84 protein-coding genes, 6 tRNA genes and 2 pseudogenes (1 of these 92 running past the window's edge) are annotated in these 115343 nt (G+C 60.5%); 73 read left to right on the plus strand and 19 right to left on the minus strand.

Annotated elements, in window-relative coordinates:
- Positions 1–25: 25 nt before the first annotated feature.
- The 10 genes and pseudogenes from DW029_RS11595 to typA form a co-directional block, all read left to right on the plus strand.
- Positions 26–172 (plus strand): annotated as a pseudogene (locus DW029_RS11595) (IS200/IS605 family transposase); the annotation flags it as partial.
- Between the two features lie 215 nt (positions 173–387).
- Positions 388–537: pseudogene (locus tag DW029_RS11600) on the plus strand (IS256 family transposase); the annotation flags it as partial.
- Between the two features lie 249 nt (positions 538–786).
- Positions 787–1233, plus strand: a complete 447-nt coding sequence (locus DW029_RS00285; protein ID WP_233543748.1) for a VanZ family protein — start codon at positions 787–789, stop codon at positions 1231–1233.
- A tRNA-Ile gene (locus tag DW029_RS00290) sits at positions 1198–1274 on the plus strand. The genes DW029_RS00285 and DW029_RS00290 overlap by 36 nt, the downstream gene beginning before the upstream one ends.
- 67 nt (positions 1275–1341) lie before the next feature.
- Positions 1342–1417 (plus strand) — tRNA-Ala (locus DW029_RS00295).
- A 4-nt stretch (positions 1418–1421) separates the two neighbouring features.
- Positions 1422–1498 (plus strand) — tRNA-Ile (locus DW029_RS00300).
- 184 nt (positions 1499–1682) lie between these two features.
- Entirely contained in the window at positions 1683–2183 is a 501-nt protein-coding gene (locus DW029_RS00305) for a bifunctional nuclease family protein (protein ID WP_118098345.1), read from the plus strand.
- A 33-nt stretch (positions 2184–2216) separates the two neighbouring features.
- On the plus strand, positions 2217–2573 hold the full coding sequence (locus DW029_RS00310; RefSeq protein ID WP_158572573.1) for a hypothetical protein: 357 nt from the start codon (positions 2217–2219) through the stop codon (positions 2571–2573).
- Positions 2574–2603: 30 nt separating this feature from the next.
- The gene (locus DW029_RS00315) at positions 2604–3053 is read left to right on the plus strand and encodes a hypothetical protein (protein WP_118344978.1); all 450 of its coding nucleotides are present in this window, start codon (positions 2604–2606) and stop codon (positions 3051–3053) included.
- 117 nt (positions 3054–3170) lie between these two features.
- Positions 3171–5009, plus strand: a complete 1839-nt coding sequence (gene typA / locus DW029_RS00320; RefSeq protein ID WP_118344979.1) for a translational GTPase TypA — start codon at positions 3171–3173, stop codon at positions 5007–5009.
- A gap of 127 nt (positions 5010–5136) precedes the next feature.
- Here the strand turns inward: typA and DW029_RS00325 are convergent, their stop codons facing one another.
- Positions 5137–6282 carry a polymer-forming cytoskeletal protein gene (locus tag DW029_RS00325; protein WP_118344980.1) on the minus strand — a complete coding sequence of 382 codons (1146 nt, stop codon included), beginning with the start codon at positions 6280–6282 and terminating at the stop codon, positions 5137–5139.
- Between the two features lie 106 nt (positions 6283–6388).
- Positions 6389–7078, minus strand: a complete 690-nt coding sequence (locus tag DW029_RS00330) for a trimeric intracellular cation channel family protein (protein WP_233543749.1) — start codon at positions 7076–7078, stop codon at positions 6389–6391.
- A 303-nt stretch (positions 7079–7381) separates the two neighbouring features.
- Between DW029_RS00330 and DW029_RS00335 the strand changes: the two genes are divergently transcribed.
- Entirely contained in the window at positions 7382–8389 is a 1008-nt protein-coding gene (locus DW029_RS00335) for a hypothetical protein (protein WP_117743357.1), read from the plus strand.
- A 161-nt stretch (positions 8390–8550) separates the two neighbouring features.
- Here DW029_RS00335 and DW029_RS00340 read toward each other — a convergent pair.
- Together DW029_RS00340 and DW029_RS00345 are read right to left on the minus strand one after the other, a co-directional pair.
- A tRNA-Ser gene (locus DW029_RS00340) sits at positions 8551–8641 on the minus strand.
- A gap of 48 nt (positions 8642–8689) precedes the next feature.
- Positions 8690–8780, minus strand: a tRNA-Ser gene (locus tag DW029_RS00345).
- A 505-nt stretch (positions 8781–9285) separates the two neighbouring features.
- Here DW029_RS00345 and rpsF point away from each other — a divergent pair.
- The 16 genes from rpsF (at position 9286) to DW029_RS00425 (ending at position 33788) form a co-directional block, all read left to right on the plus strand.
- On the plus strand, positions 9286–9579 hold the full coding sequence (gene rpsF / locus DW029_RS00350; protein ID WP_006235831.1) for a 30S ribosomal protein S6: 294 nt from the start codon (positions 9286–9288) through the stop codon (positions 9577–9579).
- A gap of 48 nt (positions 9580–9627) precedes the next feature.
- Positions 9628–10083, plus strand: coding sequence for a single-stranded DNA-binding protein (locus DW029_RS00355; RefSeq protein WP_117773648.1), 456 nt, complete (start codon positions 9628–9630; stop codon positions 10081–10083).
- 72 nt (positions 10084–10155) lie between these two features.
- Complete coding sequence (gene rpsR, locus DW029_RS00360) at positions 10156–10422, plus strand: 30S ribosomal protein S18 (RefSeq protein ID WP_006235829.1); 267 nt, start codon at positions 10156–10158, stop codon at positions 10420–10422.
- Positions 10423–10437: 15 nt separating this feature from the next.
- Positions 10438–10971 carry a 50S ribosomal protein L9 gene (rplI, locus tag DW029_RS00365; protein ID WP_118344982.1) on the plus strand — a complete coding sequence of 178 codons (534 nt, stop codon included), beginning with the start codon at positions 10438–10440 and terminating at the stop codon, positions 10969–10971.
- Between the two features lie 218 nt (positions 10972–11189).
- A complete protein-coding gene (gene dnaB, locus DW029_RS00370; RefSeq protein ID WP_118344983.1) occupies positions 11190–12587 on the plus strand; it encodes a replicative DNA helicase in 1398 nt (465 codons plus the stop codon).
- A 93-nt stretch (positions 12588–12680) separates the two neighbouring features.
- Positions 12681–13967 (plus strand): adenylosuccinate synthase, encoded by a 1287-nt coding sequence (locus DW029_RS00375; RefSeq protein WP_118344984.1) that lies wholly within the window; start codon positions 12681–12683, stop codon positions 13965–13967.
- A 120-nt stretch (positions 13968–14087) separates the two neighbouring features.
- Positions 14088–15392, plus strand: a complete 1305-nt coding sequence (gene purD, locus DW029_RS00380) for a phosphoribosylamine--glycine ligase (RefSeq protein ID WP_118344985.1) — start codon at positions 14088–14090, stop codon at positions 15390–15392.
- 21 nt (positions 15393–15413) lie between these two features.
- Positions 15414–16109: an NUDIX domain-containing protein gene (locus tag DW029_RS00385; protein ID WP_197032168.1), complete on the plus strand. Its 696-nt coding sequence runs from the start codon at positions 15414–15416 to the stop codon at positions 16107–16109.
- A gap of 250 nt (positions 16110–16359) precedes the next feature.
- Positions 16360–18129: an ABC transporter ATP-binding protein gene (locus tag DW029_RS00390; RefSeq protein WP_118344986.1), complete on the plus strand. Its 1770-nt coding sequence runs from the start codon at positions 16360–16362 to the stop codon at positions 18127–18129.
- Positions 18130–18148: 19 nt separating this feature from the next.
- Positions 18149–19108 carry a hypothetical protein gene (locus DW029_RS00395; protein WP_118344987.1) on the plus strand — a complete coding sequence of 320 codons (960 nt, stop codon included), beginning with the start codon at positions 18149–18151 and terminating at the stop codon, positions 19106–19108.
- A 396-nt stretch (positions 19109–19504) separates the two neighbouring features.
- Complete coding sequence (gene carA / locus DW029_RS00400) at positions 19505–20944, plus strand: glutamine-hydrolyzing carbamoyl-phosphate synthase small subunit (protein WP_118344988.1); 1440 nt, start codon at positions 19505–19507, stop codon at positions 20942–20944.
- Position 20945: 1 nt separating this feature from the next.
- Positions 20946–24260, plus strand: a complete 3315-nt coding sequence (gene carB / locus DW029_RS00405) for a carbamoyl-phosphate synthase large subunit (RefSeq protein WP_118344989.1) — start codon at positions 20946–20948, stop codon at positions 24258–24260.
- A gap of 941 nt (positions 24261–25201) precedes the next feature.
- Complete coding sequence (locus DW029_RS00410) at positions 25202–31582, plus strand: discoidin domain-containing protein (RefSeq protein WP_158572575.1); 6381 nt, start codon at positions 25202–25204, stop codon at positions 31580–31582.
- Between the two features lie 217 nt (positions 31583–31799).
- On the plus strand, positions 31800–32264 hold the full coding sequence (purE, locus tag DW029_RS00415) for a 5-(carboxyamino)imidazole ribonucleotide mutase (RefSeq protein ID WP_006235810.1): 465 nt from the start codon (positions 31800–31802) through the stop codon (positions 32262–32264).
- Positions 32265–32299: 35 nt separating this feature from the next.
- Entirely contained in the window at positions 32300–33304 is a 1005-nt protein-coding gene (locus tag DW029_RS00420) for a class B sortase (protein ID WP_118344991.1), read from the plus strand.
- Between the two features lie 64 nt (positions 33305–33368).
- Positions 33369–33788, plus strand: coding sequence for a molybdenum cofactor biosynthesis protein MoaE (locus DW029_RS00425; RefSeq protein ID WP_233504102.1), 420 nt, complete (start codon positions 33369–33371; stop codon positions 33786–33788).
- Between the two features lie 90 nt (positions 33789–33878).
- On the opposite strand, the gene DW029_RS00430 is transcribed toward DW029_RS00425, so the two are convergent.
- Positions 33879–35108 (minus strand): putative ABC transporter permease, encoded by a 1230-nt coding sequence (locus tag DW029_RS00430; RefSeq protein ID WP_117855488.1) that lies wholly within the window; start codon positions 35106–35108, stop codon positions 33879–33881.
- A gap of 285 nt (positions 35109–35393) precedes the next feature.
- On the opposite strand from DW029_RS00430, the gene purF reads away from it, so the two are divergent.
- The 11 genes from purF to DW029_RS00485 all read left to right on the plus strand — a co-directional run bounded on the left by purF (position 35394) and on the right by DW029_RS00485 (position 45726).
- Positions 35394–37064 (plus strand): amidophosphoribosyltransferase, encoded by a 1671-nt coding sequence (purF, locus tag DW029_RS00435; RefSeq protein WP_118344992.1) that lies wholly within the window; start codon positions 35394–35396, stop codon positions 37062–37064.
- Between the two features lie 157 nt (positions 37065–37221).
- Positions 37222–38325: a phosphoribosylformylglycinamidine cyclo-ligase gene (gene purM / locus DW029_RS00440; RefSeq protein WP_118344993.1), complete on the plus strand. Its 1104-nt coding sequence runs from the start codon at positions 37222–37224 to the stop codon at positions 38323–38325.
- Positions 38315–39016, plus strand: coding sequence for a phosphoribosylglycinamide formyltransferase (gene purN, locus DW029_RS00445; RefSeq protein ID WP_118344994.1), 702 nt, complete (start codon positions 38315–38317; stop codon positions 39014–39016). Before purM ends, purN begins: the two co-directional genes overlap by 11 nt.
- Before the next feature lie 152 nt (positions 39017–39168).
- The gene (locus DW029_RS00450) at positions 39169–39633 is read left to right on the plus strand and encodes a PTS sugar transporter subunit IIA (protein WP_117734780.1); all 465 of its coding nucleotides are present in this window, start codon (positions 39169–39171) and stop codon (positions 39631–39633) included.
- 135 nt (positions 39634–39768) lie between these two features.
- On the plus strand, positions 39769–40989 hold the full coding sequence (locus DW029_RS00455; protein ID WP_117734779.1) for a peptidylprolyl isomerase: 1221 nt from the start codon (positions 39769–39771) through the stop codon (positions 40987–40989).
- 54 nt (positions 40990–41043) lie between these two features.
- Complete coding sequence (locus tag DW029_RS00460) at positions 41044–41487, plus strand: GatB/YqeY domain-containing protein (RefSeq protein WP_118344995.1); 444 nt, start codon at positions 41044–41046, stop codon at positions 41485–41487.
- Between the two features lie 414 nt (positions 41488–41901).
- The gene (locus tag DW029_RS00465) at positions 41902–42633 is read left to right on the plus strand and encodes an amino acid ABC transporter ATP-binding protein (RefSeq protein WP_118344996.1); all 732 of its coding nucleotides are present in this window, start codon (positions 41902–41904) and stop codon (positions 42631–42633) included.
- An 8-nt stretch (positions 42634–42641) separates the two neighbouring features.
- Positions 42642–43517, plus strand: a complete 876-nt coding sequence (locus DW029_RS00470; protein WP_117734778.1) for a transporter substrate-binding domain-containing protein — start codon at positions 42642–42644, stop codon at positions 43515–43517.
- A 25-nt stretch (positions 43518–43542) separates the two neighbouring features.
- On the plus strand, positions 43543–44289 hold the full coding sequence (locus tag DW029_RS00475; RefSeq protein ID WP_117734777.1) for an amino acid ABC transporter permease: 747 nt from the start codon (positions 43543–43545) through the stop codon (positions 44287–44289).
- Between the two features lie 3 nt (positions 44290–44292).
- Entirely contained in the window at positions 44293–44931 is a 639-nt protein-coding gene (locus DW029_RS00480) for an amino acid ABC transporter permease (RefSeq protein ID WP_117734776.1), read from the plus strand.
- A gap of 171 nt (positions 44932–45102) precedes the next feature.
- Positions 45103–45726, plus strand: coding sequence for an AAA family ATPase (locus tag DW029_RS00485; protein WP_055251542.1), 624 nt, complete (start codon positions 45103–45105; stop codon positions 45724–45726).
- 51 nt (positions 45727–45777) lie between these two features.
- On the opposite strand, the gene DW029_RS00490 is transcribed toward DW029_RS00485, so the two are convergent.
- Entirely contained in the window at positions 45778–47181 is a 1404-nt protein-coding gene (locus DW029_RS00490; RefSeq protein ID WP_118344997.1) for a helix-turn-helix transcriptional regulator, read from the minus strand.
- Positions 47182–47407: 226 nt separating this feature from the next.
- Between DW029_RS00490 and DW029_RS11825 the strand changes: the two genes are divergently transcribed.
- A complete protein-coding gene (locus tag DW029_RS11825; RefSeq protein ID WP_118344998.1) occupies positions 47408–49456 on the plus strand; it encodes an LPXTG cell wall anchor domain-containing protein in 2049 nt (682 codons plus the stop codon).
- 175 nt (positions 49457–49631) lie between these two features.
- A complete protein-coding gene (locus tag DW029_RS00500) occupies positions 49632–56270 on the plus strand; it encodes a leucine-rich repeat protein (protein WP_118344999.1) in 6639 nt (2212 codons plus the stop codon).
- Positions 56271–56502: 232 nt separating this feature from the next.
- On the opposite strand, the gene gltA is transcribed toward DW029_RS00500, so the two are convergent.
- The 6 genes from gltA to glmU form a co-directional block, all read right to left on the minus strand.
- Positions 56503–57912, minus strand: a complete 1410-nt coding sequence (gltA, locus tag DW029_RS00505) for an NADPH-dependent glutamate synthase (protein ID WP_117734771.1) — start codon at positions 57910–57912, stop codon at positions 56503–56505.
- Positions 57903–58742: a sulfide/dihydroorotate dehydrogenase-like FAD/NAD-binding protein gene (locus tag DW029_RS00510; RefSeq protein WP_006235793.1), complete on the minus strand. Its 840-nt coding sequence runs from the start codon at positions 58740–58742 to the stop codon at positions 57903–57905. The genes gltA and DW029_RS00510 overlap by 10 nt, the downstream gene beginning before the upstream one ends.
- Positions 58743–58938: 196 nt before the next feature.
- Positions 58939–59568: an aminoacyl-tRNA hydrolase gene (pth, locus tag DW029_RS00515; RefSeq protein ID WP_199582407.1), complete on the minus strand. Its 630-nt coding sequence runs from the start codon at positions 59566–59568 to the stop codon at positions 58939–58941.
- Positions 59569–59919: 351 nt separating this feature from the next.
- Positions 59920–60936, minus strand: a complete 1017-nt coding sequence (locus tag DW029_RS00520) for an endonuclease domain-containing protein (protein WP_233543750.1) — start codon at positions 60934–60936, stop codon at positions 59920–59922.
- 563 nt (positions 60937–61499) lie between these two features.
- Positions 61500–62486, minus strand: coding sequence for a ribose-phosphate pyrophosphokinase (locus DW029_RS00525; RefSeq protein WP_089573682.1), 987 nt, complete (start codon positions 62484–62486; stop codon positions 61500–61502).
- 191 nt (positions 62487–62677) lie between these two features.
- Complete coding sequence (glmU, locus tag DW029_RS00530) at positions 62678–64090, minus strand: bifunctional UDP-N-acetylglucosamine diphosphorylase/glucosamine-1-phosphate N-acetyltransferase GlmU (RefSeq protein WP_118345001.1); 1413 nt, start codon at positions 64088–64090, stop codon at positions 62678–62680.
- A gap of 199 nt (positions 64091–64289) precedes the next feature.
- Between glmU and DW029_RS00535 the strand changes: the two genes are divergently transcribed.
- Genes DW029_RS00535 through DW029_RS00545 form a run of 3 tightly spaced genes read left to right on the plus strand, consistent with a single transcriptional unit; the run spans position 64290 to position 67349 of the window.
- The gene (locus tag DW029_RS00535; RefSeq protein ID WP_233543751.1) at positions 64290–65177 is read left to right on the plus strand and encodes an energy-coupling factor transporter transmembrane component T; all 888 of its coding nucleotides are present in this window, start codon (positions 64290–64292) and stop codon (positions 65175–65177) included.
- Complete coding sequence (locus DW029_RS00540) at positions 65177–66631, plus strand: ABC transporter ATP-binding protein (protein WP_199406601.1); 1455 nt, start codon at positions 65177–65179, stop codon at positions 66629–66631. The genes DW029_RS00535 and DW029_RS00540 overlap by 1 nt, the downstream gene beginning before the upstream one ends.
- A 4-nt stretch (positions 66632–66635) precedes the next feature.
- Positions 66636–67349 carry a DUF6580 family putative transport protein gene (locus tag DW029_RS00545; protein WP_117734767.1) on the plus strand — a complete coding sequence of 238 codons (714 nt, stop codon included), beginning with the start codon at positions 66636–66638 and terminating at the stop codon, positions 67347–67349.
- Between the two features lie 533 nt (positions 67350–67882).
- On the opposite strand, the gene DW029_RS00550 is transcribed toward DW029_RS00545, so the two are convergent.
- Complete coding sequence (locus tag DW029_RS00550) at positions 67883–68701, minus strand: exodeoxyribonuclease III (RefSeq protein ID WP_117734766.1); 819 nt, start codon at positions 68699–68701, stop codon at positions 67883–67885.
- A 135-nt stretch (positions 68702–68836) separates the two neighbouring features.
- Between DW029_RS00550 and DW029_RS00555 the strand changes: the two genes are divergently transcribed.
- The 4 genes from DW029_RS00555 (at position 68837) to DW029_RS00570 (ending at position 73562) form a co-directional block, all read left to right on the plus strand.
- A complete protein-coding gene (locus DW029_RS00555) occupies positions 68837–69589 on the plus strand; it encodes an NAD-dependent protein deacylase (RefSeq protein ID WP_118345002.1) in 753 nt (250 codons plus the stop codon).
- A 94-nt stretch (positions 69590–69683) separates the two neighbouring features.
- Complete coding sequence (gene folP / locus DW029_RS00560; RefSeq protein WP_117763281.1) at positions 69684–71411, plus strand: dihydropteroate synthase; 1728 nt, start codon at positions 69684–69686, stop codon at positions 71409–71411.
- Complete coding sequence (locus DW029_RS00565; protein WP_117734763.1) at positions 71412–72113, plus strand: hypothetical protein; 702 nt, start codon at positions 71412–71414, stop codon at positions 72111–72113. It begins immediately after the preceding gene.
- Between the two features lie 252 nt (positions 72114–72365).
- Positions 72366–73562 carry an ATP-binding protein gene (locus tag DW029_RS00570; protein ID WP_118345003.1) on the plus strand — a complete coding sequence of 399 codons (1197 nt, stop codon included), beginning with the start codon at positions 72366–72368 and terminating at the stop codon, positions 73560–73562.
- 105 nt (positions 73563–73667) lie between these two features.
- Here the strand turns inward: DW029_RS00570 and DW029_RS00575 are convergent, their stop codons facing one another.
- Positions 73668–74441, minus strand: a complete 774-nt coding sequence (locus tag DW029_RS00575) for a type III pantothenate kinase (protein WP_158572576.1) — start codon at positions 74439–74441, stop codon at positions 73668–73670.
- Between the two features lie 196 nt (positions 74442–74637).
- Here DW029_RS00575 and DW029_RS00580 point away from each other — a divergent pair.
- Positions 74638–74714: transfer RNA gene (locus tag DW029_RS00580), tRNA-Met, on the plus strand.
- Positions 74715–74963: 249 nt separating this feature from the next.
- Here the strand turns inward: DW029_RS00580 and DW029_RS00585 are convergent.
- Positions 74964–75860, minus strand: a complete 897-nt coding sequence (locus DW029_RS00585) for a LysR family transcriptional regulator (RefSeq protein ID WP_158572577.1) — start codon at positions 75858–75860, stop codon at positions 74964–74966.
- Between the two features lie 142 nt (positions 75861–76002).
- Between DW029_RS00585 and DW029_RS00590 the strand changes: the two genes are divergently transcribed.
- The 5 genes from DW029_RS00590 (at position 76003) to DW029_RS00610 (ending at position 82887) form a co-directional block, all read left to right on the plus strand.
- Positions 76003–76581: a DUF1097 family protein gene (locus DW029_RS00590; protein ID WP_117743657.1), complete on the plus strand. Its 579-nt coding sequence runs from the start codon at positions 76003–76005 to the stop codon at positions 76579–76581.
- Positions 76582–76836: 255 nt separating this feature from the next.
- Complete coding sequence (locus tag DW029_RS00595) at positions 76837–78342, plus strand: FAD-dependent oxidoreductase (protein ID WP_117763285.1); 1506 nt, start codon at positions 76837–76839, stop codon at positions 78340–78342.
- A gap of 133 nt (positions 78343–78475) precedes the next feature.
- On the plus strand, positions 78476–80608 hold the full coding sequence (locus DW029_RS00600; protein ID WP_118345006.1) for an FAD-dependent oxidoreductase: 2133 nt from the start codon (positions 78476–78478) through the stop codon (positions 80606–80608).
- A 17-nt stretch (positions 80609–80625) separates the two neighbouring features.
- Positions 80626–81702: an NADH-ubiquinone oxidoreductase-F iron-sulfur binding region domain-containing protein gene (locus DW029_RS00605; protein WP_118345007.1), complete on the plus strand. Its 1077-nt coding sequence runs from the start codon at positions 80626–80628 to the stop codon at positions 81700–81702.
- A gap of 192 nt (positions 81703–81894) precedes the next feature.
- On the plus strand, positions 81895–82887 hold the full coding sequence (locus DW029_RS00610) for a flavodoxin family protein (protein WP_118345008.1): 993 nt from the start codon (positions 81895–81897) through the stop codon (positions 82885–82887).
- A 22-nt stretch (positions 82888–82909) separates the two neighbouring features.
- On the opposite strand, the gene DW029_RS00615 is transcribed toward DW029_RS00610, so the two are convergent.
- Positions 82910–84223: a CdaR family transcriptional regulator gene (locus DW029_RS00615; protein ID WP_118098257.1), complete on the minus strand. Its 1314-nt coding sequence runs from the start codon at positions 84221–84223 to the stop codon at positions 82910–82912.
- 574 nt (positions 84224–84797) lie between these two features.
- On the opposite strand from DW029_RS00615, the gene bilR reads away from it, so the two are divergent.
- The 15 genes from bilR to DW029_RS00690 all read left to right on the plus strand — a co-directional run bounded on the left by bilR (position 84798) and on the right by DW029_RS00690 (position 106442).
- Entirely contained in the window at positions 84798–86828 is a 2031-nt protein-coding gene (bilR, locus tag DW029_RS00620) for a bilirubin reductase, long form (protein ID WP_233543752.1), read from the plus strand.
- 257 nt (positions 86829–87085) lie between these two features.
- Positions 87086–88390: an ATP-binding protein gene (locus DW029_RS00625; protein ID WP_118345010.1), complete on the plus strand. Its 1305-nt coding sequence runs from the start codon at positions 87086–87088 to the stop codon at positions 88388–88390.
- A 261-nt stretch (positions 88391–88651) separates the two neighbouring features.
- Entirely contained in the window at positions 88652–88813 is a 162-nt protein-coding gene (locus DW029_RS11200; RefSeq protein WP_158570723.1) for a hypothetical protein, read from the plus strand.
- Positions 88814–88831: 18 nt separating this feature from the next.
- On the plus strand, positions 88832–89089 hold the full coding sequence (locus DW029_RS00630) for a hypothetical protein (protein WP_147351852.1): 258 nt from the start codon (positions 88832–88834) through the stop codon (positions 89087–89089).
- A 171-nt stretch (positions 89090–89260) separates the two neighbouring features.
- Positions 89261–89698, plus strand: coding sequence for a hypothetical protein (locus tag DW029_RS00635; RefSeq protein ID WP_117798847.1), 438 nt, complete (start codon positions 89261–89263; stop codon positions 89696–89698).
- Entirely contained in the window at positions 89699–90538 is an 840-nt protein-coding gene (locus DW029_RS00640; RefSeq protein WP_118345012.1) for a hypothetical protein, read from the plus strand.
- A 14-nt stretch (positions 90539–90552) separates the two neighbouring features.
- Positions 90553–90843: a hypothetical protein gene (locus DW029_RS00645; protein ID WP_118345013.1), complete on the plus strand. Its 291-nt coding sequence runs from the start codon at positions 90553–90555 to the stop codon at positions 90841–90843.
- 89 nt (positions 90844–90932) lie between these two features.
- Positions 90933–91664 carry a hypothetical protein gene (locus DW029_RS00650; RefSeq protein WP_118345014.1) on the plus strand — a complete coding sequence of 244 codons (732 nt, stop codon included), beginning with the start codon at positions 90933–90935 and terminating at the stop codon, positions 91662–91664.
- Between the two features lie 697 nt (positions 91665–92361).
- On the plus strand, positions 92362–92757 hold the full coding sequence (locus DW029_RS00655; RefSeq protein ID WP_117734753.1) for a helix-turn-helix domain-containing protein: 396 nt from the start codon (positions 92362–92364) through the stop codon (positions 92755–92757).
- Between the two features lie 258 nt (positions 92758–93015).
- On the plus strand, positions 93016–95898 hold the full coding sequence (locus tag DW029_RS00660) for a proton-conducting transporter membrane subunit (RefSeq protein ID WP_118345015.1): 2883 nt from the start codon (positions 93016–93018) through the stop codon (positions 95896–95898).
- Between the two features lie 12 nt (positions 95899–95910).
- Entirely contained in the window at positions 95911–96486 is a 576-nt protein-coding gene (locus tag DW029_RS00665) for an NADH-quinone oxidoreductase subunit B family protein (RefSeq protein WP_117734751.1), read from the plus strand.
- Complete coding sequence (locus DW029_RS11205; RefSeq protein ID WP_158564788.1) at positions 96486–97205, plus strand: NADH-quinone oxidoreductase subunit C; 720 nt, start codon at positions 96486–96488, stop codon at positions 97203–97205. The genes DW029_RS00665 and DW029_RS11205 overlap by 1 nt, the downstream gene beginning before the upstream one ends.
- Positions 97206–97210: 5 nt before the next feature.
- The gene (locus tag DW029_RS00680; protein WP_117742959.1) at positions 97211–98299 is read left to right on the plus strand and encodes a nickel-dependent hydrogenase large subunit; all 1089 of its coding nucleotides are present in this window, start codon (positions 97211–97213) and stop codon (positions 98297–98299) included.
- Between the two features lie 7 nt (positions 98300–98306).
- Positions 98307–98648 carry a 4Fe-4S dicluster domain-containing protein gene (locus tag DW029_RS00685; protein ID WP_117734749.1) on the plus strand — a complete coding sequence of 114 codons (342 nt, stop codon included), beginning with the start codon at positions 98307–98309 and terminating at the stop codon, positions 98646–98648.
- Positions 98649–99116: 468 nt separating this feature from the next.
- A complete protein-coding gene (locus DW029_RS00690) occupies positions 99117–106442 on the plus strand; it encodes a Spy0128 family protein (protein WP_118345016.1) in 7326 nt (2441 codons plus the stop codon).
- Positions 106443–107053: 611 nt separating this feature from the next.
- Here DW029_RS00690 and DW029_RS00695 read toward each other — a convergent pair.
- Positions 107054–107683 carry a response regulator transcription factor gene (locus tag DW029_RS00695; protein ID WP_118345017.1) on the minus strand — a complete coding sequence of 210 codons (630 nt, stop codon included), beginning with the start codon at positions 107681–107683 and terminating at the stop codon, positions 107054–107056.
- Positions 107680–108825: a sensor histidine kinase gene (locus tag DW029_RS00700; protein ID WP_158572578.1), complete on the minus strand. Its 1146-nt coding sequence runs from the start codon at positions 108823–108825 to the stop codon at positions 107680–107682. Before DW029_RS00700 ends, DW029_RS00695 begins: the two co-directional genes overlap by 4 nt.
- 197 nt (positions 108826–109022) lie before the next feature.
- Between DW029_RS00700 and DW029_RS00705 the strand changes: the two genes are divergently transcribed.
- The 4 genes from DW029_RS00705 to DW029_RS00720 all read left to right on the plus strand — a co-directional run bounded on the left by DW029_RS00705 (position 109023) and on the right by DW029_RS00720 (position 113824).
- On the plus strand, positions 109023–109961 hold the full coding sequence (locus DW029_RS00705; protein WP_118345019.1) for an ABC transporter ATP-binding protein: 939 nt from the start codon (positions 109023–109025) through the stop codon (positions 109959–109961).
- A 9-nt stretch (positions 109962–109970) separates the two neighbouring features.
- Positions 109971–111158 (plus strand): ABC transporter permease, encoded by a 1188-nt coding sequence (locus tag DW029_RS00710; protein WP_118345020.1) that lies wholly within the window; start codon positions 109971–109973, stop codon positions 111156–111158.
- Positions 111145–112350, plus strand: a complete 1206-nt coding sequence (locus DW029_RS00715) for an ABC transporter permease (RefSeq protein WP_118345021.1) — start codon at positions 111145–111147, stop codon at positions 112348–112350. The genes DW029_RS00710 and DW029_RS00715 overlap by 14 nt, the downstream gene beginning before the upstream one ends.
- Before the next feature lie 268 nt (positions 112351–112618).
- Positions 112619–113824 carry a DUF362 domain-containing protein gene (locus DW029_RS00720; protein ID WP_117794596.1) on the plus strand — a complete coding sequence of 402 codons (1206 nt, stop codon included), beginning with the start codon at positions 112619–112621 and terminating at the stop codon, positions 113822–113824.
- A gap of 251 nt (positions 113825–114075) precedes the next feature.
- On the opposite strand, the gene DW029_RS00725 is transcribed toward DW029_RS00720, so the two are convergent.
- A complete protein-coding gene (locus DW029_RS00725) occupies positions 114076–115041 on the minus strand; it encodes an alpha/beta hydrolase (protein ID WP_118345022.1) in 966 nt (321 codons plus the stop codon).
- Between the two features lie 187 nt (positions 115042–115228).
- Here DW029_RS00725 and DW029_RS00730 point away from each other — a divergent pair, with 187 nt between their 5' ends.
- Positions 115229–115343 carry the 5' portion of a hemolysin III family protein gene (locus DW029_RS00730; RefSeq protein ID WP_199582423.1) on the plus strand. 569 nt of this gene lie beyond the right edge of the window, so 115 of the gene's 684 nt are visible here — the first part of the coding sequence; the start codon lies at positions 115229–115231; its stop codon lies beyond the right edge, outside the window.

The following is a 115343-nucleotide window of genomic DNA, read 5'->3' on the forward strand; positions in this document are numbered from 1 at the left end:
GTTCGGCAACAGGAAGTTCTGGGCGGAGGGCTACTACGTGTCCACCGTCGGCCTGAACGAGGCCACGATCGCGAAGTACATCCGGGAGCAGGAGAAGGCCGACATCGCGCTCGACCGGCTGAGCGTCAAGGAGTACGAGGACCCCTTCGATAGGGGGCCGGGGCGCAAATAGCGCCGGTTTGACCGGCCCGTCACGGGTCAACCTGCAGTGCGGCCCGAACCCCGTGAGGGCCGGCGCCTTTAGACGCGTGCCGGAAATCCAAGGGTTATACCCTAAGAGCAAACCACCCCTTTTAGGGGTGGTTTTGATTAAACTGCTCAATTTTTCGTGCTCACGGTGCTTATTTCCCAGTGATCACTCGGGCCACTTCTTAGTGAACATCAACAACCAGGGTCCAAAGGTGCACCTTCCATGCCTTCTCGCAGGCCAAGCGCTACACGACGACGCGGCCAAAGCTCCAAGCGGGGCGCGAGCTCTACGCCATCGCGCGCGACCTCATGGGCATCGAGACGCTGCGCCAGGCCGAGCTCTGGGTCGAGCGACAGGGCGGTGTGGGAGGACCTTCACCATAGGGATCCGTACCCGTTCTGGCTGGATTAATGGATGGGAACTGGCGTTCTGTCGGGACACACTATTTGTCCTATAAGCCAGAAAAAGCAAACTGCATTCTATATTGCTCCTTGTGTTCAGTGTCTTGTTCTTCGTCTCCGCATATATGGTCTATGGGATCATATCGCTGGCTCATCGAGAGCAGGATACCTTTGAACGGCTAGAAGAAACGATGTGTGATCCTGATATTTTTTATAGAATATATGGAGCAGGCGCACGTGGTCGAATTTGCCATTTTGGGCGGAGTGATAGCCCTCAACGTGCTCGCCTGGATGTCTGGATGGGCGCACCGTCGCAGCCGTCGAGGCCACATTCATATATGGAGAACGTGGCTCATGTACGTCCTGACTATCCTGGCCTGCGCGGCGGCGTCGTTTGCCGACCAGTATCACAAGCTGTATGTGCCTGGTCGTCACTTCGACAAGCTCGATTTGTTTCTGGATGCCTCAGGCTACATCACGGCTGTTACCTGCGTCTTTATAGCTTGGAGTATTGGCTCATTCGTGTACCGCCTCATTTTTCAAAACAAATTTGTAAAAAAGTTGTTGACGCGCCACCGACCTCTGGGCTATATTAATCCCCGCGATGGACCTGTAGCTCAGTTGGTTAGAGCGTCCGGCTGATAACCGGGAGGTCACAAGTTCGAATCTTGTCAGGTCCACCACTTTCTTTCGCAATAAACACCCCAGCGAGAGCCGAGTCGCCGCTGGGGTGTTTATTACTGTCTCCGTGGGGGTTTAGCTCAGCTGGGAGAGCGCGGGCTTTGCAAGCCTGAGGTCAGGGGTTCGATCCCCCTAACCTCCACCATGATGGACCTGTAGCTCAGTTGGTTAGAGCGTCCGGCTGATAACCGGGAGGTCACAAGTTCGAATCTTGTCAGGTCCACCATCAAAACCGTGAAGAGCCCTGGGGCATTGCCTCGGGGCTTTTTTCTTACTTACTGAAAGTAGTCAAAAAGGCCCCGTCCCAAATTAACTACTTTGATTTTGTGTGCCGTGCGAAAGTTTGGGTAGTATAGCTATTCAATGCGGCGGGCTGCCGCGTGTTAACCACTACGTACCGGAGGTGTTCCATGGTTCGTGTCGACATAGAGACCATCGTCATGGCCGCCGGTCCCGTGCCATCGCTTATCGTGCTTCGCGAGCGCTGCAGCAAATCGGACTCGCCCGCGCCGCTGCGTTCCCTTTCCATTCAGACTGGTTCGTTTGAAGCTGCTGCCATCAGCCGCGGCATCGATAGCGGCCGCGCCGAGCGCCCGATTACCCATGACCTGCTGCTCGATACTGTTGGCGCCCTGGGCGCCAAACTCGAGCGCATCGAGATCGTCCGCGCCGAGCCGCCGGTGTTTTACGCGACGATTGTCGTACTGGCCGATGGCGAGGAGCGTAAGATCGATGCCCGCCCCAGCGATGCCATCGCCCTTGCCGTGCGCAGCAATGCTCCCATGTTTGTAGAGGACGACATCATGAATCGCCTGGGCACTGTTTCTACCCACGCCGAGGAAGTTGACGACGAGCAGGAGTTCGAGAAGTTCGACGAGTTCGTCCATACGCTCTCCCCCGATGACTTCTAAATGCGGGGCGTCCAGGTTGCGGAGCGTTCGTTGATGGCCGGCGGCATGTCGGCCGAGGCGTCCGCCATCGCGCGTGAAGCCCAGATGCGCTCGGAAGCATCTGAGGCGGCTCGCATTGCCTATGTGACGCAGGCCCGCACGCTTCGCGAGCGCCGCGGCTCGTTTATCAAGATGGTCGTCATCTCCGCCCTTGTCGCGGCAATCTGCTCGCGCCTTCGTGGTACAGTTGGTGCGCTTGGGTTTTCGATCTCTACGGGCCTGGTGATCTGGGGCGTGGTCGACGCGGTAATGCTGACCAGTCAGATCAAGGTGCTCGACAAGCGCGCGATGGATATGATGCGCGCCCGCGACGCTGCCGCCAAGATCGCCGCCGAGGCACAGGAACTGTAACGACTCCGGACTCGATGGGAAGGTCTAAAGATGGCACAGGATATGCAGGACGCCGGTAACGTCTCCGCCGAGCTCGACGCCATGGTGTGCGATCTGATTGGCGCCTTCTTGGACGACCTGGCCGCAGGCGAAAACCCTGGCGTGGTTGTGGCAATTGAGGACGCCACTTCCAACCGTTATCTTGCCGCGCTCGACGAGGATGGCGAGGAGGCATGCCTGGAGGCTGCCACCAACTTTATCTCCGAGCACAAGATGGGCCTTAAGGACGAGGGCCTGGGCCGTATCTCTCGCTATGCCATCGGCTATACCGGTTGTGTTGAGATTGACGGCGGCTATCACGACGCTCTGCTCGTGAGCTTCTTTGAGACCACGCTCGAGAGCGGCTTTTCGGCATATGTGCTGTATGAGGGCATGGGCGCCGGCGATGGTTTTATGTGGAGCGACCCTGAACCTGCAGGCGAGGAAACCCCTCTCATCTAAAATCGCTAAAATAAACGAGTTTTCGGTAAAAGGCTCAATATTCCCGCTGAGCGTTGTATTGCTGGGCGGGTCGCATACGCGTGCCGTTTGTATATGGATAGAAGATAGGGGAACTACATGCGCGTAGACAATCTGAGGAACATCGCCATCATCGCCCACGTCGACCACGGCAAGACGACGATGGTCGATAAGCTCCTGCGTGCCACGGACGCCTTCCGTGCCAACCAGCAGGTCGAGGACCGCGTCCTGGATTCCAACGACCAGGAGCGCGAGCGCGGCATTACGATTCTCGCCAAGAACATCTCTATCGAGTACAAGGACGTCAAGATCAACGTCATCGACACCCCGGGCCACGCCGACTTTGGCGGCGAGGTCGAGCGCGTGCTGCGTATGGCTGACGGCGCCCTGCTGCTGGTCGACGCCTTTGAGGGCCCCATGCCCCAGACCCGCTTCGTGCTGCGTCACGCTATCGACACCGGCCTTAAGATCATGATCGTCATCAACAAGATCGATCGTCCGGGCGCCAACCCCGAGAAGGCCTACAACGACTGCCTGGACCTCATGGCCGACCTGGGCGCCACCGACGACCAGCTTGAGTTCGCCATGGAGCACGTGGTCTACGCCAGTGCCATGAATGGCTTTGCCCGCCTTGACCCCAACGACGGCAACATGGACATGTATCCGCTGCTCGATATGATCATCGACGACATGCCCGCGCCCGAGGTTGACGAGAACGCCCCGCTGGCCATGCAGTGCGTGACCATCGACCACTCCAACTTCGTTGGCCGCATCGGTATCGGTCGCGTGTACTCCGGTACCATTCACCAGGGCGATCAGATTCTGGTCGTCAAGAACGACGGCTCCAGCGCCACCGCTACCGTCAAGCAGCTCTTTACCTTCGACTACCTGGGCCGCACCGAGTGCCAGGAAGTTGGCGCCGGCGATATCGCCGCCGTCGTGGGTATTGAGCGCACCGATATCGGCGATGTTTACACCGATCCCGAGAACCCCGTCGAGCTCGAGCCCATCGAGATCGACCCGCCGACCCTGTCCATCGTCTTTGAGGCTTCGACCTCCCTGCTCGTCGGCCGTGACGGTGACATCGTGGGTGCCCGTCAGCTCAAGGAGCGCCTGTTCAACGAGGCCGAGAACAACGTGACCATGAAGATCGAGGAGCTCGAGGACAAGAGCGGCGTCGAGGTCTCGGGCCGCGGCATCCTGCATCTGTCCGTTCTGATGGAGTCCATGCGCCGCGAGGGCTTTGAGTTCCAGGTCGGCCGTCCCCGCGTTCTGTTTAAGAAGGACGAGAACGGCAACAAGTTGGAGCCTGTCGAGCAGGCCGTCGTCGAGTGCCCGGACGAGTACTCGGGCAAGGTCGTTGAGGTCTTCGGCACCTCCGGTGGCATCATGACGAGCATGGATACCTCGGGCATCGTGACGCATCTCGAGTTCAAGATCCCGACGCGTGGCATCATGGGCCTTAAGAACCGCATCATGAACGTCACCCACGGCGAGGGCGTGTTCTACCACACCTTCCTGGAGTACGGTCCCTACGCCGGCGAGATCGGCAACCGTCAGAACGGTGCCATGATCTCCATGACCACTGAGAAGGCCGTTGCCTATGCTCTGGGTACGCTGCAGGAGCGCGGCCAGCTCTTCGTTGAGCCGGGCACCGAGTGCTACGAGGGCATGATCGTGGGCGAGCGCAGCAAGGCTGGCGACATGGTCGTCAACATCGCCCGTACCAAGAACCTGGGCAACCAGCGTTCCTCGACCTCCGACATCTCCGTTCAGCTGGTGCCGCCTCGTGTCTTCTCGCTGGAGGAGGCGCTGGAGTACATCGCCGACGACGAGCTGGTCGAGATCACTCCCAAGAACATTCGCCTGCGCAAGCGTCTGCTCAACGCAACCGACCGCAAGAAGGCTGCTGTCCGCGCCGGCCAGGTCAACAAATAAGCGCCGGGCTTCATAGCTTTAAATGAAAGGGCGTCGACCGCAATGGTCGGCGCCCTTTTTGGTGCACGTGGATTGAGACGGCCTGCACCACCACAAAGGTGCCTGTCCCCTTTGTGGTGGTTGGTGGTTAGGCGGTGGGGAGTCCCGGCGTGTTAGCCGGCTGTCGCGGCTTGAGGTGGACGTTGCGCCAGATGATCTGGATGACGTAGCCGAGCATAAAGACAAAGGCTACACCGCTGACAAAGTTGCCCATAAGAGGAAGTGCCGTGAGTGCGCCCGCGACGATACCGCCCACGGCGGCCATGGCGTAGCGGTTCTGGTTGTGTCCGACCATGCGTGCGATCGCGGTGCCCGTAAATGCCGCCGAGACCAGAGCGATGCCGATGATACCGCACATGAGGGCGCCGGCGAGCGACAGGCCTGCAATCGAGATGATGAGCAACAGGACGGCGGGAACGACGGCGACCGTGCCCAGAAGACCGCTTACCCACAGCGGCGTGGGACGCTGATGCAGCATGCCGGCGGCGCTGGCGGTTGCGCGCGGAAAGACAAGCTCAAGCAGGATGGCGACAAAGCAGGTAGAAAGCGCCGCGGCAACGATGCCGCCGATAATGTCGTTGGCCGTAGAGGTGCCCTCGTTTTCGGTTCGGTCGATCTTGAGAGCCCCGACCTGAGCGCCCTCTGCCCGCTCGGGATCCTGTGAGACGTGGGCGTTCACCGTGCCGGTGATGCGGGCGTTTTTGCCCAGGATGAGCTTGTCGGCCCAGACCTCAACATCGCCATCGACGGTGCCGTCAATGGTAACGGTGTCGCCGGCGAGCGCCGCCGATTTGGCAGAGCCACGCAGGGCGACCGTCTCGCCCGCCGCGTAAAAACAGTTGGCAGTACTGCCGGTGTTGAGGACGACGTGCTGGCCGGCCACCGTGACGCTGCCATCGATTGCTGTTTTGGCGATATCGATGGTACGCGCCGCCAGGCGAACGGCGCCGCCTACGGTGCAGTCGCGAATCGACAGGCTCTCGCCCGCCGCGATAATATCGCGGCCGATGGAGGCATCGTCTAGGTTGAGGCTTTGGCCGGCCCAGTACAGATCGCCCTCGATACCCGACGGAGTTGAGTCAACCTCGGTTGCGAGCACGTTTCCCGCGGTGTCGGTGCTGGCGAACGATGCCGCGGGGAGTGCGGTGAGCGCGAGCGCAATCAGCGCGAATAGAATAGCGATGTGACTCCGCGCTTTGCGGCGCCGGGTTGACGGTACTTGGTTGTAAGGCATAGTGAATCCTTCGTTAGATACTCGACAGGTATCTAACAGGGTACCCAATGCGCAAGCGCTCTAAAAGAACCTGCCGGTTGCATTTCGAAGGGCTGGGCCGTGCTACCTACTTTTTACGGTGCAAAAAGCGTGCGATGTCGTCTTCGGTGGGGCTTTTGATGTCAAAGCGCAGCGATAGCCAACGCAGCCCCATGGTCACGATGACGCATACGACCAGCGCCGCGACATTGCTCATGAGCCCGCTCATGACGAGGCCTACATAGCTTGTCGATCCGGCGATGGCCGCGATGGCGTAAAAGTTAGTGCGTTGGAAAATGCCCGGCACCACGCCCATAAAGCCGTCGCGCAGCATGCCGCCGCCCACTGCGGTGAAGAAGCCCATCATGATGCATACGGCGGGCGCAAAGCCGTAGACCAGCGCCTTGTCCGCGCCGGTGGCCGCATAAATGCCGACCGAGATGATGTCGAGCAGGGGAATGAGCTTGTCGGGCTTATCGACGATTGCCGGGAAGATATAGATGATGGCCGCCGTGGCGATGGAGAGCGGTAACGCCATTGGTTGGTTGAGGATATACACGTTGCCGACCTGGAGCGTCATATCGCGCAAGAGACCGCCGCCCAGACCGCAGACCACTGCGAGCGCGACCGCGCCCACCAGATCGAGCTTGTGCTCGCGCGCGACCAGCACGCCCGAGATCGATGCCGCGACAACGGCGAACATCTCGAGCCAAAATGGGATAGCGACCATGGCATCCGAAGCATGTGAAGTAACGGTCATAGCGGCGGCGACGGGCAAGATGGGTCCTTTGAGTTGTAGGTTTGAACAATGCCCGTACATAGTACATGGTTGACGGGTCTGGCGACCCTATTGCTCGGCAAACGGTAGGGACTGGGCGCGGGCGTGGCATTGCTGGAATGCCAGGGGTCCAAAACATGTACGTCAGCCTCCAAAAACGACATTTTTCGGCATCTTTGGAGGCTGACGTACATGTTTGGATTGAGCCCACAGCATGAATGAGTTGATTTACTCACATCCGGTATATTTCCCCACTTCAACGGACATAAGAGTTGGATACCGGCTCAGAGCGAGAGGCCCCCAATGGATACCCCTGTTCTCATTTCGCATAAAACCGCATGGCTTGTCCATCATGCACCCCAGAATTTGGTTCAGTCTCTTGCGCGGCACGACTACCAGATAGGCGCACAAGGCATCTCCACCCAACAACGCGTTGCACGCATACGACAGGCGCTTACCGACTGCGGCATTCCGTCCGATATGCTCAAGACTATCGATATCTCGGTTGTATTCGAATTCGAGCGAATTCGCACCAAAGGCGTCATTTGCCACATGCTTGGACAAAATCTTCCCTACGAGCATATTAACGAGTTGACGCCCGGAGTCTTCATCACCGACGAAGCCTTCACCTTCGTGCTCGCTGCCGAGTGGATGAATAGGATCGAATATCTCGAATATGGCTATGAAGTTTGCGGCGATTATCGCATGAGGCTCAATCCCGCCGACCCTTATACCGAGCAACCAGCCACCACCTCCAAGGATGAAATAATCGAACTGCTCGATCGGCATCCCGGCAAACCCGGTGCCACGCGTGCACGGCTCGCGCTCAGGCACATCTACGATCGCTCGGCCTCGCCTATGGAGACCGCTTCGGCAATCGCCCTCTCACTCCCAACAAGCGAAGGCGGCGTTGGCATCCGAGGTATCGAACTCAACAAACCGCTCGAGATCCCTCAACGTCTCTGGCATTGCGCCAAAGCTCGAACACTCAAAATCGATGCGCTCGTTACCTACAAGCGCAGGGAGCTCGGTATCGAATATAAGGGCGGCTTTCACGATGAGTTCGAACGCAAAGGAGCAGATGCGGAGCGAGAGGCCGTTCTCTCCCAAATGGGATATCGAATCGTTACACTCACTTCGGCTCAGTTCGACAGCCAGCTCGCCTTTCACCGCGCCATGAACAACGTTCGCGAAGCACTCGGCATGCCTCGCTGTACCGACACCGGGCACCAGCGAGAGCAAAACGAACTACGCAAGGCGCTTATCCGCAACTGGAAAGGCATGCGAGACGAAGAGGCACCTTCCGAATAGTGCCACTCCCGTGAGCTCAATCCAAACGTGTACGTCAGCCTTCAAAGATGTCGAAAAATGTCGGTTTTGGAGGGTGACGTACATGTTTGGGGAAGCGTGGGATCGAGACGTATTTCGATAACAAAAAAAGCTCCCATTGTTGGGAGCTTTCTCAACCAAAATGGCGGAGGAGGAGGGATTCGAACCCTCGTGACCTTATACAGGCCAAACGGTTTTCGAGACCGCCGCATTCAACCACTCTGCCACCCCTCCGCGTGGGGTAAAAACAAAGCAGGCTCGAAGGCCTGCTTTGGAATTAACTGGCGGAGAGTCAGGGATTTGAACCCTGGAGACGCTTTTGACGCCTACACGATTTCCAATCGTGCTCCTTCGGCCACTCGGACAACTCTCCGTTAAATGCGAAAGTCAGTATACACGAGGAATCGCAAAGTGCAAACAGAAAAGTTGGCATTTTTTAAAACGCTTGGCCGCGCTTGGCGCTGCAGTGGGGTTTGAGGTTCCGAAAAACGGCTTCCGACCAGCGTGGTTGATCACCTCAATTGTTCAAAAAAGGGTATTCATAAGCGACTTGGCAATGAATTTAAAAATCTTTGGTTGGCGTTGTGGGCCACTGGTATGCATTTCGCGACCACAGCGTTGTGCCCGTTGACCTGCGGCTTGGTGCGACTTGTCCCCGCAGCGCCGTATCTTGTCCACAGATCCGTCAAGCATTTGGTCGGCATTTGGTTGGAAGACGCATGAAGCGCCGTGTGAGTATGGACATATGTGGAGGTCATGAGGTTGTAGCTGCATATTCTTGCAGCCTGGGAGGTTGAAAGATATTATTACCAAGTCTTTTCCTGCTTCAGGCGCACCTTCACGACCTGAAGCCACATTTGCCCAGAGGAGGTGACAATATGAAGGCTTATGAACTGCTGTTCTTTGTTGACCCGTCGCTCGATCCCGAGACTCGTCTCGCTGTTATGAAGCGTATCGATACCACGATCGCTGAGGGCGCTGGCAAGGTCGACTCCGTTGACGAGTGGGGCAAGCGCAAGCTCGCCTACGAGATCAACGACCTCACCGATGGTGACTACACCCTCATCAACTTCCACGCAGATCCTACCCAGATCGCCGAGCTTGATCGCGTCCTGCGCATCACCGACGCTGTGGTCCGCCACATGATCGTCCGTCGCGACGACCAGGAGTAAGACTGTCGTTTTGGACTGGGCTTGTGCCCCAAGAGGAAGTAGTGAGTTATGAGCATCAATCGAGTGAACATCACCGGTAACCTCACGCGTGATCCCGAGCTGCGCGCCACCGCTGGCGGAACTCAGGTTCTGTCCTTTGGCGTCGCCGTGAACGATCGTCGCCGCAACCCGCAGACTGGCGAGTGGGAGGACTATCCCAACTTTGTCGACTGCACTATGTTCGGCACGCGCGCCGAGGCCGTGAGCCGTTTCCTGGCAAAGGGAAACAAGGTCGCGATCGAGGGCAAGCTGCGCTACAGCTCTTGGGAGCGCGACGGCCAGCGCCGGAGCAAGCTTGAGGTCATCGTCGATGAGATCGAGTTTATGAGCTCCCGCGGTGGCCAGGGTGGCTACGATCAGGGCGGCTACGCCCCCGCGGCCCCTGCAGCGCCCGCACCTCGTCCTGCCGCACCGGTGGCTACGCCGCCCGCGGTCGACGTCTACGATGAGGACATCCCGTTTTAAGGGCTGTTCACCTATTTTTGAGTGAGAGGCGGCTTCGGTTCTGCGAAGTTGCCAAATGAAAGGTATTTTGACATGGCTAATGATTTTTCTGCACGTCAGCCGCGTCGTAAGTACTGCCAGTTCTGCAAGGAGAACACTGAGTTCATCGACTATAAGGACACTCAGCTTCTCCGTAAGTACATGACCGACCGTGGCAAGATCAAGCCCCGTCGCGTCACTGGCGCTTGCACGCAGCATCAGCATGACATCGCCAACGCCATCAAGCGCGCCCGCGAGATGGCTCTCCTGCCGTACACCGTCCCCGTGGTTTCCTCTCGTGGCAACCGCGACCGCGGCTAAGAAGGGAGACGCATCATGAAGGTTATTCTTCTCGATGAGATCAAGGGCAAGGGCGGCGAGGGTGACGTCGTAGAGGTCGCTCAGGGTTACGCTGAGAACTTCCTGTTCCCCAAGAAGCTCGCTGTTGCCGCCACCAAGGGCAACCTCAAGCAGCTTGACGAGCGTCGCAACAACATCGCCAAGCGCGAGGCCGTCCGTCTGGCTACCGCCAACGAGACCAAGGCTGCCTTCGAGGGCAAGACGGTCACCGTTGACGTCAAGGTCGGCGACGAGGGCATCCTCTTTGGCTCCGTTACCGCCGCTATGATCGCTGACGCCATCAAGGCTCAGCTCGGTATGGACATCGACCGCAAGCGCGTCGAGCTCGGTAAGCCCATCAAGGTTGCCGGTGCCCACACCGTTGCCATCTCGCTGTACCGCGAGATCAAGGCCGAGGTTGTCGTTCTCGTTGGCGTTACCGCCGAGGAGCTCGCTGCCGAGGCTGAGGAGGCCACTGAGGTCGCCGAGGCCGAGACCGCCGAGGTCGAGACTGAGGCTGCTGCCGAGTAGCATTTGCTGCAACGCAACAATCTTGTTCTAAGAAGGGCGCTCTGGGAGACCAGGGCGCCCTTTTGTTTTCTACGCTCAGCGAGCGCCATGGCAGGCGTTGCGGTGAAATCCCAAATGCGGGACCGTTCATCCGTTTCGTTCGGTGATGATTGCCGGAGCGCGGCCCGTTTTGGGACCGTGGCTGATACTATGGATGCTCGCAAGCGATATGAATGAGGATGCTCATGGCATACGACGATAGGGAGACGGGGCTGACGGTCGAGGACCGTGGCTCCAAGTTGGGTCTTCCCCAAAACCAAGATGCAGAGGCCAACGTACTGGCCGCTATGCTGCTATCGCCCGAGGTGGTCGAGGAAGCCCAGGTCGAGCTGCAGCCCGATGACTTCTACCGGCCCATTCACAAGACCATCTACACCGCGATGGTCGATATGTACAACAGCCGCATTCCCATCGACTCTATCTCGCTGATCGATTACCTGCGCAGCATCAACAAGCTTGATGCCGTGGGCGGCGAGGCCTACATTTTGGAGCTGATGGGTCAGACCCTGTCGCTCGTGAACTGGCAGCACCATGCCGCCATCGTTCGCCGCGATTCGATGCTGCGTGAGCTGATCGGCGCCACCAACGAGATCAACGCGCTGGCCTATAACGCCCCTACCGACACTAAAGAGGTCGTGGAGCTGGCCGAGAGCAAGCTGCTCAAGGTCACGGCACGCGAGGTCAAGTCGAGCTACAAGACGCTGACCGAGTTTATGGTCGAGGCCTATAACGAGGCCGAGGAAGTGTGCCAGGCCGGTGGACAGGCCGCGGGCGTGCCCACCGGCTTCCCGTCGCTCGACCGCATGCTTATGGGTTTCCGCGAGGGCCAGCTCATCATTATCGGCGCCCGCCCTGCTGTGGGTAAGACGTCGTTCGCTCTGAACCTGGCGCTGAATGCCGCCGCTGCTGGCTATACCGTCGGCTTCTTTTCGCTGGAGATGTCGGGTAAGGAAATTGCCCAGCGCCTGATTTGCGCCTACGCCATGATCTCGATCAGCGACTTCCGTACGGGCCGCATTAGCCCCGAGCAGTGGGCCAATATCAACGAGGCCACGCAGACCTTATCTAAGCTCGACATTCTGATTGACGATACGCCCGGCACCACAGTAACCGAGATCCGCGCCAAGAGCCGCCGCATGCTCCACAACAAGGAGAAGGCCATCATCATCCTGGACTACCTGCAGCTGGTGAGCCCTCCGCCGGGACGTCGCTCCGAGAGCCGTACCGTCGAGGTCTCCGAGATGTCGCGTGGTCTGAAGATCATGGCCAAGGAGCTCAAGATTCCGCTGATCGCGCTGTCGCAGCTCTCGCGTCAGGTCGAATCCCGTACCGGCAAGCGCCCGCAGCTGTCCGACCTGCGTGAATCGGGCTCCATCGAGCAGGACGCCGACATCGTTATGTTCTTGGACCGCTCCGCCGATGAGGCCGAGGCCTCGCGTGACGATCGGCCTGACGAGGGCGTCACGCGTATCGTCGTGGCCAAGAACCGTTCGGGCCCGATCGGTGACGTCGATCTGATGTTCCTGCCGGCATCCACCAAGTTCTATGAGCTTGATGGGGCGCATACCGAGGAGTAGGACAGGCGCCCGTTGCACGGGTATACTGGGAATGTTTTGTGCTTCTACGTGCCAGCGTGGCGCGTAGACAGTCCATGAATGTAAGGAGTAAACATGCCGTCAACCGTTTTGGTCGGTGCCCAGTGGGGCGATGAGGGCAAGGGTAAGATCTGCGACCTGGTCGCCGGCGACTTCGATGCCGTCGTGCGCTATTCGGGCGGCAATAACGCCGGCCACACCATCGTCGTCAACGGCAAGAAGTACGGCCTGCACCAGGTGCCCTCCGGCATCATGTATTCCGACCATGTGTCGGTGATCGGTAACGGCTGCGTCGTCAACCCCAAGGTTGTCCTTGAGGAGATTGACATGTTCGAGGCCGACGGCATCACCACCAAGAACCTCAAGATCAGCGGCAACGCGCACGTCATCATGCCGTACCACATCGATCTGGATGGTGCTTTTGAGCGGAAGCTCGGTAAGAAGAACATCGGTACCACCAAGCGCGGCATCGGTCCGTGCTACCAGGACAAGATGGCCCGCATCGGCCTGCGCATGCAGGACATGCTGGACGAGGCGCTATTCCGCGACAAGCTGGAGACCGCTCTTGCCCGCGTGAACCCCGAGCTCGAGCTCATCTACCACCTGCCCATCTACACCGTGGACCAGATCTGCGATGAGTACCTGCCCATGGCCGAGCGCCTGCGCCCCTACATCACCGAGACGAGCCTGCTGCTCAACAATATGATCGACGAGGGCAAGGGCCTGCTGTTCGAGGGTGCCCAGGCGACGCTGCTCGACATCGACCACGGCACCTATCCGTACGTGACGTCTTCTAACTGCACCGCTGGCGGCGCCATCACCGGCTCCGGCGTCGGCATGAAGAATGTCGACCGCGTGCTGGGCGTCATGAAGGCCTATATCACCCGCGTCGGTTCGGGCCCCATGCCCACCGAGCTTTCCTATGAGTCCGAGGCCGGCCATACGCTGACCGAGGAAGGCTATGAGTACGGCGTGACCACCGGCCGTCGCCGTCGCTGCGGTTGGTTCGATGGTCCCATCGCCAACTATGCCTCGCGTGTCAACGGTCTCACCGATATCGCCCTGACCAAGCTCGACGTGCTTTCGGCCTTCGACACCATCAAGGTGTGCGTTGCCTATGACGTCGATGGTGAGCGCTATACGAGCGTGCCCGAGCACCAAGTGCGCTTTGAGCATGCCAAGCCCATCTACGAGGAGCTCCCGGGCTGGAAGTGCGACATCACCGGCTGCCGCAGCTTTGATGAGCTGCCGCAGGAGGCTCAGGACTACGTGGCGTTTATTGAGGATCTGGCACACACCCGCGTGACGTTTATCGGCGTCGGCGCCGGTCGCGAGCAGATCATCAACCGATTCTGGAAGTAATCGGCGTTATTTGGTTATTGCGATATACCCCTTCGCAGCCCGGATGGGCGGCTGAGGGGTATATTTGCTTGTAATGGGCCCGCTTGGTTGGCGGGCCGTTCATCCATAGAGGAGGCACCCTTGAAGGCGGACACTCAAACCATCGACATCCTGTTGTTGGGCAGCGGCGGCCGCGAGCATGCTCTGGCAGCCAAGCTCGCAGCATCACCGCGCGCCGGCAAGCTCTACATCGCGCCGGGTAACGGCGGCACCGCGAGCTGTGGCGAGAACGTGGTTCTCGACGACTGCGATCCTGCGGCCGTGGCGGCGTTTGCCCAGAGCCACGGATGCGGACTCGTGGTGATTGGCCCCGAGGCTCCGCTCGTGGCGGGCGTGGCCGATGCCGTCCGCGCAGCGGGTATCCCGTGCTTTGGTCCGGGTGCCGAGGGTGCCCAGATGGAGGGCTCCAAGCTATTCTCCAAGCAGCTCATGGAGCGTGCCGGCATTCCGACGGCCGCCTATGGCTCGTTTACTGACGAGGCTTCGGCTCTCGCCTACGTGCGTGAGCAGGGTGCCCCGCTGGTCGTGAAGGCTGACGGCCTGGCTGCAGGCAAGGGCGTTATCGTGGCGACTGAGCTCGAGCAGGCCGAGGAGGCCGTGCGCGAGTGCTTTGGCGGCACCTTTGGCGATGCCGGCAACACCGTGGTTATCGAGGAGATGCTTGTTGGTCCCGAGTGCTCGCTGCTGGCCTTTACCGACGGCAAGACCGTGCGCCCCATGGCCACCTCGCAGGACCACAAGCGCGCGCTCGAGGGCGACCGTGGCCCCAACACCGGCGGCATGGGCGTTTACAGCCCGGTGCCCATCGTGACCGACGAGGAGCACGCCACCATGGTGGCGGTCATGGAGCAGACCGTGGCCGAGCTTGCTGCCGGGGGCATCGACTACCGCGGCTGCCTGTACGGTGGCTTTATGCTCACCCCCGCCGGCCCCAAGGTGCTGGAGTTCAACGCCCGCTTTGGCGACCCCGAGACGCAGGTCGTGCTGCCGCGCCTCAAGAACGACCTGGTCGAGGTTATGCTCGCCTGCGCCAACTGCGAGCTTGATCAGATTGAGCTCGATTGGCGTGACGAGTGGGCCGTGGCTGTTGTCCTGACGAGCGCGGGCTACCCCGGCAGCTACGAGAAGGGCAAAGTCATTACCGGCATCGCCGACGCCGAGGCCATGGAGAACGTGATCGTGTACCATGCCGGCACCGCCGTGGTGGACGGTCAGCTCGTGACCAACGGTGGCCGAGTGCTTGCCGTGACCGCGCTGGGCGACACGTTCGAGAACGCTCGCAACCTTGCCTACGAGGCCTGCGAGAAGATTGATTTTGAGGGCAAGACCCTGCGTCATGACATCGGTCTGCGCGCGCTGCGTGGCCGCGACGCCTGGGATGCCTAAAGTCCGAGAGGGATGAGACGGATGGACGAGAAGAACGAAGAACTCGTGGACGCGCAGATCGTCGAGGAAGATGGCCGCTCGTACGGACATGCCGAGGACGAGCCGGGTGGTGAGGTCGCTGACGAGCCGGTGCTGGTGCTGGGCGACGACGACCCGCACGATGCCGAGTTGCACGAGAAGATTCTTTCGGAGGAGTGCGCCTGGAAGGGCAAGATTCTCGACGTCCACCGTCTTGAGGTTGAGCTGCCCAACGGTCACCGCAGCGCCCGCGATGTGATTCGACATCCGGGCGCGGCGGCCGTCGTGGCGCTTACCGAGAGCGGCAAGATCGTGCTGGTGCGTCAGTATCGCACCGCCATCGACCGCGTGACGGTCGAGATCCCCGCCGGCAAGCTCGACCCGGGCGAGGATCCGCTCGATTGCGCTAAACGCGAGCTGCACGAGGAGACGGGCTTTAGGGCCGGTCGCATTCGTTTTTTGACGTCGATTGTCACGACCTGCGGCTTCTGCGACGAGATCATTCATATCTACCTGGCCACCAAGCTCGAGTTCGATGCGCCCAACCCCGATGATGACGAGTTCGTCAACGTGGACCTCGTGCCGCTGCACGAGCTGATCGACGCCGTGCTCGATGGCAAGATCGAAGATGCCAAGACCGTCGTGGGCGCCTTGGCCTGCGATAGCATCGCGCATCGCCTGGGTGGTTCTGAGCTCTAGGTTACGCGGTTTTACCAAACCGCGTAACGAGTCGACGCTGCAAACGCCCCTAAGCAGCAATCTGCCTTTCAATCGTCGCTCGCGTACCGAAGTACGCGTCGCTCCTCTTTCAAGGCACCTTGCTCGCTTAGGGACGTTTTCGCTGACGCTGCCAGAACATCGGCTTTATGCTTGTTGGGACGCTTTGTTTTCAGCCCGAACGGTTCAACCGGATTTCTCACGCTACTTATTTACCCCCCCCGAGGACTGCATGTTTAGAAGGTTTTTGTCTTATTACAAGCCCCAGATGGGGCTTTTTGTTGCCGATACTGTTTGTGCCCTGGTGCTTGCCGCCATTGACTTGGCGTTTCCCATTATCCTGCGCAATCTGACCGGTGGGCTGTTTACCCAGGGCCAGGCGGCCATCATGCAGGCGCTCGGTATGATCGCGGTTGGCCTGGTACTGATGTATGCCATCCGTTGTGCCTGTCGTTACTTTGTGAGTTACTGGGGCCACGTGATGGGCGCGCGCATGGAGTCCAGGATGCGCGAGGACCTGTTCGATCAGTACGAGCGCTTTAGCTTTGCGTACTTCGATCGCAACAGCTCGGGTGACATGATGAGCCGCGTGGTCAACGACCTGTTCGATATCTGCGAGGCGGCACACCATGTGCCCGAGTGGATTATCATCTGCGGCATCGAGATCGTCGGCTCGTTTGTGATCCTCTTTGCTATTGCCCCGGTGCTGGCACTTGCCATGGCCGTGGTGACGGCGGCGCTTGCGGTCATCATGTTTTGGCAGAACATGCGCATGCGCGAGGTCTTTAGCGACAACCGCAAAAAGATCAGCGGTATTAATGCTCAGCTGCAGGATTCGCTGGCAGGCATGCGCGTAGTCAAGAGTTTTGCGAACGAGGAAGCTGAGCGCTTCAAGTTCCGTGCCTCTAACGACCGCTATCTTTCGTCCAAGGAGAATATGTATCACGCCATGGGCGTCTACACTGCGACGTATGGCCTGCTCTCGGGCGTGCTGTACGTGATTGTGGTGCTGCTTGGCGGTTGGCTGGTGGCGCAAGGACAGCTGCAGGCGGTCGATATGGCGACCTTCGCGCTCTATATTTCGCTGTTCTGCACCCCGCTCGAGACGCTTGTGAACTCGGCTGAGACGTATCAGAAGGCCATTGCCGGGTTTAAGCGCATGGACGAGGTGCTTTCGACCGCTCCGGATATCCAGGACAAGCCGGATGCCGCGGACTTGCAGGTGACGGCTGGCGCGGTTGAATATCGCGACGTGTGCTTTAGCTACGAGGATGTTGAGCTGAGCAGCGGCGAAGAGGCTCGTCCCGTGATCGACCATATGGATCTGTCCATCAAGCCCGGACAGACCATTGCCCTGGTTGGCCCCTCGGGCGGTGGCAAGTCCACAACGTGTTCGCTGCTGCCGCGCTTTTATGACGTGGCTGCTGGATCCATTAGTATCGACGGCCAAGACGTGCGCGATGTGACGCAACAGAGCCTGCGCCGCGCCATTGGCCTCGTGCAGCAGGATGTCTATCTGTTTGACGGTACGATTGGCGAGAACATCGCCTACGGCAAGCCGGGCGCCACGGCAGAAGAAGTCGCCGCGGCCGCCCGCCGCGCCAATATCGATGCCTTCATTGAGTCGCTGCCGCAGGGCTACGACACGGTCGTGGGCGAGCGCGGCAGCCGTCTTTCGGGCGGCCAGAAGCAGCGCGTAGCCATTGCGCGTGTATTTCTCAAGAACCCCAAGATCCTGATCCTGGACGAGGCGACGAGCGCTCTGGATAACGAGAGCGAGGAAGCGGTGCAGGAGTCGCTTGAGCGCCTGGCGCGCGGCCGCACCACGATCGTCATCGCCCACCGTCTCTCGACCATTAAGCATGCCGACGAGATTGCGACCGTCGAGCATGGTCGCGTTGTGGAACGTGGTACGCACGAGCAGCTTCTCGCCCGTGGCGGCACCTATGCCCGTTACTATCGAATGCAGTTCGAAGGTGCGCGTGCGCACGAGCTCGACTGATTGATATGACAGGAAGTATATGGCTGAGAAGAACCCTTTGACTCCGGAAGAAGTGACGGAGTTATTCTCCGAGATCGATGCATCCGGCGTTTTGGATCCGACGCTTGCCAAAAAGCGCACCGAGCGCATGCGCGAAAAAGAGGCTGCGGCCAAGCGCGGCGACAAGGCGGCGCTGGCGCAGCTTCGCAGCGAAGATCGCGTAAGCCAGACAAAGCAGATCGACCCGCTGTCCGAGGACGACCCTTCGGGCTCGCAGGTGAGCCATACCATCACGAAGACCGCCGTGGCCGTAGTTGTCGGCATTCTGGTGTTAATCGTGGGCATGCAGATTGGCTACGGCGTGATGCGCCGCCTGAACACTGCTAACCTGTCCGAGAGCGTTTCGGTGGATACCGTTTCCACGGCACTGAAGGGCGGCCTTGAGTGGGGTAACGGCTTTACGCAGTTCCCGCTCGACTTTACCGTCGATGAGGCCGATGAGCGTACGGGCACGGTCGAGGTGACGGTGTTGGACACATCGTCTGCCAACGAGCTCGAGCTGCTGTCCAACGGGCAGATTCAGGCTGCGGCGCTTGCGACCAACGCGTTGCTCAACGATAAGATCGACCGCGTGGTGTATAACGTGCACGCCTATATCGACGGGGACAGCAAGATCCAGCACGACTCTTTCTTTGGCATGTTTCCCGCACAGGGCCATCAGAGCGCCATTCTGACGTTCGTGTGGACCAAGAGCTCGTCAAATGCCACGAGCATCGACTGGAAGATGCGCATCGTGAGCATGGACGACACGATTGCCGAGCGCATCCAAAAGCAAGTGAACTCGGTTTCGTCGCTTATCGAGGACCCGGCGGTAAGCCAGACCAAGATCACGGAAGAAAAGGCCGAGCGCGACTTGGAGCATCGCCTGCACGGTCGCGAGATCTTCCGCGGCGTCAAGCCCGACCGCACACCGTCCGATTTGCTGGAGCAGGATAAATAAGACGCCGTCATCCCGCGTGAGCCAAGTGCCCGCGCGGGATGATTTTTCTGGGACGGGGATTAAAAAATCATTCTGAGAGCGGGGCTTTGTCGCTGAGTAGTCAATTTGGGACGGGGCTATTTTAGCTACCACGGCCGGTGGCACACCGGTTAGGTTGGTCGACGGCGTGGGTAGCTAAAATAGCCCCGTCCCAAATTGACTACTCGCCAACTGCATGCATGACAGAATGATTTTTTAATCCCCGTCCCAGAAAAATCATTATGCATAGAAAGTCATAATTATCATTTCGTAAACATTTCGATGAAATTAACGCTATGGCGCATGCTTGCGGTTACAATACCGCAAGGCCTAACTACCAACCTTTAAGCCGGTCCGGAGAGACCGGGAAGGAGAATTATGGCGAACAACCATACTGCGGGCGCTGCCGCCCGCACCTTCGCGCCCAGCGAGCTTTGCCAGCGCATGCTGGCCAAAACCAGCAAGGGCGCCTGCGGTCCCTGCATCCTGTACCTTGAGGATGGGGCCATTTTTTATGGCCGTGCATGCGGTGCCGAGGGCACCGCGACCGGCGAAGTCTGCTTCAACACCTCGCTTGAGGGCTACTTTGAGGTCATGACCGACCCGAGTTATGCCGGCCAAATTGTAACCATGACCTATCCGCAGATCGGCAATTACGGTATCGACGAGACCGATGTCCAGTCGGCCTTCCCCGGCGACGCCGTGCGCCCTGCGAGCGCTCCGGCTATGCGCGGCATGATCGTTCGCGACATGTGCGCCACGCCTTCTAACTGGCGCTCGGCCGTCAGCGTGCCGGAGTACCTGCGCGCTCACGGCATCGTCGCTATCGAGGGTGTCGACACCCGCGCTCTGGTGCGCCATCTGCGCGACAATGGTTCCAAGATGGGCATTATCTCGACCGAGATCTTCGACGTCGACGAGCTTGCCGAGCGTCTGGCCGCAGCGCCCACGCTGGTAGGCGAGAACCTGGTCAAGACCGTAAGTTGCCCCGCGCCTCACGAGTTTGCGGCCGCCGACCTGCCTGCCACGCATGACTTTGCGCTTGCGGCTGCCGCTCCTGCCCGTCACAAAGTGGTCGCCTACGACTGCGGTGTGAAGCGCGGCATTCTGGAGGGGCTGGTCCGCGCCGGCTGCGACCTCACCATCGTGCCGTGGGATACGCCCGCCCAGCAGGTGCTCGAGATGAATCCCGATGGCGTCTTTTTGTCCAACGGCCCCGGCGACCCCGACGCCGTGGTGGAGACCTACGAGCAGGTACAGCAGCTGATCGGCAAGGTGCCGATCTTTGGTATTTGTCTTGGTCACCAGATGATCAGCCTGGCCTGCGGCGCCCAAATGGAAAAGCTTAAATTCGGTCACCGTGGCGGTAACCAGCCGGTTATGAATCTGGTGAGCCGTCGCGTGGAGATCACCGCGCAAAACCACGGCTTTGGCCTGCTGTTCCCCAGTCTGGGCAAACTGATTCCGGAGCTTTCCGGCGGCGAAACCGAGCATGCGGCCGACGGTGACCTGCGCGTCTGGGTGCGCCGCGGCATCGCGCCGGTTGTGATGAACGAGCGCTTCGGCCGCATTCGCCTGACACATGTGAACCTCAACGACGGCACCGCCGAGGGCATCCAGCTGCTCGACGCCCCGTGTTTCTCGGTCCAGTACCACCCCGAGGCCTCGCCCGGCCCCACCGATGCCCACTATCTCTTTACCGCCTTTACGCGACTCATGGACGGCGAGGAGAACTACCTGGACATCGACACCGCGAAGGACCGCCTCGCCGGCTGGAATTTCGCCGAGTTCGAGAACGCTGCGACCGAGGAGAACTAACATGCCGAAACGTACTGACATCAAGCGTATCCTCGTTATTGGTTCGGGCCCCATCGTTATTGGACAGGCCTGCGAGTTCGACTACTCCGGCGCCCAGGCCTGCAAGGTGCTCAAGGAGGATGGCTTTGAGGTCATCCTGGTCAACTCCAATCCGGCGACCATCATGACCGACCCGGGTCTTGCCGACCGCACCTATGTCGAGCCCATCACCGCCGAGTTTATCGAGCGCGTAATCAAGAAAGAGCGCCCGGACGCGCTGCTGCCCACGCTGGGCGGCCAGACTGGTCTGAACGCCGCCGTCGAGCTGGCGAAAGACGGTACGCTCGACAAGTACGGCGTCGAGATGATCGGCTGCGACCTGGCCGCCATCGAGCGCGGCGAGGACCGTAAGCTCTTTAACGAGGCCATGGCTGAGATTGGCCTGGAGGTCGCGCGCTCGGGCTACGCCTACAGCGTCGCCGACGCCGAGGCTATCGCCGAGCGCGTAGGCTATCCCTGTGTACTGCGCCCGAGCTTTACCCTCGGCGGCGCCGGCGGCGGCATCGCTCACACCCACGAGGAGCTTGTCTCCATCGTGAGCCAGGGCCTGGAGCTCTCGCCTGCCCACGAGGTGCTGGTCGAGGAGTCCATCGAGGGCTGGAAAGAGTACGAGATGGAGGTCATGCGCGACCACGCCGGCAACGGCATCATCGTGTGCTCCATCGAGAACCTCGATCCCATGGGCGTGCATACCGGCGACTCCATCACGGTGGCACCGGCGCAGACCCTCTCCGACCTTGAGTATCAGCGCATGCGTGTCGCCTCGCTCGCCATCTTGGAAAAGATCGGCGTCGAGACCGGCGGCTCCAACGTGCAGTTTGCCGTGAACCCCCAGACCGGCCGTCTGATCGTCATCGAGATGAACCCGCGCGTGAGCCGCTCGTCCGCACTGGCCTCCAAGGCCACGGGTTTCCCCATCGCCAAGGCCGCCGCGCGCCTGGCCGTTGGCTATACGCTCGACGAAATCGTCAACGACATCACCAAGGCAACGCCCGCCTGCTTTGAGCCCACGATTGACTACTGCGTGGTCAAGGTGCCGCGCTTTGCCTTCGAGAAGTTCAAGGGTACCGACCCCACGCTCACCACGCGCATGAAGGCCGTGGGCGAGATCATGGCGATCGGCCGCACCTTTGAGGAGGCCTTTGGCAAGGCCATGCGCTCGCTGGAGGACGGACATCAGGGCATTTGCGCCGGTGGCAAGGAGGGTGCCGACAAGCTGAGCGACGACGAGCTCGCTCAGGCCGTGGCAACCCCGACCGAGCACCGCATCTTCTTTGTGGTCGAGGCCCTGCGCCGTGGCTGGGACATCGCCCGCATCCATGCCATCTGCGGTATCGATCCGTGGTACCTCAACCGTATCAACGACATGGTGCAGGTCCAGGAGAGCATCCGCGGCCTGCGCGTGGAGGATATCGACGCCGACGCGATGCGCCTGCTCAAGCAGTACGGCACGAGCGACGCCGAGATTGCCGCGCTGACCGGCTCCGATGAGCGCTTTGTGCGCGCTTACCGCAAGGGCCTGGGCGTGGTTCCCAGCATGAAGACGGTCGATACCTGCGCGGCCGAGTTCTCGATCGCCACGGAGTACCACTACAAGACGTACGAGAACATCTACCGCACGAGCCCGGATGCCAAGAAGTGCGTGGCTCCCGACGAGACCACGCCGGCGGACAAGCCCAAGGCGATGATCCTGGGCGCCGGCCCCAACCGCATTGGCCAGGGTATCGAGTTCGATTACTGCTGCGTGCACGCGAGCTACGCGCTGGCGGCTCGCGGCTTCGAGACCATCATGGTCAACTGCAATCCCGAGACCGTCTCGACCGACTATGACACGTCCGACCGTCTGTACTTTGAGCCGCTCACCTACGAGGACGTCATGGACGTTATCGATGTCGAGCGCCCCGACGGCGTCGTGGTGACGCTCGGCGGCCAGACCCCGCTTAAGCTGGCGCGCATGCTCGAGGAGAGCGGCGTCAACATTATGGGTACCAAGCCCGACGCCATCGATTTTGCCGAGGACCGCGAGCGCTTTGCCGCCCTGCTCGACAAACTGGGCATTATGTACCCGCCGGCGGGTCAGGCCACCTCGTTTGAGGAGGCCGAGGCCGTGGCCGCGCACATCGGCTACCCGCTGCTGGTGCGTCCGAGCTACGTGCTGGGCGGCCGCGGCATGATGATCGCCTACGATGCCGAGCATCTGCGCGATTACATGGCAGAGGCTGCGCGCATCAGCCCCGACTACCCGGTGTATCTGGACCGCTTCCTGGAGGGCGCAATCGAGTCCGATGTCGACGCCCTGTGCGATGGCGAAGAGGTATACATCGGCGGCATCCTGGAGCATATCGAGGAAGCCGGTATTCACTCCGGCGACTCCGCGACCTGCATCCCTCCGTTTAGCTTTAGCGAGAGCCTGCAGGCGAAGCTCCGCGAGACCACGCGCCGCATCGCGATGGCGCTGGGAGTCCGCGGTCTGGTCAACGTGCAATATGCCATCAAGGGCGAGACCGTCTACGTGATCGAGGCCAACCCGCGCGCCAGCCGTACCGTGCCGTTTATCTCCAAGGCCACCGGTGTGCCGCTGGCCAAATGCGCGGCGCGCATCATGGCAGGCGATTCCATCGCGAGCTTGGGCCTGCCGAGCGACGAACGTCAGCTGGACTGGTTCTGCATGAAGGAAGCCGTTATGCCCTGGGGCCGTTTCCCGGGCGCCGACGTTATCCTGGGGCCCGAGATGAAGTCGACGGGTGAGGTCATGGGCATCGCCAAGAGCTATCCCGAGGCATACGCCAAGACGCAGCTGGCGATCGACTACAAGCTGCCCGACCCGAGCGCCGGCAAGGTATTCATCAGTGTGTGCGACCGCGACAAGCGCCATATCCTTTCGGTCGCGCGTATCCTGCGTTACCTGGGCTTTGACATCTGCTCCACCGAGGGTACGGCGCGCGTGCTGCGTGGAGGCAACGTGACGTGCGAGGTCGTGGAAAAGATCAGCGGCCCGCACGACGGCGAGTGCCCCAACATCGGTGACCTGATCGCCGATGGCAAGATCGCGGTGATCATCAACACGCCGTACGGTCCGGGCTCGCGTGGCGATGGCTACCTGCTACGTACCGAGGCCGTGCGCCGCGGCGTGACTTGCGTGACCGCGATGTCTGCCGCCAACACGTACGTGAGTGCCATCGAGGCGGTGCGCGAGGACCAGCAGGGTCACGGCAGCGCCAACGACATGGGAATGGACGTCATCGCCCTTCAGGACCTGCCGCAGCACACGGTGTAGTGTGACCTGTCCGGCCGGGGCGGAGGGGGCCGAGTTCCCCCTTCGCTCCGGCTGCAAGCAGAGTCGCTCAGTGGGAAGCTCGGCCCCCTCCGCCCCGGCCTTCGGTGACTTGGGTGCACCGTGTGCTGCCGAAGGGGCTTTGTGCGATGACTAAGGCTAAATAGAAAATGAGAGTGGGCCCTGCCGTTCGTTCGAGCGGCAGGGCCCACTCTTTGTATGGAGGCCTTTTTGCTGTTAGTCGAGGACGCCTCTGGACAGTTAGTTCAAATTCGTATTTATTAGAGAGTAGGAGAAGATCGATTTGGACTCATTCGGCCTACTTTTGGCAATCTGAATCGATCAAGATGCTCAGCCAAGCCGGGAACGGCCCAATACTGGGTCCACGTCGGCTTCCAAGCGGCAATTTCGTGCCCAAGGTCACGGCCAAATTATACGTATCTGAACTAACCGCCCATCACTCCCCGTCAACCTTTTTATCCAAACCAAATCAGCCAACGTACGTCATGGCAATCCCCGGTAGGTCGCAGGGTGGCGGCTGAGCCTTTCCCTCGGGAAACTTCGCGAAGCCCAGTTCCCGAGGGAAAGGTATGGTCTGTGTAATACCAGATAAACAGTACATTTTTGCTAGATTGGTATTTGACTGAAGAACCAATTGGTATGGCTTATTAAGCCCACCTTGCCGTTGACGCTCATTTTACTGCCGCTGGTGGACTTCCGAACTTGGTTGCGCAAGTGCTCCCATATATTGATATGACCTAGTAGGTGGCTATCTGGTTACTACCAGTTGGCCCCTTGGTAACGGGTGGCCCCATTGTGCGGAATGTACCGAACATCCCCGTTTGATACGTTTTCCCATGCTGCCGGGGGGCGTCCTCGGCACCTCAGCATCTCGGAAGAAAGGAGACCAGGTGCGCAGGAATTCCATTTTTACGAAACGGTGGGTGAAGGGAAGCGCGGTCCTCGTTGCCACTGCAGCGACGCTCGTGTTTGCCAATCCCCAACAGGCGATTGCCACGCCACTCAAGGGCGTCGACTCAGCGACCGTGTCCCAGTCTGCCTCGAATGTCGTCGACATCGATTTCGCTGACGGCATCAAGGGCCGTATTACGTTCCTCGAGGACGGTATTTTCCGTTATAACGTCGACCCCAAGGGTGAGTTTTCCGAGTACGCCACGCCGCGCAGTAAGTCCCACACGGCTAAGATCCAGGCTCAGCCCGATACCTCGGACACCTACAGCAAGCCGAGTGCGACGGTTGCCGACAAGGGCGACACTATCGAGATCACCGGCGGAAAGGCGACCGTGATCCTGGACAAGGCGACTGGCAAGATGAGTATCAAGTCAGGCGACCGTGTCGTGGTTTCCGAGTCCGCGTCCCTCGACCTTGATAAGAAGGGTACCGTCCAGACGCTCGCCAAGGAGAAGTCCGAGAACTTCTTCGGCGGCGGCACCCAGAACGGACGCTTCCTGCACACCAACCAGACCATCGCCATCTCCAACACGAACAACTGGACCGATGGCGGCGTTGCCTCGCCCAACCCGTTTTATTGGACGAGTGACGGCTACGGCGTGCTCCGAAACACGTTTGCAGAGGGTTCCTACGACTTCGGTTCCACGGACTCATCGACGGTCACGACTTTGCACAGCGAGAATGAGTTTGATGCCTACTACTTCGTGGCGACCAACGAGGGAGCTTCGAACGTGGCAACTGAGATGCTGCAGGACTACTACAAGGTGACCGGTAACCCGGTACTGCTGCCCGAGTACGGGTTCTACCTTGGTCATCTTAATGCCTATAACCGTGATGGCTGGTCAACGACCTCGGGTCAAAAGAAGTGGGAGACCAAGGGCAGCAAGTCCTCGAGCGAGAAGGGCGACGTTAAGTACGAGTCTGGCATGTCGACGGGCTACAAGCTCGACGGCACACTTGCGGCCGAGACGCTCAACGGTGAGGGCCCTACGGTTGATACCGAGAACATGAAAGCGACCGATTTCGACCGCCAGTTCTCTGCTCGGCAGGTTATCGATGACTACGAGGACAGCGACATGCCGCTCGGCTGGTTCCTGCCGAACGACGGCTACGGCGCCGGCTATGGCCAGAACGGTTACTACAAGACCGGCGGCGTCAACTCCGACGGAGCGAGCTCGGCCGACCGTCTTAACGCTGTGCGTGCCAACGTCGACAACCTTAAGAAGTTCACCGAGTATGCCAACTCAAAGGGTGTGAGCACGGGCTTGTGGACCCAGTCCAACCTTGAGCCCGACAGCAACCCTGAGACCCCGTGGCATCTGCTTCGCGACTTCGACGCCGAGGTCAAGACGGGAGGCATCACTACCCTTAAGACCGACGTTGCCTGGGTTGGATCTGGCTACTCCTTTGGTCTTAATGGCATCAAGACAGCTTATGACACGGTGACGACCGGCGCTAACAAGCGCCCCAACATCATCACGCTCGATGGTTGGGCCGGCACGCAGCGCTTTGGTGGCATTTGGACCGGCGACCAGTATGGCGGTAACTGGGAGTACATTCGCTTCCATATCCCCACGTATATCGGTCAGAGTCTTTCGGGCAACCCCAACATCGGCTCCGACATGGATGGCATTTTTGGCGGCGACCCCATCATCTCTGCGCGTGACTACCAGTGGAAGACGTTCACGCCCTCTATGCTCGACATGGACGGTTGGGGCACCTACCGTAAATCGCCCATGACGCACGGCGATCCCTACACAGGCATCTCGCGCTTCTACCTCAAGCTCAAGGCGCAGCTCATGCCCTATATCTACACGAGCGCGGCCTCGGCGGCCAACATCGACACGGGTAACGGCGATGCCGGCCTGCCCATGATCCGCGCCATGCTGCTTTCCGATAACTCCGAGTACGCCGCAAGCACCTCGACGCAGTACCAGTATATGTTCGGTGAGAACTTCCTAGTGGCACCGGTGTATCAGGATACCCAGGCAGACGAGAACGGCAACGACATTCGCAATGGGATTTACCTCCCCAACTACGGCACCGACGAGAATCCCACCATCTGGATCGATTACTTCTCGGGTAAGCAGTATCGCGGCGGCCAGGTTCTCAACAACTACGAGGCTCCGCTTTGGAAGCTGCCGCTGTTTGTGAAGGCCAACGCTATCGTGCCGATGTACGCCGAGAACAACAACCCCGAGGCCGTGAGCGACACCAACACCAAGGGTACCGACCGCAGCCAGCGTATCGTCGAGTTCTTCGCCACCGAGGGCGACGGCACCTTTACGCAGTACGAGGACGACGGCTCCTCCATCGAGAACAACACGACTGAGGACGATTCCTACGGTACGATCGACAATATCTCCTACGGTGAGCATGTGAGCACCGTCTACAGATCCAAGGCCGCAGGCGGCACCGCGACCTTTACCGCCGAAGCCTCGCAGGGTGGCTACAACGGCTACGACTCCAATCGCACCACGACCTTCGTGGCCAACGTGTCCGCCAAGCCCATGAGCGTCGTCGCCAAGAACGGCGGATCCGCGCTCAACGTGGTTGAGGTCGACTCGCAGGAGACCTTTGACACCGCGACCCCCGAGGCCGGCCAGGCGGTCTACTTCTACAGCGAGACCCCTAACCTCAACCACTACGGCAGCGATGTGGACGGCACCGAGGCCGAGCGGGGCGAGAGCTTTAACAACACCAAGATCACCACGAACCCCAAGGTCTACGTCAAGTTCGCGAAGACCGATGTTGCTGCGGCGGCGCAGACGCTCGAGCTGGGCGGTTTCGTGAACGCCGACGCCACGCTCACAGCCGATCGCCTCAACGAGAGCCTCTCCGCACCCACGAACCTTGCTGCCCCCGAGGACGTCACGACCCCAACGAGCATCAAGCTCACCTGGGGAAAGGTCGATGGTGCTACCTCCTACGACCTTAAGGTCGACGGCACCGTGTTCGCCGTGGGTGATGCGGCCGAGTTCACGCACACCGACCTCGCCTACAATAGCAAGCACACCTACCAGATTCGTTCGCGCAACGCCGAGGGCTACTCCGCCTGGAGCGATGTGCTCGAGGCGAACTCCGCACTCGATCCGTGGCGGAACGTCCCCGACGCCGAGCAAATCACCTGGGAGGGCTCACTTTACGGCAGCCATAAGGCCGAGCTCGCCTTCGACCATGAGTTCCAGTCGGGCGACGGCGGTTTCCACTCCGGTGGCAACGATCTGGGCAAGGCGCTTACCGTTGACTATGGACGCGCTTACAAGCTCGATAAGCTCGAGTACTATCCGCGCGATGACGCCGGCAACGGCACTGTGACCAAGATGCGTGTTGAGACGAGTCTCGATGGCGTCCACTGGACGAGCCAGGAGGTCGATTGGGCACGTTCCGCTGATTGTAAGACGGTAGCGTTTGACGGCACCGTGGCCGCCCGTTACGTGCGCATGACACCGCTCGCCTCGGTCGGCAATTTCTTCTCCGCGTCCGAGATTGCCATCTACAAGACCGACGGCACGGATGGCTTCGCCGTGGGCTCCAACCTCAACAAGGCCACGATCTCCGACGGAGACTACTCCAACATGAAGAACTATCTGGGCCTCGAGAATCGCGAGCCCGATACCCCGACGTTCGGTTCGCAGATCCGCGACCACTTCGCCGACCTCAACGATAACGGCGTTTACGACGTCTACGATTACTCGTTCACCATGGCGGGTCTTGACGGCGGCACTAAACAAAAGGGAAAGGTCGCAGGTTCGCTCGCGGTGATTCCGAGCAAGACCGAGGTCGAGGCCGGTGATGAGATCACCGTTGATGTCTATGCGGCCGACGCCAAGAACGTCAACGCCCTGGGCGCTCTCGTCAACTTCAAGAGCGACCAGTTCGAGTTTGTGTCCGAGAGCATCGCGCAGGACGGCTCGACTGCCGGCATGGAGAACCTGTCTCGCGAGAAGGTCCAGTTCGCGGACAGAACGCAGACTATCAATCTCGCCTTTGCCAACCGCGGCGATGGCAAGCTCTACAACGGTACCGGCGCGGTGGCGAGTTTCAAGCTCAAGGCCAAGACCGCCGGCAAGGTCGAACTGCCCTCGACATCTTGGCTCATCGGTCCGGCATGCGACGCACTTGAGTTTGCGAGCGACGGCACGGTGACGATGCCGGATGTTCCTCAGCCAACGGTCGCCGAGTACGGTCAGGACGCCTTCAACATCACGATGACCAACGATGAGCTCACGACCGACGACGGGACCAACGTCGAGAAACTTATCCAGCAGAAGAGCTATAACGCGCTGTTCGATAATAACGAGGGCGACAACGGCTTTGAGTTCCTATGGAACTGGAGCGGCAACTGGGACAGCGAGGGTAAGCTTCCGAGTTACGTGAAGCTTCCCACCACGATGACATTCGCATTTAAGACGCCGTCGAAACTCGATAGTGTCGAGGTCGTTAACCGCAACGGTGGCAACGGAACCGTGCAGAAGATCAAGGCTGTCGTGACGTTCGAGGATGGCTCGACCCAAGAGTTCGCGGGCGGGGAGTACGATTCCTTCCTGGCTCGCTACGCCTTTGACCTCTCTGCCGAGAACAAGGGCAAGAAGGCGACCAAGGTCGAGGTCACGCCGCTTGAGGCATCGGGTGACCAGATGCTCACACTGCGTGAGGTCAACTTCAACTACACGCAGGGTGTCGAGGCCATCGAGGGTGTCGAGCTAGGCAAGAACCAGACCGAGTTCTTTGAAGGCGACATTACGCCCGTCGACGCCAAGGCTACGCCTGAGAGCGCTGGCTACCCCTATGTGACGGTCGAGAGCTCCGACCCCTCTGTGGTAAGCGTCTCCGCTGTTCAGGCTGGCGATAGCGTGAGCTACTACCTGCGTGCCAACAAGGCCGGCAAGGCAAAGATCACGGTGGCGTCGGTACTCGACCCCTCCAAGACCGCATCCTATGAGGTCGAGGTCAAGGCTGGTGTCGATACCTCTGCGCTCGTAGCAGCGCTTTCCAAGGCCGCGGGCTACAGCGAGTCCGTCTACACCAAGGATTCCTATGCAGCTCTCACCACTGCGGTCGAGGCGGCTCAGAAGCTCCTCGACAGCGGCCAGGGCAGCTATAGCAAGAAGGATGTCGCAGACGCCACAGCCAAGATCGAGAAGGCAATCGACGGCCTCAAGATGCGCCCTGTTGATGAGAAGATTCTCATCAACACGCCCGAGAACCGCAAGAACGTCAAGGTGGCCGGCTTCTCGAGTGAGGCCGACTACGAGGGCAGCAACGCCGTCAACGCTCTCGACGGCGACGAGCGGACGCTTTGGCACAGCGACTGGGCCCATGGGACCGGTATGCCCCAGTATCTGAGTGTCGACCTGGGCCGCGACTACGATCTCACCGACGTTACATTCCTGCCGCGCCAGGACGGCGGCACTAACGGCGATATCTTCGAGGCCGAGATACTGGTCTCCGACACTGCCGACGGTTATGAGAAGGGCACCGCCGCGTCGATGGGTACGTTCGCCTTCGACAACGATGGCCGCGTGCTCACCGACCGTGGCGACTGGAAACAGATGAGCTTTGGCGCCGCGCGCGGTCGCTACGTGACCGTCAAGGTGATTCACGCCGGCGGGGGCGACGTTGATGCCTACTGCAGCATGGCGGAGCTCAAGTTCTACGGTACGGCCGTCCCCGATCCGGTGGCGAAGGATGATCTCACTGCCGCGATCGAAAAGGTTGATGCCGAGCTTGCCGCCGGCGACCTCAAGGCCGGCGACTACACCGAGGCCTCCTGGACGGCGCTCGAGAACGCCCTGGCGAGCGCCCGCGCCATCTTGAGCGACGAGGATGCCACGCAGGACGAGGTCGACCAGGCGCTCAGGGCGCTCGAGAGCGCCCGCGACGCGCTCGAGAAGACCCCGGTGGTCCCGGTCGAGAATCCGACTAAGAAGCAGCTCAAGGCCCTGGTCAAGCAGGCGAAGGAGACTGACACCAGGGGCAAGACGGCCGAGTCTGTCAAGGCCCTGACGGATGCCATTACCTACGCCGAGGACGTCTTGGGTGATGAGAATGCTTCCGACACCCAGATCCAGGCGGCCTATAGCCAGCTCAAGCTGGCCATTGAGAGCCTCAAGGATGCCGATTCCGGCAACCAGGGCGGCTCGGGCAACCAGGGTTCCGGCAATGGCTCGAACGGCGGCAACCAGGCGGGCAAGCCCGCAGGCGACAAGGCCCAGGGCAGCAAGAAGAACGGTTCGGCGATTCCCAATACCGGAGACCAGACGGCGGCGACCGTCGCGACCGTCGGTGGTCTTGGCGCCATCATCGCCGCGATCGGCGCTTTCTTCCATCGTCGCAGCAAGGCTAAGTAGCCCCAGCAACAGCTAAGCAAGCGTGCCCGCCGTCCCACCCAAGGACGGTGGGCACGCTTTTTGAATGTAGGCAGAAAGCTCCGACCCTTCGGCCTTAATCTCGCAAAGCGTTCCGTCTCCCGCCGAACACATCAGCATCGGCGGCTATACTTGAATTATTTGCAGTTAAGGGTCGCGGATTGGCCGCGTCACCGCTCTCAACAGGAGGTCTTTGTTTATGGCAGATCAAAAGCCGGTTGTCGGGATCATCATGGGCTCCAAGTCCGATCTGGGTGTTATGGAAGGCTGCACCGCCGAGCTCGAGGCGCTCGGTGTGCCCTATGAGCTCGTCATTGCGAGCGCACACCGCACACCGGCGAAGGTCCACGAGTGGGCTTCGACTGCTGCCGATCGCGGTATCAAAGTGATTATCGCCGCCGCCGGCAAGGCCGCTCACCTGGGTGGTGTCGTGGCCGCCTTTACGCCGCTGCCGGTTATCGGCGTACCTATGAAGACGAGTGACCTGGGCGGTATGGATTCGCTGCTGTCGATGGTGCAGATGCCTTCGGGCGTGCCCGTGGCCTGCGTTGCCATCAACGGCGCCAAGAACGCCGCCATTTACGCCACGCAGATTCTGGGCGCATGCGACCCCGAGTACCGCAAGGTTATCGAGAAGATGAAGCAGGAGATGGCCGACGCCTAGGCGTTCCGCCGTTTCACCGCAGTATAAGGAGAGCCATGTCCGATTATCAGGGAAAACGATTCAAGGCTTCTCAGATTCCCGATCCGTCGAAGCCGGGTGCTGCCCATGCGGCACAGCAGGGTCGGACATCCTCTCCTCAGCAGCCGCGCGCGCCGCGTTCCGTAACGCCGACGTCCCATCGCCGCCAGGATACGCCGGCTGCGTATCGCCCTTCGTCATATGGCACGGCAAAGAAGCAGGCTCGGACGACGAGGCAGCTGAGTGACGCGCCGTCCAACTATGCCGAGCAGCCGCGTAAGAAACGCCGATCCATCATTCCCATCTTGCTCATCATCGTGGGCATCGGTCTGATTGTCGCCGCCGCTGCCATCTTTATCAATGCTCAGATTGGCTATAAGCAGGCGAGCGATTCGTACCAGAAAATCGAGAAGCAATATGTAAGCGATAAGGACGCCAGCGGCGTGCCGATTATCGACTTCGATGCGCTTGCTCAGACAAACCCCGAGATTGTGGGTTGGATTTATGTGCCGGGAACCAACATCAACTATCCCGTGGTGCAGACCAACAACAACTCCAAGTACCTCAACACGCTGTTCGATGGCACGTCTAACGCCTCGGGTGCCATCTTCTTGGATAGCGATGACACCGCGCCGGGAATGGTCGACCAGCAGACCACGATCTACGGCCACCATATGAACGATGGGTCGATGTTCAACGTGATTTCGGATACGACTGACCAGGCAACGTTCGATAGCATTGAATATGTGTACTACATCACGCGCGATGCGACGTATAAGTTGCGTCCGCTGGCGACCAAGGTGGTCGAGGACACGTATGCCAAGGCGCGCACGACCAATTTTGAGGGCGACGACGGACTCAAGAACTACCTGTCCGAGATGCTCGACGGCGCTTCTGCCGTGGCGAGTGATGCCACCGATCGTGCCGCTTCGGCAACTAAGGTTGTAACGCTTGTGACCTGTCGTTCGCTGTCGCTGAGCAACACACGCGCCGTCATGGTGCTCACGCCGGTCGAGGAATAAGTTGTTCGAGAGTAGCTAAAAAGGCCCCGTCCCAAATTGGCTACTCGACGACGGTAAGGGAGAAATGATGCTCGAGAGTGGCAAATTGATGCCTTCGATTGATGCTTGGCTGCGCGAGGCCAAGGCCGATGCTTCGGCGGCAGGCTGTGGGATGTATCTGACGCATAACGGTGTGGTGCGCGCGACGCCCAAGGCTGAGGTGCGCGGAGTCGAGACCGATGGCGTGGCGCCTGGGCATAAGGTGGGCGGCATGGTGTTTGGCTTCGATGCTCAGAAGGTGCAGGCTGCTATCGAGGCGACGCGTGCGATGCCGGGTATCGGCTATGTGCGTGTGTGGCTGGCAAGCGGCGAGCTTGCCGTAGGTGACGACATCATGCTCGTGCTCATCGGCGGGGACATTCGCCCGCACGTGGTCGATGCGCTGCAGGCGCTCGTTGGCACCATTAAGAACGAATGCGTGAGTGAGGTCGAGCGCGAGGCGTAGAGGCTTGCGTCGATAGAAGGATCGTTTATAAAAATGCCCACCGGTACGTGTGATACCGGCGGGCATTTTGCGTTTTGGGCGCGGTGGGCGCTACACGCGCGTCGCATCCTTGGGGCTCATGGTCATGCTCTGGAAGCGGTTTTCCATGTACTCGTTATCGAAGTGCTCTCCGTAGAACTGTGCGACGGGAATGTCCGGCTCCGTGTCGTTAACGCGCTGGTACCAGTAGTCGAGCGACTGCAGCGTCATGACGCCGTCGACCAGCATGATAACGGTAAAGATGACGGTGGCCGAGTAGCGGCTCTTCCAGGGGATCTTGTTGATAAGCTTAAGCAGCCTCGGCAGCAGCAGCTTGATCCAGATGAGGCCGCCCAGGCCCCACAGGCAGGCGAAGCCCGTGCAGGTGCGTCCGCCCGTGAGGACCACGAGCGGATCGGGCAAACCGAACAGCGTTATGTGCGAGTAGCTCCACGAGACCACGCCAAACGCGGTCTGCATAAACCAGCCCACGAACACCTCAAAGCTGGCGCCGAGCAGGGCGCTCACCAGGAAAATGATGATGGGGTTCTTTTTGTAGAAGCGGTTAAGCACCATGGTCATGAGCACGGCGCCAAATCCGTAGATGGGGCTGAAGGGGCCAAACAGCATGCCGGCGCGGTTCTGATAGACGCCCGGGTCGTCGACCGTCATGTGCCAGATGTCCTCGGCGATCAGGCCGAGTATGCAGCAGACAAAGAACACCCAGAACAGGTTGAAGTAGTTGAGCTTGATGTAGCCCTCGCCGGTTTCATCGCGGCCGAGCATGCCCTCGGCGGCGGCGTCGCGGTCGAGCATCTCCTGCAGGCGGCGCTGCAGTTCGCGCTCCTGACGCAGCGTGGGGTCGACGGTTGCCGAAAGTGCAACAAGGATGCCGAGCTGGATCGCGGGACGCAGCAGGAAGGGCCCGATGCCCTGGAGCATCACGTCGACCAAAAGCTCGACGACGGTGAATGCAATAAGGATGTAGGACAGGCGGGCGGCGTTGCGGCGCTGGTTTTTGATAAGGTCCAGGCCAAAGATGATTAAGATGACGGCACTTGCCGCAGAGAGCATGATGCCGGCGACGATAAGGCCGACTGCGACGAGCGTGTTGTCGCCGAGCTTTTCGGTGGCGTTGCCGTTAACAAGTGCCGTGATGACCTGCCACATAAAGGCAGCGACCGACGGGAGCGTGCCCACGCCGGAAAGGATGCACAGGACGGCGTACACCTTAATGATGAGGGGAATCTTCTTGACCTCTGTGGCGCTGGGGACGCTGGGGTCGAGTTCGTTTCGATCCATACAGAACCTTTCTCGCTTTGTTGTAGGTTATAAGGATACGCCGCCGACCTGCCAAAAGACAGGGCGAACGTCCCAATTGCAACTTTGTAATCCCCAACGGCGGACGCGGCGGCCATCTGGGGGCGCGGGCACTTACACTGGACAGACCGATAAAATGTTTGGCTGCAAAACGGATTATAAGCTCGGTGGGCTTTTAAAAAGCGCTGCTCATGCGCGGGAATGCCTGTCTTGCCGTGCGTATAATAGGGCGGGTAACGCCAAATAACGAGGCTCTGAGGGGATGCCATGTCTCAAGAAACCATCCGCGCGGCCGAGCGTGCCACGGGACAGGTGACGACCATGTCGACGTATGATCCGGACTCCGACCAGCTGCATGAGGAATGCGGTGTTTTTGGTGTGTGGGCGCCCGATCGCGATGTGGCTCGACTGACGTACTTTGGTCTGCGCGCGCTGCAGCATCGCGGCCAGGAATCGGCGGGAATCGCCGTGGGCGATGGCGGCACGGTTATGGTTCGTAAAGACTTGGGACTGCTCGATCGCGTGTTCTCCAACGCCGACCTGTCGACGCTCTCCGGCCAGCTGGCCGTGGGCCACGTGCGCTATGGCACCGCCGGCGCCAAGAGCTGGGAAGCCTCGCAGCCGCATCTTTCTACCATCAATAGCGTCATCATCGCGCTTGCTCACAACGGCACTCTGGTTAATACCGACGAGCTGCGCCGCCAGCTGATCGAGCTGGGCGTGCCGTTCCTCTCCAATTCGGATTCCGAGGTCGCGACCAAGCTTATCGGCTACTTTACCCAGCGTACGGGCCACCTGCGCGAGGGCATTCGCAAGACCATGGAGCTCGTGCGCGGCGGCTACGCCATGACGCTCATCAACGAGCAGGCGCTCTACGCTTTCCGCGACCCGCATGGCATTCGCCCGCTGGTGCTGGGCAGGCTCGTGGACGAGGGTCTGGATCAGGCCGACGCCGCTTCTGTTTCGCAGCTGCCCTCGCAAGACGGTGCCTCGACGGTCGACTCCGCCGTCCATGTCACGCGCGCCGGCGGCTGGGTCGTTGCCTCCGAGACCTGCGCGCTCGATATTGTGGGCGCCGAGTACGTGCGCGATGTTCGTCCCGGCGAGATTTTGCGCATCAGCGCCGAGGGCCTGGTATCCGAGCAGGGCGTGCCCGCAGCCGAAGAGTCCGCCAACTGCATCTTTGAGCAGGTCTACTTTGCCCGCCCCGATTCCATCATGAACGGCAAGAGCGTCTACGCCTGCCGTTATGACATGGGTCGTCAGCTGGCACACGAGGAGCCCGTCGAGGCCGACCTGGTCATTGGCGTGCCCGACTCCGGCCTGCCGCCCGCGGAGGGCTATTCGCACGAGAGCGGCATTCCCTTTGGCGAGGGCCTCATCAAGAATCGCTATGTGGGCCGCACGTTTATCGAGCCCACGCAGGAGCTGCGCGCCATGGGCGTGCGTATGAAACTCAACCCGCTGCGCGACAACATCGAGGGCAAGCGCCTAGTCGTCATCGACGACTCCATCGTCCGCGGCACCACCATGGTGCAGCTCGTCAAGATGCTGCGCAACGCCGGCGCCAAGGAGATTCATATCCGCATCAACTCGCCCGAGGTCATCTGGCCGTGCTTCTATGGCATCGATACCGACGTGCAGTCTCAGCTTATCAGCGCCAACAAGACGGTCGACGAGATTTGCGAGTATATCGGCGCCGATTCGCTTGCCTTCCTTTCGGTCGAGGGCCTGCTTAAGGTCATGCCCAAGGGCGGTTACTGCGATGCGTGCTTTACCGGACGCTATCCCGTGGCGATTCCCGAGAGCTTTGGCCGCGACAAGTTCATGGAGGGCTTTAAGCCCCGCAACCTGGACAAGCCGCTGCACTTTGACGACGACGCCGTGGTCGAGAAATATGTCGATCGCAGCTGGGAAGAGGAGCACAGTGAGGCCTAAAACCTGCCATTTAGGGACAGGTTTATTTTGGCAGGTTTTATCTGCTGTTTTGTTGATATGACGGCGCGTGTTGTTATGACGCGCGCCGAAGGGAACGCAACTATGAGCACCGTTTGGCGCCCGCGCGGCGCCACGGTAGTGGGAGAGGAAGGCTCAGATGAGCGACAGCAAGCATGTGACGTACGAGGATGCCGGCGTCGATACCGCCGAGGGCGGCCGCGCCGTCGACGCTATTAAGCAGATGGTCAAGGACACCAACCGCCCCGAGGTTATCGGCGGCATCGGCGGCTTTGGCGGCCTGTTCTCGGCCGCCGCGCTTAAGGATATGGAAGACCCGATCCTGATTAGCGGCACCGACGGCGTGGGTACCAAGCTCGTGCTCGCCCAGATCATGGACCGTCACGAGACGGTGGGCCAGGACCTGGTCGCCATGTGCGTCAATGACATTTTGGCTTCGGGCGCCGAGCCGCTGTTCTTCCTGGACTACGTCGCCATCGGCCACATTGAGGCCGAGCACATGGCAAAGATCATCAAGGGCGTGGCCGACGGCTGCAAGCTCGCGGGCTGCGCGCTCGTGGGCGGCGAGATGGCCGAGCACCCGGGCGTCATGGCTCCCGCCGACTACGATCTCGCCGGCTTTACCGTGGGCGTTGTCGACCGTCCCAAGATGCTCGACCCCGCAAACGTCCGCCCCGGCGACGTGATTTTGGGCCTGCCTTCCACCGGCGTGCACTCCAACGGCTACTCGCTCGTGCGTAAGGTCATCGGCGTCGACGGCATCAAGCCGGGCACGCCCGAGGCCGCCGCTAAGGCCGAGGAGCTAAGCCGTCCGCTCGAGGCGCTCGGCGGCGCATCGCTGGCCGACGCCCTGCTGGCCCCCACGCGCATCTACGTCAAGCCGATTCTGGAGCTGCTCCGCGGTGGCGCCAACGTTCATGCCATTGCCCACATCACCGGCGGCGGTATTACCGAGAACCTCAACCGCGCGCTCGCCGACGACGTCGATGCCGTGGTCGCCCGCAACGGCGCCGAGATGGGTTGGGATGTTCCGCCCGTCATTACTTACGTGTCGCGTCAGGCTGAGCTCGCGCGCAACGAGGCATGCAAGACCTTCAACATGGGCGTCGGCCTGTGCCTGATCGTCGCCCCCGAGGACGAGGCCGCCGTGACCGAGGCCCTGGTCGCGCTGGGCGAGAAGCCGTTCCGCGTGGGCGAGTGCGTCGAGGGTTCCGGTAAGGTCGTGTACTCCGATGAGCGCTAACGAGCAGATGGCTGCTGCCGAGGGCCTGGGCTTTGTGCCCTACACCCGTCCGACCGGCACCGATACGGCTGAGCCGCTCAAGATTGGCGTGCTCATCAGCGGCTCTGGTACCAACCTGCAGGCGCTGATCGACCTGATCACCGCCGGCAAGCTCAACGCCTCGATTGAGCTTGTGGTGTCGAGCCGTCCTTCGGCCAAGGGCCTGCAGCGTGCCGAGCGCGCGGGCATCCAGACACTCACGCTGTCCAAGGATGTCTATGCCGACCCCATCGCCGCCGACGAGATCATCGCGCATGAGCTGCTCGAGCGCGGCTGCGAGTACGTGGTGATGGCCGGTTACATGCGCATGGTGCACACGCCGCTGCTGGCGGCGTTCCCCAACCGCGTGGTCAACCTGCATCCGGCGCTGCTGCCGAGCTTTACCGGCGCGCATGCGATTGACGATGCCTTTGCGCGCGGCGTCAAGGTGACCGGCGTGACCGTGCACTTTGCCAACGAGATCTACGACAACGGCCCCATCATCGCCCAGCGCGCGCTGGCCATCGAGGAAGGCTGGGACGTCGATGCGCTTGAGGAGCACATTCACGCGATTGAGCACGTGCTGTATCCCGAGGTCGTGCAGATGCTCGCCGACGGGCGCGTCCACGTGCTGGAGAGCGGCAAGGTCGCAATTGACGCGCCTCGCGGCTAGCGGCGCACAGTACAATTTATCCGAGTAGTCAGGGTGGTCATTGGCGCCAAGGCGCGCGTGGCCACCTTTTGTTTTAGGTAGTCACCTGCGACGTTCTTGAATGGCTAGTCGTTTAAGAACGTCGCAGGTGACTAGGTGAGAGAGGTGAGCGCATGGCGGATAACGAAGCGCTGTTTACGCCTGAGCTGGTGTTTTTTGATTGGGAGTGCGCGACGCCGGATGAGGTGTTTGCGCGGCTCGAGGACGAGCTTGCGCCTCGCGGCTACACTGCGCCCGGTTGGCTCGATGCCGTCCGCATGCGCGAGGATGCCTATCCCACGGGTCTTGCCATGCCGGCGGCAAATATCGCCATTCCACATACCGATCCGGGGTTTGTAGCCAAGCCCTATATCGCGGTGGTAAAGCCCGCCGCGCCCGTGACATTTAACGCTATGGCTGGCATGGGCGCTCCGGTGCCGGCGCAGATCGTCATCAATCTGGGCATCGCCGAGCCGGGCGGCCAGGTCGAGGCCCTGCAGGCGCTCATGAACATCTTTATGGACGCGAATGTCGCGGCCGATGTGCTCGGCCAGACCACACCTCAAGGCATGGTCGACGCCATCCGCCGCCACTTTTAAAGCCGGCACTTGGGGACAGTCCCTAACTGCCGGCAGAAAAGGAACGTCCCCAAGTGCCAGGGTTGCCCCCTTTGTCGCGGGGGCCGCGTTGTGACACAATGGCGTTTGTTCGATTCGTGATGCGAAAGGCCAAACATGGCAAATAAGAAAAAGAACTCCGAGGCCGCGCCGACGCCCGAGCAGCAGGCTCGCGCTGCCTCCAGCTCTCGTAAGAAGCAGCGCAAGACGTACGTGTCTAAGACCGTCAAGATCGTTCTGGTGGTCATCGGCGTGCTGGCGATGCTGCTTTCCGTCTCGGCCATGGCGTGCTCCGGCCTTATGTCGCAGGCAGAGGATACCTCGGGCTACAAGCTTACCGGCGGTGTGGCTGCCACTATCAACGGCACCAACCTCACCGAGGACACCGTGACCAAGCAGATCATGAGCATGCGCACGTCCTACGGCTACACCAAGGACAAGGACTGGGCGCAGTATCTGGTCGACAACGACCTCACGCCCAAGAAGTACCGCAAGCAACTCATCGACTCCTACACGCAGCAGATTCTGCTTCAACAGGCACAGAAGGAGAACGGCGTGACGGTGTCGGACGAGGAGGTCGAGAAGGCTTGGAAGGACGCGTGCAAGAGCGCGGGCGGTGCCAAGGCCTTTAAGAAGACCCTTAAGACCTACGGCTACACCGAGGACACCTATAAGAGCTCGCTCAAGGAGAGCCTGGCGCAGCAAAAGCTCAAAGATGCCGTGGCGCCCACCAGCAAGCCCAAGGACAGCGAGATCGTCGATTACATCAACGAGAATCTGTCGAACTACAACGATGCCCACCGCTCGTCGAACATCCTGATCAAGGTCGATTCCGACGCATCCGACGAGGACAAGGCTGCCGCCAAGGCTAAGGCGCAGGAGTGCCTGGACAAGATCAATTCCGGCGAGCTGAGCTTTGAAGACGCCGTGAAGCAGTATTCCGACGACACCGGCTCCAAGGAGAAGAAGGGTGACGTGGGCTGGGACAAGCTCACCAGCTTCGTCGACAGCTACCAGGCGGCACTCGAGGGGCTCAACAAGGGCGATGTGAGCGACGTGGTCGAGTCGACGTACGGCTATCACATCATCAAGTGCACCGACTACTTCCATGTCGATAATCAGGTCGATGACATCAACCAGGTGCCCAAGGCCATCAAAAAGTACGTCTCCAACGTGGTGAAGACGCAGGCAGAGAGCACTGCGTATAGCGAGTGGCTGGAGCAGTACAAGAAGGATGCCGACATTACCGTTAACCCCATGCCCAAGGACGTGCCGTACAACGTCAGCCTGAAGGGCGTCACCAAGAGTTCGACCGACGATTCGTCGACGACTGAGTAATCATGGGGCGGCGCTCGTGTGAGTGCCGCCCGCACTATTGAGGAGGATTTGCAGATGACCAACGAAGAGCTGCAGAAGGAAATGATTGCGGCCATGAAGGCCAAGGACAGGGTTCGCCTGTCTATCATTCGCCAGGTTAAGGCTGAGGTGAAGAACATCGAGGTCAATGAGCGTCGCGACGTGACCGAGGAAGACGTCAACAGCATGATCAAACGTCTGATCAAGCAGACAAGCGAGACGCTGGAGATGTCTATCAAGGCCGGCACCGACCAAGAGCGTACCGACAACCTGACCGAGCAGGTCAAGATTCTGGAGAGCCTGCTGCCCGCGCAGGTTTCGGGCGAGGAACTCGAGTCCCTGATCGATCAGGTCATTGCCGAGCTGGGCGCCACGTCCAAGAAGCAGATGGGCCAGGTCATGGGTGCACTCGGCAAGGCCACCGGCGGCAACTTCGACAAGCCTGCGGCGGCAAAGATCGTCGGAGCCAAATTGGCGTAATTTATTACGCGGTTTTACCAAACCGCGTAACGGCTCGACGCTGCAAACCCGCACACACGGCAATCTGACGTTCAATTTCAAGGGCGCGACCATAAGGTCTGCGCCCTTTCATTTCACGTCACCTTGCTCGCGTGTACGGGTTTTTGCTGACTTATGCTCAACAAGGGAGGTTGTATTATTTTCGGGTCTTGAGGGGCGTGGCCGTCATGGTCGCGCCCCTTTTTGGTGGGGCACCCATTGGGGACAGACTTAAATGAGTGCCCCCCGTGGGTACTCATTTAAGTCTGTCCCCAATGGGTGCCAACGAGTGGGTGGAAGATTGCGGGTTCTTTACAGGGGCGCAGTGTGGGCTGCGGAAACGTGGTTCTTTCCGTACAATGATGCAATTCGTGTAAACGCAGGGAAGGGACATTCATGGCAGACATGATCGAGATCAAGCATCTCAACAAGTACTTTGGCGACCTGCATGTGCTCAAAGATATCAACCTCACCGTCAAGCGCGGCGAGAAGCTCGTAATGATCGGGCCTTCCGGTTCGGGTAAGTCGACGCTCATCCGTTGCGTCGACTATCTGGAGGAGCCCACATCGGGCGAGGTCATCATCGACGGTATGCCGCTCACCAAGAAGAATCACCTGGAGATGGCTCGCAAGTACAGCTCCATGGTGTTTCAGCAGTTCAACCTGTATCCCAACATGACGGTGCTCGGCAACCTGACGCTCGCGCCCATCAAGCTGCAAAAGAAGAGCAAGGAGGAGGCGACCGAGATCGCCATCGCCGCGCTCAAGCGCGTCGGCATGGCGCATAAGGCCGGCGAGTATCCGCAGAACCTCTCGGGCGGTCAGCAGCAGCGCATCGCCATCGCCCGTGCCCTGTGCACCAAGCAGCCCATCATCCTGTTTGACGAGCCGACCTCGGCGCTCGACCCCGAGATGGTGCAGGAGGTGCTCGACGTTATGATTGAGCTCGCGCAGGAGGACATCACCATGATCTGCGTGACGCATGAGATGGGCTTTGCGCGCCAGGTGGCCGACCGCGTCATCTTTATGGAGGACGGCCGCATCCTGGAGGAGGGCACGCCCGAGCACTTCTTCGATAACCCCGAGAACCCGCGCTGCCGCGAGTTCCTGTCCAAGATTCTGCATTAGGCGCGGTGATGGACATGATGCCTATGACGAGGGCGGCCGTGTCGCGCCGTCACTTTTTGCAGCTGGCGGGCGCCGGTATGCTTGCGCTGACGGGGGCCGCGCTTACCGGTTGCGGCAACTCCACCAGCGGCGAGGGCTCCGACAAGGGGTCCAAGCTTGCGGCCATCAAGTCGCGTGGCCATCTGAATGCCGGCGTTAAGAAGGACGTTCCCGGCTACGGCTATTACGACACCGCCAAGGGTCGCTTTGAGGGCATGGAAGTCGATTTGTGCTACCAGATTGCCGCCGCCGTCTTTGGCGTGAGCTACAAGGAGGCCCGCGCCCAGGAGCTGGTCGAGTTTACCGATGTAACGCCCAAGACGCGCGGCCCGCTGATCGACAACGGCCAACTCGATGTGGTCGCGGCGACCTACACCATCACCGACGAGCGCAAGAAGAGCTGGGATTTCTCGACGCCGTATCGCACCGACTACGTGGGACTCATGGTCAAGAAGCGTTCGGGCTTTACCTCGATTGAGGACCTGGACGGCAAGGTCATCGGCGTGAGCCAGGGTGCCACCACACAGGGCCTGATCGAGCAGATGATCAAGGATAACGGCTTTAGCTGCGAGCCCGAATTTAGGGCCTTTAGCGGCTATCCCATCATCAAGAGTTCGCTCGACGCCGGCAATATCGACGTCTTTGCCATGGACCGCTCCACGCTGGCCGGCTATATGAATGAGACCGTCGAGCTGCTGCAGCCCGAGGTCAAGTTTGGCGAGCAGGGCTACGGCGTGGCGACCAAGAAGGACTGCGACCTTTCGGCCGTGGTCGATCGGGTGGTCTGCGATCGCCTGGCCGACGGCTGGCTCGATCAAGAGGTCAAGACCTGGGGTCTTGTGTAGGCGCATCGTCCAAGGAAGGAATCAAATGCTCGAAGGATTGTTTGACGCCGACCGCTGGTCGACGACATTTCAAAACATGGGGCCCTTCTGGGAGGGCTTTGGCGTGACGCTGCAGGTGGTTATTGCCGGTCTGCTGCTGTCGCTCGTGCTGGGCACGCTGTTGGGCGTGTTCTCGACCACCCGTTCGCGCGTGCTGCGTGCCATCAGCCGCGTGTACGTGGAGTTTTACCAGAACACTCCGCTGCCCGTACAGGTGCTCTTTATGTACATGGCCGGCCCGCAGTTTTTGCAGGCCATAACCGGCGCTGACCAGCCGGTGCGTATTGCGCCGTTTGTGCTGGGCTTTTTGGGCGTGGGTCTGTATCACGCGGCCTATATCTCGGAGGTCATTCGCACCGGCATCGAGGCCGTCCCGCGCGGTCAGATGGAGGCTGCCCAGAGCCAGGGCTTCACCCGCGCGCAGGCTTACTGGTACATCGTGCTGCCCCAGACGTTCAAGATCATCCTGCCGCCGCTGTGTAATCAGGCGCTCAACTTGGTCAAGAACACGTCGGTGCTGGCGCTCGTAGCCGGCGGCGACCTTATGTACCGTTCCGACAACTTTGTGAGTCTGTACGGTTACCTGCAGGGATACATCGTCTGCTGCCTTATGTACTTCATCATCTGCTTTCCGCTCGCCATGCTGGTGCAGTGGCTCGAGCGCCGCTCCAAGGAGCGTCCGCGCGGCGTGAGCCTGGCCGAGCTGGGGCTCGACAACGTAGAGGAGGCCTAGCGCATGGAAATCTTCAACGCGACCAACCTGCTCTACATTTGGGGCGGCTTTGTTAAGACCATCGAGATCTCGGTGCTGTCGATCTTTTTCTCGCTCATCTTTGGCACGGTGCTGGCGCTCATCAAGAGCTATGCGCCCCGTCCGTTCCGTATTTTGGTGAGCGCCTACATTGAGCTGTTCCGCTGCACGCCGAACCTGCTATGGATTCTGTTTATCTACTTTACGGTGCAGGGTTTGGACATTGTGATCTCGACCATAGCCTTTACGCTGTTTACCAGCGCTGTTATGGCCGAGATTGTGCGCGGCGGCCTCAACTCGATTCCGCGCGGCCAGTTTGAGGCAGCGCAGAGCCAGGGCTTTGGCTTTTTTGCCACCATGCGCTACATCATTCTGCCGCAGACGTTTAAGACGATCATTCCGGCGCTGTTCAGCCAGTGCACGACCGTCATCAAGGACAGCTCGTATCTTTCGGGCATTAACGTGGCCGAGCTCATGTACACGGCAAACGTCGTGATGGCCCATGCGATCGACCTGTCGCAGGTGCTTATGCTCTACGGCCTGGTGTTTGCGATGTACTTTGTGCTCAACTTTGGTATCTCGTTGCTGGTGAGGGCATATCAGAGGCGAATGGTGGCCGCATAGTCCTGCTTCCCCAAGCACGGCACCTTGCCCCTCAATCGTCGCTTGCGTACATTTAGTACGCGGCGCTCCTCTTTCGGGGCAATCTGCCGCACTTGGGAAACCAGGACCGGCGTAAGTGACAAAATGGGAAACAGAGACTGCCTTTTTCTCATTTGTTAGAAAGGAATCGCGATGAGCGATCTGGAGAATAAGAAGAATCCTGTGGTCATTACCATCGCGCGCGATTTTGGTGCCGAGGGCCACGAGATTGGTCGCATGCTTGCCGACGAGTTGGGGATTCCGCTGTATGACAACGAGCTGCTGGTGCGTGCGTCGCTGCGCGCGGGCGAGTCGCTCGATAAGATGGCCGCCTACGACGAGCGTCTGGCCGTGGAGAACATGGCGTTTCTGCCCGACCGCTACGATGCGCGTTCGTACTCGGATAAGTTGTTCCAAAAGATGAGCCAGGTGATTTTGGATCTGGGCGAGACCGAGAGCTGCATTATCGAAGGCCGTCTGTCCGATTACCTGCTGCGTAACAATCCCAACCACATTGCCGTGTTGGTGACCGCACCCTTTGAGGACCGCGTCGAGATCGTGCGCAAGAAGCGTGGCCTTAATAAAAAGAAGGGCGCCAAGCTGGTCAAGCAGCAGCAGAAGGCGCGCGAGGCGTTCTATAAGCGCTATAGCGCCGGAAAGTGGAAGATGACGAGCGGTAAAGACATCGTCGTCAATCGCGCCAAGCTGGGTCGCGAGGGCTGCAAAGACGTCATCGCGGCGGCCTACCGCTACAAAGTGGCCCAGCTCGAAGGCTAGCCGACCAAAACCACCACAAAGGGGACAGGCACTTTTGTGGTGGTTTTTGTTTTAGGCCGAGGGAAAGGCCTTGGTGAGACCGGCGCGCGTCTGCGTGTCGGTCTTTTGATAAATGGAGCTCAGGTGGCGCTGTACCATGCGCATCGAGATACCAAGCTCCTCGGCGACCTGTTTGAGCGGGCGCTCATCTTGGGTCACAGCCACCAGCACGTCAACTTCGCGTGGGGTGAGAGCGTGATCGGTGATGAAGACCTGACGCTGCTCCTCGATACTCGGTGCTGCCAGCGCCTCCTCGGCAAGCTGTTGATGTTCGCGCTCCTGCTCGGTTTGGGGTAGGCGGAACAGGCCGGCTGCCACAAATGCCGCGCAGGCGGCGACGAGAAGCACGACCGCGCCAATCATGATGAGGGCGACGTTGCCAGAGGTCACAAGCGCAAGCGAGACGCCCGACGTGGTGAACGCGCACACGTTATTGGCTGCACGGCCCATGCCGGCCCAGAAGGCGGGCACGTGCATGCGCGGTGCCAGCTGAGTAAACGTGGCGGTACAGAACGTGACAAAAAAGCCCGAGCTCAGGTAAAAGACAATGAGGCCCAGGTTGGGATCGGCTCCTGCTTCGACGGCTAAGACCGAAATGGTGGAGAGTACCGTGACGCCGAACATGACGAGTCCCATGTAGCGACGCTCGGCAAGATCAAAGATAAGACCGGCGGCAAGACCGCTCGCTGCCAAAAAGAGGCGCGGCCAGGTCTGCACGGCGATGGTGCCGTGGGCGTTGGAGAACGTGACCACGTTATCGAGAGTAGAGAACAGACAGGCCAGAATCATGACGAGCGCGATGCTCCAACACGCCTGCTTGGCAAGGGCGTGCGATGGCTCAACAAAGGGATTGATGGCGGGGCTGGAGCTCTCAGCAGCCTTTTGGGGAACGACGCTGAGGGCGGAGATAGCGATCGTCGCTGTGCCAAGGACGATGAGCTCTGCGATGCCGCCGCAATTGAGCAGGTTGATGGCGAACTGCATCAGGATGCCCGCGGCATAGGCTGCTCCCGCACCGGTGGCGAGCTTGGGATCGTCTTGGAATGTCGTTGCGAAGGCATGGTGTGCCGCGCCGCCCAGTAGGCCGAGTCCGAGGAATGCGAGGCATCCCAGAATCTCGAGCGCAAGCGGGCTCGTGGGGGACTGAATCTGAGCCAACCCCAAGATGGCGATGGGGACGGCGGCGCTGACAACTGCCTGAGGCCGGCTTTTGCGCTGTGCGAGCCCGAGCAGCGGCGCATATCCGATAAAGCCGATCACGCTGGCGCCGAGGATGAAGCCCTGCGCAATCACAACACGCTCGGCACCGGCGAGCAGCCCGACATTAATGTCGAATCGAAACTCGGCGGCAAGAAAGACAAAGGTAAAGAGCGCAAGTGCCAGAAGCGCGTTGATTTTAGGCTTACTCAGGTTCAAGAACGGTCCTTTGGATGGACGAATAATCGTGTCCTCGATTGTAGCGTTCCTGGGACGAGTGTGGCGATGGTGAAATCATATTGAATTAAACCGCAGGTAGAGGCCTAGGTTCACATCTACGAACCTAGGCGTGCGGAGTCATTTTGCACATCTTGGTGGTACAGGACCACCGCAAAGGGGACGGGCACCTTTGTGGTGGTATGCCCCTGCGACCAAGGAGGCCGTTATGTACGGAAGCCGCTTTGATAAGCAAACTCAGCGCGAGCGCACCTGCTCGTTGGTTCATGGTACCTGGCGTTGTGTAGGTGCCAAAATCGCTTGTGCCGGCGCGTGTGCGCTTATGGTCGGTCAGTTGCTGCTGCCGAGCGTGGCGCTGGCGACCGAATATGCCGATCCCGCCGCTGCGACGGGCGAGGTCGCCGCGGCTCCGGTGACGCCGACGGTTGCGGAGGATACGGCGGCTCCGGCGCCGGTACCGGTGGCCCCGGCTGCGCCGATGGCTGACGCGGCTCCGGTGGCGCAATCCACGGCAGAACCTCAGCAGGCTCAGCAGGACGCACCGGCGGCAACGGTGAACGATGCGACACCCGCCGAACAAAACACTCCCAGCGACAACGCCGCCACGCCGGCGAATGACGCCATCATGCCCTGTGGCGTGACCGACGCCATCGAGAACCCGGGTGGCGTCAACTTCAACACGACCGTGGTCGATCATTATACGGACTGTGTGCTTCCGGGCAACATCACGCTCGAAAAGGGTCAGTCGTATACCTATGATTTTCCCGATGTTGAGGGCGGCATGCCGGATGAGCCGCTCTGCGAACTTGTCGAAACCAAGTACTACCGGGTCGATGCTGTTTCGGGCACCCTGGCTGAAGTCCAGGACACATCTATGTCCGATGTGACGGCTCACTTTGAGCCTGTTGGCGATCACATGAGGCTGACGCTGACCTTTACGGGTGGCGCGGCGGGCGGCTCGTATCGACTCACGCGCAATGAGGTTCTTTATATTGGCGCGGCACTGACGTATACCGGAACTGACTATGAGGGCGGTGCCATCATTGTTGGGGATCCCGATGATATCTTCAACGCCTATCAGCCGGGCAGCTCGATTACCGTCAACGAAACCAGGTACGACTATTACCTCCGCTACGCCATCAATAGCGAAATTACGCTTGTTGCGTCAGAAAACGAAGCCATCCATAACCTGGACGTCAACGACGTGAAGACCGACTACGCGCCCGGCGAGGCGCCGCGCGCGACCGCGACGATCCCCACTGCCGATGCCGACAAGTACGAGATCGCCTACGAGTGCTGGGAGGAAATGGATGGCAGCGACCCTGCGGAGCTCACGCCCGTTGCCTTCTGGTATTCCGATCCTGCCAAGTATCCGACGGGCGCGAGGAGGATCGAACACTTCGAAGAGGGCAAGTTCTACATGTACTCCGTTGAGCTGAGGCTCAAGGGCGACAATACCGTGGCCGAAGACTGCATGATGCACGTCAACGGTCATTGGGCGCACCACATCAAGACCGTCAACGGCGTCTTCGCGCCCGATGCTGACAATATGCTGTGCGAGCAGCCGATTGACGAATGGCGTGCCATCGACGTTATCGAGATCAACGGCGCCACGACCACCTTTAAGGCGGGCGATAAGCCGGTCTTTACGGCGAATGTTCCGACGGGCTCCAATTCCCTTCCTCAGTGTGAGTACTGGACGGGTAGCGACGGCAGTGAGGTGAATTCCGTTGAGTTTTGGGACCAGCACATCACCAATCACATCGACGCCTTTAAACCCGGCGTGACCTATCGCTACGGCATCTACCTCAAGGCCGCGCGCGGCTTCTACTTCACACCCGACACCAAGCTGGTGATCAACGGCCAGGAGTGCGGCTACCAGATGGGCGAAGCGAGTGTAGTTGATCCCGAGAGCGGCTGGATCTACACCCTGTGGCTCAACACCGATTTGACCTTTACGCCTGAAGCCACGCCGGCTCCCGATCCGCAGCCTACGCCGGATCCCAAGCCGACACCGCAGCCTGAGGTCAAGCCTGAGCCCAAGCCCGAGGTGAAGCCCGAGACCAAGCCCGCGGCTAAACCGGTCACGACAACCACCACGGCCAAGACGGTTGAGAAAACCACGCAGGCCAAGAAGGGCGATGCTGTCCTGGCTACCACGGGGGATACCACCGCGATGACGGTCGCCGCCCTAGGCATCGCCGGCGCAACCGTAGCCGCCGCCGGCATCGCCGCAACCAAGCGCCGCAAGCGTTAGGTTTTGGTGCTCCGCCACGACCAAGCATGTCCAAAACCACCACAAAGGTGCCTGTCCCCTTTGTGGTGGTTTGCGCAGGTAGAACGGTAGGTTCGTATATATGAACCTACCGTTCGCTTTGTTTTTGGACGACGATTACGCTGGATGACTTTTGGTTTTCAGGAAAGGAACGACCATGAGGTGGACCACTGTTCGAGCGCTTTGTTGCCGCCTGACCGTTGTCGCTGTGACCCTCACCATGGTGACGGGTTCGTTGCCCGCGGGCGTGTTTGCCGAGGCCCTCAACACCGACGGCACTTTTGTACAGACGGATAACGGCCAAGCAGGCGACGCCGCTTCCGCCGATTCGGCTGACGCCCAAACGTCAGACTCTGCTTCCGCCGGCCCCATGCCCGATGCCGGCGCTGCCGACCCCACAGCGCTCGATGCCGGTGACACGCCTGCGCCCCCGGCCTCCGAGATTGCATCGGCGGCGGGCCTGACGGGCGCCGGGCAGACCGAGAGCACACCTGCGGGTACGCTCGCCACCGATCTCGTCGAGGGCAAGGAACTCGCCGAGCAGCAGAAGCAAGAGGAGACCGCCGAAGCCGAAGCAACCTGGAACGAGGAGCTTGAACTCTGGGCAACCTCGAAGGGCGCCACGGGCGTAAAGGGCGAATACGACGATGGCTACGTGGCCGGCGAGCAGACCCCCGCGCAGTACTACTTCTCGATCGATAGCCTCACCAACGAAATTTCTATCGAGTATGGCGACGCGGGCATTACCACGTTGGAGGTGCCCTCGACCATCGACGACAAAAATGTCGTAAGCCTTACGGGTATGGGAAGCGCTGCGCTCACATCGATCACCTTCGCCCCTAATTCGCATGTCCGCTCGGTTGGCGGCTTGGGCGGCAGCAGCATCAAAGAGATCGCACTGCCCGATTCGGTCGAGGAGCTCAAGAGCTATGCATTCTACAAAAGCAAGACGCTCCAAACGGTAACCTGGCCCAACAACGCGGCCTTTACCACGATTCCCGAGCAGGCCTTTAAGGACTGCGAACAACTTGACGACAATGTGGTGGCAACGCTGCCGCCTTCGGTCAAAACTATCGACTATCTTGCATTCGCCTATTGCGGCGTGCCGCAGTTCTATGTCTCGGATACAACGGTACTCACCTTTACGCAGATCAATGTGCCGGGCACGGTGGAGCGGATTGGGCCCTATGCCTTTAACGGGTGCTCGCATGTGTCGTCGGTGACGATTGGCGACGGCGTCAAATATATCGGAGCGCACGCGTTTACTTACCTCGATCCCGCACTGGCCGGTAAGGAAATCGTTGTGCCCAAGAGCGTGCAGTCGATTGATCTGGAGCCGTTTGACAATACGCGCATTACCAGCGCCGCCGGCAGCTCAACCACCAACCACAACGCGGTGACCCTGCGCGTCATGAATCCCGACATCAAGCTTGAAGAGGGGGGCCTGTACGTCAACAACGTGACGATCGATGGCGTCGATTACTCGATGCCTTTTAGCGAGGGCCAGACCATCTATGCCTATGCGACGGACTCGGCGGGCAACCCCTCGATGATTAAGAAGGTTGCGGATGCCGTCGGCGATCAGATGGACTCGGCCGACCCTTCGCGTCCCGCCTATACCTTTGAGTGGATGGGCGAGGCGGCCCAGGTGACGGGCAAACTTCCCCAGAGCGCGACGGCTACACTCGTGCAGGCGGGGCAGTCCACGCCGCTGGCGGTTGGCGATGACGGCAGCTTTACAGCGGACGCTCTCTCCAAGACAGCAGCCACCCTGCGCATTTCGCTCAGCGGTTACTATGGCATGGTGCTGGCGCGCCCGGGCGACCAGATGACGGGCACATGGAATATCGGAGAGATTAAGGCGGAGGACTTTACCAAGATTCCGGCCTCGCGCGCGATTGAGCTCAACGTGGCCTATCTTGAACCGATTGTGGGCCAGGATAAGACCGAACGCATTGAGCTCGATAGTCTCGATAACATCGATCTGACGGTGAAGAGCGGCGGCAAGACCCTCAAGCCGGCCAAGGGTGACAAGGAAAACGACTATCGCATCCAGGGCACGGTGCTCGTGGTGTCGCAGGCTATTGCCGACGCGGACCAGGATCTGGAGATAACGCTCGAGCCCAAAGACAGACTCAGGCTGGGTGGGGCGACGGCGACGGTGAAGCCTTCGGCTGGTAAGGTCGCTATCGACTTGAAGCCCTGGGGTACGGCGACGGTTACCACCAAGGGCGAGTATATGGGAGCCAACCGCGTGCTCGTGTTCCGCGCATCCGATGGCAAGCTGGTCGCCGACGGTGTCACCTATCTGACGGGCTATGAGGATGACGGCGCCACGCCCATCATGAAGGCCGAAACGCCGCGCCTTAAGGCCGGCTCCTATACGATCGTTGCCTTTAACAAGACGAGCTACGACATTCAGGCGAAGGACTACTCCACATTTAGCCGCTTGGGTTTGACCGCGGGCAAGCATATCGTGCAAAAGCAGGTGAAGATTGAGGACGGCAAACAGCTCGACGTGACGCTCGACGTCCCCACGTTTGACGTGGAGACGTATCGTGCCGAGCGCGGGCTGACGGCGGGCTCGGTTATCGCTGATTCGTCCGCGGTCGTTGGCGTGGAGACCGAGCTGCGCATTCATTACGAGCTCAAGGACAGCCAGGCTGCCAAGATTGAGATTCCGCTGGCCAAGGATGCCGTCGAGGATGTGTCCGCAGGCTCTCGCGAAGCCGGCGCCAGCTCCGATGCCGGGTGGGTTGACACAACTTGGGAGGGCGACAACCTCGTTCTCAATATGAAGAAGGGCATGGGCGCCGATGTGTTCGTGCGCTTTAAGCCCAAGACTGCGGGCACCTATGTCGTCTCGCCGCTTATTACGCTGGGCGAGGTGACATTGCCGCTGGGAAGCACCACACTCGAGGTTAGCGGATCGTGCATCGAGGTCGACAGCACCGACGTTCACAGCCTGCTGGGCAATGTGGCCTACGTTTATGCGGCGCCGGGCAAGAGCGTGCAGCTCACCGTGGGGACGGGCTCGTCGGCTGCAAAGTACACCGGCAAGACCAATAAACTCGGCCGTGCCAAGATTGAATACGACCTGCCGCAGGATACGCTTGCCGCCGAGCGCGTGATGCTCGAGGCGCGTGTGGGTTCGACCGACGTTGCCGCGGCTGCCGCCGATGTGACGGCTCGCAATTATGTGCGCTATGTTCCGGGCACTTCGGTCTGGAACTTTGATGTGACGTATCGTGGCGGTACGCAAAGCCTGGTCAAGGACGGCAAGGACACCGGCAAGAGCCTGTGGACCTTCCATCATCTGCCACAAAAGAAGAACGCCTACTGGACCTTTGACATCACGCTCGAGGTGGGAAACGAAGAGGCCGCCGACACGCTCGACCTGTACGTGGACTGCGTGGATGGCAAGACGGTGACGATTCCTCTGACTCAAAAGTCGCGCGAGGGCACCCGTGTGCGCTATGTGGCGGAGTATGTGGACGAGGGTTACCTTAAGCTGCTCGACGAGTTTAACAAGGCGAATGACTCGACCTATGTGAACTGCGGAAACTTTGAGCAGATCTTTATGCCGCAGACCTACCGCATCTCCAATGCTCAGCTTATGACCATGCTGAGTTTTGATGCCAACGCTTCGGCCAAAAAGCATTCCGCCGCGGCTGAGGAGCGCCAACAGGAGTTCTCGAATGCTGTGCAGCAGTGGCACGAGTATATGATGGATAACTCGTTTAATGATGTCGACGAGGCCTTTAACGACGCGATTGACCAGATGGTCGCCGATGCGTTTGCCGAGGAGGACAAGGACGGTAAAGAGGACGAAGCCCAAGGTGGAACTGCTCGCAAGGCCCGCCGTGCCCCTGCCGCCAGCGACGGCGAGGGTGATGATGCTGGCAACGACGAGGCGGCGCAGTTTGCCGCCGAGCTTAAGGCTGCGGTTGGCGGCTCGTCGGCGCTGCTGACCAAGCAGGGCGACAGCTATGGCGTCAACGTGGACAGGATGATCTTTGAGGATGCTTACGGCACCAGCGAGGATTGGTATCAGGAACTCGCGGCGGCCCAGGGCGCGAACGCTGCGGATGCGGCCGCCATCAAGGAGCTCGTCGACCATGCGTCGCGAGCGGAGTTTATTGCCCAGCAGGCCGAGGATCTGGTGGGCCAGTCGATGGGTATCGGCCAGCTCAACCAATACGGAAGCTGGAATGACGCAACCGCTGCGGCGCTCAACAAGTGTGCGGGCATTAAGGCCAGCGAGTACAACGGGCAGTCGACGAGCGGGTTTAACGATTTGGGCCAGGCGCTCGGCAGCTCGCTGAGCTACAAGGCGGCTGATGACGATACCGTCAAGGGCTTTAAGGTCGCCGCGCCCGATGGCGAGCAGACGGCCTATATAGAGTCGGAATTTATCGAGAACTCCAATAACAACAAGAACCAGGCGCTTCTGTTTAACTCGATTGCCATGCAGTGCGACATTCTGGACAACCTGTACGACAACTGGAATGTGGTCCATAGCCTCAACAACTCCAAGGTGCGCGGATGGCTCATGGCCTGGAAGCTCAACGGCGACGTGAGCGCCCATATGAAGCTCATCCGCACGATCCGTTCGCTCAAGAGCTATAAGATCGAGTGCGAGATGTTCGGACAGGTCTTTAAGACCGATGCGTGGAAGGCGACCGGCCAGGCGTTTCCCGCGGCGACCCAGGGCATCGGCATCTTTACCGGCATTTACGGCGTGAACGATGCCAGCAAGAACTGGGAGAACGTGAACGTCCGTATGCAGAAGGTGAAGGGCGAGCGCGAGGGCTATGAGCTTCAGCATACGCGCTTGCTTGCCAAGCCCGAGAAGACCGAGGACGACTGGAAGTGCATTTACGCGCTGCGTGACGCCATGGAGAAGGCGCGTGCGTTTGAGGATCTGCTGTATCGCCAGCTCTGCCACGACAGCACCGATGTGGCAGTGGGCTCCATTATGACAATCGCCGGCGTGTTGACGGCCGGTTCGGCGGGTACCGTGGTGGGCGCTGCCTATGATGCGGCTTCGACCAGCGTGGGTTCGGAGCGCGCGATTAAGCTGACCAATGCTGAGTGCGCCTACGATGTCGCCTGTGAGCAGGTGGAGCGCGCGTGCCAGAATCGTATTACGGTCAACTGGGGCGAGCTGACCGATGCCGAGGTCTATAACGCCAACAAGGACGGCTTGATTTCGGACGAGAAGATGCAGTCGATCTTTGAGGCACGTTACCGCCATGTGGCTGCCAAGGCTGCACCCGACCCTGCGGGCGTGGTGTATGAGGGCCTGCTGTCCAATACGGTCGAGGGTGCAACGGTTGAGCTGTGGAGCGCCGACGATGCCACCGGCACCAATGCCACGCGTTGGGATGCCGAGGAGTATGAGCAGGACAATCCGCTTGCAACGGGTGCGGACGGTGCGTACAACTGGAATACGCCGACCGGCTGGTATCAGGTGCGCGTGACCAAGGACGGGTATGAGGAGGCGCGTTCGGATTGGCTGCGCGTGCCGCCGATTCAGACTGAGGTGAACATTGGCTTGGTGTCGACGGCGGCGCCCGAGGTGGCTTCGGCCCATGCCTATACCGATTGCATCGAGGTTGAGTTTGCGCAGTATATGGATGCGAGCGACGATGCCCTGGTCGCATTGTGCGCGCAGGGCTTGGGCGACGTGACGTATACGTGGCTCGACAAGCAGGACGATCCCAATGGCAAGCCGTTGTCGCGCGTGCTGCGCATTCGCTATGCCGATGCGCGTGAGGCGGGCTCGACGGTGGCGTTTGAGCTTGATGGCGTTCGGAACTATGCCGGCACGGCCATGTCGCGCTGGGCAAGCGGGGAGCTTGCCGTGGGCGTTCGTGCCGACAGACTCAAGCTCAACGTGGAACAAGCTGTGACCATGCTTGAGGGCGGCGACTTTAAGCTGGTGGCATATGTGACCGATAAGGCGGGCAAGCCGTTTGCGGGCGCCAAGGTTAGTGTTGGGCTGGAGTCCTCGGCTATCTGCTCTGTCGATGCCACCCAGGCCGTGACGGGCGAGGACGGCGCGGCGACGTTTGTGCTGCATGGTGCTCTGCCCGGTTTGACGACGTTGACGGCGGCGGTGGATGGCACGGCTCTGTCCAAGCAGGTTGACGTGCGCGTGTCTGCCGAGGCCGTGCGACCGGCGCGACCGGCGGCGACGATTGGTGCGACGACGTTTGGCTCGTGGTCGCCCAAGGAGAATTACATTACGGTGCCCAAGGGTACGAAGCTGGAGCTTTCGGCGGAGGATGACGCGACCATTTGGTACACCACCAACGACACCTGCCCCTGCCGTGACGAAGGCCGCGTAAAGTACATCGAGCCTATTGCGCTCGATAGCAACATGTATGTGCGCATTGCGGCACAACGCCCTGGCATGTCGTACAGCGAGTATTCCGAGCGTCTGAACATTACGATTACAGTGACCGATGAGGCGGTGCCTGAGCCCAAGCCGGAGCCCGGGCCGGAGCCCGAGCCCAAGCCGGAACCCAAGCCGACGCCTGGCGGTGGCGAGCAGGGTGGCGGTGCGGATGGCTCTGGCGGTACCGGGGCTCCTGCGGGTGGTTCGACTTCGACGACGACCACAGTGACGACGGACAAGTCCAAGGGTAAGGGCGAAAACGGCAAGAAGTCCGATGGAGCGGCGCTCGTCAACACGGGAGACACCACTGCGATGACGGTCGCCGCCCTGGGCATCGCCGGCGCAACCGTTGCCGCGGCCGGCGTCGCCGTGACCAAGCGCCGCAAGCGCTAGGTTTTGGTGGCGGCGCCCATTCTCGGCTTTTACAAAATCTCAATCTGTAACGCCAAGCCAGATATTTGGACTCAAGGTGTTACAGATTGAGACGAAACGACCAGGCAAGTCCCAAACCACCACAAAGGTGCCTGTCCCCTTTGTGGTGGTTTGGACGGCCGGCACAAAAAAGTCCCCGCCGGGCGTGTGCTCGACGGGGACTTTGCCGTTTCATGGCTAGCGCTGTAGGTGATTACTCGCCCAGCAGGCTCTTGGTGATGGAAGCGGCGGCCTTCTTGCCGGCGCCCATCGCCAGAATGACCGTAGCGGCACCGGTGACGATGTCGCCGCCGGCCCAAATGCGGGGATCGGTGGTCTGGCCGGTCTCCTCGTCAGCGACGATGTAGCCCCACTTGTTGAGCTCCATCTTGCCGCCGATCTTGGCAGCGAAGGGGTTGGCGTTGGTGCCGATAGCCGAGATCGCGACGTCGCAGGGGATCTCCTCGATGGCACCCTCGATGGCAACCGGACGACGGCGGCCGGACTCGTCGGGCTCGCCGAGCTCCATCTTCTGGACCTTGACGGCGCACACGGAGCCGTCCTCGCCAGCGACAAACTCGAGCGGGGAAACGAGCGGCAGAACCTCGACGCCCTCGGCCTTAGCATGGTGCAGCTCGGCGCGACGGCAGGGCATCTCGTCCTCGGTACGACGGTAGGCGATGATGGCGTGCTCGGCGCCCAGGCGCTTGGCGGTACGGACGGCGTCCATAGCCACGTTGCCGCCACCAAAGACGACGACGTTCTTGCCGTGCTTGGTGGGGGTGTCGTACTCGGGGAACTTGTTGGCCTTCATCAGGTTCACGCGGGTGAGGTACTCGTTAGCGAAGAAGACGTTGGGCAGGTTCTCGCCGGGGACGTTGAGGAACTTGGGCAGGCCGGCGCCGGTCGCCACGTAGATGGCGTCGAAGCCCTGCTCGAACAGCTCCTCGGCCGTGGCCATGTTGCCCACGACGGAGTTGTACTCAAACTTAACGCCCATGTCCTCCAGGCCGTCAATTTCGCGCTTGACGACTGCCTTGGGCAGACGGAACTCGGGGATGCCGTAGACCAGCACGCCGCCGCCGGTGAAGAAAGCCTCGAAGACGGTGACGTCAAAGCCGTTGCGGGCGAGCTCGCCGGCGCAGGTGATGCCGGACGGGCCGGAGCCGACGACGGCGACCTTCTTGCCGTTCTTGGGGGCCATCTTGGGCGTGGAGGCGAGCTCGGGGCGGTCACCCAGGAAGCGCTCGAGCTGACCGATGGCCACGGGCTCGGACTTCTTACCACGGATGCACTTGCCCTCGCACTGGTTCTCCTGCGGGCAAACGCGGCCGCAGATGGCGGGAAGCATGGAGTCCTCGCGGATGGTATCGAGGGCGCCGCCGAAGTCCTTCTCGCGGATCTGCTCGATAAAGCGGGGGATGTTGATGTTGACGGGGCAGCCCTCAACGCAGAACGGCTTCTTGCAGTTGAGGCAGCGCTCGGCCTCGGCCAGCGCCATCTCCTCGGTGAAGCCCTTGTCGACGGGGCGGAAGTCGCAGGCGCGCTCGGCAGCCGGCTCCTCGTTATCGGGGGTGCGGGGCGACTTCATATCGGCAACGAAACGACCGTTAACTAGTGGCATGCGCAGCTCTTTTCCTCATAGGCCTTGAGGGACTCGCCCTCTTCGGAACGGTAAGCGGCCTGGCGGGCACGAAGGTCATCCCAGTCGACCAGGGTGGCATCGAAGTCGGGGCCGTCGACGCAAGCGAACTTGGTCACGCCGCCCACCTCGACGCGGCAGCAGCCGCACATACCGGTGCCGTCAACCATGATGGGGTTGAGCGACGCGGTGATGGGGGTGTCGTACTTCTGGGCGGTGAGGGTCGAGAACTTCATCATCGGAACGGGGCCGACGCAGAAGACCTGGCTCACGGCCTTGTCCTGCAGCAGGCGCTCCAGCGGAGCGGTGACAACGCCCTGCTCGCCATAGGAGCCGTCGTCGGTGGTGATGTGGATGTGGTCCTCGTCGAGGAGCTCGCGGAACTGGTCCTCCATGAGCAGGAGGTCCTTGGTGCGGGCGCCCATGATGGCGTGCACCTCGTGACCGGTCTCGACCAGGTGCTTGGCGACCGGGAAGGCAATTGCCAGACCGACGCCGCCGCCAATGACGGCGCAGGGGCCCTCGGCCATCTCGGTGGGAACGCCCAGCGGGCCCACGACGTCGCGCAGCGACTCGCCGGCCTCGTAGGTGGAAAGCATCTCGGTGGTCTTGCCGATCACCATGAAGATGAACTCGACCCAGCCCTCGTCACCGTTCCAGCCGGCCAGGGTGAACGGGACGCGCTCGCCCGTCTCGTTGGCGCGAACCATGAGGAACTGTCCAGCATGCGCATGCTTGGCGATTGCGGGCGCCTCGATGCGGAACTTGAACACCTTCTCCGAGAACTGCGTCTTCTCCAGGATCTTATACATAGAACCCCTCTCTTGTTAGGGCGACCGAACCGTGCCTCCACGGAAATGGACGGCAGCCCGATTAGAACCGTACGCGCACAGGCGTTGTGCAGACATACGGTGCAAATTATACCCTCATGGGCATGTCGCTTGCGTGTATCTTCGGCAGGTGGGAAAAGTGACCTGCCAAAAAGGGACAGGTTTATTTTGGCAGGTTTTAGTGCTTGCCGTTGGCGGAAGCGGCGCCGTTTACGTGATCGCGGGCGTAGATTACGCCGTGGACGATGGCCAGACCGGCAGCGTCGGCGGCACGGGCGCAGGTGTCCTGGAAATCCTCGGCCTCGCGGGCGCGCAGCTGCTTGAGTACGTAGTCTGCCACGGCCATCTTGCCGGGAGGGTTGCCGATGCCGGTGCGGATGCGGCTAAAGTCGCGGCTGCCCATCTTGTCGATGATGGAGCGCAGGCCGTTGTGACCGGCATGGCCTCCGCCCACCTTGACGCGCACATCACCGGCGGGAATGTCGAGCTCGTCGTGGATGACGAGCAGCTCCTCGGCCTTGATCTTGTACTCACGGCAGAGCTTGGAGATGGGACCGCCCGAGGTATTCATGTACGACTGCGGCTTGACCAGCACGATCCGGCGCTTGCCGCCCTCTTCCTCGGGATCGTTGATGTTGATGAGCGCGACCTCGGCGCCGGCCTGGTTTTTCCAGTACGTGACGCCGGCCTGACGGGCCAGCTCGTCGATTGCCTTAAAGCCGGCGTTGTGGCGGGTCTCGGCATATTCCTCGCCCGGGTTGCCAAGCCCGGCAACCATACGAATCTTGAGCGGCTGTGCAGCTGCCATGTTCATCCTTTCGTTGATTTGTCGCCTGCTATGGTGAGCGACCCTGTTGCCACTGTCAAATGGAGGGCAATTGAGGTTGTTTGGGGGCGTTTGGACGGCCGTCAAAATCCGAGGTGGACAGTTAGTTCAGATACGTATAAGTTCTGAGGACTCGAAGTGCTTAATTCGATGCCGATGCGTTGTTTTGGAGCTTTAGTTAGTCCATATGGCGCCGTTTTGAAGTCTACCCTGCCTTCAAATAGGGAGAATGGTATAGAGATAGCTGCAAAACAGCCTAATTCACTGTGTCCATTTATACGTATTTGAACTGACTGTCCAGCCCTGCTCGACGGCGCACGGGTGATTCGCCGTTTAGACCGGCGCAAGGCCGATTCCGGCCCGCAGAGCGTTGAGCCAAGCGGCCTGACGCTTGCGATAGCCCTTGATGCGATACCGGAATCGGACTCCCGCGAGTCGATGCATCGTTTGGGCGAAGGCTTCGAGTGCAACAAGGTCTTTCATTTGGTCGCGATTGATAACCAGGACGTGGATGCCCATTGCTTTGAGTCCATTATTTCGATTGCCATCGTGGATGCGAGCGTTTTGAAGCTCATGCCCAATTCCGTTGTATTCGTTGTCGACCCCGGCTGCCGGGCAATATAGGTCGCAGATGGCGTAAGGGATGCCGGAGGACATGTTGACCGCAAGAGTGTCGAAGTCGATTCGATGGTTGAGTAGCAGGCCTCCCATGGGCAGGCTGCAGCATCCGAATCCGCCAAAGCGCATGGGCGCTCCGAGAACGGCAAACATTTGGGATTCGGCTGGGGATGCAGATCCGGGTCGGGCGAGATTGACTGCCGTGCGAAACGAGGTGTATGAGCTACTTTTGGCGAAGCGCGCGACCGCCTCAAGCTCTTCGATAGTTGTGGCGGGCTCACATTTGTAGTGCGCCTGTTCGTAGCGGGTTTCGTTCTGCTGTTCGGCCGCCGACTGATCGCCCCGGCAATCGAGGTCGTCCATCGCTTCGTAGCCATCGCCCTTGGGCCAGACGTCGTCATAGGCAATGGGGTATGTTGCCCCGGGAGGAAGGGAGTAGGTTCCGAGCAGTTCCATGAGAAGCATCAAGGTTTTGGCGACTGATTCATTTTTGGAACAAAGCATGGCTGTCATGGCAGGAGACGTTGCGTAGATGTCGGCCTCGACGTGCATAATTGCACCTTCAGGAAGAGGAGCGGAGAGAATATGCTGAAGAAGTCGCTTGTCGGGGCGTCTGTTGTCTTCGCTTGAAACGAGAAGATCGAGCAGTTCGGAATCATCTTCATTCCAGGCGTCGAGTATCGAAAGTGCGCCAAAGTCTATCGCGTCATTATTGGGAATGCAGCTAGCCAAGGCCTGTGCTTGCTGTTCACTATCAACGGAGTCCCAGGGTAGGGCAGAGTACGCCCGTCGTGCGCGACGAATTGCGCGGAGGGCGGAGAGATGTGAAATCACGGTCGTCATAGCTATAACGTACTAAGTTGGCGGCAGAATGCGACCGCCATACCGTTCTTTTCGCTCAGCGGGGCGCTGCGCGCCATGAACGGCTGGGTGTTATGAAATCGATGGAATCGGTTGAGGGGATTGCAGGAAATTGAGCTCTGCCGCGAAGGTTGACGATAGCTACTGGACAGTTAGTTCAGATACGTATAAGACGGCGGGCGTTCGAGGCGTTTCTAAGGGCCTTCGAGGGCGATTTGAGGGTAAATATGCGGCGGTTGTGCTCGAAAACGATGAGCATTGGGCGGCATGGCATCCGCCGGGGAGCTCAGAAGGCTCCGAACGGCCCTTTGGGGTTTTAAAAAAATACGTATCTGAACTAATTGTCCAGGGAAGGTTGGCGAGGGATAGAAAAAGGGTCGGAAGCGAGCTTCCGACCCTTTAAAAGCATCAAAGATGATGCGATGCGCGTTGGATTACAGTGCGAAGTCGCCGCCGACGAGCGTGGAGACGGGCTCCTCGTGGTAAACGGCGGAGATGGCCTGAGCGAACTCCTCGGCGACCGAGATGGTCTTGATCTTGCCGCCGACCTCGACGGGGATGGCGTCGGTGACGACGCACTCGACGATGGGGGCGTCGTTCAGGCGCTCGATGGCCGGGCCGGAGAAGATGCCGTGGGTGGCGCACACGTAGATGTCGCCGGCGCCCATGGCCTTGAGCTCCTTGACGTTGGCGCACAGGGTGCCAGCGGTGTCGATCATGTCGTCATTGATGATGCAGGTCTTGCCCTTGATGTCACCGATGATGCCCATGACCTCGGCGGCGTTGTGGCGCGGACGGCCCTTGTGGGCGATGGCGAGATCGCAACCGAGCATGTCGGACAGCTTCTTGGCGGCCTTGGCGCGACCCACGTCGGGGGACACGACAACCAGGTTGTCGGTGTCGAAGTGCATGTCGTTGTAGTACTGGCCGAACAGCGGCAGTGCGGACAGGTGGTTAACCGGGATATCGAAGAAGCCCTGGATCTGGCCCTGGTGCAGGTCGAGGGTGATGATGCGGTTGACGCCGGCGCGCTCGAGCAGGTTGGCGACGAGGCGGGCAGTGATGGGCTCGCGCGGGCCGGCCTTGCGGTCCTGGCGGGCATAGCCGTAGTGGGTGATGACGGCGGTGATGGAGCGGGCAGATGCGCGCTTGGCAGCGTCGGTGGCGATGAGCAGCTCCATGAGCATGTCATTGACGTTGCCGCCGGCCACGGACTGAATCAGGAAGACGTCGGCGCCGCGGACGGTCTCGTCGTAGCGGGCGTAAATCTCACCATTGGCGAACTGCTTTAGCGTAAGGCCCGAAAGCTCGACCCCAAGGTACTCAGCGATCTTCTGAGCGAGGGGACGGTTGGAGGAACCGGAATACACGCGGATGGACTTGCGCATATTCTCCGACTTCTCGGGATCATTAATCGGCATTACCCTTCTCCTTTATATCGAATGCCATATAGATGCCTTGTTGCATTGTAACCGCGCGGCGGGGTTTATCGAGTCTTGATAACGTCTTTACCGTCAACGGACACGAACCGACCACTCATCCGGTCGCGCAGGTCAGCATAGAAAAAGGAGCCGTCCCCATGGGAACAGCTCCTTAGATGCTTGATAAAACGTTATACCTCGTCGTCCTCGTGCAGACGGCGGCGATAATCGGCGGCCCAGCCTTCAATATTTACCTGACGGGCGCGGCCCAGGCCGAGTGCATCTGCCGGAACCGGCTCGGTGATGACGGAGCCGGCGGCCACGAGCGCGCCGTCGCCGATCTGGGCGGGCGCGACCATCATGGTGTCGGAGCCGATGAAGGCGTCCTTGCCGATGACGGTCTTGTGCTTGTGGACGCCATCGTAGTTGCAGGTGATGGAGCCCGCACCCACGTTGACGCCGGAGCCCATGGTGGTGTCGCCGATGTAGGACAGGTGCGGCACCTTGGAGCCCTCGCCGATCGTGGACTTCTTGATCTCCACGTGCGTGCCGGCCTTGGAGCCATCGAGCATGTGGGTGCCCGGGCGCAGGTAGGCGCGCGGGCCGCAGTCGACGCCGTTCTCGATGACGGCCTCGATGGCGATAGTCTCATCGATAACGCAGCCGCTGCCGACGGTGGTGTCGGTGAGGCGGCTGTTGGGGCCGAGCTGGCACTCCTCGCCCACGGTGACGTGGCCGATCAGGTGCGTCTGCGGCCACACGATGGTGTCGCGGCCGATGACGGCATCGGGGCCGATCCAAGCCTGCGTGGGGTCGATGAAGGTGACGCCCTCGGCCATCCAGTGCTCGTTGATGCGATCGCGCGCGATGGCGGTGAGCTGCGCGAGCTGGATGCGGCTGTTGACGCCCAGACCGTCGCGGTAATCATCGCAGTGGAAGATGGAGACCGCCTGGCCGTGGCCCTTGAGAATTTCGAGCATGTCGGGCAGGTAATACTCGGACTGCGCGTTGTCGTTGCCGATCTCGTCAATGTGGGCGGCGAGCTGCGCGCCGTCGAAGGCGTAGCAGCCGGCGTTGCACTCGAGCAGCGTGGCGGCCTGCTCGGGCGTGCAGTCCTTCTGCTCGATGATGCGCTCGATCTGGCCATCGGCGCCCAGCTTGATGCGGCCGTAGCCGAAGGGATCGGGCGGGGTCATGGTCATGACGGTGCAGGCGAGCTCGCCGGTGGCGACGGTCTGTGCGAACTTTGCGACGGTGTCGGCGGTGATGAGCGGCAGGTCGCCGTTGAGCACGACGACGGGGCCTTGCGTGATGCCACAGGCCTCGAGTGCGACCTTCACGGCGTGGCCGGTGCCCAGACGCTCGGTCTGCTCGACGCACTCGACTTTGGTGGCGCTGTTGGCGTAGGCGCCGTCGATAAGGGCGCGCATCTCGTCGGCGTGGCTGCCGATGACGACCACGACGCGGCTGCAGCCGGCCTTGATGGTGGCGTCGACGATCCACTGAACCATGGGCTTGCCCAGGATCTTGTGCGAAACCTTGCAGTGGTTCGACTTCATGCGGGTGCCCTCGCCGGCGGCGAGGATAATTGCGGTTGCGTCCATGTGATCTCCTGTTACGTTATAGAGACGTGTGTTTGGAAACGATACACGGCGCAATATGATACCGCAGGCATATGATGAGCGCGTAACGATTGGCGCATGGCGGCCGATGTCGGTGTCGCCGGTGTGGCGTTTGCGCTGGTTGTGTATGGCGCCGGCGGCGCTGCAGCGTTGGCGTTTGAGCGAGGGGATGGGGGTGCCCGTGGACATCACGCGAGAGGAATCGGGCAGTGAGCCCGTCGCGGCATTCTCGATGTCGCACCCGGCGGTGCCGGCGCTCTATATGGTGCTGACGCTGGGGCTTACCATGTTCTCGATGCAACCGGTGTTGATTGCGCTGTCGCTTGCGGGCGGGCTGGCGTACGGGTTTGCGACGCGCGGTGCAGCGCGTACGCTGGGGGCGCTTCGCTGGCAGCTGCCGGTGATTTTGATCATCGCGCTGGTCAATCCGCTGTTTAGCGCCTCGGGCTCGACGGAGCTGTTCCGCATCGGCATGCGCGCAGTGTATTTGGAGAGCATGGTATACGGCCTGTGCATGGGCGGGCTGTTTGTGGCGAGCGTGCTGTGGTTTGGGGCCGCGGCGTCGATGCTTAGCTACGACAAGGTGCTCGCGCTTTTGGGTAACGCCGCGCCGGTGATCGCGCTCATGATCTCGATGTGCATGCGGCTTATCCCGCAGTTTTTGCGCCGCGGCCGCACGGTGCTGGCGGTGCAAGATGCGATTGACGTGCCGGGGCGCGCGCCGGCCGACCCCGTGCGCTCGCGCCTGCGGGCGTCGAGCGTGTTGATGGGCTGGGGCATGGAAGATTCGCTGGAGCGTGCGGACGCGATGCGCTCGCGCGGGTGGGGTGCCGCGACGCGTCGCACGACGTACGCGCGGTATCGGCTGGGGCGCGGCGATGTTGCCGCGCTGGTTGGGCTTGCGGTGTTTTGTGCCGCTGCGGTAGTGGTGGCGTGGGTTGCGACGACGCAGTATTCGTTTTACCCGCAGCTTTCGGTGCCGGCGCCGTGGCCGGGCTATGTTGTATACGCGGCTTGGATGGCACTGCCCTGCGTGCTGCACGCGGTTGACGAAAAGAGGTTTGGCTGATGACTCGGTTGGACGGGAGCATGATGACGGACGCGGCGCGCGGCTCGGATGAGCCGGCGATTGAAGTGCGAGGCCTGCGCTTTGCCTACCCCGGGGCCGAGGCGCCGGTGCTCGAGGGGCTTGACTGGGCTGTTCCCCAAGGCGCGTTTGCGCTGCTCGTTGGTGGTACCGGGTCGGGTAAGTCGACGCTGCTGTCGCTGCTCAAGCCCGAGATCGCTCCGGCGGGCGAGCGCACTGGCGAACTGCTCGTGCTGGGCGAGAACGTTGCCGACATGGACGTTCGGGCGTCCGCGGAGCGCGTGGGCTATGTGTTTCAGGACCCCGAAAACCAGATTGTGTGCGAGACCGTGTGGCACGAGATGGCGTTTGGCCTGGAAAACTTGGGCATGTCGCGCGACGAGATGCGCCGTCGCGTGGCCGAGACCAGCTATTTCTTTGGGTTGGAGGATTGGCTCCACCGCGATACCGACACGCTTTCGGGCGGACGCAAGCAGCTGCTGTCGTTGGCTGCCGTGCTGGCGTTGCGCCCGCGCGTGCTGCTGCTCGATGAGCCCACGTCCCAGCTGGACCCCGTCGCCGAGAAAATTTTTATGCATGCGCTGTTTCGTGTGAATCGCGAGCTGGGCTGCACGGTTGTTGTGGCAACGCACCAGCCGCGGCCGATGCTCGAGTATGCGACGTATGCGTACCGGATTAAGGGCGGTCGCGTACGCGAGGCGGCTGACCTAGCGAGTTTGGGTAGTCGCGAGGGACTTTTGGCTTTGGACTCTTGCCGGCCCGCGCAGGGGGCGGCGACGAGTGCGGCAGCGGCTATCCGCGAGGGCTGGTTTCGCTACGATCGCGCGGGCGGTTGGGTGCTGCGCGGGCTCGACGTGGCGTTTTCGGCCGGCGTGGTGCATGCGGTCGTGGGCGGAAACGGCTGCGGCAAGTCAACGATGCTCTCGGTGCTGGCCAAGACGGCTAAGCTGCAGCGTGGCCGCATGGTGCGTGGGACGGCTTCGGCGGCGCTGCTGCCTCAGAATCCCAAGGCCCTGCTGGTTGCCGAGACGGTTCGCGATGAACTAATGGAATGGGCTTCGACCTGCGGGTACGACGAGGCCGTGGCACAGGAGCGCGCAGCAAGTCTGGGGCTGTCGGGCCTGGATGGGCGCCACCCGTGCGATCTTTCGGGCGGACAGCGTCAACTGCTTGCATTGGCAAAGCTGCTGCTGATTGGCCCCGAGCTGTTGCTGCTTGATGAGCCCACCAAGGGCCTTGATCTGGCAAGTCGCTGCATTATCGCCCGAGCCCTGCGTGAGCATGCGCAGGCCGGCGGCACCGTCATCATGGCCACGCACGACCTGGACTTTGCCGAGCAGGTCGCTGACGAAATCGCCATGATGTTTGACGGCGAGATCGCCTGCGTGGAGCCGCCGACCGACTTCTTTGCCGAAAACGTGTTTTATAGGGCGTGATGGAATGGCGGATTATCGCGTCTCGCGCCTACTTGCAAAAATGGAAATCCCGCTGCTGCTGGCGGTCCCCGCAGTGATGACTGCGGCGTTGCTGGCGGGCGTTGAACAGGCGGCGCTTGCCATGCTTGTCGTGGTGGCGTTGGTGCTCGCGCTGTTCTTTGCGGGCTACGAGGTATCGCGCCCCGGCCTGCGCCAGATTATGCCAACGCTGGTTCTGGCGGCGTTGGCCGCGGCGGGGCGTATCTTGTTTGGCCCCATTCCCGACTTTAAACCCGTGAGCGCCATCGCCATTATCGCGGGGGCGACGCTGGGCCGGCGCAACGGGTTTATGGTCGGCGCGCTGGCGGCGCTGACCAGCAACTTCTTTTTTGGCCAGGGTATGTGGACGCCGTGGCAGATGTATGCCTGGGGACTCGTCGGCTATGTTGGCGGCGCCCTGGCGCATGCGGGTGCGTTCGACCGTGCGGATGGGACCGTGCGCATGCCGGCATTGCTTGCGTACGGTTTTGCATCGGGCCTGCTCTATGGCGTCGTGATCAACGCATACGACATCATCGGTTTTGTGCAGCCGCTCACGTGGGCGGGCGCCGTGGCGCGTCTTGCCACGGCGGTGCCGTTCGACATCACGCACGGACTCGCGACCTGCGTGTTTTTGGCCGCCCTGTACAAGCCCTGGTGTCGCCGCATCAACCGAGTCGTCGTGAAGTACGGGCTGTAGGGCTGGTTGTGTCGGGGCGGGAATCAATACTGTCGAAGTGCCATTTCAAAACTATGCCGGTTTACGGGGCTAGATTGGCACAGGCAGGCCATACCGGCTTTTTTCGAAATAGAGTAAGCCGTTTACCTGCAGTTTTATTATTTCGGAATTGCGTATGGTTGGGGGTTTGCGATTTAGCCCCGTAAACCGGCATAGTTTTGAAATGGCCGGTTGACATGACGGGCATCGTGGCCCTCAGAGAGCCAAATTGATCCGTTTTCTTCCGTCCCCAGACGTCCCAGGGAATCAGCTGAACCCGCCCGCCACGAAAGCTGCCCATCTACTACGCTTAGCCTGATACCCCCGACCATGACCGCGTTTTATGAAAAACCGCAGGCTTTCTACCTGCGGTTTTCTTTTCGCGTTGTTCGCTGTGGTTGAGGGTGGCGGCCTAAACGTAGTAGATGGGCAGGTTTCGTGGCGGGCGGGGTGCGCGAACACGCCCGCAAGACGAAAACGCCCCGCTTTTCTTCGTCTTTGGGAGATCAGTTGGGTTAGAGTTCAAGGGCGAGGGTAACGGGGCAGTGGTCGCTGCCAAAGATGCCACCGCGGATGCCCGTGTCGCGCACGTTGCCGGCGATTGCGTCGCTCACCAGGAAGTAATCAATGCGCCAGCCAGCGTTGTTTTTGCGAGCATTAAAGCGGTAGCTCCACCAGCTGTAGACGCCCTCGACGTCGGGGTTTGCCGCGCGCCAGGTATCGGTAAAGCCGGCATCGAGCAGCTCGGTGAACTTGCCGCGCTCTTCGTCCGAAAAACCCGCGTTGCCGCGGTTGGACTTGGGGTTCTTAAGGTCGATCTCCTCGTGCGCCACGTTAAAGTCGCCGCAGGTCACCACGGGTTTACCGGTCTCGCGCTCAAGTGCGCTCAAAAAGCCGCGGTAGGCATCGTCCCACGCCATGCGCACATCGATGCGGGCGAGCTCGTTTTGGGCGTTGGGCGTATAGACGTCGACAAACCAGAACTTATCGAACTCGAGCGCGCAGACGCGGCCCTCGGTTGCGGCCTGCGCCACGAGCTCTGCCGCCTCGCCCTCGCCGGCGTAGGGCAGCAGGGCATCGGCGCGCAGCACGCGCAGCGGTTCCTGGCGGCTAAAGACCGCGGTGCCCGAATAGCCTTTGCGCTCGGCGTAGCTCCAGGTTTGGTGATAGCCGGGCAGGTCGATATCGACCTGGCCCTCTTGCAGCTTGGTCTCTTGCAGCGCCAAGATGTCGACATCGAGCTCCTGCGCGATCTGGATAAAGCTCGGGTCCTTTTTGAGCACGGCGCGCAGGCCGTTGACGTTCCACGAGGCGAAAGTGTAAGTCTGAGGCATGGTGTCCTTTCGACGGGGTTGGCAGGCTTAAGATTAGCGCAACAAGGGCGGAGCGGGCACCACGCGTGACAACCCAAGGGCCGCGTGCTGGGATATTGCCCGACGCTGCCCGACCAACCAGGACGGAGGACTCGTATGACGCAGGCAATATCGGACCCCAAGCAGGCCTCCGCGGCGCTGGCGGAGCTGTTCGATACCCACGAGCGCGTGGTGTTCTTTGGCGGCGCGGGCGTTTCCACGGCGAGCGGCATTCCCGATTTCCGCAGCGTGGACGGCCTGTATCATCAGCAGTTTGCCTACCCGCCCGAGACTATGCTCTCGCATAGCTTTTACGAGACGCATCCGGCCGAGTTCTTTGACTTCTACCGCACCAAGATGATCGCGCTTGGCGCCAAGCCCAATCGCTGCCACACCAAACTGGCCGAGCTGGAGCGGACCGGCAAGCTTAGCGCCGTGGTGACGCAAAATATCGACGGCCTGCATCAGATGGCCGGCTCGCAGCGCGTGTTCGAGCTGCACGGCTCGGTCCACCGCAACATTTGCCAGGCGTGCGGCGCAGTCTATAGCGCCGAGTGGATCTGTGCGCGCGATCACGAGGATGCCGCGGGCGTGCCCGCGTGTCCTGTGTGCGGCGGCCGCATCAAGCCCGATGTGGTGCTCTACGAGGAGCCGCTCGACGAGCATGTGCTTACCGGTGCCGTTGCCGCCATCGCCGCGGCCGATGCCCTTATTGTGGGCGGGACTTCGCTCGTGGTGTATCCGGCGGCGGGCCTTACGCGCTACTTTACCGGCGATACGCTGGCCATTTGCAATCTTGCTCCCACCGATCAGGATGCAAATGCCGACCTGCTGATTTCTTGCGACATCGCGGCCGCGTTTGCGTTCTAGCCCGCGCACGCGGATACAATAGAAAGACTGATTGCAAAACGACCCCGCCGCCAGCGCCCAAGCGCGGCGGCGTGGGCATTTTAGGAGGATGTTCATGGCGAACGATAGCAAGACATGGCGGTGCGGAAAGTACGAGCTCAGCTTTGACCGTCCGCGCATCATGGGCGTCCTCAACGTGACGCCCGATTCGTTTAGCGACGGCGGCGAGCACTTCGATGCGGATGCCGCTATCGAGTACGGCCTGGCGATGCTCGACGCCGGCGCCGACATCATCGACGTAGGCGGCGAGTCCACGCGCCCCGGCTTTACCCCGGTCAATCCCGACGAGGAGGCTCGTCGCGTGCTGCCCGTGGTGCGCGCGCTGGCAAAAGAGGGCGCCATCGTCTCGATCGACACACGCCACGTGGCGGTTGCCAAGGCGGCCGTGCGCTGCGGTGCCTCGATCGTCAACGACGTGACGGGCTTCACCGACCCCAAGATGGTCGAGTTTGTCGCGACAAGCACCTGCGGCGTCATCGTGATGCACGCCGGCGAGGTCGCGGCACCTACCCGCACACATGCAACGGTGCAGCTCGATACCTCGGCCGCGGCGTTTGTTGCCGAGAAGGCGCGCGAGGCGGCTGCCGAGGCCGCGCGAGAGGCCGAGAAGCCGGCTCGCCGTCGTCGCGGCAAGCTGCTGGGCGAGCCCAAGACGGAGGCCAAGCTTCCGGGCGGCGTGGTGCAGCCTTCGCTGCCGTTTGGCGACCCGGAGCCCGCGCCCGAGCCTGCGGACGAGCAGAAGCAGGCGGCACCGGCGGCCGAGCGGGTCGCCCCTGCCGCCGAGCCTGCCGCGACCCCCGAGCCCGCGCCGGAGCCCAATGACCACCTGGCAGCCATGATGCGCCGCAGCGCCCGCCGCGAGGAGGCCTACGTGCCCACCTCTCAGCTCCGCCGCTTCACCCTGCCCGATTCGGCGCCCATCATGCGCCGCGTCATGGGTTTCCTGTCCGACCAGGCCCGCACGCTCATCCATGCCGGCGTGTCGCGCGATCGCATCTGCATCGACCCCGGCCCGGGTTTTGGCAAGACGGCCAACGAGGATATCGTCATCCAGCGCGAGACCGCCAAGATGGCATCGCTGGGCTATCCGCTCATGTGCGCCGTGTCGCGCAAGCGTTTTGTGGGCGCCGTCTCGGGCGTGACCGAGGCGGCCGCGCGCGATGCCGCCACGTTTGGTGTGTGCCTGGGCGCCATCCAGGCCGGTGCCAACATCGTGCGCGTGCACGACGTCACCGGCTTCGCGCAGTTCCTGAACGGTTACTGGGCCGTCGCCAAGCCGCAGCCGCGCCGCGCGTTTGTGGCCGTGGGTTCCAACCTGGGGCATCGCTGCGACAACATCCGCGCCGCGCGCGACATGATCGCCGAGATCCCGCTCACCTGCGTGTCCAACTGCTCGCGCATCTACGAGAGCGAGCCGGCCTACGAGACGCGCCAGGACGCGTTTGCCAACGCCGTCATTGAGATCAAGACCGAGCTGGCGCCGCTGGTACTGCTTGACGAGCTGCAGAAGATCGAGCTCGAGCTGGGCCGCGACCGCTCCAAGAAGGCCAAGGTCAACGGCCCGCGCACCATCGACTTGGACCTGCTGTGGATGGATGGTGAGACGCACGGCGGCAAGAAGCTGCGCCTGCCGCATCCGCTGATCGGCGAGCGCGACTTTGTGCTGGTGCCGCTCGAGGACCTGATGCACGACCCGGCGCGGTTCTTCCGCTTCAACGGCGTCGAGGTCAAGGAGCCCGAGGACCGCGTGGGTCATATCGTGGGCGAATTGGGGCGTATGTAGATGATTGAGATGAATGCTGTAGCCGCCGGCACCGAGCTTGATGCCGCGCGCGACGCGGGCCGCGAGGGTGCGTCTGCGGGTTGGTGCGCTTGGAGTGCGGGTGAGGCGTCGTTGACGTTTTCGCTGGTCGTGCGCCCGGACGTGAATATGCATGCCTTCCACGGCCTGCCGTTTGTGGCGGCGATGGGCATGATGGACGCGCTTGTGGGCACGGCTTCGACGCCGGGTCTGGGCCTTGCCGGCAAGGTGGGCATTGAGTGGCCGAGCAACATCGTGTGCGGCGCGCCCGCGTTCGAGACGCCGTTCGCACGCGTTGCCGTGAACGGTGGTGCCGGTGCCGCGGGCATGTTCGGTGCCGTGACGGTGGATATTGAGCGCACGGCGCTGAGCGGGCTTGGCGTGGATATGGCCGACGAGGCGCTGGTCGAGGCGCTGTCCGCCGCCGTGCTGACCCGCGTGGGCGCTTGGGCAGTTGTTGCCAACACGCCGCAGGGCGCTGCCGGCCCGTTGGCTCCGGTGCTGGGCGAGTACTTCGACATGGTGCCGCTGCTGGGTCGTCAGGTTGCGGCGGTGTCGCCCAACGGTTTGCCGCTTGCGGTCGGTGTGTTTGCGGGCCTGGATATCTGGGGCCGTGCGACCATCAAGACCGATGCCGGCGAGCAGGAGTTTCCGCCCGAGGCCGTGCGCATTCGCGGTCTGTAGCGCGGGGCGTTCGCGTCCAAAGACAACAATGACAACGAAGCCCTCTTCGGCCTGTGCCGGGGAGGGTTCCGCCTATCTGGGGAATGGGTTGCCAGCGCCCTATTCCTCAAAACTGAAAAATTTTCGTTTTTGAGGAATAGAATTAAGGCAGCTCGGTCTTTCGCGAGGTATATTCGCTATAGAGCCTATTCCTCAAAACTGAAAATTTTTCAGTTTTGAGGAATAGCGATAAAAGACCGCGAGGAGGCCCCGATGAAACTCATCAATAGAACGTCATATATGGACACGTTGACGAGTCTTATTGGCGTGCCGGACATCAAGGTCATCACGGGCATCCGTCGTGGCGGTAAATCAAAATTGCTCGAGGCCCTCCGCGATTACGTGAAGGCACATCTGTCCAATTCGAATGTCATCCATATCAACTACAACCTCGATGAGTTCGAGAACCTACTCGAGTATCACGCGCTGCTCGCCTATGTAAAAGAGCATCGAGTGTCCGGCAAACAAAACTTTCTGCTTATCGATGAAGTTCAGATGTGCGACGGTTTTGAGCGTGCGATCAATAGCCTTCACGCATCCGAGCAGTACGACATATTCATTACCGGATCGAATGCCTTTTTGCTGTCGAGCGATCTGTCGACGCTCTTTACGGGGCGTACGTTCGAGATCGAGGTTTTCCCATTCTCGTTTGAGGAGTATCGTCTCTATGGCGACGAGGGCGAGGTCGACCGCGACTTCGATGAGTACGCGAGAACCGGCGGTATGTCCGGCTCTTACCCTTATCCACTGCAGGAGCAGCGCTATCAATATCTCTCCAACGTCTTCAAGACGCTCATTGTGAGAGATATCGTGCAGCGGCATAACGTGAGAAACGAATCGGCGCTGCTGCGCATTGCCGATTACATGATGGACAACGTTTCCAACATTACGTCGGCACGCAACATTACTGATGCATTAAATGCGGGTGAGCTAAAGATTACGAACAAGACGGTCGGCACGTACATGGGGTACCTGTGCGATGCGTTTGCCTTCTATAAAGTTTGTCGGTACGACATTCGCGGCAAAAAATACCTTAAGAGCGGCGAGAAGTATTACCTGGCAGACCACGCGTTCAAATACGCACTGCTTGGTACACGTGATATGGATTGGGGACGCGTATACGAGAACATGGTGGCAATCGAGCTGCTGCGTCGCGGATACGAGGTATACGTCGGCGTGCTCTATAAAAAGGAAATAGACTTTGTAGCAATCAAGCGGAGCGAGAAACTCTACATTCAGGTGAGCGACGACATCAGCTCGGATAAGACATTTGAACGCGAGATTTCGCCACTGCTGAGCATTGGCGATGCGTATCCCAAGATGATTCTCGCCCGCACGCATCACGAGGCCACGGATCGCGACGGAGTGCAGATCGTGGACCTGGCGAGGTGGTTGTGCGGCGAGGCGTAGCAGAAAGCCTATTCCTCAAAACTGAAAAAATTTCGTTTTTGAGGAATAAGACCGATGCATTGCTTAGTCCGCCGCTCGCGCCCGTGCTCGACTTAAGCCCCTGCCTTACCCCAGCTCCTGCATGCGACGATAGATTTCGCAGATACCCTTAATGGTAAGTTGTCCGTCGACCACGTCGAAGGCATCGGTCGAACCGGCGACGATGCCGGCGAGGCCACCCGTGGCGATAACGGTGACATCCTTGCGGCCCAGCTCGCGCTTCATGCGCGCGACCAGGCCCTCGGCCATGGCGGCGGCGCCCACCACGGCGCCGACCTTGATGCACTCCTCGGTATCGCGGCCGATGGCGTACTCGGGCGCCTCGAGCGGAACGCTGGCGAGCTTGGCAGCTCGGGCGGCGAGCGCGTCCATCGAAATGCGGATGCCCGGCGCGATCGCTCCGCCAATGTAATAGCCGTCCTCGTCGATGACATCGATATTGGTTGCGGTGCCAAAGTCCACCACGATCGCCGGGGCGCCGTAGAAAGTCTCGGCAGCGACGGCGTTGGCGATGCGGTCGGCACCAACGGCTTGGGGGCGCGCCGCCCGCAGTTTGGTCACCGCAGCCGTCTGCGGCCCGATGACGATGGCGTCCGCGGCAATGCGGTCGGCCACGGCGTGCCACTCGCGCGAGAGCTGCGGCACCACGCCGGCAAAGGCGATTGCGTCGACCGCATCGAGCGAAAGGTCGTACATCTTAAAGAAACCCATCAGGCGCACGTGGATCTCGTCGGCGGTATAGGAGCGGTCGGTGGGCATGCGCCACGACTGCACCAGCTCGTCTCCGTCAAACAGGCCCATGGCCGTTTGCGTGTTTCCCATATCGATAGCGAGCAGCATGTCTACTCCCGGTGTCGGCATAAAAGGACGCGCACCATTGTATACGTGCCGTCGACGGCGCTCGGCTGCGATTCGTTTACGGTGATAGGGGCTGAGGGGTTTAAATATGAAGGAACTATGCTCTACGAGATTTTCCTTGCCGTTTACCGAACTCCCGCGTAATATTCTTTTTTGCGCACATGAGGCGCCCAGACATTGCGGGGTGGAGCAGTCTGGTAGCTCGCCGGGCTCATAACCCGGAGGTCGTAGGTTCAAATCCTGCCCCCGCGACCAAGAACTTGCAGCTCGTCGGCCTAGCCGGCGAGCTTTTTTGTTATTCCGGGACCGTGTTTTCGGTCCAATTCTCGGCCTCTCAAACAACATCTCGATCTGTAACACCTAGACCCCATTTGGACGGCTAGATGTTACAGATCGAGATGTTGAGTCCCCGCCCGGACGGTTTGTCTAAATCTGTAACATCTTGGGCCCATTTTGCCGAGTAACTGTTACAGATCGAGACGCTGACCTCCCGCCTGGGCGGTTCTAGTCGTTGGTAATCAGGAACTCATCTAGGAAGACATCGAGCAGGTCGTTCTTGCGCTGTGGTAGCCAGGCGGCGGCAATTGTCATTTCGGCCGATTTGCCTTCTATGGGAATCGCAACGACTTTGCCGTTGGTGGGAAAGGTCTGCGTTAGATACCCTGGCAGCAGCGCGTAGCCCAGGCCCGTGGCGACGCACAGCACGCTTGTCTCGACGTCCTCGGACACATAGGCAATCTTGGGGCGCTCTTCTATTTTGGCAAGCGTGGCCGCAATCGCCTCCGATTCGCCGTATCCGCTGGCTCCGCGCGTGGCATCGACAATCGGATACCCCTTAAGGTCTTCGATGCGAATCGATTGCCGATGGGCGAGCGGGTGATCGAGCGGTACCACGGCGTGCAGCGGATAGGACCTCAAGACCTGCCATTGCATATCGGACATGCGGTATTCGTTGTAGAGCAGGTTGATACACACGTCGATATCTTCTCGGCGCAGGGCGTCGTAGAGCTCCGAGACGTTGTCGCGCATAAAGCTCAGTCGCACGTTGGGGTAGCATTGGTGAAACCCAAACAGCATGTCGGCAAGATCGGTCCGCTCGTATCCCTTTATGTAGCCAACCTTGAGCTCGCCTTCGGGCATGTCGTCTGCCGTCCGCGCGCGTCTTACGGCCTCGGCAGTTCGCCCGACAATTGCACGGGCGTCATCGAGGAACAGGGCTCCCGCCATCGTAAGCTCAACGTGATGGTTATCGCGCTCGAACAGCTGCTTTCCCACGATGCGCTCGAGCGCCGCTATCTGGTTTGAAACCGTTGCCTGCGAAACAAAGAACTCCCTGGCGACCTTCGAAAAAGAGCGTGCCTCTGCCACGGCTATAAAGTACTCCAGCTGTTTGATGCGCATGGTTCTCCGTACATTAGATTTCCTTATCACGTAATGCATAGATTAGCGCAAACGCCCAGCGATTTCCCTTTTATGATTTAGGAGCGGTTATTTGCGTGCGTATCGACAACACCGCAAATTTCTTTTGAAGAGAGGGATCTCGATGAAGGGCCGTAAAACCATCAAGCTTGTTCAGGCCGCCACTGGTGCCGTTGTGCTCACACTCCTTATGCAGCTGATGGGGGTGTTTGGGTATGGGCAGTACACCTGGATGTGCTTTTTGCCGTTGCTGATGTTTTTTGCCTTTGGGGCCGATTTTAAGAAGATCCCCGAGATGCTGGTGAGCTATGCCGTCGGTGAGGTTTGGTGTGTGATCAATTCGCTGGTCATGGGCGTATTCGTCTCGGCCTTTGGCGCCGACAACATGGTTATGAGCAATATCGTTCCGACCATCCTCGTTATCTTTTGTATCCTGACGACTCACGAGAACCTGCTCGAAGGCAAGATCTGCTCCAATGTGCCCTGCGTCTTTATGGGTCTTGCCACGTCGTTCTTCACGTTTATGCTGCAGCAGCCGATCAACTTTGGCCACCTCTTTGCGTTCTGGGCCTTTGGAATCGCGCTCGCGGTTTGCCTGGTCATGTCGGGAACGCTCGTGTGCTCGGCGATCTTTGGAAAAGAGCGCACTATTCAGGCGCTTACGCCGCTCGCTGTTCTCGAGGCGCAGCAGAATCATAAATAAGAAAACTCGATTATCAGGGGGCGGGTGCCATAAGGCACACCGCCCCCTTTGTGCGTATGGCGCCAAGACCATGCGCTCGAAAACGTTGCCCAAGCGCATGGTTCATCTGCACAAAGCCCGTGGATGCTATGGGCAAACATCGGTGCGCCTGCACATGGTTTTGAGGCTGTTTTCGAGCGAAAGTATGGCTGTCGATACGCATGCAATTCGCATGAAGCCCGGGCTCGTCCAAGAGCCCTATAAAGGAGGATTCGCATGAAACAGTTAGAGACCGACGTCGTTGTCGTCGCCGCGGGTCTGAGTGGTCTTGCCGCAGCGGTCGCTGCAGCCGAGGCGGGCGCTCGCGTCATTGCCCTGGAGAAGGCCCCCATTACCGGTGGCGCCGCCAACATGGGCATGGGGCCTGCCGCAGCTGGCTCTCCGCTTCAGAAGGCCTCGATGATCGAGGTCACGCCTGGCGAGCTCTTCCGTCGCCATATGTTCTACACCCATTACCAGGTCGATGCTCGCCTGGTGCGCGACTACTACTTTAAGTCGGGCGACACCATTGCATGGCTGCAGGACATGGGCGTGGAGTTTAACTCTGTGCGTCCGGCATTCCGCGCTCGCGAGCGCACGCGCGCCTATTCCGACGGCGAGTACACCTGGCATGTCGTGCAGCCCGAGGACGGCTCCGAGCCCGGTCCTCGCGCGGCCACCACGATGACCAAACGCATGACCGAGCGCGCTCAGGACCTGGGTGTCGAGTTTATGTTTGAGTGCCCGGGCACCGGCCTTATCAAGGATGAGGATGGCGCCATTTGCGGCGTGACCGCCAAGGACAAGGACGGCGAGGAGTACCAGATCTCGTGCAAGTCCGCGATTGTCGCCACGGGCGGTTTTGGCCACAACGCCAAGCTCATCAAGGAAAAGCTCGACTTTGAGTGGGGTACCGACCTGTTCTCGTTTGCCATTCCGGGCATGGACGGCGACGGCATCAACATGTGCCACGAGGTCGGCGGCGGCCACACCCCGGTGACCATGGAGCTCATGTATCAGATCCCCGACAACATGAACCACTTCTATGTCGAGGGCGCATTCCGTCAGCCGTGCTACTGGTGCAACCGCCTGGGCGAGCGCTTTATGCCGGAGGACGAGATTTTCAACACCACCTTTGTCGGCAACGCCATCAACCATCTTCCCGGCAAGGTCGCCTATGCCATCTTTGATTCCCGTATGCTCAAGCACTGGAAGAAGGATGGTCCGGATATCGTCAGCCACGTTCATCCGCACGACCTGTACGACGGCTTTGAGGAGCAGTGGAACCGCGACCTGGAGGCTGGCTATCCGGCGATCTGCCAGGCCGATACGCTGGAGGAGCTTGCCGAGAAGGCGGGTATCGACGTGGAGGGCCTGCTCGCCAACGTCGACGAGTACAACGAGATGTGCGACAACGGCTGGGACGACATCTTTGAGAAAGAGCGCGAGTTTATGAAGCCGCTCGAGAAGGGCCCCTTCTACTGCTGCAAGCAGTACTGTGGCGCCTACGGCACCCTGGGCGGCGTGCTCATCAACCACAAGATGGAGGTCATGACCGACGACTACGAGGTCATCCCTGGTCTGTACTGCGTTGGCACCGATGCCTGCACCATCTATGGCGACTCCTATAACTACTGCATTCCTGGTAACACCATGGGCTTCTGCCTTAACTCGGGTCGCATCGCCGGTGAAAACGCCGCCGCAGCCCTCTTTGAGGACGCTGGCGACGAGGAGTGGTCGTAACACCGTAGCTATTCGCGTCTGCAGACACCCACGCGTTGGGTGCAGGCGGGGATTTGCCCTACACGCGAGGCGCTCGGGATCACTTTGGTCCCGGGCGCCTTTCTGGACAAAAGCGACGTTTTGAGGGGAACGAATGAAGCTAACGATTAATGGAGCCGAGGTCGAGGCGCGCGAGGGGCAGAATGTCCTGGAGGCCGCGCTCGATGCTGGCATCTACATTCCGCATCTGTGCAAACATCCCGATCTTGAGGCCGTTGGCGGGTGTCGTCTGTGCATGGTCGAAATCGAAGGCCAAGACGAGCCGGTGTGTGCCTGCAAGACGTCGGTTGCCGAGGGAATGGTCGTAAACACGACGGGTGAGCAGGCCGAGCGCGTGCGCAAGCTGGCGATGGAACTGATCCTGGCCACGCATCCCGCCGATTGCACCGGCTGCCCCAAGTACGGCAAGTGCGAGCTGCAGTCTATGTATCAGTACATGGGAGTTTCGCCGGCGCGCTGGCGCACCAAGAGCCGTCCGGTCGCCACGGACGAATCGAACCCGCTGATCACCCATATGTTCACCCGCTGCATCCGGTGCGGTCGCTGCGTACGTGCCTGCCGTGAGCTGCGCGGCGCCGGCGTTTTGGACTATCAGCGTACCGAGGACGGCATTCGCATTGGTACGGACGGCAGCGTGAGCCTGCAAGAGGCCGGATGCCGTTTTTGCGGCGCCTGTATCGAAGTGTGTCCCACGGGCTCGATCGTCGACACGCTCAATATGTTCGATGAGAACAAGTCGTATGCCGACAACGTGGTCCCCTGTCGCTCGGGCTGTCCCGCCCATGTGGATATCCCGCGCTACCTGCGGCATATTCGCAACGGTGAGTACACCCGCGCTGCCGCGGTGGTGCGCGAGAAGGTCCCGTTCCCCGAGAGCCTGGGCGACATTTGCGTTCATAGCTGCCAGGACGCCTGCAAGCGCAACGAGCTCAACGGCACGCCGGTTTCGGTCTGCCGACTTAAGCGCGCCGCGGCCGTGCGCGATACGGGCGACTGGAAGGCCAACGTGCGCCATGAGCCGTTGAGCGGTAAGCGCGTCGCCGTTGTGGGTGCCGGTCCCGCCGGCTTGACCGCCGCGCTCTATTGCGCCGAGAAGGGCCACAAGGTCGTGGTGTTCGAGGCCAACGAGAAGGTCGGCGGCCAGATGCGCTATGGCATTCCGGCGTATCGCCTGCCCGATGCCACGGTTGACGCCGAGGTCGCGACGATTTTGGAGATTGCCCAGGGTGATGACGCCGAGCCGCGCATTGAGCTGCGCTGTGGCGAGCGCATCGCCGAGCCCAAAGCCCTTCTTGACCAGGGCTTCGATGCCGTGCTGGTTGCGGTGGGTACCCACGACGGAACGGTACTCCCCATGCCCGGTCACGACTTCGAAGGCGTGCTGCGCAACACCGATTTTTTGAAGGCTGCCCGCACGGGCGATGCCCCGGACCTGACGGGCAAGCGCGTTGTGGTGCTTGGCGGCGGCAACGTGGCGTACGACTGCGCCCGCACCGCCGTGCGTCTGGGTGCCGCCTCGGTCGATGTCGCCTGCCTTGAGGCCCAAGACGCGATGACCTCGACGCCCGAGGAGCGTGCCGAGGCTGCCGAGGAAGGCGTGGTCCTGCACGATGCCTATGCCTTTACCAGCATTAACGAGACCGAGGACGGTTCGGCCAAGGTCGGTTCCATGACAATCCACAAGATCGAGCGGTTCTACTTTGACGAGAACCACCGCGCCGTCACCGAACTGCTCGACGGCGGCGAGAAGACCATCGATGCCGACTGCGTGATCTTTGCCGTGGGCCAAAAGCCCGAGGGCACGGCTCAGATGGGCCTTGAGCTTACGCACGGTCCGTACATCGTGGCCGATGCCGAGGGCAAGACGAGCGTTGAAGGCGTTTGGTCAGCGGGCGACTGCGTGACGGGTACCAAATCGGTGATCGCGGCAATCGCTGCGGGACGCACGTGTGCCTCGGCCATCGACCGCGCTTTGGGTGGCGATGGCGACATCGACGAGGAACTGACCGAGCATGATGCTCCCGAGCAGTGGATCGGGCATGCCCCCGAGGGCTTCTACGACGATGCCGTGCAGCCTCAATTTGTCGATGCCCAGACGCGTAAGGACAACTTCGATACGTTTGAGTGCCCCTATACCGACCATGAGGCTACGTGCGAGGCGAGCCGCTGCTTGCAATGCGATTTGCGCCTAACGATCAGCACGCCGCGCCTGTGGAACGAGTACTAGGAAAGGAGCGATAACCCATGACGATCATCAACTTTATGCCTGTGCATCGACAGGCGCCCGTGGCGCTCTGGCTCCTTAAGAAGGACGTGGCGGCCGCTGCGGAAAAAATTGCAGAGGCTGGCGCCCAGGCGGTTTTGATGCCGGCGGGCGACGAGGTCTCTGCCACGCTCGCGGATGCGTTGGGCGAGTCCTGCCGCGTGATTGAGTGCGACCCGAGCCGGGGCTTTGTCTATGCCAACGGTTCGGCCGCGGCCAAGATGCTCGACGGCGAAAAGCCTCTCCCATCTTGCTGCGAGGGCGATGGCGCCGACCGATGCCTGAACGGATCGGAGTTACTTGCTGCCGAAGGAAAGCGCTGGGTGTGGTTTGACGGGGCCGATGAGCCCGTTGAGGTCGACCGCGTCGTGAGTGCGGAATCCCTGGTTGCCGCGGCGGGCGCCGATGACGCCAAAGCGGTGGGGATTGGCTATCCCAGCGGTCTGCTGCTGAGGCCCGACGACACCTCAAAGATTGAGCTATGCAGCGACTACGTGCGCGTCTATACCTCCAAAAACTGCATGGCAAAGGCGCTTTTGGACATTTGCACGCTGTACCGTCACGAGAGCTGCGGACGCTGTGTCTTTGGCTACGAGGGCTCTCATCAGATTGCGACGATTCTTGCCGATATCTGCCGCAAGAAGGGTAAGCCGACCGACTTGGCGCTTCTTCGCGACCTTTGCCCCGTGATGCAGGCGCAGTGTCTGTGCGAGCAAGGTCGCGTGCTGGCGCGCACGGTGCAATCGTTCCTCGACCTGTTCGAGGGCGAGATTATGCAGCACACCACCAAGAAGGTCTGTGCCGCAGGGGAATGCCAGGCATTCTTGACCTTCCATATCTTGGCTTCCAAATGCCAGGCCTGCAACAAGTGCGTCGATTCGGACGTTTGCGAGGAGGACGCGATTCTGGGAAGGCCGCGGTTCATCCATGTGATTGACCAAAAGGCCTGCATCCAGTGCGGCGCTTGTCTGGATATCTGCGACAATGGCGCGATCGTTACTGCCGGTGCCGTGAAGCCCAAGTGCCCGCCCAAACCCATTCCCTTTAAGCGCAAATAGCGCGATCCCCCTCTCGTTTTGCCCCTTGTAGGCATGCGGGAGGGGCCTTTGTTTATCTGCACGAGGTATTCCGCAAATACCGAGCGGGCCTTGGTTGCCTGGACGGTGAACGCGTTTTGCGTCTGCCGTACGCTTTTTGCGAAGTACACACGGGCAGAATCCGTGTCCAAAATGCTCTGGAGAGGAGCGACCATGTCGTTTAAAGTGATGGCGATTTGTGCCGGCAGGCACGGTGGCAACGGCGAGGCTTTGGCCAAAGAGGTCCTTTGCGCGGTGCGCGAGGCGGGCGGCGAGGTCGAGCTGATCAATTTGTTCGACTACAACATCTTGCCCTGCACCGGTTGCGAGGGCTGCACCATGCAGATGGGAAAGATGGGCGCCGGCCTGCAAAAGGAATACCACGGCTGCGTCCTTAAAAACAAAGACGATGTAGATGCGATTATTCGCGAGTTGCAAACCTGCCAGGGCGTGATCTTCTCGGTTCCGACCTACGACCTTACGCCCAGCTCGGTGTACACCCGCTTTGCCCAGCGCTTCTTGGCATACGAGCTTTCGTTCTTGCTTGCCATCGGTGCCGTAAAGGAGAATCCGCATACCGTTGCCGGCCTTATTTCCGTTGGCGGCTCCATGCACGATTGGCAGTCCCTGGCGCTCGAGAGCCTGCAGGCGACTATGTTTACCATGTCGATGACTGTCGTCGATCGCTATATGGCGCAACGTGATGGTCGCCCGGGCAATACCTTTGTGTGGGGAGACGACGTGGAGTGGGGCGGACAGATTGCCCGCGCCCACAAAATGGGCGAGAACATCGTCAAGGCCATTCGCACACCGGTTGACGAGCGCTGCTGGCTGGGCGATCCGGATGACGGCGTGTGCCCCAACTGCCACAGCTCCCTGGTGTACCCCGGCGACAAGCATTGGGATGGAGTTGAGTTTCCGTGGGAGTGCGCGGTCTGCGGTGCTGGTGGCGACATCGTGACCGACGAGCGCACCGGTCGCCCCAAACTCAAGATTGCCGAGAACGGCCTGATCCGCGACCGCAACGACGACCACGCGCGCGCCGAGCACCTCAACGAGATCAACAAGACCCGCGACGAGTTCTTCGCCCACATGGACGAAGTAAAGCCGCTTATGGAGAAGTACGCCAAGATGACGTTCCCCACGCTGGAGATTAAGCGCGATTAGTTTTGTTTGAGCCCCGCCCGGCCTACTTGCGGCAGTGCAGGTCGGCGCTGGTGCGGGGCTTAATCCTCGGCTCAAGAAAGCCAAGGTAGATCAGGGCGCGAATCGAGAGATGGAACAAAAAGAGGTCTTCTCCCGATGCCAAGTCGTTACCGGTGATTTCCTTGATGCGGTTAATGCGATAGAGCAGCGTGTTTTTGTGAAGCGACAAGATCGCGGCGGTGCGCGCCGTGTTGCAGCCGTGTTGCATAAAGGCAAAGAGCGTCTCGACCAGCTCGGAATCGTGCGACTGGTCGTGTTTCCAAAGTGCCCAGATTGCCGGATGGCAGTAGTTCATAAGGTTGATGTGGTCGTTGCAGATATCGAGCATTTCCATGTAGGTGTATTCGCAATAGCGATACACATGGGTGTCTTCGAGGATTTTGGTAAAGGTCGAGCCGTAGCGAATGGCGGCGCGTGCCTGATTGAGGTGCGAACGCACATCGGTTGCCTGGGAAAACTCGTTGCTGATACCAATGAACAAATTGTTCGTGGCAGCAACGCGGGCAAGGATCGCCTCGTCGTTGGCGGGTAGCTGCGTGGAGGGCGGACGGCTTACCAGCGCCACGAGTTCGCCCTCGTACATGGTGATAAGGCTATGGTGCAGCAACGGCTGCAATTGTCCTCGGACGCTCTCCGCCTCGCGCGCCTCGAGCTGGGAATCTTTTTTGAGCAGGCATACAACGTAGAGGGCGGGAAGCGGCGTAAAACCGACGAGCTGCATTTTGCGTGTGCAGGTAATGGGGTTGGGGATTTCGTCGTCCAGGAGGCGCGAGAGAAAATATGGCCCCTGTTGCGGGCCGCCCATCGAAAGAAAGCCGCCTTTCTGCAGCTCTTGTGCGAGCAGACGGACGAAGAACTCAAAGACCTCGCGATCGCTATCGCCAAAGGCGTGATTGCGCTCGATCATCATCACCCGGCCCAGGCACGTGCCGTGCACCTTGATCGCGTCGGTCATGGTGTTGAGGCAAAACATGTCGTTATAACGCGTAAGCGGGCCTGTCGAGCGGGCGATCTTCTCGTCTAAGCCGCATTCGATGATGTAGCGCACGGCTTCGTCTTGCAGCATGTCACCTTCGGAGAGCTCGGCGCGGGTGATGGCTGCAAAGGGGGAGTCGTCGTCATCGTCGAGCTCAAAGCCGCCGCGGGCGGCATAGCGGTACACGGGATCGACGACGAGCACCGGGTTGTCCATAGCGGCAGAGGCTGTTTGCGTGAGGCTCTTGAGCCCCGCGTCGCTCAAGAGCGCCTCGAGCAGCGCTTGCTTTGCGGTAGACGTATCGGTGGTACTCGGTTGCATGGGTGTCCCTTCTGCCGCGTCTTCGCCGTAGTCGACGCGTGACCAAATTATTATCGCAGGCTGTGCAGTATTAGGTTGTTTAAAAAGGTGAGTGTGGCGGTCGTTTCCTCGAACGGGGACGGTGCCGCCGGGGGCTGTCTCGATTTGTAACAGATGGGTCCGATTTTGGCCTGTAGATGTTACAGATTGAGATTTCCGGTGCGCCGGCCCCGTTTATCTAAATCTGTAACATCTGGTGCCCATTTTGCCGAGTAACTGTTACAGATTTAGATCTTTCGTCAGGCCAGATTGGTTTGTCTCGATCTGTAACGGGTAGGGGCCAAAAGTGGGTCTAGGTGTTACAGATTTTGATTGCTGAGGATGGGCCGAGGGGAATGTCTCGATCTGTAACACGAGGGACGGATTATGCCGAGTAACTGTTACAGATCGAGACAAACCGAAGGGTCGTCTCGCCCCATCCACCTGTCGCTACCTGCTATCCGCCGATTTTCGTTGTGCCGCTGTGCCCCCATGCCATATCCTCTAGACAACTACGCGGCATCATCGCCGCCGCGCCTACAAGAGAGGAATGTCCATGACCACACCTGCGTCTAAGCTGCTTCAACCCATTACGGTTGGCCCCCTTGAGCTCAAGAACCGCATTATGTTCCCGCCGCTTACCACCGGCTACGAGGAGCGCGACGGTTCCATCGGCGAGCGCAGCCTGGCTTTTTACGAGCGCCTGGCCCGTGGCGGCGTGAGTTACATCGTCATCGGCGACGTCGCTCCCGTTATGACCGCAAGCCCCACGCCCAAGCTGGCGACCGACGCTCAGATCCCCACGTTTAAGGCACTGGCCGACGCCGTCCACAAGCACGGTGCCAAGGTCGCACTGCAGCTGTTCCACCCCGAGTACGACGTCCCCGGCGTCGGCCGCATGGTCATGGGCTCAATGGCCGCCGCCAAGGCCGCGCAGGAGGCCAAGGCCGCCGGCGACGAGGAGACCTTTGCCGCCAAGATGGCCGAGTCCAACGAGATCCGCAAACAGGCCTACGCCAAGCTGCACCACGACATGCAGCACTTTGTGAACGAGGCGAGTGTGGAGCAGCTCACCCAGATCAAGGAAGCCATCGCCGCTTCGGCCGCCCGCGCGCAGCAGGCCGGGATCGACGCCATCGAGGTCCACGGCGACCGTCTGGTGGGTTCGCTGTGCTCGGCTATCCTCAACCAGCGCACCGACGAGTACGGCGGATCGTTCGAGAACCGCGTCCGCTACGCGCTCGAGGTCGTCGCCGCCATTAAGGAGGCCGCGCCGGAGCTGATGGTGGAGTACAAGCTCCCCGTGATCATGGAGAACCCCGACGGCACGCCGCGCGGCAAGGGCGGCCTGCTGCCCGACGAGGCCTGCGAGTTCGCCAAGCTGCTCGAGGGCGCCGGCATCGACATGATCCAGGTGGCGCAGGCAAACCACACCGGCAACATGGGCGACACCATTCCGCCCATGGGCGCCATGCCCTACAACTGGACGCTGCCCGTGGCAGAGCGCGTCAAGGCCCTGGTCTCCGTGCCGGTGGCAACCGTCGGCCGCGTTGTTTCGGTCGAGGCCGGCGAGAAGATCCTGGAAGACGGCTCGGCCGACATCGTCGCGTACGGCCGCTCGCTCATGTGCGACCCCGACATTGCGCTCAAGGCCGCTACGGGTGAGCCCATCCGCGAGTGCCTCAACTGCAACAAGGGCTGCGTCGACGCGATCCAAAACCGCAAATACATCTCGTGCGTGCTCAATGCCGAGAACGGCGACGAGGCGACCATCGCCATTAAGCCGGGCGAGGGCGACAAGAAGATCGCCGTGGTGGGCGGCGGTATTGCCGGCCTGGAGGCGGCGCGCGTGGCGGCCAAGCGCGGCTACGACGTGACCGTCTACGAGGCGAGCGACCATCTGGGCGGCCAGATTGTGCTGGCGGCCGCGCCTCCGCGCAAGGACGAGATCATGCGCTCGGTCGAGTACTACGAGAAGATTCTGCCCGGCCTGGGCGTGAAGGTTGAACTCAACCACACCGCTAGCCCCGCGGACCTCAACGCCGCCGACGCCGCGATTGTGGCCGTGGGCGCGCACGATGTGGTCATTCCCGTACCCGGTGCCGATTCGGAGAAGGTTGTCTCGAGCTGGGACGTGCTGGCCGGCAAGGTGGAGCTCAGCGGGCGCGTCGCCGTCATTGGCGGTGGCCTGGTGGGCACCGAGACTGCCGAGTACCTGCTGCAGCACGGCTGCGAGGTGGCGATCGTGGAAATGCTCGACAAGATTGCCGCGGGCGAGTCCGAGACCATTCTGCCGCTGATTATGAGCGACTTTGCAGAGCATGGCGTTGAGCAGCATGTTAAGACCCGCCTGACCGCCATTACCGACGAGGGCGTTGAGGCCGTTCGCACCACCGAGGACGGTGCCGAGGAGCCGGTGAAGATTGCTTGCGATTACGTGGTGATGGCCGTGGGCTCCAAGGCCAACGCGTTTGACCTGGACGGCGTGACGGTGCCCGTGACCTGCGTGGGCGACTGCTCGGGCGAGCGCACCGCCGACATTGCGAGCGCTATCCGCACGGCGTATCACGCGGCCAACGAGCTCTAAGTAAGAAAGCTATCGCGTATTGAGTGGGCGGGGAGTGCCGTATCGGCGCTCCCCGCCTTTTTGTCAATGAGGGCGCCCCTGACCAGTGGGTTCAGAAAATCCGAATTTCATGCACCAGAAAATCCGACTCTTTAGAACATGAAAATCCGAATTATATGAACACGAAAATCCGAATCGCAACCACCCGAAAATCCGAATTTGCTACAGTGGAATAGAAGAATCAGAAAGCAGGAACTGGAAATCTGCGGGGGTGGCTCATGGCAGGCGAGAGGCTACATCGGGACGGATACATCCCACGTATCGTGGATGCGCAAATCGAGCGCTACCTTCGCGTCTTTGGCGCGGTCGAGATTGCAGGCACCAAGTGGTGCGGCAAGACGTGGGCCGCGCTCGAGCACGGGGCGTCCGTCTCGTATATCGACGAGAATCTCGACCTCGCGCGTGCCGACCCGGCGATGATGTTGCTGGGAGACCGTCCGCATATTATCGATGAGTGGCAGCGCGTTCCCCAGATTTGGGACTACGTTAGACACGAGGCCGACCGTGCCCGGGGCACGCGCGGCGCCTATATCCTCACGGGTTCCGCCACACCTGCGTTTGGCTCAAAGGCGGAGGCGCCAGCGCATAGTGGAGCCGGCCGCATCGGCCGCGTCCGCATGCACCCCATGACGCTTGTCGAGACAGGTGAGTCTAACGGCAAGGTGAGCCTGGCGGGCTTGTTTGAGCATCGTTTTGAGCCCTGCCGGTGCGATGGCGATACGCCGGGGCTTGTCGAAGCCGCTTGCCGCGGCGGCTGGCCCGAGGCGATCGATATGGTTTCGGCCGACGCCCAGCTCATCGCCCGCGAATATCTCAACACCACGTTTTCGAGCAGCTTCCCGGCGGTTGGTCTCGACCCCGATATTGCTCGTCGAGTCTCCGCATCGATCGCGCGCAATCTGGGACGGGCGACCACGTATAAAACGATTCTTATGGATATGTTCGGTGCCGAGGAGGAACCCGCAGCGTTTGCCGACGAGACCAAGGTGCGTAGGTACCTGGATGCCCTCAAAGGCATGTTCATTCTCGAGGAGGTCCCCGGTTGGGTTCCCGCCGCGCGCGACAAACGACGCTTTACCGTCAAACCCAAGCGCTATCTGGCAGATCCAAGCCTTGCTTGCGCCTTGCTGGGCATGTCCTTGCAGGCACTGCTTGCCGACTGGCAGACATTTGGTCTGGTGTTTGAGAATATGGTCATACGCGACCTTTCGGTCTACGCGCGGTCGCTCGACCTGCTGGATAGTACGCCCGTGCGCTATTATCGCGACGATTCGGGCCTTGAATGCGATGCCATCGTGCAGCTAGCCGATGGACGGTGGGCCGCCTTTGAGATTAAGGTGAGCGAAGATAAGGCGAGCGCCGGCGTCGAGAGCCTCAAGCGCGTTCGCAAGAAGGTCTGTGGAAATCCTCGTTCACGCACACGCGAACCGGAGTTTATGGCCGTGATTGTGGGGGTGGGTGAGTACGCCCGCGAGGTCGAGAACGGTATCTACGTGATACCCGTGCGCGCGTTGGGGTGTTAAGGGGGCGGTACGTCGTGCGTCCGCTGCCCGGTGCTACGGATTGGTGCAAGGGGGTCAGGTTACTTTGCACCAAGGGCTCGACTTTTAAGACATCATTAAGGCTTGTGTTGTGGAGCAAACCGCAGGTCAATGCTATTCTTTTCCCTTATCGTATGGTGTTGTATTCTGCCTGAATTCTATGCCTACGAGCAATGGATTGAGCACGACCAAGCGGAAAGGATGGCATGCCCACTAGCAGGGCAAACGTAAACGATGAGTGGCATGGACCGACATAGCGAGCTCCAGCAGCACAAGACGGCGGCCGAGTACCGCCAAGCTGCCGACGAGCATGTGCGAACCCTCAAGGATTTCTGGAAGGATTTCCTGGTGAGCGGTCTGTTTGTGCTGGCCGCCATCGTTGCCATCTTTGCATGCCTGGCCTAGTTTGCCGCGAATAACCGAGTGAGCGCCACGGGAAGCACGATCGCGGCGAAGGGCCCGCGGTTTGTGCTCTTGGGAACGCAGGACGGCACGGCGGGCAAGTACGACGCCCAGGACAACTGCGCATCGGACAGTCCAAGCCTTGCCGTGAACAATTTTTTCAACCTCAATAACACGAGTGCCGATGGCAGTCTCTCTCCGGGATCGGCGGGCCAGCTCCAGCTCAACGTCAAGCCGCTCTGCAACGACCTGCACGATATCACGGCGGAGATGACCTAGGAGATTTCTGTCCAGACGAGCGCTGCGGGTACGGGCACCGCCGCGGACGCATCGAAAAACGAAGAGATCATCAACTCGCTTAAAGATTTGGTGCGCGGTCATATCCTGGTTTTCTAGGGCAAAGACACCTCTGGCTTTTACTCCAATCCGCTGGTTCCCACGACAACCACGGTGACCCAGGACGGAGCCAGCGTTACCGTCATCACGCAGAGCTTTGCCATTCCGGCGAGGAGCTTTCGCGCTGAGGGCTCAAACAATACGACCAAAACCGTACCCAAAACCCTCTACTGGATTTGGCCGGAGCAGTTTAAGAGCTACGTTCGCACGGGCAACGCCGGCTACGGCGGCAACCTTTTTGCGAGCACGGACCCCGCCGCGGGATACGCAGCCTTCGTCGGCGACATCAACAGTAACCACGCGCGCCATTTCCGCGCCGATAGCACGAGTGTGCCAGGTCAGGCGCCTAGTGCGGTTCCGCCTGTCGGAGCCGGCATGTTCGCTGCGGATGTGGAAACCTGCGCCAGCTACTACAACAACGCCGACGAGGTTATCGGCAAGAACATCAAGTACATTCGCGTGCGCTTTACCGCCAAGGAGGCGGATAAATAAATGGACGAGCAGCTTAATGCCCGCGAGCAGGGCGATATCAAACACAACGAAGGAGCGGCAAACCCCGGCGGCAACGGGTTCGGCTCGCACGGCGAAGCGCGTCCGGTTGGCCGCATCGAGCGCATCAAGACGTGGACCAGCAATCATCGTCGCGAATCCCTGGCCATCATGGGTCTGCTGGCCGTGCTTCTCGTGTTGCTGGGGTTGACGCTCGGATGGTTTGTCGATGCCAATCGCGGCTCCACCGTCGGCAAGATCAAGGAGCCGGCAGAGCTCAAGGTGCTGGGCCCCAACGCTACGGCCGCCGAGCAGATCGACCTGAGTTACAACCCCGAATACGGCGATACCAAGACCGGCAACACGGTGACGCTCAAGCGCCCGTTTTGCGTGCAGACGGGCGGCGATGGGTTTGAGCTGCAGCTTGCGAATACGACCAATATTAAAGGTCTCACTATCGAGCTGTATAAAGCCGAGAATCAGGGCCTAGGTGATACTCCCGACGTGAGCGGCACTGCGGGTGGCAAGCCCTATAGCATGAAAATGTCTGAAACGGATCTGCTGAAGAGCTTCACGCCCATCAACGACCCGGGCGGCGGCCTGGCAGCCGTGCCGGGCGAGGGCGCAAGCGACCCTACATTCAAGGACTATCAAAACGTCCAGCGCAACGCACGCCCGCTCTACCGTTTCAAGGTGTTCAGCAAAAGCGAACTCAACGCCAAGACACTCGACGGCTCGAATGGCAAGGACACGCTCAACTTTATCATCAAGCTTTCGTGGGACGAGAGCGCCAAAGAGACCGATGTGATCTACCTGATCGCGCGCAACACGAGCGGTAAGTAGGAGAGGGGGCGCACATGGAGAAGCAGGAGAAGCAGCAGGATGCCGAGCGCGAGCAGCTGGCAAAAAGCAAAAGCCTAGTCAAGAACAAGCTGGTTGTGGCGGCAATCGCACTTGTTTGCGCTGTGGCGCTCGTGACGGGTGGCTACTTTACCTATTCCGCCTACATCGCCAACGGATTTCTTAAGTCCGTCGCCGCGACGGGTACCGCTCAGAGCCTGTTTGCGAGCGACCTGCTCACGGGTTACATGAGTACGCCTAGCAGCGACGAGCTCGACCGTGCCCAGCGGATGCTAGTAATGAAGTGACGTACGTCTACAAGCAGGCGAGCAAAACATGAGAGAGACGGGTCGAGCCTAACAAAACCGACCCCAAAGATACGCTTGACGATGCGACGATGCATAGCTATCTCCAGAGTGCCTACTACAGCATCGAGCTGGAGAACGACAAGGGGGAAAGCATTGACACGCTTGAGCTGGACGCCGCCGTTTTTCAGGGCTTGGGTAATAAAGGTTACCCGTTCCGTGGCGTTATCGTTGGTAATCTGAGGGGCTCGTCGCAGGTAGCTACGCAGGCGGCTATCAAGATCCGCAACTCCAAGGACACAGGTGCGCTTTCTGGGTTGATCCCGTATAGCTACGGTAGCGTTGTGAGTAATCTGAACATTGAATACTCGGGCAAGGCGGCCTCTATTGCACATAAGAATAAAGACGCCTCTGGCGTGCCGGGCGCGTTTTTTGGCGGCGTGATCGGGTGCGTCCGCAGCGGGACCGATGGTTTGTATGAGAACGTAACGGATGGCATTTCCAACTACGTAAAAGTTCCAGAGAGTAAGCTTGCCGTGGTCAACGCCGCTGGCAATGCGATCACCTTTACTGACTCAACGAAGGAGAATGGCAAGTTCCGAACACAGAACGGCGACACCACGTTTAACCTGCCCTTTACCGTTCAGGTCAACACGCAGGTTGAGCCCAACACTCAGGTTGAGCCGAGTCGGTTCTACGCGAACTATCGCTTGGTGATGACAGCGAGCCTGGTTAAGGGTGACATGGCGAGCGCAACGCCTCAATCGCCCGACTATGTGACCTATACGCTCACGAGGGTGAACCTCAACGGCATCGATCACTGATTCCGAAGCCGACTAGCTTCGCAAAGGGGGGCGGCAACCACCCAGTTGCCGCCCCCCTAGTCTGCGCGATCCCAGTCTTGGACTCCGCTGGACAGTTAGTTCAGATACGTATAATTCCAGACCGCAGCAGGCGCATCCGGCGCTCGTTTTGGGGCAAAAAACAGTCCAGAACTATGGTTAGCTGGCCGATATGAGCTCTATTTGCATTTAGTGAGCTGCCAACGGGGCTTCTCAGGGGGCCAGAATAGAGTTTCGGCGCTGTCAAAAAATACGAATCTGAACTAACTGTCCAGCCGCCGCTGGAGAAAGGCGTTTTAGCTTTGCCGACTTCCCACCATCTTTCCAACTTTCCACTTAACTTAACACCTAGGGTGGAAAGCTGGAAAGTTAAGTGGAAAGCTGGAGAGTAAACGGAAGGCCTGCCGCGTTAACTTAGGGGCTAGGAGGGGTTAATAATTACGCAAACCATACCGAGCCAAACAAAAAGATATCAATCTGGTTGGTAAAACACGCTCAATGAGCTGCGAGCTAACTAGCTGCGTAAATAGAACGTAAAGAAATGTCGCAAATAAATGGCAAATGCCCAGATGCCGCCGTTGCTATTTTCAATTAACTGCTACGCGCGAACAGCAAAATGCTACTATCTAACATGCACGTAAGAAAGCAGATTAACGGTTAAGGCTAAGAAGTGGCAGGTATGTCAGAAGCAACTAGGACTCGTACGCATGCGCCCGAGGTTAGGCAGCGCGCCGTCGAGGTCCTCCAAGAGGGGGTCGGTCATCGCGCCCTCGCCGCGGAGCTTGGCATTCCCCAGGCAACGGCTCGTCAGTGGGCCCGCGCATATGCCGTGGGCGGTGCCGATGCCGTGCTCAACGCGGGCACTCACCATCACACGTATTCGTACGAGGTTAAGCTCGCCGTAGTTAAGGATCGCCTGGAAAACGGCCTGACGGTTCGCGAGGCCATGATCAAACACCAGATTCCCAGCGAGTCTTCGGTTAAGGCCTGGTGCCGCCAGTATCGCGACGGCGGCGAGGCAGCGCTGGTTGATAAGCCGCGCGGTCGTAAACCACGCGCCAAGAAAGCGGAGTAGCGAAAACGTGCGCCTACGGGGTGCATTTTTTCTATCGCGATGCCCCTCTAAAGGCTCTTTCGGAGCAGAGGAGGTTGTCATGTAATGGGGCGCGCCCTGCACTGCCGCGACGGGGCCCGCCATATTGCTTCAATACGGACAGGCTTCTTACCTCGCACGTCTAAAGTTCCACAGTTGGCCGAAAGCCCGCCTTCAGGTGCTCAAATTAGCGTTATAACGTAATGCATGTATAGCGTTTTTGCATGGGGGAGTGATGGTATGACGCTACTGTATTTCCTTACCCTGTTTCCGCTGGTACCGGCGCTGGGCATGCTGCTTGCGCGCGGTGACCGTGCTCGCGATGCGGTAGGGCTTGTAGGCTCCGGCGTCATTATGGCGACAACGGTTGTAGTTGCCGTCTTATTTTTTGGCACGGGTCCGCAGAGCTTTGAGGTTGCCCCCGGCACCTCGCACGTGCTCTCGATCATCAGCTCCGTCATCGACGTGATCCTGTGCGCCGTCATCCTGTACAACGCGCAAAAATATAAGAGTGTGCTTACCGGTGTGCTCGGCATCGTCCAGCTGGTGGGTTCGGTCGCCTTTGCGGCCATGACGCTGCCCGCGGTCGAAGCCGTTACGGCCACGCCGCTCTACCTGGATTACATGAGCGTGATCATGGTCCTCGCCGTTGGCATCGTCGGCAGCCTGATCTGCGTGTACGCCTTGGGCTACATGAAGGACTTCCAGGCCCACGACGAGCACGAGGCCGCACTGCGCGGGCAGACTGCGTCCGACCGTCGCCCGCAGTTCCTGGCGCTCATGTTCCTGTTCCTCTCGGCCATGTTCGTCATCGTGACGAGCGACAACCTTGAGTGGCTGTTCTGCGGTTGGGAAATCACCACCGTGTGCTCGTTCCTTATGATTGGCTACACGCGCACGCCCGAGGCCATTAAAAACGCCTTTACCCAGATCATCCTCAACATGCTGGGCGGCATCGCGTTTTTGGCCGGACTCATGTACCTGCACGTTAGCGGCATGCCGCTGACCATCTCGGGCATGATCGATCTTGCCGGCGCTGGTACCGCGCAATCTGCGCTGCTGGTGATGCCGGTCGTTCTGCTGTCGCTCGCCGCACTCACCAAGGCCGCACAGATGCCGTTCCACACCTGGCTGCTCGGCGCCATGGTTGCCCCCACGCCCACGAGCGCCCTGCTGCACTCGTCAACCATGGTCAAAGCCGGCGTGTTCCTGATGGTCAAGCTGAGCCCGCTCTATGCCATCTATCCCGTGACCGGCTTTATGGTTACGAGTGTGGGCGCCATCACGTTTTTGCTTGCTGCCCTCATGGCCATCTCGCAGAGCAACGCCAAACGCGTGCTCGCGTACTCCACCATTTCCAACTTGGGCCTCATCAGTGCCTGCTTGGGTGTCGGCGCGCCCGAGGCCGTATGGGCGGCCATCTTCCTGATCCTGTTCCATACGGTGGCCAAGTCGCTGCTGTTCCTGTGCGTGGGCACCGCCGAGCATCATATCGGCAGCCGTAACATTGAGGACATGGACGGTATGTTCAGCCGCATGCCGCACCTGACGCGTCTGATGATGCTGGGCATCATGGGTATGTTTGTGGCGCCGTTTGGCATGCTCGTTTCCAAGTGGGGCGCTCTGGTGGCGTTTGCGCAGACCGGCAACGTGCTCATGATCATGGTGCTTGCTTTTGGCTCGGCCGCGACGTTCTTCTTCTGGGGCAAGTGGCTTGCCAAGCTTTCGGGCGTCGACCCCACGGCTCAAAACGTTGAGGTCAATGTCCATAAGACCGAATGGATGGCGCTTAACACCATCGCCGCGCTGCTGATTCTGTGTTGCGTGGCGTTCCCGGTTATCTCGAGCGGTCTGGTGTCGCCTTACTTGGCCATGGTGTTTGGCCGCGTGCCGTACGTTATTGGCAAGGATGCCATGTATCTGATGGTGGTTATCGTGGCGTTTATTGCCGTGGTGCTGCTGACTTCATTCCGCGTGAGCAACAAGCCGCACGTAAACGTATATCTTTCGGGCGTGGGGACCGACAATTACCGCCATTTCCGTGGCTCGATGGGTCACGAGGTGAAGGCCGAAAAGCGCAATTGGTACTCGGAGGACGCCCTTGGCGAGAAGCGTATCGGCCCCGCGGGCAGCGTCGTGTGCTGCAGCATTATCTTGTTTGCGCTGCTGTGCTGCGCGTGGATCGGGCCCGAGAGACTTGCCATGAGCGCGCCCTCGGTGCTGCGCGGTAAGTATTTTGAAGGTTCGGGCGTCGTGGGCATATTTATTGGTACCGTGGCGTTCGCCTTGCTGGCGCCGCTTGTGGGCGGTTTGATCGACGGCGTTGACCGCAAGCTTTCGGCCCGCATGCAGGGCCGCGTGGGCCCGCGCCTGCTGCAACCGTTCTACGATGTGGCCAAGCTCCTGCGCAAGGCCCCTGCCAGCGTAAACACCATGGATGATACCTACATGGCGTGCGCGCTCATCTTTACCGTGGTGGGCGGCGGCATCTTTGTGTCGGGTTCCAACACGCTGTTGTGCGCTTTTATGGTGACGCTCGCCGCGATCTTTGTGGTGTTGGCGTCCGCCTCGACGCAAAGCCCGTTTGCCCAGGTTGGCGCCGACCGCGAGCTGCTGCAGGTTATGAGCTACGAGCCCGCCGTTCTGCTGATGAGCGTGGGTCTGTATCTCGCCACCGATAGCTTCGACTCCATCGCCGTAACCGGGCAGTCGGCGCCCATCATCGCGTACAGTGCGCCCATTTTCTTGGCGCTGCTTGCGGTGCTCACCATCAAACTGCGCAAGTCGCCGTTTGACCTTTCGTACTCGCATCACGCGCATCAAGAGATTGTCCAGGGTGTCGCCACCGAGATGAGCGGCGGTACGCTGGCCAAGATGACCCTTATGCACTGGTGTGAGACCGTGCTGTTTTTGATGTGGGTGGGCATGTTCTTTGTCTGGGACAACCCGGTGAGCTGGGTCGTAGCCCTGGTCGTGATGGTTGCGACGTACTTTGTCGAGGTGCTGATCGACAACACCTTCGCGCGCAGCACCTGGCGCAGCTGCTTTAAGCTCGGCTGGGGCGTGGCGCTGGTGTTTGGCCTGCTCAACCTTATGCCCATCCTCGTCGACGTGTTTATTTAGGAGGCGGCATCCATGGATCATAAAATGTCGCGCTCGCCGTGGGTTATTCATTACGACGGCTCGAGCTGCAACGGATGCGATATTGAGGTGTTGGCCTCGCTCACGCCGCTGTTCGATGCGGAGCGCTTTGGCGTGGTCAATACCGGCAACCCCAAGCATGCGGACATCTTTTTGGTGACGGGGTCGGTCAATGCCCAGAACCTGCCCGTCGTGCGCCAGATTTACAACCAGATGCTCGAGCCCAAGTGCGTGGTGGCCTGCGGCATTTGCGCGTGCTCGGGCGGCGTATTCCGCGATGCCTATAACGTGATCGGCGGCGTGGACCGCGCGATTCCCGTGGACGTGTACGCGCCCGGATGCGCCATCCGCCCCGAGACCGTGATCGATGCCATCGTGGAGGCGTGCGGCATTCTGGACCAGAAGGAGGCCGTGATGCGTGCCGGTGGCGACCCGCTCACCGTGGGAGGTGCCGCAACCTGGGACGGTGGCGTTGAGCTGGGCGAGGACGGGTTTGTGGCAGTTGCGGGGGCCGGCGACACGCCCGCTGGGACGCCCGCCGCGCCCGTCGCTGCAAAGGAGGCCGAGTAATGCAAAAGGCTATCTATACCACCGTTGGGATCGACGAGCTCCTGTTGCATGTCCAGGCGCTCAAGGGCGTCGGCGCGCGCTTTGTGCAAATGCACGCCGAGCGCAACGTCGACGACGGCACGTATCGCCTAGTCTATACGTTTATCAACGTTCGTGCTGCTCAGGAGCATATTGCGCAGGACGGCAGCTATGCGATTGAGAACCTGGTAGTCGAGGGCATCGACCAGTACCAGGAGATTCCGTCCATCAGCTCGTACTATCCGGCGGTGTTCCCGTTTGAAAACGAAGCGCACGACTTATTTGGGCTTGCCATCACCGACATGCAGATTGACTTTAAGGGCTTTTTCTACCAGGTTTCGACTGCCGAGCCCATGAGCGTTATCACGCCCGAGGTGAAGGCCGCGCGCGAGAAGGCCATGAAGGTCCGTGCCGCCGCCGAGGCCAAGGCGCGCAAGGCCGCGGCCGAGAAGGCCGCCGCGGCTGCGGCTGCTGCGGGGGAGGGCGCTGCGGGCGCTGGCGGTGCCGCGGGCGCTGTCGTCGCTCAGCCCGCTGCGGCTGCCGGCTCCGATGCTCAGCACGATGAGGCTGCCGCCAAGGCCGCGCTCAAGGCTGCCGAGATGGAGGCAAAGCTCGCCGCCATGGATCCCGAGAAAGCGGCCAAGGTCCGCGCGGCGCTTGCCGCCAAGGCCGCCCGCGACAAGCAGAAAAAGGAGGCGTAAGGTCCATGGCACATCGCTCCGTTATTCCGTTTGGTCCGCAGCACCCTGTGCTGCCCGAGCCGCTTCACCTGGACCTGGTGATCGAGGACGACCGCGTTATCGAGGCAATTCCGCAGATTGGCTTTGTGCACCGCGGCCTTGAGAAGCTCACCGAAAAGCGCGATATGCACCAGTTTGGCTACATCGCCGAGCGCATCTGCGGCATTTGCGCCGTGGGTCACAGCTACGGTTATGCCAGCGCCTGCGAGCGCATGCTCGATATCGAGGTGCCCGGGCGCGTGCAGTATATCCGCACCATTTTGCATGAGCTTTCGCGCATCCACTCGCACCTGCTGTGGCTGGGCCTGCTCGCCGATGCCTTTGGCTTCGAGGCGCTGTTCTATCGTTCGTGGACCCTGCGCGAGCAGATTCTCAAGATCTTTGAGAGCACGTGCGGCGGCCGCGTGATCCTTTCGATTAACGAGGTCGGCGGCCTTAAGCATGATATTGAGGATTCTGAGCTGGCGGGTATTGTCCAAACGCTCGACGCCATGCGCCCCGACTACGAGGCCCTGGTGCATACGTTTTTGGACGACGACAGCTGCGGCGAGCGCCTGCATGGCGTGGGCGTGATCAGCAAGAAGGACGCGCTGGACCTTTCGATGGTCGGTCCGTTTGGGCGCGCCTCGGGCGTGGACTACGACGTGCGCATGTTTGGCGACGGCGCCTATGCGGATCTGGCTGCGTTTGAGCCAATTGTCGCTACCGACGGCGACTGCTATGCCCGCTGCCAAGTGCGTTGTGCCGAGGTCACGCAGGCCATGGACATCATTAAGGAGCTTGTGGGCAAGATTCCGCACGACGGTATCGGCGGGCGCACCAAGCTCACGCCGGCTGACGGCGCGCTCGGCGAGGTTGTGATTGAGCAGCCGCGCGGCGAGGCGTATTACTATGTGCGCGGCAACGGCACCAAGAACCTTGACCGTTTCCGCGTGCGCACGCCGACGTCGCAAAACCTGGCGGGTCTGACGCATGCGCTGCAGGGCGTGCTCATTGCTAACGTGCCTATGATTATCCTGACCATCGACCCCTGCATTAGCTGCACGGAAAGGTAGGCGCGGCATGAGTTTGCTGACATTTGCCAAGACGGCCTTGGGCTCTATGATCAAGCAGCCGGTAACGGTGTGCTATCCGCAGGAGAAGCTCGCGGCACCCGAGCGCCTGCGTGGGCACATCGTCAACGACATGGACGTGTGCATTTGCTGCGGCATGTGCGCGCGCCGTTGCCCGGCGGGCGCGCTTGCGGTCGATCGCAAAGGCGGAACGTGGTCGATTGACCCGTACGCCTGCGTGGTGTGCGGCGAGTGCATCGAGAGCTGCCCCAAGCACTGCCTGACTATGGACACCGCCCGTACTCCGGTTGCGGCGGACAAGATTCTCACGGTAGAAACTAAGCCGGAATAGCGCCGGAATAGAGGCCGGCGGGGCAAAAATGCCCCGCCGGCCCCGCGCTTGAACGCGCGGTTGGGCCTCCGCTAACAAAACTATGCCGGATTACTACGATAAATCGCCTACCCCCAACCACACCGCATTTGGCAAAATCAAAATCGCAGGTAGACGGCTTGCGGTTTTGCGAAAAAGTCACGCGTGGTCGGGGATCTTATTTTTATCGTAGTAAACCGGCATAGTTTTGAAATGTCACCATATTCGTAACAGCCCTTGATCCCCCGGGGACGAAGGAAAGCGGATCATTTTTGCCTGATGACTCCGAGTCGCACCCGTTTTCCTGCGAAAACGCCGTGTCTCAACTTTGGTGAGACATTTGTCTCACGCCCAAAACAGAATCTGGAACATGTGTCACCTGCCCTAATTGTGTCTCATTTCGTAACTTTAGGCTGTTGCAAGGTCTGAGACCGCGAGAAGGGAGACGCGATGAGTAAGTACACGAAGGGTCTCTTGGCGGTGATACTGGCCGTAGTGCTGGTGTTGCCGGCTGCAGCATTTGCCATGCTGCCCGAGGCCAACGCCAGGTCCAGCACCGGAATGGACGGACCGACGAAGATAGTCGACCACGACACCAGTAACCACTGGAAGTTCTGGGCCGGCGGCTATAACGGAAAGGAAATAACAACTCAAAACGTCGGCCGAATCTGGACCGACAAGACGGTCAGGGCAGTCGAGAACGGGGATTCTGATTTCCTGACCACGCTGTCTGCTATCTCTTCGACATCCGATACGACGGTCTCCGGCAAGCCGCTCGACATCGTGCTGGTGTTGGATGCTTCTGGTTCGATGAATGATTCTATGGGCGGCGGAGATTCCACCGAGCGTATCGTCGCGCTCAAAAGAGCTGCCAACAGCTTTATCGATACCATCGCCACGCAAAACGAAAAGATTGCGGATGCGGGCAAACAGCATCAGGTTGCCATCGTAAAGTTCGCAGGTAAGAAGAAGAGCGATGGGGTCGGTAATGATACCTATCGCGAAGGCCGCTACACCTATAACTACTCGCAGACAATGCAAGAGTTAACGGCGTGCTCGGGCAATGACGCAAAGAGCCTCAAGGGAACGATCAATTCCATTGCTCCTGCCGGTGCCACGCACGCCGACTATGGGCTGCAGCTGGCCGAGGGCATTTCGTCTAATCGCGCGGATGCCCAGAAGATCGTTGTGTTCTTCACCGACGGCTCTCCTACGAGTTCTGGTGGTTTCGAGCCCGAGGTCGCTAGGGATGCCATCAATACCGCCAAGACTATAAAGAGCGGCGGGGCGACCATTTATACCATCGGAATCTTCAGCGGCGCAAAACCGAGTGACAATCCAACAAACGATGACACGAGCAACGCGAACAAGTTTATGCATGCCGTGTCGAGCAACTACCCGAGTGCCTCATCGTCCGTTAGCTATGGCCTTTTTGGAACTGTTGACTGGAGCGTTAATTTCGGCGACTCCGTTGCCGATGCCAGCTACTACAAGTCGGCAACCAGCGCCTCTGAGCTTGAAAAAATCTTCGAAGAGATCTCGGGAAGCATTATCCAAACTGGTTACCCGACCGAAGTCCACGGCGGATATGGCGAGCATAAGACTGGCTACATTACGTTTACTGACAAGCTGGGCGACTTTATGCAAGTCGACAACTTTACGTCTGTCGTGTACAACGGCGAGACGTTTACCAACCCGGCAATAAAGCCCGAGGGCAATGTCGACACCTACAAATTTATTGGCGCGGCTGCAAACCTGGTCATTACCGTTCAGCATGCCGGAAAGGGCGAGCCCCAGACCGGCGATATCGTAACAGTCAAGATTCCCGCGTCGCTGATTCCGCTGCGCCACTTTAAGATCACCGACGGCGTGCTTACGGTCGACAATACTGAGCCCATTCAGGTGAGCTACACCTCGAGCGTTAAGAAAGAAGCGCTCGATAACCTGTTTACGCCCGAGAATCTAACGGGCCTCGAGGGCTACATCAAGAGCAATACGACCACCGCGGAGAACGGTTCCAAGACCGTTAACTTCTACGCGAACAAGTGGAAGAACGGTGCGCTGGGCGATACGATTGCCAACTTTGAGCCAGCGGATTCCAACCGCTATTACTATTTCCAGAAGCAGACCCCCATTTACGTGGATGAAAGCTGCACAACGCCCGCGACGGGTTCGCTGGCTGCCGAGGGCATCTATTACTACAAGGATGAGTTCGAGGCGAAGGGTGCAGACGGCAGGGCCGAGTCTCGTGCGGCTGTTATTGAGTTTACCGGTGGACATGCCGCGCAGTTTGAGGGCGCAATCGTGTCCGATGCGAGCGGCAACCTGTCGTTTAGTGAGGGAACCGCGCGCCTAGCCTTTATTGACGAACTTCATACCACCAAGGAACGCGTGGGCGGCAACCCTACTGATACCGCGACCGACGTGCTCAATCCCAAGTGGAATAACACGTCTGCCAAGTCGAACGCCACGGAGGTTGACGTTCACCTGGGCAACAACGGCAAGATCAGCTATAAGTACGACATGACGCCGACAACGGTGGATACCAAGGCAAGCTTTGGTCTGACCAAGGTGCTCGAGGGCCGTGAGTGGACGGGTACGGATGCGTTCGAGTTTGAGCTCTCCGCGACGTCCGAGAACAGCGCCCCGATGCCGAAGTCCACGACCGTGGTCGCGACCGAGGGCAACAAAGCCATCGATTTCGGCAAGATTACCTACGCTGAGCCCGGCACGTACGTTTATAAGGTCAGCGAGAAGAACGCTGGTCAGACCATCGACGGCATCAAGTACAGCGATAACGTTGCGAAGATCACCGTGACGGTGACGCCCAACAAGAAGGGCGAGCTCAGTGCTGTCGTGAAGGTAACCTCGGGTGAGGCTGAGTTCGAGAACATCTACGCTACTGAGTCCGCTAAGTCCAGCGTCACCGATGAGATCAAGGTCACCAAGGTCCTGGACGGCCGCGACCTCAAGGCCGGCGAGTTCAGCTTTGAGCTGCGCGAGATCAAGGGTGAGGACTCTAAGCTTATCGAGACCGTCAAGAATGACGCCAGCGGCAAGGTTACGTTCAGCCCGATCAAGTACACCGAGATCGGTCAGCACACCTACACGCTGCGCGAGGTCAAGGGCAACGCCGGTGGCATCACTTACGACGAAACCGTCTACACCATCGTGACGACCATCAGCGATAACAAAAAGGGCCAGCTGGTGGCTACGCACGAGCTACAGGGTGCCGAAGACGTCAAGAACATTGAGTTTAAGAATGCTTACAACCTGACCCCCAAGAGCTCCAGCGTCACCGACCAGATAATCGCGAAAAAGGTCCTGGACGGGCGCGACCTCAAGGCTGGCGAGTTCCGTTTCGAGCTCGTCGAGGGTAACGATGTCGTCGCCAGGGGCACCAATGCGGCCGACGGCAAGATCACGATGGACAAGATCACCTACACCGAGGCCGGTGAGCACACCTACACGCTGCGCGAGGTCAAGGGCGACGCCGGTGGCATCACCTACAGCACCGCGACCTACACCATCGTGACCACGGTTACGGACAATGGCGATGGCACGCTCGATGTCCATCATGTCCTGAAGGATGCCAAGGCTGCCGAGTTCAAGAATTCTTACGGCCTGACCCCCGAGAGCTCTAGCGTCACCGACCAGATCGTCGCGACCAAGTCCCTGGACGGGCGCGACCTCAAGGACGGCGAATTCTCCTTCGAGCTCGTCGAGGGCGATAAGGTTGTTGCTAGGGGCACCAATGCTGCCGATGGCACAATCGTCATGGACAAAATCACTTACGATAAGCCTGGCAATCACACCTACACACTGCGCGAGAAGCTCCCCAACGAGGCGGGGCTGAGCAACGGGATTACGTACGATAAGACGAACTACACCATCAAGACGAGCGTCATCGACAACGGCGACGGCGCGCTTAAGGTGACCCATGCGCTCGAGGGCACCAAGCCGGCACGCTTTGAGAACAAGTACAACACTGCCCCGAACGAGTCCAGCGTCACCGACCAGATCATCGCGAAAAAGGTCCTGGACGGGCGCGGCCTCAAGGCTGGCGAGTTCCGTTTCGAGCTCGTCGAGGGTAATAACGTTGTCGCCACCGGCGCCAACAATGCCGACGGCAAAATCGTGATGGATCCCGTCACCTACACTGAGGCTGGCGAGCACACCTACATGCTGCGCGAGACCAAGGACGGCGCCATCGAAAACGGCATTACTTACAGCACCGCTGAGTACACTATTGTGACCATCGTCAAGGACAACGGCGACGGCACCCTCAACGTGGAGCACAAGCTGCAGAACGACGAGAAGGCGACCTTTGAGAACGCCTACAACGTGACGCCCAAGGATTCCAGCGTTACCGACAAGATCACCGCGACCAAGGTCCTGGACGGCCGCGACCTCAAGGAAGGCGAGTTCTCCTTCGAGCTCGTCGAGGGCGAGGACGCCAAGGTCGTCGCCACCGGCACCAACGCCGCCGACGGCAAGATCACGATGAGTGAGATCACCTACAACGAGCCCGGCAAGCATACCTACAAGCTGCGCGAGGTCCCGGGCGACGCCAACAACGGCATCACCTACGACGGCAAGACCTACACCATCGAGACGACCGTCACCGACAACGGTAAGGGTGAGCTCGTGGTAAAGCATGAGCTGAAGGGAGCCGATGAGGCGAAATTCAACAACAGCTACAAGCCGAAGCCCAACGAGTTTAGCGTTACCGACCAGATCACCGCGACCAAGGTCCTGACCGGTCGCGACCTCAAGGCTGGCGAGTTTAGCTTCTTGCTCGTCGAGGGCGAGGGCGAGGCCGCCAAGGTCGTCGCTACCGGCAACAACGCCGCTGACGGCACGATTACGATGAGCCCCGTGAAGTACGACAAGGCCGGAACGCACACCTACACGCTGCGCGAGGTCAACGGTGGAACCACTAGCAAGGGCATCACCTTCGACGACAAGACTTACACCATCGTGACTACCATTACCGACAAGGGCGATGGTACGCTCGAGGCAAAGCACGAGCTGAAGGGCCCCGAGGACGCCGAGAGCATTAAGTTCGAGAACACCTACAGCGTGACCCCGCTCGAGACCAAGGTTGACTTTGGCCTGAGCAAGGCCATTGACGGCCGCGACTGGACGGATGGGGACGAGTTCAGCTTTACCATCAGCGCAGCCGAGGGCACTGACGCCCCGTTGCCCGATCCCGCGACCGTAACCGTGGGCGAGAGCGATGCGAACGACGAAGGCATCGCCGCCATCAGCTTTGGCAAGATCCGCTTTACGGCTGCTGGAACCTATAAGTACGAGATCCGCGAGAACGCAGGCAGCGCGGCCGGCATGACGTATGACGGACATGTCGCGACCGCCGAAGTGACCGTGACCGAGAACGGCGAGGGCAAGCTGACCGCCAACGTCACCAAGAAGGAAAACGGCCGCTTCACCAACACGTACCGCACTGAGCTCGATTACGCCGCGGCCGGCGGCCTTAAGCTCAGCAAGACCCTCTCCGGACGTCCCATGACTGAGGGCCAGTTTAGCTTTACCGTGACGCCCGCCGACGAGGCTTCGGCCAACGCGCTCGGCTTGCTGCCCGGGGCGAACACTTTCAAATCCCCTGCGACGGCAGAGGCAACGGTCGGTCTGATTGACGTTCTGGCGGGCCATGAGGTCAAGTTTACGCAGGCTGATGCCGGCAAGACCTTTACGTACACCGTGGCCGAGAAGAATGACGGCCAGCCCGGTTACACCTACGACGAGGCCGTACGCACCGTGACGATCGCTATCGCCGACGATGGTGCCGGCACGCTCACTGCCACCACGACCGTTTCCGGCGGTTCCGATAGCCCGCTGACCACTGAGTACAAGACCGGTGCCAGCGCGGTCGAGAGCGCTGTGGTCCCGTTCCGCAACAGTTATAGTGCATCGACCGATAGCCCGGGTACTCCTGCCAAGGTCGTTGCCACCAAGAAGCTGACTGGTCGTCCGATGGCCAACGGCGAGTTCTACTTTGGCATCGCCTACGCGGGCGAGACGGAAGCCATCGATGGTACGTGCGTTACCAACTTCAATGGTCAGGTGAGCTTTGGATGGCTACATTACGACACCGAGATGCTCGCCAACCTGGTGAGCGCCGGGCGTGCCATCCGCACCGACGCAGACGGCAAGCTTACGTGGACCATCAGCTACACGGCCTTTGAGTACACGAACTTGCTGGCCGACCAGGGCATTACCGCCGCGAAGCCGAGCTTTAGCTTTAAGGTCACCGTCGTTGACAACGGCGACGGAACCCTGACGGCGACGCCCGACTACGGTGGCACCGAGCCCGTGTTCGAGAACGTTTACGGCGCCGAGGCCGTCGATGCCGCACTCGCCGGCACCAAGAAGCTCCAGGCAGACAAGGGCCTGACCCCGGCCGACATCGCGGGTAAGTTCACCTTTACCGTGGCTGCCGACGAGGACGGCGCCCCGATGCCCGAACTCACGACCGCAACTAACGACGCGGCCGGCAACGTGGACTTTGGCAAGATCCACTTTACGCTCGAGGACCTCAACCGCGCCCTGGGCGTGACGGCCAACGCTTCTGGCGATGCATCGAGCGACGCTGAGGCCAACGCCGACAAGGCCGAGGTTGACGCTGACGCCAGCGGTGACGAGACCAAGGACGAGTCCAAGCCCGAGGCTCCCGCCGCCCCGCGCTCGCACACCTTTACCTACACGGTGACCGAGTCCGGTAGCGCCCCTGGCGTGACCAACGACGCCAACACCGCGCGCAAGGTTTCCTACACCGTGACTGACGACCGTGCCGGACGCCTGAGTGTCGTGCGCAACGGCGACGACGGTGCGGCCTTCACGTTCACCAACACCTACAGCGTGACGCCCACCGATTCTGTCGTGACCGATCAGGTCAAGACGGTTAAGCGTCTGACCGGCCGCGACCTTGCAGCTGGCGAGTTCACGTTTGAGCTGCTCGAGGACGGCGTGGTTGTCGCTAGTGGCACCAACGACGCCAACGGCAACGTTACGCTGAGCCCGATCCGCTACGAGGCGCCCGGCACGCACACGTACACGCTGCGCGAGGCTTGCCCCAACGCGCTCGGCCTGTACAAGGGCGTCACCTATGACAGCGCGACCTACACCATCGTGACCACCGTCACCGACAACGGTGATGGCACGCTGACCGCGACGCACAAGCTCGAGGGAACCACCGAGTCGGCTGGGTTTACCAACAAGTATCACGCCATGCCCACGCAGGTTTCCATCGGCGCCATCAAGGTGCTCGAGGGACGCGAGCTCAAGAAGGACGAGTTTAGCTTTAAGCTCGTTGGCGAGGGCATCGAGTCCACGGTTACCAACGATGCCGACGGCAAGATCAACTTCGACAAGTTCGAGTACGACGAGCCCGGTACGTACGTCTACACCATCAGCGAGGTCAAGGGCGACGAGGCCGGTATGACCTACGACAAGTCCGTCTTTACCGCGACCGTCAACGTGGTCGATGACGGCGAGGGCAACCTCAAGGCGAACGTCGCCTTTACCAAGGGCGACAAGAGCGTCGAGGGTATCGTGTTCAACAACACGTACAAGAAGCCCGAGACGCCCGTGCCGACGCCCGATCCCGGCACGCCCAAGACCGTGACGAACATCGTCAAGACGGTCAAGGGTTTCCTGCCCACCACGGGTGACCAGCAGGCCGCTGCACTGCTCATGGCATTTGTCATTGCCATGGCCGGCGTCGGGGCCCTAGTCTGGGGTATCCGTAAGCGCTAGGCGCGCTGACAGCGCCCGGGGCCAAAAGGCCCCGGGCCGCTGGCGGGGAGCCAAAACATAGCCCCCACCCCACCCCCAGCCGCCACGGAGGTATCTCCCTCCTCCGGGGCGGCACTTTTGTGCGTAGGCGAGAAGGGCTTGCCACGAAATCGGCCCATCTACTACGTTTGACTGCCTGTCCCCAACCATACCGAAAAGTCCCAAAACAAAACCGCAGGTAGAACGCCTGCGGTTTTTTGGAAAACGGGGGGGGGTGTGGTCGGGGGTATCGAGTCAAACGTAGTAGATGGGCCGGTTTCGTGGCGGGCGCCGTCGGCACGTCTCCGGGGAAGGAGTAAAACGGATCATTTTTGGTCCCGCGAGGCCCGAGATGGCACTCGTGCGGCGTCGCCCAGGCAAAACTATGCCGGTTTACTACGATGAATCCGACATTCCTGACCACGCCGGCGTTTTTCTAAAAACCGCAAGTGTTCTACCTGCGGTTTTGCTAACGCGCGATTCGCCGTGGTCGGGGGGCGGGCGATTCATCGTAGTAAACCGGCATAGTTTTAAAATGGCATTAAATCGGTAGCAGCCATTTTACTTTGCCGGGGCGGTCGGTCGTTGGGTAATTACCCTCGCAGGTAGGCGATGGCGATCTGCGTGCGGTTGCGCAGGCCCATTTTGGCCAGGATCGAGCTGATGTGATTGCGCACCGTGCCCTCTCCCATATAAGCCGTGGCGGCAATCTCCTTGTTGTCCAGGCCGCGAGCGATGAGCTCGGCGACTTCGAACTCGCGGTCGGTTAGGCTGGCGAAGGCCGCGGGCCGGCGGGGCATGCCCGCTTCGACACCCGTTCCGTCAAAATCGATGTCCTCGATCGCCTTTCCCTCGAGCACGCGTTTGCCGTCCATGACCTGCGCCAACGCCGGCGGAATGGCGGCGACATCGGTTTTGATCAGATAACCGCGGGCGCCCAGCTTGAGCGCCGACACAATGTACTCGTCATCCGAGAATGTCGTCAGAAACACCACGCGCGCCGCAGGGTCGCGCTCAAGGATCTCGCGTGCCGCTGAAAGACCGTCGCGCCCCGGCATCTGGATGTCGAGAAGCGCGATATCGGGTGCGTGTTCGGCATAGAGCGAAACCGCATCGTCGCCATTGGCGCCGGTGCCCACTACCTCGATTTGCGGCTGGGCGCCCAGGATTATCTTGAGCGAATCGACCACCAAGCGGTCGTCGTCGACAACGATGAGCCTCATCGGCCCTCATCTCCTTGTGGTTTGGGAACGGTGGCAAACACGCGCCAGCCGCCGGCGCCGGCGCGCGGGCCGGCGGTGAAGGTGCCGCCAAGCGCCTCGATGCGCTCGCGCATGGAGACGAGCCCCATGCCCTCCGCGGCGCCGCAGCCGCTTGCTTGGACCCCGCCCGCGCCATCGTCGGTCACGATGAGCTGGTAAAACGACGGATGCTCCATGCATCGTACGGTGACAGCATGGGCGCAAGCGTGGCGCATGGTGTTGGAGAGCGCCTCGCGCAGGACCGCCGCAAAGCAGTTGGCGACGTTTGCGGGTGCATGCTCGGCCAAAACTTCAAGCTCAATCTGCGGGCCGCCGTCCGATCGCGCGCCTTCGACAATGCGTTCGAGCTGCACGGAAAGGTCGACGGCGTTGTCGTTGAGCGCGTGGACGCTGGTGCGTACGAGCTGGAGCGCCTCGTCAACCGTGCGTTTGACATCGGCGAAATCGGCGGCAACCCTGGGCTCGTCGGCGTGTACGACGCGCAGGGCCTCGGCCTGCAGCGAGGCGCGCGTGAGCTGGTGGCCCACGTTATCGTGGATCTCGCGCGCGATGCGGGCGCGTTCGGCGAGTGTCGCGAGCTCGACTTCGTAGTCCTGGCGATCGGCAAGGTCGCGGTTGCGCGCTTCGAGCGCGAGAGCTCGTTCCTGCAGCTCGTCGCGGATGCGGCGCATGCGCTGCTGCTCGCGCTCCAGCTGGGCGGTACGTAGCGATAGCAAGGTGGCGGCAACCGAAAGGATGGCGGTCAGCAGAAGCGTTCGGGCGGTGAGCGCGTCGGTGCGAAGGTCCGCGACGAGCGCAAAGGCAAAGGCGGCGCCAATGCCCAGCGCGACCCAGGCGTGCTCACGGCGCACGCGCCGCGTGATGTCATAGAGGGCGAGAGGCGCAAACGGCACAAACGGCGGCACGAAGACAACCGCGATGATGTAGACGTAGCTCGCGGCCTCGCTCGCACGGAGGGTGCGGTTTCCCCGTGCGACCTCGGCCAGCGAGGCGGCAATAACGCCAAGGCAAAACGCCGCGACCAGGCGAGCGTCCACAGCAAGGCCCGTGGCGGCTGCGATGCAGCACGCCAGCACGATCGATTTGTCGAAAAGCCTGTTCATACGGGTATTGTACGCGAATCCGCGCATGGTGGAGGGGCCGCCTGCGCAACCGTGACATTCTTCCCGCGCGGCAAATCGAGGGCGCCGGCGGGCCACGCGCCCAAGCCCCGCACTCGTGACAAAGCTCACTGGCGCGCGCCGGCGGCTCCTGCGATGATGCAATCGTACCGGGCCGCAATCAACAGGAGGGGCGCCTCATGACAGACATCGTCCATGTCGAAAACCTCGTCAAGCGCTATGACGATCTTATCGCGCTCGACCACTTTAACCTGAACATCGCCCCCGGCGAGATCTTTGGCCTGCTGGGCCCCAACGGCTCGGGCAAAACCACGTCCATCAACTGTATCCTGCAGCTGCTCTCCTACGACAAAGGTACCATCGAGCTGTTCGGCGAGCCCATTACGCCCACGCGTTACGACCTCAAGCGCCGCATCGGCGTGGTGCCGCAGCAGGTGGCGGTGTTTGACGAGCTCACGGTGCGCGAGAACATCGACTATTTCTGCAGTCTCTACGTCAACGACCGCAAGCGCCGCCGCGCGCTGGTGGACGAGGCGATCGACTTTGTCGGTCTGGGCGACTTTACCAAGTTCCGCCCCGGCAAGCTCTCGGGCGGCCTGGCGCGCCGCCTCAACATTGCCTGCGGCATCGCGCACAAGCCCGAGCTCATCTTTTTTGACGAGCCCACGGTGGCAGTCGACCCACAGAGCCGAAACGCCATCCTGGAGGGCATCTGCCGCCTGCGCGACGAGGGCGCCACGGTGGTGTATACCAGCCATTACATGGAGGAAGTCGAGCAGATTTGCAGCCGCATCATGATCATGGACGGCGGGCGCGTGCTGGCGCAGGGCACCAACGACGAGCTCAAGCGCATGATTCAGATGGGCGAGCGCGTGACCGTCGAGGTCGGCACCGTCGAGACCGCCACGGTCGAGCGCCTGCGTGCCCTCGAGCACGTGCTTAGCGTTGAGCTTTCCGGCGGCGAACTCGTCTGCACCTGCGAGGCGAGCCCGCACAATCTGGTCGACATCCTCGACACGCTGCGCGTCGCCGACGTGGCGCTCGGCCGCGTGTGGAGCGAGCCGCCGACCCTCAACGACGTGTTCCTCGAGATCACCGGCCGCGAGCTGCGCGACTAGGGGGCAGCCATGTTCAACACCATCATCACCACGGTCAAGACGCTGCTGCGTCGGCCGAGCACATGGGTCTGGGGCGCGATCTTTCCCATTGCGCTTTCAACGATGTTCATGTTTATGTTTGCGAACCTCAGCTCCGACGGCAAAATCGACCCGGTGCCGGTTGCCGTCGTGGCGGACGAGGCCTGGGACGCTTCGACCTTTAAGGGCGTGGTGGCTTCGCTTGCCAAGGAGGGCGACGATCAGCTGCTCGATGTGAGCGAGTGCGAGGATGTGGACGCCGCGAACCGTGCGCTCAAGTCCGGCGAGGTCGTGGGCATCTACACGGTCGATGCCGCGGGCACGCCCAAGCTCACGCTGCTTTCGAGTTATGACAGCTCGCGCGCCTCGTCGGTGCTCACCGACCGCAGCATCCTTGAGACGGTGGCGAGCTCGTATACGCAAAATGCCGAGCTCATGTCCCAGATTGCCCAGGACAACCCGGCGGCGCTCGCCGACCCCGAGGCGGTTGCGTGCGCCCTGTCGCTCGAGGGCGGCGTCCGCCGCGTAAGCCTGACACGCACCACGCCCGATGGCACAGTCATCTACTATTACGCGCTTTTTGGCCTAGTCGCGATGATGTCTGCCGAGTTTGCCGCCTTGAGCGTCGTCGACCTGCAGCCCAATCTGTCGGGTCTTGGCGCGCGCCGCTGCGTGGGCGGCCTTTCCAAGACGGCGTCGCTGGCCGGCATTTTTGTCGGCTCGTGGCTGGTCTCCTTCGCCTCGATGACGATCGCGATCGGCTACGTGCGCCTGGTCGTGGGCGTCGACTTTGGCGGGCGCGAGGGACTGTGTTTGGTGGGCGGCGCCGCTTCCGCGCTTGCCGCCACGGGCTTGGGACTCTTTGTGGGCACGCTTCCCGTTAAGGGTGGCAAGGCATCCAAGTCGGGCATCCTCACGGGTTTCGCTACCACGTGCGCCCTGTTCGCCGGGCTTTACGGCGAGCCGGCGATGGCACTTGCCGACGACGTTGCCCGCGCCTGCCCGGCCGAGTGCTGGCTCAACCCCGTCAAGCTCATCTGCGACATGTTCAACCGCTTATATTTCTTTGAGGACCTGGGTCCCTTTGTCATCCGTGCGGGCGCGCTGGTCCTCATGACGCTGGTGTTTGTTGTCGCCGCCACGCTGATTTTTGGAAGGAGCCGCTATGAGCACCTTTAAGACTGCGCTGCGCATGGCGCTCGCGCATCCGTTCTACCTGCTCATCTATACGGTGTTCATATCGCTGATGGGTGTGTTCATCGCGGCATCGGTGAGCTGGAACTCGTCGCAGCTCACCGAATACAAGCCCTACGACGCCAATGTGATTGTGGTCGACCGCGACGACAGCGATCTTTCGCGCGCGCTCACCAAGCACTTGGGCTCGCGCTTTGACCTGGTTACGGGTGTTGGCGACGACACGTACGACCTTGCGGACGCGCTCTCCAAGAGCAATAGCGCCAAGGGCAGCGCCGATTGCGTGTTCTTTATCCCGGAGGGGTTTGAGGACGACCTCGTTGCAGCCGCCCGCGTGGGGGAGTCCCTGCCCAAGCTCGATGTGACCTACGGTGCCGGCACCATGGCGGCGGCGCTTTCGTCTGCCGAGGCCTCGCGCTGGATCTCGCTCGCGGGCGCTGCGGCGGTACTTGAGCCCGCTGCTTCTAACGGCGACGTTGCCAAGGCGGCCGAGCACGCGGCCGCAAAGCGCGCGGAGGTCCAGATCGAGCAGGTCAAGGTCGACTCGACTGCCGCCGCCACGCTCGAGTCGTACTTCAACTTTGGCGCGTACGCGATCATCTCGTCGGTCATCGTGTCGGTGGGATTGGTGCTCTCGGGCATGAACGAGCCCGAGCGCGTGCACCGCATGGATGCCGGCCCGGTCTCCGAGCGCCAGCGTTCGCTCGCCGTGTTCGCGGCCGCCGCCGTGCTCACCGTCTGCATTTGGTTTGTGTCGAGCATGATGGGCGTCGTGGGCTTTGCCGGAGCGGTTGCCGAGGTTGGCGTGGATCGCGTGTGCCTAGCGCTGGCTGCAACGTTTGCCCTGGCGTGCACGCCGCTGGCCGTTGGCTTTACGCTGTCGAGCTTGGGCGCGCGCGAGGAGCTGCTCAACGGCGTGGGCAACTTACTCGGCATGCTCATGACGTTTTTGGGCGGCGCCTGGATGCCGCTGTCGCTCATGGGCTCGGCCGTGCAGACCGCGGCGCATTTTGTGCCGACGTATTGGGTGAACGACGCGATCGGCAAGGCACTTGCCTCGGATCTGACGCCTGCCGTGCTGGGCGACATTGCCTGCGACCTGGGCGTCACGGCGCTCTTTGCCGCCGCCATCGCCGCCGCAGGCCTAGCCCTCGCGCACAACAAATCCCGCGCCTAACCGCCTAGTCGTTGGGGACGTTCTTAAATGACTAGCCATGGGGGACAGTCTTTGCCGATTGGCCGGCTTGCCGGCCGGGCTGGCAAGGACTGTCCCTAACTGTCGGCAGGAAAGGAGCGTCCCCAACTGCCGGGTGGCGAAAGGGTGCCCCCAGCGACTAGTCGTTTATGAACGTCCAACGGCTAGGCGCCGCGCTTGACTTCAACCCCGCTATAACGGGTACCATCCTCTATGTCTGTAACGCCATATAGACCGAGGGGATATATCTATGACCGCAACTGCACCCGCTGCACCTGCCAAGGTGTACTTCACCAACCTGCGCACGCACGGCCGCGAGAGTCAGCTCGACAAGCTCAAGCGCCTGATTCGCCGCGCCGGCATCGAGCAGATCGACTTCGACAACAAGTTCGTCGCCATCAAGATCCACTTCGGCGAACTGGGCAACCTCTCCTTCCTGCGCCCCAACTACGCGCGCGCCGTCGCGGACGTGGTCAAGGAGCTGGGCGGCAAGCCCTTCCTCACCGATTGCAACACGCTTTACGTCGGTAGCCGCAAAAACGCGCTCGAGCACATCGACACCGCCTACCAGAACGGCTTTACCCCGTACGCCACGGGCTGCCAGGTCATCATCGCCGACGGCCTCAAGGGCACCGACGAGGCACTCGTTCCGGTCGAGGGCGGCGAGTACGTGCATGAGGCCAAGATCGGCCAGGCGCTCATGGATGCCGACATCGTGATCAGCCTCACCCACTTTAAGGGTCATGAGCAGGCCGGCTTTGGCGGCGCCATGAAGAACCTGGGCATGGGCGGCGGCAGCCGTGCCGGCAAGATGGAGCAGCATGCTGCCGGCAAGCCGAGCGTCGCGACCGAGCACTGCGTTGGCTGCCGTGCCTGCGAAAAGATTTGCGCGCACAACGCCGTCTCGTTCGACGGCACCCGCGAGCGCGAGCTGGCGAGTGGCAAGACCGTCGAGGTGCACGTGGCCGCCATCGACCACGACCGCTGCCTAGGCTGCGGCCGCTGCATCGGCGTGTGCAACCAGGATGCCATCAATCCCGACTATGACGCCGCTGCCGACGTGCTCAACTGCAAGATCGCCGAGTACACCAAGGCCATCGTTGACGGCCGCCCGAGCTTCCACATCTCGCTCGCCATGGACATCAGCCCCAACTGCGACTGCCATGCCGAGAACGACACGCCCATCGTCAACGACATTGGCATGTTTGCGAGCTTCGACCCGGTCGCCATCGACCAGGCCTGCGCCGACGCCGTTCTGGCCTCCGAGCCGCTGCCCAACACCGTACTCACCGACAGCGCGGCCAAGATGGAGCACGACCACGAGCATCTGGAGGGCGAGCAGGCCAAGGACCCCTTCTGCATCACGCATCCCGACACCGACTGGCGCTCCTGCATCGCACACGCCGAGAAGATCGGCCTGGGCACGAGCAAGTACGAGCTCATCGAGGTCAAGTAGCGCCTGTCTATTGGACATATCAAGCGCCTTTGTAGCGTAACGTAAGAAAAAACCGCCCGCGAGCGTAGTGCTCGCGGGCGGTTTTTCGAAAGTGCGGGGAAAAATCGAATATCGCAGACCACAAACCGTTTTTTGGCAACAACACCCCTGATAAATTACTGGTAAAACCGCGGTCTGGTCGGGGCTTCCGACATTTTCCCCGCACTTCCGAAAATAGGGGGTCAAATAAAGCCAAATATGCGTAAATTCACCTAGAAATTCTTGTCGAGGAAGCCGTTGACCGTGTTCCAGTAGAGTTCGGGGTCGACCTGCGCGCTCTTGGCGTGCGTGGCGCCATGGACGGTGAGCTTTTGCTTGACCTTGCTAGCGCACGCGTCGTAGTTTTGCTTGAGCATGCTGTACGGCACAAAGGTGTCTTGGTCGCCATGGATAAAGAGCATGGGGACCGTCGCGTGTTTAAGCTGCTCCACGCTGCTTGCCTTATGGAAGTCATAGCCTGTGCGAACGTTGCACACCAGGTTCGCCACACCGAGCAAGGGAAAGCTGGGCAGGGCAAACACGTCCTTGAGCTGCAGGGAAAACTCGTCCCAGACGCTCGTGTAGCCGCAGTCCTCGATGATGCACCTAACATTAGGGGGCAACGATTCCCCTGCGACATTCATGGCCGTCGCCGCGCCCATCGACTCGCCAAAGACCAGGATGCGTGCCTCGGGGTCGGCCTGAACGATTCGCCCGATCCATGCGACGACATCGAGCCGCTCGGGCCAGCCCATGCCGATATAGTCGCCGCCGGAGCGCTCGTGGGCGCGGGCGGCGGGTGCGAGTACGTTCATGCCGCGGTCGTGGAAGCGCTTGACGTATCGTGCCATACCGATGGGCTCGTCGGTGTATCCGTGCAGGCAGATAGCGTAATCGTGCGTGCTCTCCGGGCCGGCAAAATACCAAGCGGCAAGCTCGGTCCCGTCATCTGCGGTGAGGCTGCTGCTCTCGCGATGCTCTTTGAACCACGCCCGCGCCTCGACATCCTCGGCATCCATCTGCTCGTCTTTCTTAGCGTCCTTGCCGTCCTGCATCATCTTCATGGTGTACGGCGCTTGGGGGTTCAGGGCAAAGTCAAACAAAAAGTTGCCGGCAAATCCGAGCAACGTGACAACGAGCACCAGCGCAACAACGCCGGCTATCTTGAGCTTTCGATGGGGGTGTGCGCTTTGAGCCATAAGGTCTTCTCCTCTAAGATGTTAATACGTCAACAATTAAACGAAGCGCATTATGGATGTTCACTGTTGATGTGTCAACAGGCAAAGAATGGGTAAACAAAGGGTCACGTATGGTGCAAATGTCGCACGTACCCAGACGCTTTGATATAGTGTTGAGAACTCTTTTATGTTGGAGGATGTAACCGGCATGTCCGATTCGAGCGACAGTTCCAAGCCGCGGCCCAAGACCGCGGCCGTTCCGCACTACACGGTGGGCGAGGAGATCATGAACTCCGTCACCCATGGTGTCGGCTGCCTGCTGG

Origin of the sequence: Collinsella sp. AF38-3AC, assembly GCF_003474365.1 — a bacterium.
Lineage (GTDB): Bacteria > Actinomycetota > Coriobacteriia > Coriobacteriales > Coriobacteriaceae > Collinsella.

Coding starts and splice junctions, on each gene's coding strand:
- DW029_RS00305 (WP_118098345.1), top strand. CDS start 1,683: ATGGTTCGTGTCGACATAGAGACCATCGTCATGGCCGCCGGTCCCGTG.
- DW029_RS00310 (WP_158572573.1), top strand. CDS start 2,217: ATGGCCGGCGGCATGTCGGCCGAGGCGTCCGCCATCGCGCGTGAAGCC.
- DW029_RS00315 (WP_118344978.1), top strand. CDS start 2,604: ATGGCACAGGATATGCAGGACGCCGGTAACGTCTCCGCCGAGCTCGAC.
- typA (WP_118344979.1), top strand. CDS start 3,171: ATGCGCGTAGACAATCTGAGGAACATCGCCATCATCGCCCACGTCGAC.
- DW029_RS00325 (WP_118344980.1), bottom strand. CDS start 6,282: ATGCCTTACAACCAAGTACCGTCAACCCGGCGCCGCAAAGCGCGGAGT.
- DW029_RS00335 (WP_117743357.1), top strand. CDS start 7,382: ATGGATACCCCTGTTCTCATTTCGCATAAAACCGCATGGCTTGTCCAT.
- rpsF (WP_006235831.1), top strand. CDS start 9,286: ATGAAGGCTTATGAACTGCTGTTCTTTGTTGACCCGTCGCTCGATCCC.
- DW029_RS00355 (WP_117773648.1), top strand. CDS start 9,628: ATGAGCATCAATCGAGTGAACATCACCGGTAACCTCACGCGTGATCCC.
- rpsR (WP_006235829.1), top strand. CDS start 10,156: ATGGCTAATGATTTTTCTGCACGTCAGCCGCGTCGTAAGTACTGCCAG.
- rplI (WP_118344982.1), top strand. CDS start 10,438: ATGAAGGTTATTCTTCTCGATGAGATCAAGGGCAAGGGCGGCGAGGGT.
- dnaB (WP_118344983.1), top strand. CDS start 11,190: ATGCTCATGGCATACGACGATAGGGAGACGGGGCTGACGGTCGAGGAC.
- DW029_RS00375 (WP_118344984.1), top strand. CDS start 12,681: ATGCCGTCAACCGTTTTGGTCGGTGCCCAGTGGGGCGATGAGGGCAAG.
- DW029_RS00385 (WP_197032168.1), top strand. CDS start 15,414: ATGGACGAGAAGAACGAAGAACTCGTGGACGCGCAGATCGTCGAGGAA.
- DW029_RS00390 (WP_118344986.1), top strand. CDS start 16,360: ATGTTTAGAAGGTTTTTGTCTTATTACAAGCCCCAGATGGGGCTTTTT.
- DW029_RS00395 (WP_118344987.1), top strand. CDS start 18,149: ATGGCTGAGAAGAACCCTTTGACTCCGGAAGAAGTGACGGAGTTATTC.
- carA (WP_118344988.1), top strand. CDS start 19,505: ATGGCGAACAACCATACTGCGGGCGCTGCCGCCCGCACCTTCGCGCCC.
- carB (WP_118344989.1), top strand. CDS start 20,946: ATGCCGAAACGTACTGACATCAAGCGTATCCTCGTTATTGGTTCGGGC.
- purE (WP_006235810.1), top strand. CDS start 31,800: ATGGCAGATCAAAAGCCGGTTGTCGGGATCATCATGGGCTCCAAGTCC.
- DW029_RS00420 (WP_118344991.1), top strand. CDS start 32,300: ATGTCCGATTATCAGGGAAAACGATTCAAGGCTTCTCAGATTCCCGAT.
- DW029_RS00425 (WP_233504102.1), top strand. CDS start 33,369: ATGATGCTCGAGAGTGGCAAATTGATGCCTTCGATTGATGCTTGGCTG.
- DW029_RS00430 (WP_117855488.1), bottom strand. CDS start 35,108: ATGGATCGAAACGAACTCGACCCCAGCGTCCCCAGCGCCACAGAGGTC.
- purF (WP_118344992.1), top strand. CDS start 35,394: ATGTCTCAAGAAACCATCCGCGCGGCCGAGCGTGCCACGGGACAGGTG.
- purM (WP_118344993.1), top strand. CDS start 37,222: ATGAGCGACAGCAAGCATGTGACGTACGAGGATGCCGGCGTCGATACC.
- purN (WP_118344994.1), top strand. CDS start 38,315: ATGAGCGCTAACGAGCAGATGGCTGCTGCCGAGGGCCTGGGCTTTGTG.
- DW029_RS00450 (WP_117734780.1), top strand. CDS start 39,169: ATGGCGGATAACGAAGCGCTGTTTACGCCTGAGCTGGTGTTTTTTGAT.
- DW029_RS00455 (WP_117734779.1), top strand. CDS start 39,769: ATGGCAAATAAGAAAAAGAACTCCGAGGCCGCGCCGACGCCCGAGCAG.
- DW029_RS00460 (WP_118344995.1), top strand. CDS start 41,044: ATGACCAACGAAGAGCTGCAGAAGGAAATGATTGCGGCCATGAAGGCC.
- DW029_RS00465 (WP_118344996.1), top strand. CDS start 41,902: ATGGCAGACATGATCGAGATCAAGCATCTCAACAAGTACTTTGGCGAC.
- DW029_RS00470 (WP_117734778.1), top strand. CDS start 42,642: ATGGACATGATGCCTATGACGAGGGCGGCCGTGTCGCGCCGTCACTTT.
- DW029_RS00475 (WP_117734777.1), top strand. CDS start 43,543: ATGCTCGAAGGATTGTTTGACGCCGACCGCTGGTCGACGACATTTCAA.
- DW029_RS00480 (WP_117734776.1), top strand. CDS start 44,293: ATGGAAATCTTCAACGCGACCAACCTGCTCTACATTTGGGGCGGCTTT.
- DW029_RS00485 (WP_055251542.1), top strand. CDS start 45,103: ATGAGCGATCTGGAGAATAAGAAGAATCCTGTGGTCATTACCATCGCG.
- DW029_RS11825 (WP_118344998.1), top strand. CDS start 47,408: ATGTACGGAAGCCGCTTTGATAAGCAAACTCAGCGCGAGCGCACCTGC.
- DW029_RS00500 (WP_118344999.1), top strand. CDS start 49,632: ATGAGGTGGACCACTGTTCGAGCGCTTTGTTGCCGCCTGACCGTTGTC.
- gltA (WP_117734771.1), bottom strand. CDS start 57,912: ATGCCACTAGTTAACGGTCGTTTCGTTGCCGATATGAAGTCGCCCCGC.
- DW029_RS00510 (WP_006235793.1), bottom strand. CDS start 58,742: ATGTATAAGATCCTGGAGAAGACGCAGTTCTCGGAGAAGGTGTTCAAG.
- pth (WP_199582407.1), bottom strand. CDS start 59,568: ATGGCAGCTGCACAGCCGCTCAAGATTCGTATGGTTGCCGGGCTTGGC.
- DW029_RS00525 (WP_089573682.1), bottom strand. CDS start 62,486: ATGCCGATTAATGATCCCGAGAAGTCGGAGAATATGCGCAAGTCCATC.
- glmU (WP_118345001.1), bottom strand. CDS start 64,090: ATGGACGCAACCGCAATTATCCTCGCCGCCGGCGAGGGCACCCGCATG.
- DW029_RS00540 (WP_199406601.1), top strand. CDS start 65,177: ATGACTCGGTTGGACGGGAGCATGATGACGGACGCGGCGCGCGGCTCG.
- DW029_RS00545 (WP_117734767.1), top strand. CDS start 66,636: ATGGCGGATTATCGCGTCTCGCGCCTACTTGCAAAAATGGAAATCCCG.
- DW029_RS00550 (WP_117734766.1), bottom strand. CDS start 68,701: ATGCCTCAGACTTACACTTTCGCCTCGTGGAACGTCAACGGCCTGCGC.
- DW029_RS00555 (WP_118345002.1), top strand. CDS start 68,837: ATGACGCAGGCAATATCGGACCCCAAGCAGGCCTCCGCGGCGCTGGCG.
- folP (WP_117763281.1), top strand. CDS start 69,684: ATGGCGAACGATAGCAAGACATGGCGGTGCGGAAAGTACGAGCTCAGC.
- DW029_RS00565 (WP_117734763.1), top strand. CDS start 71,412: ATGATTGAGATGAATGCTGTAGCCGCCGGCACCGAGCTTGATGCCGCG.
- DW029_RS00570 (WP_118345003.1), top strand. CDS start 72,366: ATGAAACTCATCAATAGAACGTCATATATGGACACGTTGACGAGTCTT.
- DW029_RS00575 (WP_158572576.1), bottom strand. CDS start 74,441: ATGCTGCTCGCTATCGATATGGGAAACACGCAAACGGCCATGGGCCTG.
- DW029_RS00585 (WP_158572577.1), bottom strand. CDS start 75,860: ATGCGCATCAAACAGCTGGAGTACTTTATAGCCGTGGCAGAGGCACGC.
- DW029_RS00590 (WP_117743657.1), top strand. CDS start 76,003: ATGAAGGGCCGTAAAACCATCAAGCTTGTTCAGGCCGCCACTGGTGCC.
- DW029_RS00595 (WP_117763285.1), top strand. CDS start 76,837: ATGAAACAGTTAGAGACCGACGTCGTTGTCGTCGCCGCGGGTCTGAGT.
- DW029_RS00600 (WP_118345006.1), top strand. CDS start 78,476: ATGAAGCTAACGATTAATGGAGCCGAGGTCGAGGCGCGCGAGGGGCAG.
- DW029_RS00605 (WP_118345007.1), top strand. CDS start 80,626: ATGACGATCATCAACTTTATGCCTGTGCATCGACAGGCGCCCGTGGCG.
- DW029_RS00610 (WP_118345008.1), top strand. CDS start 81,895: ATGTCGTTTAAAGTGATGGCGATTTGTGCCGGCAGGCACGGTGGCAAC.
- DW029_RS00615 (WP_118098257.1), bottom strand. CDS start 84,223: ATGCAACCGAGTACCACCGATACGTCTACCGCAAAGCAAGCGCTGCTC.
- bilR (WP_233543752.1), top strand. CDS start 84,798: ATGACCACACCTGCGTCTAAGCTGCTTCAACCCATTACGGTTGGCCCC.
- DW029_RS00625 (WP_118345010.1), top strand. CDS start 87,086: ATGGCAGGCGAGAGGCTACATCGGGACGGATACATCCCACGTATCGTG.
- DW029_RS11200 (WP_158570723.1), top strand. CDS start 88,652: ATGGACCGACATAGCGAGCTCCAGCAGCACAAGACGGCGGCCGAGTAC.
- DW029_RS00640 (WP_118345012.1), top strand. CDS start 89,699: ATGGACGAGCAGCTTAATGCCCGCGAGCAGGGCGATATCAAACACAAC.
- DW029_RS00645 (WP_118345013.1), top strand. CDS start 90,553: ATGGAGAAGCAGGAGAAGCAGCAGGATGCCGAGCGCGAGCAGCTGGCA.
- DW029_RS00650 (WP_118345014.1), top strand. CDS start 90,933: ATGCATAGCTATCTCCAGAGTGCCTACTACAGCATCGAGCTGGAGAAC.
- DW029_RS00655 (WP_117734753.1), top strand. CDS start 92,362: ATGTCAGAAGCAACTAGGACTCGTACGCATGCGCCCGAGGTTAGGCAG.
- DW029_RS00660 (WP_118345015.1), top strand. CDS start 93,016: ATGACGCTACTGTATTTCCTTACCCTGTTTCCGCTGGTACCGGCGCTG.
- DW029_RS00665 (WP_117734751.1), top strand. CDS start 95,911: ATGGATCATAAAATGTCGCGCTCGCCGTGGGTTATTCATTACGACGGC.
- DW029_RS11205 (WP_158564788.1), top strand. CDS start 96,486: ATGCAAAAGGCTATCTATACCACCGTTGGGATCGACGAGCTCCTGTTG.
- DW029_RS00680 (WP_117742959.1), top strand. CDS start 97,211: ATGGCACATCGCTCCGTTATTCCGTTTGGTCCGCAGCACCCTGTGCTG.
- DW029_RS00685 (WP_117734749.1), top strand. CDS start 98,307: ATGAGTTTGCTGACATTTGCCAAGACGGCCTTGGGCTCTATGATCAAG.
- DW029_RS00690 (WP_118345016.1), top strand. CDS start 99,117: ATGAGTAAGTACACGAAGGGTCTCTTGGCGGTGATACTGGCCGTAGTG.
- DW029_RS00695 (WP_118345017.1), bottom strand. CDS start 107,683: ATGAGGCTCATCGTTGTCGACGACGACCGCTTGGTGGTCGATTCGCTC.
- DW029_RS00700 (WP_158572578.1), bottom strand. CDS start 108,825: ATGAACAGGCTTTTCGACAAATCGATCGTGCTGGCGTGCTGCATCGCA.
- DW029_RS00705 (WP_118345019.1), top strand. CDS start 109,023: ATGACAGACATCGTCCATGTCGAAAACCTCGTCAAGCGCTATGACGAT.
- DW029_RS00710 (WP_118345020.1), top strand. CDS start 109,971: ATGTTCAACACCATCATCACCACGGTCAAGACGCTGCTGCGTCGGCCG.
- DW029_RS00715 (WP_118345021.1), top strand. CDS start 111,145: ATGAGCACCTTTAAGACTGCGCTGCGCATGGCGCTCGCGCATCCGTTC.
- DW029_RS00720 (WP_117794596.1), top strand. CDS start 112,619: ATGACCGCAACTGCACCCGCTGCACCTGCCAAGGTGTACTTCACCAAC.
- DW029_RS00725 (WP_118345022.1), bottom strand. CDS start 115,041: ATGGCTCAAAGCGCACACCCCCATCGAAAGCTCAAGATAGCCGGCGTT.